We start from the raw sequence: 113227 nt of genomic DNA on the forward strand, positions 1-113227 counted from the left end.
CGACCAGGCACGAGGTCAATCAATAAATTGGCATTGACAATGTGCACGCTGTTGAGTTCTCAAGGACCAGACGCACTTGCTCCTCGGCTCGAGTTCGAGCTTCAGCCACAAGGCTTGTGTACTTGGCTTGCCACCGGTTGTTCGTCGGACCCGAAGGTCCAGTGGCTCATCCCGAGGGGAGAGAACCGGTGGGCTTGTCATCCTAGGCGTCGAAGCGATCCGGCGCAAGGCCAGATCTGAACTTCAGTGGAGGATGGTCCCGCTTGAGGGCCGGCGGGCTCTGGGCTTTCGCTCCAGCCGCTCCGCCGCACCTTTGGGGTGACGAGTAAGAACTATACGCAGCCCTGAGCGGGTGCGCCAAGCCAGCTCCCATCCCGGGCGTGTCGCGTTGTGCAACACGCGTCGCCCGGACGCAGCGATGCCCGGTTCCGCGCGGGAACCGGGCATCGCCAGGGGTCGAACTGCCGGGGTCAGGCCAGCGTCACGCCGGCCAGGGTCTTCTTGCCACGACGGAGCACGAGCACTCCCCCGGGCAGGGCGAGTTCGGACAGCACCGCGGTGGGGTCCTCCGCTCGGACGTTGTTCACGTAGACACCGCCCTGGTCGATCGCGCGACGGGCTTCCCCGAGCGACTTCACGAGTTCTGTGTCGACGAGTGCGCGGGCCACGTCGGCACCGGGCTCCAGGGTCACCGACCCAGGGAGCTCCGCGATCGCCGACCGGAGCGTCTCCGGGTCGAGTGCGGCGAGGTCGCCGTTGCCGAACAACGCCGCGGCGGCATCGATCGCCGCCTGCGTGGCCGCCGTCCCGTGCACGAGCGAGGTCACCTCGAACGCCAGGGTCCGCTGGGCCTCCCGCCGGAAGGGTTCGTCCGCGACGACCTGCTCGAGCCGGTCGATCTCGGCCCGCGTCAGGAACGTGAACTCCCGCAGGCGGGCGATCACGTCGGCGTCCGCCGTGTTGAGCCAGAACTGGTACAGCGCGTACGGCGAGGTCATCTCCGCGTCGAGCCAGATCGCGTTGCCCTCGCTCTTGCCGAACTTCGTGCCGTCGGAGTTCGTGATGAGCGGGGTCCCGAGGGCGTGCACCGTGGCACCTTCGGCACGACGGATGAGCTCCGTGCCCGAGGTCAGGTTGCCCCACTGGTCCGAGCCACCGGTCTGCAGCGTGCACCCGTACTGCCGGTACAGCTCGCGGTAGTCGAGCCCCTGCAGGATCTGGTAGCTGAACTCGGTGTAGCTGATGCCCGCGTCGGAGTTCAGCCGCGCGGCCACGGCGTCCTTCTTGAGCATCGAGTTGACGCGGAAGTACTTGCCGACGTCCCGCAGGAAGTCGATGGCGGACATCGGTGCGGTCCAGTCGAGGTTGTTCACCAGGCAGACGCCGTTGTCGCCGTCCGGACTGAGGAACCGGGACACCTGGGTCTGCAGTCGGGACACCCACTCGGCCACGGTCTCCGGGGTGTTCAGGGTTCGCTCGGCAGTCGGACGCGGATCACCGATGAGGCCGGTCGATCCGCCCACGAGCGCGAGCGGCTTGTGCCCGGCGAGCTGCAGCCGGCGCATGGTCAGGAGCTGCAGGAGGTTGCCGCAGTGCAGCGACGGCGCGGTCGGGTCGAACCCGCAGTAGTACGTGATCGGATCACCGTCGAGGGCTTCCTTGAGCGCGGCCTCGTCGGTCGAGACCTGCACCAGACCGCGCCACCGCAGTTCGTCCCACACCGAGTCGAAGGCGGGGTCGTTCTGCTGGCGCGTCAGGACGTCTTGAGCGGTATCACTGGACACCCCGCCATCGTAGCGGCGACGGACGTCCGGCAGGCGCTGTCGGCCGGGAGGCCCGTGGCCGGGTTCACGAGTCGAGGGCGCCCTTGTGCCGTCGGTACGTCGAGACCGTCGGGTCACCCGTCAGCCAGAAGCGCCAGGGGTACCGCGCTCCGCCGGCGATCCCGCCGACGCCGGTGCGTGGACCGCGCGAGATGCGTGGGACCGGACCGCCCGTGCCCGGGCCGGGCACCGTCTCGGACAGGAGCTCGTCGAGCACGTGGGCCGGTCCGGCGGAGGCGAGCCGGGCCTCCAGGCCGGGTGCCAGGGTGAGCACGAACGGGCCGGACCCGTCGAGGAGCGACGTGCCGTCGTCTTCGCCGAGGACCGCCCCGAGGGCACCACCGAGGTTGCCGGGCCCGCGTGCCAACGCGACGTCCGCGACGGTCGGTCCGCGACGTGCCCGCGCGACGTCGAGGCCGTCGACCACCTGCGCACCACGGAGCAGCGAACCCGACGAGGTGCCGGCCGGCGCGCTCACGACGTTGACGCAGGTGTGGATGCCGTACGAGCGGTACGCGTACAGGGTCCCGGGCGGGCCGAAGAGGTGGCGGTTGCGCTCCGTCATCCCCCGGTGACCGTGTGATCCGGGGTCGGTGGGGCCGGAGTAGGCCTCGACCTCGGTGATGCGGAGCGCCACACCGCGACCCGCGATCGTCGCGCCGAGCAGGGCCGGCGCGGCGATCGGGGCGGGCTGGGCGAGCAGCGCGGCGATCCCCTCGGTCATCGCGAGAAGGGCGCGCCCTCGGCGAGGTCGCGGACGCGGCGGGTGACGGACGCGAGCTGCTCGGCGACCCGGTCGGGAGCGGTCCCGCCGACGCCCGAACGGGACGCGACGCTGCCCTCGATGGTGAGGACGGACCGGACCTCGGGCGTGAGGTGCTCGGACACCGAGCGGTACTCGTCGTCCGTCGGCACGTCGAGCTCGATGCCGCGCCCCTCGCAGTACTGGACCAGCGCCCCGGAGACCTCGTGCGCGTCCCGGAAGGGGACGCCCTGCCGGACCAGCCACTCGGCGACGTCCGTCGCGAGCGAGAAGCCCTGCGGAGCGAGCTCGGCCATCCGGTCGGTGTCGAAGGTGAGGGTCGCGATCATGCCGGTGAACGCGGGCAACAGGACCTCGAGCGTGGCGACGGAGTCGAAGACCGGCTCCTTGTCCTCCTGCAGGTCGCGGTTGTACGCCAGCGGCAGTCCCTTGAGGGTCGCGAGCAGCCCGGTCAGGTTGCCGATCAGTCGGCCGGACTTGCCGCGTGCGAGCTCGGCGATGTCGGGGTTCTTCTTCTGCGGCATGATGCTCGAGCCGGTCGAGAAGGCGTCGTGGAGGCGGACGAACCCGAACTCCTTCGTGTTCCAGAGGATGACTTCCTCGGACAGGCGCGAGACGTCGATGCCGATCTGCGCGAGGACGAACGCGAATTCGGCGACGACGTCCCGTGCTGCCGTGGCGTCGATCGAGTTGTCCGCCGGGCGGTCGAAGCCCAGCTCCGCGGCAATCGCGGCAGGGTCGAGCCCGAGGGAACTGCCGGCCAGCGCACCGGCGCCGTAGGGGCTGACGCTCGCGCGGCCGGCCCAGTCGCGCAGACGCTCGAGGTCGCGGACCAGCGGCCAGGAGTGCGCGAGCAGGTGGTGGGCGAGGAGCACGGGCTGGGCGTGCTGCAGGTGCGTGCGCCCGGGCATGATCGCGTCCGGGTGCTCGGTCGCCTGCTGGGTGATCGCGTCGATCAGGTCGATCACGAGCCGACCGATCCGCCGCCCGTGGTCGAGCATGTGCATGCGGCCCAGGGTGGCGATCTGGTCGTTCCGGCTCCGGCCGGCGCGGAGCTTGCCGCCGAGCTCCGGGCCGAGGTCGGCGATGAGCAGGCGTTCGAGGGCGCCGTGGACGTCCTCGTCGGACTCGTCCGGCTGCAGCGTGCCGTCGGCGTGCGCTGCTTCGAGCCGGTCGAGGCCGGCGAGCATGCGCTCGAGCTCGTCCGCGGTCAGGTAGCCGGCGGTGTGGAGCGCTCGGGCGTGCGCCCGGGACCCCGCGATGTCGTAGGGAGCGAGCTGCCAGTCGAAGTGCGTCGACTTCGAGAGCGCGGCGAGGGCCGCACTCGGGCCGTCGGCGAAGCGGCCGCCCCAGAGGGCACCGGTGTTGGTGGCGTCGGTCTTCTCGTCGGTCATATCGTCCTGCGTCGTCTCGTCGGTGCTGGGCTGGTGGTGGTGGTGGTGCGGTCGGTCAGTTCGCCGCGTCGTCCCGTGCGGTCGGTCTGTTCGCCGCGTCGTCGCGTGCTGTCGGTCAGTTCGCCGCGTCGTCCCGTGCGGTCGGTCAGTTCGCCGCGTCGCGGCGGGCGGAGATCTTGCTCGGGAGGGACCAGAGCTCGATGAAGCCCCTGGCCACCGTCTGGTCGAACGCGTCGCCCGTGTCGTACGTCGCCAGGTCGAAGTCGTAGAGGCTCTGCTCCGACCGACGACCCGTGACCGTGGCACGACCGCCCTGCAGCCGCAGTCGGACGTCACCGGAGACGTGCTGCTGGGTGTGCTCGACGAAGGCGTCGAGGCTGCGCTTGAGTCCGCCGAACCACAGGCCGTCGTAGACCAGGTCGGCCCACTCGGCCTCGACCCCGCGCTTGTACCGGGCGACGTCGCGCTCGAGGGTCAGGCTCTCGAGCTCCTCGTGCGCGGCGATGAGCGCGATCGCGGCGGGCGCCTCGTAGACCTCGCGCGACTTGATGCCGACCACGCGGTCCTCGACGACGTCGATGCGTCCGACGCCGTGCTTGCCGGCGACGGCGTTGAGCTCCTGCACCATGCGCAGCACGCTGAACCGCTGCCCGTCGAGGGCGACCGGGACACCGCGCTCGAACGTGACCGTGACCTCATCCGCCGGCTGCGGGAGTGCCGGGTCCTGCGTGGTGGCGTAGAGGTCCTCGGCGGGGGCGTTCCAGGGGTCTTCGAGGAGCCCGGTCTCGACGGCGCGGCCCCACACGTTTTGGTCGACCGAGTACAGCGACCGCTCGGGCTGCTGGACGGGCAGCCCGTGCTCCTGCGCGTAGGCAAGGGCGCGGTCGCGGGTGAGCGCGAGGTCTCGCACCGGCGCCACCGTGCGGAGTTCCGGTGCGATCGCCGCGACGGCGGCCTCGAAGCGCACCTGGTCGTTGCCCTTGCCGGTGCAGCCGTGCGCAACGCTGTCAGCCCCGAGCTGCTTGGCGGTGAGGGCGAGGTGCTTGGCGATGAGCGGGCGGCTCAGCGCCGAGACGAGCGGGTACCGCTTCTGGTACAGCGCGTTGGCCCGGAGCGCCGGCACGATGTACTCGTCGGCGAACTCGTCCTTGGCGTCGACGACGAGTGCCTCGACGGCACCGCAGTCGAGTGCCCGTTGCCGGACCGACTCGAGGTCCTCGCCGCCCTGGCCGACGTCGACCACCAGAGCGACCACGTCCTTGCCGGTGGCATCGCGCAGCCAACCGATCCCGACGGAGGTGTCGAGACCGCCGGAGTACGCGAGGACGACGCGGTCAGCCACTGGTGTTCCTTCCGTGGGCTAGTCGTTGGCGAGCAGCCAGGCCAGCAGCGCCTTCTGGGCGTGCAGACGGTTCTCCGCCTCGTCCCAGATGATGCTGCGCGGCCCGTCGATGACGTCGGCGGTCACCTCGAACCCGCGGTCGGCCGGCAGGCAGTGCATGAACACGGCGTCGTCAGCGGCGTGCGCCATGAGCGCGTCGTCGACGCGGTACCCCGCGAAGCTGTCGAGGCGCGACTGCTTCTCGGACTCCTTGCCCATCGACACCCAGGTGTCGGTGACGACGACGTCCGCGCCGGCGACCGCGGCCACCGGGTCGGTCACGACGAGGACCGATCCACCGGTCACCGCAGCGCGGTCCTCGGCGTCGGTGACGACCTGCTGCGAGGGGACGAAGCCGGCCGGGGCGGCGACGCGGACGTGCATGCCCGCGGTCGCACCGGCGAGCAGGTACGACTGCGCCATGTTGCTCGCGCCGTCGCCGATGAACGCCACGGTCTGTCCGGCGAGCGTGCCGCGGTGCTCACGGATGGTGAGCAGGTCGGCGAGCAGCTGACAGGGGTGGAAGTCGTCGGACAGCGCGTTCACCACGGGCACCGTCGTGCCGGCGGCCATCTCCTCGAGCCCGGCCTGGCCGTAGGTGCGCCAGACGATCGCCGACACCATGCGCTCGAGTACGCGGGCGGTGTCCGACGGGGTCTCCTTGCCGCCGAGCTGGCTGTTCGCCGTCGAGATGATCAGCGGGCTGCCGCCGAGGTCAGAGATGCCGACGTGGAACGACACACGGGTGCGCGTCGATGACTTGTCGAAGATCACCGCGACGCTCTGCGGACCGGCGAGCGGCTTGTCGGCCCAGCGGTCGGCCTTCATGCGGTCGGCGATGTCGAGGATCGCGGACTGCTCGACCTGCCTGAGGTCGTCATCGCGGAGGAAGTGGCGGGTCATGCGGTGGGCTCCTGCGCTGCGGCGACGGCCGCGAGGCTCTGGGCGAGGATCGACAGGAACGCGTCGATCTCCGCGTCGGACACGATGAGGGGCGGCGCGATGCGCAGGCTCGACTCGTTGGGGGCGTTGATGATGAGGCCGCGCTCGAGGGCGGCAGCGTTGACGAGGGGCCCGATCGGGCCGGTCAGGCCGACGCCGATGAGGAGGCCGGTGCCGCGCACTTCCTCGACGAGCGGGGAGCCGATGGCGCGGATGCCGTCACGGATCCGCTCGCCCTTGACCACTGCGGCCGCGACGAGGTCGGCGCGCTCGATCTCCTCGAGCACGGCGTTCGCGACACGGGTGCCGAGCGGGTTGCCGCCGAAGGTGGAACCGTGCTGACCGGCCGAGAAGAGGTCGGACGCCCAGCCGAACGTCACGAGGGCACCGATCGGGAACCCACCGGCGATGCCCTTGGCGACCGTGATGGCGTCCGGGGTGATCCCGTGGCCCTGGAACGCGAACCAGTTGCCGGTCCGGCCGACACCGGTCTGGATCTCGTCGAGGACGAGCAGGGCGCCGTGCTCCTCGGTCAGCCGGCGTGCAGCGAGCAGGAACCCCTCGGGCAGGTCGACGACGCCGGCCTCGCCCTTGATCGGCTCGATGACCAGCGCGGCGACGGTGCCGTCGATCGACGCTTCGAGGGCCTCGATCGAGGTGTCGATGTGCTCGACGCCGGGGATCATCGGCAGGAAGTCCTGCTGCAGGGCGGGCTTGCCGGTGAGTGCCAGTGCCCCCATCGTGCGGCCGTGGAAGCCCTGCTTGAGCGCGAGGATCCGGGTCTTCGTGCCGTCCGCGCCCTTGTTGAGGCGGGCCAGCTTGAACGCGGCCTCGTTCGCCTCGGCGCCGGAGTTGCCGAAGTACACGCGACCGGCGTCACCCGCACCGGTGATGCGCTTCAGGCGCTCGGCGAGCTCGAGCTGGGGTGGGGTGGCGAAGTAGTTCGAGACGTGCACGAGCTTCGCGGCCTGGTCGGCGATCGCCTCCACCAGGGCGGGGTGCGCGTGGCCGAGCGAGTTCACGGCGATGCCGGCGAGGAAGTCGAGGTACTCGTTGCCCTCGACGTCCCAGACGCGGCAGCCCTCGCCGCGCTCGAGCATGATCTTGGGCGGGGTCAGGGATCGCATGAGCGACGCCCCGAACCGGTCGTTCCAGGTCTCGGTCTGCGTCTCGGTGCTCACTGCTGGTGTCCCTTCTCGTCCGTACCCGCCACGTGCTGGCCGGTACTGCTGTCGATCGACGGCGACGCCACGCGTCGGCCGATCTCGGCGTGGGTCATCTGGTTCTCGGTGCGACGGCTCGGGTCCGGGATCACCTCGGTGCCCGCACCCCGCAGGGTGAAGACCTCGAGCAGGATCGAGTGCGGGATCCGGCCGTCGATGATCGTCGCCCCGCCGACCCCGCCGACCACGGCGTCGAGGCACGCGGTCATCTTCGGGATCATCCCCGACTCGAGGCTCGGCAGGAGTTCACGGAGTTCGTCGACCGCGATGAGGTCGACGATCGAGTCACGGTCGGGCCAGTTGCGGTACAGCCCGGGGACGTCGGTGAGCATCATGAGCTTCGACGCTCGGAGCGCGATCGCCAGGGCCCCGGCCGCCGCGTCCGCGTTCACGTTGAGTGCCTGGTCGGGGTGGGCGTCGTCGACCGCGATGCTCGAGACCACCGGGATGCGCCCGGCCTCGATCGCGGCGAGGACCCCGGACGGGTCGACGTGGGTGATGTCCCCGACGTGCCCCAGGTCGTACTCCTGCCCGTCGACGACCACGCCCTTCTTCTCGCCGGTGAACAGCGAGCCGCCGTCGCCGAACACACCGACAGCCAGGCCCTCACCGTGTTCGTTCATCAAGTCGACGATCTCGCGGTTGACCTCGCCGGCCAGGACGTCACGGACGACCGTGATCGCCTCCGTCGTGGTGACGCGGTAGCCGCCGCGGAACTCGGACTCGATGCCCTGTTCCTTGAGCGCGGCGGAGATCTGCGGACCGCCGCCGTGCACCACGACCGGGTGCAGTCCGGCGTACCGCAGGTAGACCATGTCCTCGGCGAACGCGCGCTTCAGGTCCTCGTTCACCATGGCGTTGCCGCCGAACTTGACCACGACGACCTTGCCCGAGAAGCGCTTCAGCCAGGGCAGCGACTCGATGAGCGTCGCGGCCTTGACCGCGGCGAACTCGTGTTCTTCTTCCTTCGTGAGGGGCGTGCCTGCCCCGTCCGTGTCCGCCGCCATCAGCTGGAGTACGCGCTGTTCTCGTGCACGTAGTCGTGCGTGAGGTCGTTGGTCAAGATCGTCGCCGAGTGCGTGCCGACGCCGAGGTCGATGCGCACGTGGGTGTCACGGGGGGTCAGGTCGACGGTGTCGCTCGGCTGGTCGGGGGCGCCGGCATGGCAGACCCGGACGCCGTTCATGCTGACGTCCACCGCGTACGGGTCGAACTCGGCGTCGGTCGTGCCGATCGCCGCGAGCACCCGGCCCCAGTTCGGGTCGTTGCCGAAGACGGCGGCCTTGAACAGGTTATTCCGGGCGACGCTCCGGCCGACGGTCACGGCGTCGTCCTCGGTCGCGGCGTGCACGACCTCGATCGCGATGTCGTGGCTCGCGCCCTCGGCGTCCTGCTGCAGCTGACGGGCCAGGTCCGCGCAGACCGCGGTCAGCGCTTCCTGGAAGTCACCGACCTCGGGCGTCACACCGCTCGCGCCCGAGGAGAGCAGGACGACGGTGTCGTTGGTGGACATGCATCCGTCGGAGTCGACGCGGTCGAACGTGACCCGGGTGGCGGCGCGGAGGGCCTGGTCGAGCTGGTCCGGCGTCTGCACCGCGTCGGTCGTGATGACGACGAGCATCGTGGCGAGGCCCGGCGCGAGCATCCCGGCACCCTTGGCCATGCCGCCGACGGTCCAGCCGTCCTCGGTCACGACGGACTGCTTCGCCTTCGTGTCCGTCGTCATGATGGCGGTCGCGGCGTCGGGGCCGCCGTCGTCGCTGAGAGCCGCGCTCGCCAGGTCGACGCCACGGAGCACGTTGTCGCGGAAGGTCTGGTCGCCCACGCCGATGAGCCCGGTGGAGCAGACGACGACGTCACCGGCACCGATCCCGAGTGCGTCTCCGACGGCCTCGGCGGTCAGGTGCGTGGTCTGGAAGCCGAACGGACCGGTGAAGCAGTTCGCACCGCCGGAGTTCAGGACGACGGCACGGGCCACGCCGTCCCCGACGACCTGACGCGACCAGATGACGGGGTGCGCCTGGGCGCGGTTGCTGGTGAACACCGCGGCGACGGCCGCGTCGGGGCCGTCGTTGACGACGAGCGCCACGTCCGGCTTGCCGCTGGTCTTCAGGCCGGCGGTCACGCCGGCAGCGCGGAAACCCGCTGCCGCGGTGACGCCCTGCAGGTCCTGGAGGCCCGGGGCGGTCTGGGTGGTCTGGCCTGCGTCGGTCACGGTGCGACTCCGTCCACGCTGAGGCCCGTGGTCTCGGGGAGACCGAGGGCGATGTTCGCCGACTGGACGGCTGCGCCCGCCGTGCCCTTGGCGAGGTTGTCGAGTGCGGTCACCGCGACGACGCGACCGGCGGCCTCGTCGACGGCGATGCCCACGAGCGCGGTGTTCGCGCCGATCGTGTCCGCGACCCGGGGGAACTCGCCCTCGGGCAGCAGGTGCACGAAGGGTTCGTCGGCGTACGCCTGCTCCCAGGCCAGCCGGACGTCGCGCGCGCTGACGCCGGGCGAGAGCTTCGCGGTCGTCGTCGCCAGGATGCCCCTGGACATCGGGACGAGGACCGGCGTGAACGAGATCGTCACGTCGGAAGCACCGGCGACCTGCAGGTTCTGCTGGATCTCGGGGACGTGCCGGTGCGTGCCGCCGACGGCGTAGGCACTGGCGGACCCCATGATCTCGGAGGCCAGGTACGTGGTGCTGAGCTTCTTGCCGGCACCGCTCGGCCCGACGCTGAGCACCGCGACGAGGTCGTCGGACTCGACGAGGCCCGCCTGGATGCCGGGCTGGACACCGAGCGTCACCGCGGTGACGTTGCAGCCGGGAACCGCGATGCGCTTCGTGCCGACCAGGGCGGAACGCTGCTTGCCCTGGGATGCGATGTCGTCGACGTCACGCCATTCCTCGGCCGAACCGGGAGTGGGCGCCGCGAGCAGGAGTTCGGGCAGCCCGTAGGTCCACGCACCGAAGTAGTCGCCGCCGTAGAACTTCTCCCACGCAGCCGGGTCCGTCAGCCGGTGGTCCGCGCCGCAGTCGATCACGAGGGCGTCGTCGCCGAGCTCCGCTGTGATCGCGCCCGACTGACCGTGCGGCAGTGCCAGGAAGACCACGTCGTGCCCGCGCAGCGTCTCGGCCGTCGTCTCGACCAGGGTCAGGTGCGACAGCGAGCGGAGGTGCGGCTGCGTCGCGATCAGCGGCTGTCCGGCGTTCGAGAACGCCGTCACCGTCCTGACGTCGAACTCGGGGTGGGCGGAGAGCACGCGCAGGAGCTCACCACCCGCGTAGCCGGAGGCTCCCGCCACGGCGACGGATACGGACATGGGATTCCACCTTTGGTCGGACTGTTCGTCGAGAGAGTCGGAGGCGGCGACCCCGGGCGGTGCTGATCCCGTGTGGGTCAGTCGCGCAGGGTCGCCCCGAATCGCTCGCCGGCACGTCGGACAGCGCCGTCACGGGCCTCGGTGGCCTCGGCAGCGGTCAGGGTGCGGTCCGTGGCACGGAAGCGCAGGGCGAACGTCAGGGACTTCTGTCCCTCGTCCACGCCGGAGCCCCGGTAGTCATCCACGAGCCGAGCATACTCCAACAGGTCTCCCGCGCCAGAGCGGACCGCATCCAACACGTCACCGGCCGGCACGTCGGCGTCGACCACGAGGGAGAGGTCCTGTGTGGCGGCCGGGTACGAGACGATGGGCGCAACCGAGACGAGCTCGGGTGCCGCGGCGACGAGCGCGTCGAGGTCGAGCTCGACGACCGCCACCACGCGGGGCAGGACGGCTGCCTCGGCCAGTTCGGGCAGGAGCTCACCGGCGACGCCCACGACCGAGCCGTCCACGAGCAGCGACGCCGCGCGGCCCGGGTGCAGGGACGGGTGGGTCGTCTGCGCGACGGTCAGCTCGACACCGACGGCCCACGCGACCTGGCGGGCCGCGTCGACGGCGTCGGCGATGCCGAAGGGCTCCGCGGCGGTGCCTGGCTGCTTGACCACACGGTTGCCGGTGAGCAGCGCGGCGACGTGGAAGGGCTGGGCTGGCAGCGAGGCTTCCAGCGCCTCGAGCGTCGCGCGGTCGGGGCGGGTGGCACCGGCCGGGACGCCGTCGGTGCCGAGCGTCACGCCCGTCACCGGCAGGAACACGCGGGACGTCTCGTACAGCGCGACGTCGACGAGTCCTCGTGAGACGTTGCGGCGTGCGGCGTCGACGAGGGCCGGGATGCCACTGCGGCGCAGCAGGTTCTGCTCGCTGTCGAGGGCGTTCGCGAGCACGACGCTCGGGCCGCCCTGCGGGTCGATCCCCGGGTAGGCGTCCTGCGTGGTGGCGGACACGAACGGTGCCGTGACGACCTCGGTCAGGCCCGCGGCAGCCAGGGCCGAGGCAACCCGACGACGTGCCTGCTGGTGTCGGGTGAGACCGCGACCGGGCGGGGCGACGGGCAGGACGCTCGGGATCCGGTCGTAGCCGACGATGCGCGCGACCTCTTCGACGAGGGTGGTGTCGTCGGTCAGGTCGGGACGCCAGGTGGGCGGGGTGACCGCGAGCTGGTCGCCGTCCACCTGGACCGTGGCGCCGATCGCGCGGAGGGTCTCGATGACCTCGGCGTCGGTGTAGTCGACACCGACGAGCTCGGCCGGGCGGGTGAGCCGCATCGTCACGGTCGCCCGCGGCTGGCCGTCGACCAGCGTCGACCCGAGGGGGTCAGCGGTGCCGCCGGCGAGCTCGACGAGGAGCTCCACCGCGCGGTTCGCCGCGGCCTCTGCCACGAGCGGGTCGACACCGCGTTCGAAGCGGCGGGACGCCTCGCTCGGCAGCTTGTGGCGGCGTGCGGTGCGGGCGATGGAGACCTGGTCGAACCCGGCGGCCTCGATCAGGACGTCCGTCGTGCCCGCCGAGATCTCGGTGCGAGCTCCGCCCATGACGCCGGCGAGGCCGACCGGCCCGTCGTCGTCGGTGATGACGAGGTCTTCGGGGTCGAGCTTCCGGACGGCGCCGTCGAGGGTCTCGAGCGCCTCTCCGGCGGTCGCCCGACGCACACCGAGACCACCCGCGATCGTCTGCAGGTCGTAGCCGTGCAGCGGCTGGCCGAGCTCGAACATGACGTAGTTCGTGATGTCGACCGGCAGCGAGATGGAGCGCACGCCGGCGAGGGCGAGGCGCGACACCATCCAAGACGGTGTCTTCGCGGCCGGATCGATGCCACGGACGACGCGCGTGACGAACGTGCTCGCGCCCACACGACCGCGGATCGGGGCCTGGTCGTCGATCGTGACGCGGAAGCCCTCGGCTGAGCGCGGTGCGACGCGGTCGCCCGGGTCGTGGAAGCTCGCACCGGTGGCGTGCGCGTACTCGCGGGCGACCCCGCGCATGCTCAGCACGTAGCCGCGGTCCGGCGTGACGTTGATCTCGACCGCGGCGTCGTCAAGGCCGAGGAGTGCGATCGCGTCGGCACCGACGGTGGGCTCCATGCCGAGGTCGGCGAAGCGCAGGATGCCGTCGTGCTCGTCGCCCAACCCGAGCTCGCGGGCCGAGGCGATCATGCCGTCGGACACGTGGCCGTAGGTCTTGCGGGCGGCGATCGGGAACGGCCCGGGCAGGACGGCGCCGGGCAGCGTGACGACGACGAGGTCGCCGACGTCGAAGTTGTGCGCGCCGCAGACGATGCCGCGGGGCTCGGCTTCGCCGACGTCCACCTGGCACCAGTTGATGGTCTTGCCGTTCTTCTGCGGCTCGGGGACGCGCTCGAGCACCCGGCCGACCACGACGGGTCCGGTCAGGTCGAAGGTGTGGACGTCCTCTTCCTCGAAGCCGACCGACACGAGCGCCGCGTGGACGTGCTCGAGGGTGACGTCCTCGGGGAGGTCGACGGACTCACCGAGCCAACGGAGTGGGACGCGCATCAGACCACCGTTCCGAACTGCTGCGAGAAGCGGAGGTCGCCCTCGAGGAAGTCACGCATGTCGTTCAGGCCGTTGCGGAACTGCAGTGTCCGCTCGATGCCCATGCCGAACGCGAAGCCCTGGTACTCGTCCGGGTCGATGCCGGCGGCACGCAGGACGTTGGGGTTCACCATGCCGCAGCCGCCCCACTCGACCCACCGCGCGCCACCCTTGGCGTTCGGCTGCCAGACGTCCATCTCGGCGCTGGGCTCGGTGAACGGGAAGTAGTTCGGGCGGAGCCGGATCTGCGCTTCGGCACCGAACATCTGCCGGGCGAAGTGCTCGAGCGTGCCACGGAGGTGCGCCATCGTCAGACCCTTGTCGATCGCGATGCCCTCGACCTGGGTGAAGACCGGCAGGTGCGTGGCGTCCAGCTCGTCGGCGCGGTAGACGCGTCCTGGCGCGATGACGTAGAGCGGGAGGTCACGCGAGAGCAGCGACCGCACCTGCACCGGCGAGGTGTGGGTGCGCATGACCAGGTGCCGGTCGACGGGCTCGACGAAGATCGTGTCGGCCATCGCCCGGGCCGGGTGGTCCTGGTCGAAGTTCAGCGCGTCGAAGTTGAACCACTCGTGCTCGAGCTCCGGGCCTTCCGCCACTTCCCACCCCATGCCGACGAAGATGTCGGCGACGGCTTCGTTCAGCAGCGAGAGCGGGTGGCGGGAGCCGGTGGGTCGGTGGACCGGCAACGCGGTGACGTCGACGCGCTCGGCGTCGAGCCGTGCGCGCTCCTCGGCCACCGCGAGGGCGGATTCCTGCTCGGCGATCGCCGCGTTCACCCGCCCACGGGCCTGACCGACGAGCTTGCCGGCCGCGGCCTTCTGCTCCGGCGGCACACTGCGCATCGATGCGTTCATCCGCGCCAACGGTGACTGCTCACCGGTGTGCTCGGCCCTGGCCTGCTTCAGTTCGGCGACCGTCGTCGTGGAGCGGACGGCGGCGAGGGCCGCGTCCACCGCGTCGGCGACGGCCGATTCGCTGATCTCGAGAGGTTCTGACACGAGACCCAAGCCTACCGGCCGTCGGGATACCACCCACCTGCACCGAGCAGACGGTGGATGGCCGACGCCGACGGCCGGTCTGTTGAGGAGCGTCAGCTCCGGAGTGCGAACGCCGACTCGTAGAGGCACACCGACGCGGCCGTGGCGAGGTTCATCGACTCCGCCTGCCCGTAGATCGGTACCTTCACGGCGCGGTCGACGAGCGCCAGGTCGTCGGCGGTGAGTCCGCGGGCCTCGTTGCCGAAGACCCACGCGGTCGGGCCGTCGAGCATCCCCTCGGCGCGGACCACGGGCAGGTCGTCGCCGGAGACGTCGGCCGCGAGCACCGTGTAGCCGAGGGCCTTCGCTCGCTCGATCGTGTCCGCCAGGGTCACTCCGACGGACACCGGGACGTGGAACAGGGACCCGGTCGTCGACCGGACGACCTTCGGGTTGTACGGGTCGACCGAGCGTCCGGTCAGCACCACCGCGTCGGCGCCGGCCGCGTCGGCGGCACGGATGATCGTGCCGGCGTTCCCCGGGTCCCGCACCTCTTCGAGGATGGCGACCAGTCCCGGCAACGCGGCCTGCTCGTCGGACGCATCACGGGCCTCCAGGTCGGCGGCAGCCGCAGCACGGTCGGGGAAGACGTCCTTCACCGACGTCGGGAACTGCTGGCACACCGCGACCACGCCCTGCGGGGTGACCGTGTCGGCCATCGCGTCGAGCACCTGCTCCGTGACGAACCACGTGTCCACCGGCGCGTCGTCCAGGCCGTAGCGGGACGCGGCGGTCGGGGTCACGTACAGCTCGCGCAGGAGCTCCGGCGCATACTCCAGCGCTTCACGGACCGCCTGGGGTCCTTCCAGCAGGAACAGACCGGTCTCGGCCCGGACGTCCTTCTTGGCCAGGGCCGCAACGGCCTTCACGCGTCCGGCACGGGGGTTCTCGAGGAGATCGCTCACGACCCAAGTCTAGGAACGACGAAACCCCCGCCGTGCGGCGGGGGTTTCGCGAGCAGAAGAACTGACTACGCAGCCTTCGGGGCCGAGGTGTCGGCCGGGAGGGCCTTCTTCGCGGTCTCGACGAGCGCGGTGAAGGTCTCGGGGTTGTTCACCGCGAGGTCGGCGAGGATGCGACGGTCGACCTCGACGCCGGCCAGGTTCAGACCCTGGATGAGGCGGTTGTAGGTCAGGCCGTTCGCACGGGACGCAGCGTTGATGCGCTGGATCCAGAGGCGACGGAACTCGCCCTTCTTCGCGTGACGGTCGCGGTACGCGTAGACGAGGGAGTGGGTGACCTGCTCCTTGGCCTTGCGGTACAGGCGCGAACGCTGGCCGCGGTAGCCCTCGGCGCGTTCGAGGATGACGCGGCGCTTCTTGGCGGCGTTGACCGCTCTCTTTACTCGTGCCATTGCACTATTCCTTTACGATCTGCGGGGCTCAGTGGCCGAGGAGCTTCTTGACGTTCTTCGCGTCACCCTTGGAGAGGACCTGGTCCTCGTTCAGGCGGGCCTTGCGCTTGGAGCTCTTGACCTCGAGGTTGTGACGCATACCGGCCTGCTGCTTCATGATCTTGCCGGTACCGGTGACCTTGAAGCGCTTCTTCGACCCGGAGTGGGTCTTCTGCTTGGGCATGGTGGTGCCTTTCCGTGGGATGGATGGGGGGCCGCGTCGTTGCGGGGTCGGTCCGGGGACCTATTCGGCCGCGGCGTCCGTGGATTCCGCGGCTGCCTCGGACGTGGAACCGGCCTCGGCCTCGTCCTTGCCCTTCGCGGCGTGCTCGGTGGCGCGACGCTCGGCCTTCTGCGCAGCACGCTTGGCGTTCTGCTCGCCCTTGACGTCGGACTTGTTCTTGAGCGGGGCGATGATCATCGTCATGTTGCGGCCGTCCTGGGTCGGACGCGACTCGACGACACCGAACTCGGCGATCTCCTCCGCGAACTTCTGGAGGAGACGGACACCCTGCTCCGGACGCGACTGCTCGCGGCCACGGAAGAGGATCATCGCCTTCACCTTGTCGCCGCCGAGGAGGAACCCCTCGGCGCGCTTGCGCTTCGTCTCGTAGTCGTGCACGTCGATCTTCAGGCGGAAACGGACCTCTTTCAGGTCCGTGTTCACCTGGTTGCGACGGGCTTCCTTGGCCTTCTGAGCGGCCTCGTACTTGAACTTGCCGTAGTCCATGATCTTGGCCACGGGCGGCTTCGAGTTCGGCGCGACCTCGACCAGATCCAGTTCGGCTTCCTGCGCGAGACGCAGAGCCATGGCGATCGGGACGACGCCGACCTGCTCACCCTGGGGACCGACGAGTCGGACTTCGGGAACGCGGATTCGGTCGTTGGTACGGGGATCGGTGATGCGGAGCTCCTTCAATCAGGTGGTGGCCGTCCGGGGCGTTTGCCCTGGACGACAGCACGAGAGAGGAGATCTGACGCACGGGATGTCGACCCGTTCGGCAGCCGCCCTGCGTCGGACCCGTGGGATCCGACCGACGAGTGCAACACGTGCACTCGCGGAGCGGTGGTGACCCGGTAGCCTGGTGGAACGCGGCCGCGGGTGGGAGAGACTCCTCTTTCGTGACACCGTCCGGGTGTTGTCAGGGATCGTGACGTCAGGAGAACCGACGTCAGGAGAACTGATGGCACACGGACAGCATCTGCCGCGAGCAAGCCTAGCAGAGGAGCACCGTGAGCGACACCCCGATCGACGACACCGGCATCGACGCCGCCAGGGACATCGCGGAGGTGCCGGCGGTCGAACTCATCAACACCGTTGCGGTGCACCTGCTCAGTGCCGCGGCCGTGAAGGTCGGCCTGGCCGACGACCCGCAGGAGCAGACCGACCTGGACGAGGCGCGGAAGCTCATCACCGCACTGGCCGGCCTGGTCACCGCCGCCGCGACCGAGATCGGCGACCACCACGCCCGTCCGCTCCGCGACGGGCTGCGGTCGCTGCAGCTCGCCTTCCGCGAGGCGTCGGCGATCCCCGACGCCATCGGCGCCGGGCCGGGCGAGAAGTACACGGGCCCCGTCAACTAGACGACGTCACCCGATGACGGACGGGAGGCACGGTGCCAGCTGGCACCGTGCCTCCCGTCCGTCGGTGGGCCGCGTTCAGGACCCGGTGCGGCCGACCAGGCGCGCGACGGCCGCGAGCGGGATGCCGACCCAGTCGGGTCGATTGCGGGTCTCGTAGACGACCTCGTAGACCGCCTTGTCGAGCTCGAAGGCGTCGAGGAGTGCGCTGTGGGCGGCGAGGTCCGCGCCGGTCCCACGCTGGTATCCGTCGAGGAACCGTCGGCGTGCCTCCTCCGCCCAGGCTGCTGCGTCGACCGGTTCGGCGTCGTGCGCCAGGGCACCGGCGACGTAGTCGAAGGAGCGGAGCATGCCCGCGACGTCGCGCAGGGTGACGTCGGGCAACGAGCGTTCGTCGAGCGGGCGGAGGGGTTCGCCCTCGAAGTCGAGGAAGACCCAGCCGCGGGGCTCCGGGGCCGCGAGTACCTGCCCGAGGTGCAGGTCGCCGTGGATGCGCTGCAGGTCCGGCCAGGTCGCGTCGGCGGCACGGGCGTAGACCGCGCGGATGGCGTCGGCGTGGTCGGCGACGGCGGGGGCCTCGCGGGCCGCGGTGTCGAGGCGGGCGTACATCGTCGCGACGGCCGTGTCGCGTCGTCCCGCGTCGGCCGGCTCGGTCGGCAGGGCTCGGGCGAGGGTCCGGTGCACCTCGGCGAGCGCGGTGCCGAGCTGTTGGGCCCGGTCGCCGAACGGCGTGCGGGCCTGCGCCTCCTGCAGTGCGACGCGCCAGGCGTCGTCGAGTCCGGGCAGGAACTCCTGGGCGAAGGCGAGGTGTCCGGTCGCCGTGCCGTCGGGGCGTCCGACGTCGGGCCAGTCGGCACGGAGGGCGCCGTAGACCCGTGGCACGCGCGCACTGCCCGCTGCGGTGAGGGCGAGCTGCGTGGTCACGTCCGGGTTGTCGCCGTGGTGCAGCACGCGGAAGACCTTGATGATGACGCGGTCGCCGGACTCGGTGTCGCAGATGACCGAGGTGTTGGACTGCTCACCCGTGAGGACGCGGGCCGCAGTGACCCGGCCGATCGGGCTGAGGCTGTCCGCTGCCGCGTCGATGCGTGCGGCGAGCGCCGAGACCCATGCGAGATCGGTGGTGGCGTCGACGACCGTGCCGTCGGGGCCGCTCGTGGTCGGTGACTGGTAGAGCACCGGCACCGCGGGGGCGTCGTCGAGCACCAGGCGGGTCCCGTCGTCGGTCGAGATGGTGCGGAGGCGTGGCACGGACCCCTTGGAGGCGTACCACCGGCGGTCGGCGATCCAGGACTCGAGGTCGCGGTCGCTCGGCTGACCGGTGTCGGCGGTGGTGTCGGGGGCGGTGGTGTCGGGGGCGCTGCGTGCTCCGTCGCTCATGCAGCGGAACCTACGCGCCGGGGGCTGTCGAGGTGCCGAGTCCTCCACAGGACGCGCTGCGGAGCGCGGGGTCCACAGGACGCCGCTCCCCCCGTTCCGACACGGGCGCATCGGACGACACTTGCGGCATGCCTCGCTCCGATGCCGCTCCTCCTCTCGCCGCCGACCTCGAGCTCACCGACCCCGTGCTCATCGACCCCCGCCGGACCTGGCGGGTCCTCGACGACCGCCGGCTCCCCGCGCTCGAGCCCTTCGCCGCCGATGTGCGTCGGTACGGACCCGTGACGGTGCGCGAGACGGTGTGGGACGCCGAGGACCGGGTGCTCGCGGCCGCGGGAGTCGTGCTCACACGGTCGTCCGACGGCACCTGGAGCATCGACCGGGGCCCGGACTCGGACGGTCCGGAACCTCTGGCGGGCGAGCCCGACACTCCCCCGCGGGTGGCCGTCGAGGTGTTCCTGCGTGGCCGTGCGCTCCGGACGGTCCTGGTCCGGGACACCACCACGAGCCTCGTGACACTCCGTGGCGGGGACGGACGGGTCCGGGCCGAGATCGCGGACGTCCGCGTGGACGACGGCGACCCGGACACCACCGTCCTGCGGTCGGCCCGGTGGTGGGCCCTGACGGTCGACGGCCGCGAAGGCGCCACGGCACGAGCGGCCGAACGAGCGCTGCACGATGCGGCGACCGACCCGGTGGACGTCCCATCGGTCGCGCTCCCCCGCGGGCCCGAGCCGGCCCCGGAACGACGCGGTGGTCGGGCGAAGCGTCCCCGGTCGAACACGGCGGCCGGGTTCGTGCTGCGGGTGCTCGACGCGCTGCGGAACGACCTCGTCGCAGTGGAGCCCCGGGTCCGGAACGACGAGCACGAGGCCGTCCACGACCTGCGGAAGGTGGTGCGCCGCCTGCGGAGCGTGCTCGCGGCGTTCCGGGGTGCACTCGACCGCCAGGCGACCGAATCCCTGCGGGCTTCCTTCGCGGAGATCGGCCGGACGGCGGGGACGGCACGCGATGCCGAGGTGCTGCACGCGGGGCTGTCCCGCTCGGCGGCGCGGACACCCACCGGCTACGTCGACACCGAGACCCTGCGCCGCATCGACTCGGAGACCGCCGAACGCCGCAGCACCACTGCGGCGGAACTCCGGCGCGCCCTGGACTCCGAGGCGTGGTTCCGGACCCTCGACGCCCTCGACGACCTGCTGCTGCGGGCCCCGGCCGGGCCGCACGGTGACGAGGACGCGACGGTGTTCACCACGAGGCGGATCCGGCACGAACGGGCACGGGTCGGTCGGCAGCTGGGTGATGCCGACGACGACCTCGAGACCCTGCACGAGATCCGGAAGGCCGCTCGCCGGTTGCGGTACGCGTTGCAGGCCGCGGGCGACCTGCCCGACGTCGGGAAGCGCCGGCTCGGTCGGCTGCGGCGGGTCCAGGAGACGCTGGGCGAGACGCTCGACGCCGCACACGCCGCCGACGCGTACCGACGGTCGGCTGCGGTGGCGGCGCAGGACGGCGTGGACACGTTCGGGTACGGAGCGCTGGCGACGGCCGAGCACGCCGCCCTCGGACAGGGCATCCAGCGGTCGTGGAGGGTGCTCGCGCGGCTCTGATGCTGCGCGGGACTGGATCCTGAACGGAGTGCTCGCGATCGCGCGGCCCTCTTTACAACGATGTACCAGCACGGGAACATGGAGCCATGAGCACGCTCGACGGCACCGTGGCCGCACCTGACTCCGCTTCCGCCCCCGGCCTCCCCCTCGCCTCGCGGCAGGACGGCACGTACCCCCGGCCGCAGATGCTCCGCACCGCGTGGGCGGACCTCGACGGCACGTGGTCGTTCCGGAACGAGGGTGACGACGAGGCCTGGCGCACCGGGTTCCCGGACGCCCGCGACATCGTCGTCCCGTTCCCGCCGGAGTCACCCGCCTCGGGCATCGACGAGCCCGGCTTCCACCCCGTGGTCTGGTACTCCCGCGCGATCACCCGCTCCGAGCTCGACGCCGCCGGGTTCGGCGACGGCGCACCCCGGATCGTCCTCCACTTCGGCGCCGTCGACTACCGAGCCCGGGTCTGGGTCGACGGGCAGTTCGTCGGCGCGCACGAGGGCGGCCACACCCCGTTCTCCTTCGACGCCACCGAGGCACTGGCCACGGACCCCGAGGCTGTCCACACGCTGGTGGTCCGTGCCGAGGACGACCCGCACGACCTCACCCAGCCGCGCGGCAAGCAGGACTGGCACGAGGACGCCCACGCCATCTGGTACCGCCGCACCACCGGGATCTGGCAGACGGTCTGGCTCGAGGCCGTGCCGACCGCCTCGATCGAGTCCCTGCGCTGGACGAACGTCGACCACGCGACCATGCGCCTGACCGTCCGGCTCGGCGGACACCGAACCGGCGGCGAGCGCGTGCGCGTCGACGCCCGCTGGGACGACCGCGACGAACACCTCGCGACGGTCGAGGCCACGCTCGGCGGGACCGGGACCGGGGACGAGTTCGACGTGGTCGTGCCGATCGCCCGGCAGACCAACGGGCAGGCCGAGGACGAGCTGCACTGGACGCCGGACGCGCCGCGGCTGATCGACGCCACGGTCACGCTGCTGCCCCGCACGGACAGCGACACGGCACCCGACGCGGACCCGATCGACGCGGTCGCGAGCTACTTCGGGCTCCGGACCGTCGGGGTGGACGGCGGCGCGTTCCTGCTCAACGGCCGACGCCACCCCGTCCGCAGCGTCCTGAACCAGGGCTACTGGCCCGAGTCGCACATCGCAGCCCCGTCACGCCAGGCCCTGCGCCGCGAGGTCGAACTCATCAAGGAGCTCGGGTTCAACGCGGCCCGCAACCACCAGAAGATCGAGGACCCGCGGTTCCTGTACTGGGCGGACCGCCTCGGGCTGCTCGTCTGGGGCGAGGCTCCCGGGGCTTACGCGTTCTCGCCGCGAGCCGTGCAGCGTCTGATGCGCGAGTGGATGGACGCCGTCGAACGCGATGCCTCGCACCCCTCGATCGTCACCTGGGTCCCCGCCAACGAGAGCTGGGGCGTGCAGCACATCGCCACCGACCCGGCGCAGCAGGCCTACGCCCGGGCCCTCGCCGACGTCACGCGGGCGCTGGACCCGACGCGGCCGGTGATCTCGAACGACGGGTGGGAGCACACGAACTCCGACATCGTCACGATCCACGACTACGAGGGCGACGGCCCGCGGCTCGCACTCACCTACGCGGACGACACCGCACGGACCCGGCTGCTCGGGGGGATCGGCCCGGCGGACCGCCGCATCCTGGTCGGGGGTGCCGAGGACCTCGGCCAGCCGGTCATGCTCACCGAGTTCGGCGGTGTGAACTACCAGCCGGGCGTCCAGCGCGAGGACGGCTGGGGCTACACCTCGGCCAGTGACGGCGACGACTGGGTCACCCGCATCACCGCGCTGTACGACGCGATCCGTGCGAGCTCGTTCCTCGCCGGGTCCTGCTACACGCAACTCACCGACACCATGCAGGAGACGAACGGCCTGCTCAACGCGGACCGGTCGCCGAAGGTGCCGATCGAGCAGATCCGTCGCGCGGTCACGGGGCGCTAGCCGGGAGGCCCGCACTTCGTGAGCAGCAATGGTCGGGTCCGTGAGACGGATCCGACCATTGCTGCTCTCGAAGCACACGGGTCGGCTCGCGACGGGCGGGAGGTGGCCCGCGATGCGGGGCACGGCCTGTGGTCTGGGAGGATCGGCGGGTGACGAGCGTGGCGGAAGCGAGCCGGGCCTCCAGGCGGGGGTTCCGGAGCCTGCTGACCGGACGGCACAGCGCGTGGACGGCGCCGCTGTTGATCTGGGGCGCCTCGCGGGTGGTCAGCACCGTGCTGCTGGCGACGATGTACGTGCTGGCGACGGTGAGCGACTGGCCGTTCGCGTCACACCGGCAGGACCCGTCCTTCTTCACGTTCTCGGGCTCGTGGGACGCGTCGTTCTACCGGATCATCGCCGAGCACGGGTACCCCACCACGCTGCCGGTCGACGAGACCGGCCACGTGCTGCCGAACGCCTGGGCGTTCCTGCCGGTGTTCCCCGCGGTCGTGCGGGGCGTGATGACGCTGACCGGCGCGTCGTTCTGGGTCGCCGGGGTCGTGGTGGCGTCGATCGCCGGGGCCGGGGCCTGCGTGCTGCTGTACCGGCTGGTGGTCGCCGTCGGCTGCTCGCACCGGGCTCGTTGGGCGACCGCCCTGTTCGCGTTCGCGCCGACGGGGTTCCTGCTGCAGGTCGCCTACGCCGAGAGCCTGCTGCTCGTGCTGCTGTTCGGCGCGCTGCTCGCCCTCGTCCGGCGGCGGTACTGGCTGATCGCGCCGCTCGGTGTCGTGGCGGCGTTCACGAAGCCGGGGGTCCTCGCGTTGGCGCTGGCACTGGCCGTGCACCTGGTCGTTCGGTGGGTCGGAGCGCGCCGGTCTGGGCAGGCTGCCGAGGTGTTCCCGTGGCGCGACCGTGCCGTGATCGTCGTGTCCGGACTCGTCGTCGCGGCCGCGGGTCTGGCGTGGCCCGTGATCGCGACGGCCGTCACCGGCCGACCGAACGCGTACCTGGACACGGAGCTGTCGTGGTGGGTGGGGTTCGTCGGCCGACAGCACTTCGCGCCGCTGACGCCGTGGTTCACGATGGCGTCGACGTGGCTCGGGCCGCTCGGCATCGTGCTCGTCGTGGTGGTGCTCGGCGGGGCGGTGTGGTTCTTCTCGCGCGGGAGCACGCGGGCCTTGGGCACCGACGTCCTCGCGTTCACGGCGTCCTACGCGCTGTACCTGGTGGCGGTGTTCCTGCCGCAGCAGTCGTTGCCACGATTGCTCATGCCGATGGCGCCGTTGCTCGGGTCGGACGTGTTCGTCGGGACACGGCGCCGGGCGGTCACGTGGCTGGTCGTCGGCGTGTGCCTGCAGCCGGTCGCGATCGTGCTGCTGTGGTTCCTCGGCTACCCGTGAGCGGCGGGGCGCGGCGCGGGCTGGTCTGCAAGACACCGGTGTTCGCCGGTTGAACACGCGCAGACCGCGGTGCGACGTGCGAACACCGGTGTCTTGCGGGCGCGACGGGCGCTACGCGTCGAAGGTGTGGAACCAGGCCGATCCGCCGGGGTGCTGCACCGTGATCATCTCGTCGAGGTCGCGGTACGGCCCGTCCTGGTTGTGGCTCGCCGACTTGATGCGGATGGTGCCGTCGGGCTCGGTGAAGACCTCGGACACGATGGTGGTGTGGTCCGGTGAGCCGTTGGCGTTCCAGTCGAAGAACACGATGTCGCCGACCTTGACCTTGTCGCGCTCGTCCGACGAACGCCGGGTGAGCCCGAACTCCGCCGCGTTGTCCTCGAGCCACGGGTCCATCGTCGGGCAGTAGGTCCAGGTCGCACTGTGCTCGGCACCGGCCGACCGGTTGTACCAGTCCGGCCGCTGCTGCCACCCGCGCGCGATGAGCGTCTGGTTGACGTAGTTCGCGCAGTCGCCGCCGATCGGGTTCATGGTGCCGTACTCGGCGAGGTTGTAGTCCTTCCAGTACCGCATCGCGTAGGCGAGCTGCCGGTCGACGTCGGTGAGCGCGGCGTACGCGAGGGTGGTCGTCACGACGGCACTGCCCGCGTCCGGTGTGGCGGCGGCGGTCGGGGTCGGCGTGGCGGTGGCGGTGTCCTGGGTGGCGCCGCTCTGCCCGTCGTTCGCGGCGCTGCCGTTGCCGTCCGAGGACTGGTTCGCCGAGGGGGTCGGCTCGATCGCCGACGTGAAGAGTGCGACGGCGGCGTCACCGGCGGTGTACATCGCCTGGTGCGGGGCCGTGAAGGTCACCTTCGACGCGGTCGCCTCGACGTCGCGCGCGGCGACACCACCGACGGTGACGCCCTTGACGGCGGCGAGTCCGGTCCCCGTGACGGTGACCGTGACGCCACCGGCGAGCGGTACCTGGGCCGGAGTGACGGCCTTCGCGACGGGCTTCGCCGTCGGGGTGGACGTTGCGTCCCCACCACCGGAGCTCCCGCGCCCGCCGCCCGCGCGGTTGCCCGAGTCGCCACCCTTGTCGCTGCCGGAGGAGCACGCCGCGACGGCGAGCCCGATCCCGGCGACGCCGGCGAGGGACAGGAGTGCGCGGCGGTTCATCGAGGCAGTCATGACACGACCAGCGTAAGCGACACCTCCGTCGTTCCGACACGGCATGATCGACTTCGGGGGCGCGCGTCCTCCGTGTCCCAGCGGACCCGTTCGAGAGGAACACACATGCCCGAGAGCCACGACTTCTTCGTCGCCACCGACCCCGAGACCGCCCGTGCCCAGGTGCGCGACGCCCTGACCCGCGAGGGCTACACCGTCGACGACGGCGAGCAGGGAGCGCTCCGTGCCACCCGGGGCAGCCTCGGCCTGACGCTGCTCATCGGCGGCATGGCGAACGACCGCACGTTCCACACCCGCCTGGACGTGCAGATCATGATCGCCCCGGACGGCCGCACGGTCGCCCGACTGCTCCGCGGCTCCGGCAAGTCCGCGATCAAGGGCGGAGCACTCGGCATCTCGCGCGGCAACCGCGCCTTCGAACAGGCCGCGAACGCGATCCACACCACGTTCGCGCAGTCCGGCGTGCTGACGGAGAGCATCGCGGGCTGACGCTCCGTCAGGGGATCACGCAGTCAGATCACGTGCACGAGACGTTGCGGTCGATGGTCCCGGACCCGTAGGGCACCTCGACCTGGACCATGGCGATCGTGCCGCCGGGCAGCGGCGTGCTCGAGCAGGCCTTCCGCGCCTTGGTGACGGTGCTCCTGCCGAGCGCGATCCAGTTCGAGCGGCCGTACAGCGCGCTGTTCGCCTTGACCGTGCCGGCGATGGTCTTCCACTGCGAGCCGGTCGAGTAGAGGCCGATCCGCTTCACACCGGCGGTCTTGAGCCCGACGATCATGCCCTGCATCGCGGCGCGGTTCTGCGCGGTGTCGCGCTGGTACGACAGGCCCGTCTCGACGTCGAGCCACCAGCGGTAGGCGGACGGGTTCGCGACACCGCGACTCTGGACGTCGTCGTACCCGCGGGCGTATCCGTACATGAACGAGCACGCCAGGGTGACCTGCTTCTTCCCGCCCTTGGTCACGCACTTGCCGAACGGGTTCGTGGGCACGGTGCCCTGGTACCGGTTCGACGTCGGCCAGACCGACGCCGCGAGGCCGGGGTTGGCGAAGAGCACGTAGAGCTGGGTCTTCGGCTGGGCGGAACCGCCGACGGACTTCGATGCCCAGTCGAGCTGTTCGGCGAGGCACGGGTTCGTGGTGTTGCCGAGGGAACCGTTGACGCCGACGATGCCGAACGCCTGGTCGGTCGGCACCTGGCTGCCACACTGCGGCCAGGAGATGTCGACGCCGAGCGGCGTGACCGCTGCCGAGGCGGTCGACGAGGGGCCGGCGACCGCGATGCCGGCGGCCACCACCACCGTGGTCGCGATGGTCGCGACGAGACGACTGATACGGAACATGCTCTCCCCCTGGTCGGGCCCCGCGGGCCGGCGGCGCCCCTGCGGCGCACGGGGAGTCTAGGGCGATGCGTTGGACAACACACCACCCCGATCCGTGAACTGTGTCGAACGATCTACCCCGCTCGGCCTGTGGAGGAGTGTCTCGCAGCACAGCCTCGGAACGACAGAACGGCCCGGAACCTGTCGGTTCCGAGCCGTTCTCGTGCTGACTACCTGGTGGAGCTAAGGGGATTCGAACCCCTGACCTTCTCATTGCGAACGAGACGCGCTACCAACTGCGCCATAGCCCCAAGTGCTCGACCACACTAGCACCCTCGTTCGGCCCAGCCGAAATCGCCGGTGGGCCGTCGGGCGTGCCGCGGGTCAGACCGCGCGGCGCCGTCGCATGATCGCGTCGAGGTCGGCCTGCTGGTAGGCGTCGTCGTCGAGGACACCCATGCCTGCCCACTTGCTGGGCGGCCCGGCGGGCTCGCCGACGGGAGCAGGAGCACCAGGAGCAACGCCGGCCGGCGCCGCGGGCGCCCGCAGCCCGAGCCGCTCGGCCAGACGCCCCTGGTCGTGCGCCGACAGCGACGCCGCGGCCTCTTCGAGCTCGGGCCGCATCCGCGACACCCGTGCCAACGACGGGTCCGACTCCCCCGCGCGGATCGCCGCAGCTTCGGCCTCGGCTTCCGCCTTGGCCGCGGCGACGCGTTCCTTCAGTCGGGCGGCGAGCTCGGCGGACGACTCGGGCGACGCGGCCGGAGCGGCCGGCCGCTCCACGTACAGGGGCTTCGGCACGTGGTTCGGGGTCCACGAGCGGTCCGCAACGGGCGCAGCGGGTTGCTCGGTGGACAGGGGCGGGGCCGGGTCCGTCCAGGCGGTGGCCGGCCGGGAGGCGCGGGTCGCGCCCGTCTCGCCGGCCGCGAGACGCTGCTTCCGCGCCGTCGCCACCTGGTGCAGCTGGGCCAGGACCGCTGCGGATCCACCGGCGGCGACGAGCCCGGCGACACCGATGAGCCAGAGCGACGGTGCCGCAACGACGACCACGAGGGCCACGACGACGCCGAGCGTGCCGAACAGGGTCGCCCCGAGCCGGGAACGGCGCATGCGCATCGCGGTCAGGGCCGGCACGGCGGACGCCCGCTCGAGCACCGGTGCCTGCTCGGCCAGCCGGCGGGTGATCTCACGCTGCCGCGCTGCTTCGTGGGCACGGACGATGGCGGTGCGCTTGGCCTCTTCGGACCGGGCGACGCGCTGCGCCTGCGCCAGGGACTTCGCGTTCATCTCGATGCGGACCTCGTCCGGCAGCTCGGCGGTCTGCGCGAGGATCCGGAGGGTCTGCTGCAGCCGGATGGCGTTCCGCTCGGTGGCCAGGTACTGGCGGCGGGCGGCCCACGACGGCATCAGGTAGACGAGCCAGAGGACGGCCGCGACGAGCAGGACGATGCCGCCACCCCACGAGCCGATTCCTGCCATGCGAACACGGTAGGGGCGGCGGTTCCCGCGCCGCGTCATTGCCGGACGCGTGTTGCGCGTGTCGGGCGGAATCTGCCGAAGGTGAGCCGCGCCTCCAGGCCCGTCAGGTGCGGTCCGTCAGATGCGGGGCGTCGTGTCCAGCGGCATCGCGGCCTCGTCGCGTGCGGCGGGCGGCACGGCTCCCACGCCGGGAGGCACCTGCCCCCGGACCCAGCGCTCGAGGACGCCCCCGCGGACCTCTTCCGCCACCAGCGCGAAGCAGAAGTGGTCGCGCCAGTCCCCGTTGATGTGGATGTAGCGGCGACGGAGGCCCTCGTACCGGAAGCCCAGCTTCTCGACGACCCGCAGGCTCGGTGCGTTCTCCGGACGGATGCAGATCTCGATCCGGTGCACGCCGAGCGACCGGAAGCAGTGGTCGACGGCGAGGGCGACCGAGATCGGCGTCACGTTGTGGCCGGCGGCGTCCTCGACGACCCAGTATCCGATCGACGCGCTCGCGAGCGAGCCGTACGAGATGCCGGAGACGTTGAGCTGACCGACGAAGCGGCCGTCGAGCTCCATCGCGAAGGGGAGTCCGAGTCCCGCGCGGGCGTTGGCCTGGAGCGCGCGGATGCTGCCCCGGACGTCGGTGGAGACGTGGCCGGAGGGGTTCGTGGCCTCCCACGTGCGGAGCCAAGAACGGTTGGTCGCGAGCGCCGCGTCGAGGTCACGGGTGTCGCGGAGCCGGAGGGGCCGGATGGTGACCCGCCCGTGGGACAGGGTCGGGATCGTCGTCATCGCTGGGTTCCTCCGGGGTCCCGCCCCGGTGCGGGACGGGGTGTCCCGCTCGGGTCCGTGATCACCGGACCCGAGCGGGATGGCCGACTATTCGCCCGCGTTGAACTCCTTCAGCCACGACTTGAGGTCGGGGCCGAGGTCATCGCGGTCCGAGGCGAGCTGCACGATCGCCTTGATGTAGTCGAGTTTGTCACCGGTGTCGTAGCGGCGTCCACGGAACACGACGCCGTACACGCCGCCGGTCCACTCCTCGGCGCTCGCCATCTTCATGAGCGCGTCGGTCAGCTGGATCTCGCCGCCCTTGCCCGGCTCCTGCTTCTCGAGGACGTCGAAGACCTCGGGGCGGATGACGTAGCGGCCGATGATGGCCAGGTTCGAGGGCGCCTCGCCCTGCGGGGGCTTCTCGACGAGCCCGGTGATCTTCACCACGTCGTCGGTGTCGGTCGGCTCGACCGTGGCGATGCCGTACAGGTGGGTCTGCGACTCGGGCACCTCGAGCAGGGCGACGATGGTCGCGTTCTTCTCGCCCTGGACCTCGATCATGCGCTGCAGCAGCGGGTCACGGGCGTCGATGATGTCGTCACCGAGGAGCACGGCGAACGGCTCGCGGCCGACGTGCATCTTCGCGCGGAGCACCGCGTGGCCGAGGCCGAGCGGGTCACCCTGCCGCACGTAGTGCATGTCGGCGAGGTCCGTCGACTGGTTCACCTTCTGCAGCTTCTCGTGGTCGCCCTTCTTGCGGAGGGTCTCCTCGAGCTCCGACACGTGGTCGAAGTGGTTCTCGAGCGCGTTCTTGTTGCGCCCGGTGATCATCAGCACGTCGGTGAGTCCTGCGCCGACAGCCTCTTCCACCACGTACTGGATGGCCGGCTTGTCGACGACGGGGAGCATCTCCTTCGGCATCGCCTTGGTAGCGGGGAGGAAGCGGGTACCCAACCCTGCGGCCGGGATCACCGCCTTCGAAATCTGGAAGCCCATGCTCAGACCGTATCCGATCCCCCTTTCGAGGGCATGTCGTCGCTACTGGGGACACGACATCGACGCGGGTTCCCGGCGGGAAGCCGCAACGGGAGCGCTCGGTAGACTCCTCGGCATGATCGCCGATCTCGGGAACGAGAAGCGCGCCCTGCGAGCCGAACTCCGGCAGCGGCGGCGCACCCGGACCACGACCGAACGCGACGCGGACACCGAGACCCTGACCGCGACCCTGCAGCGCTTCGTCGAGGAGCGCCAGGTGACGTCCATCGCCCTCTACCTCTCCGCACCGGACGAGCCGAACGTCCGGCCGTTCCTGAACTGGGCCCTCGAGCAGGGCATCCGTGTGCTGCTGCCGGTCACCCGCGAGGACGGCCTGCTCGACTGGGCCGTCGGCGACGGCGAGAGCGAGACCGAGAGCCTGCTCGGCCTGCCGGAGGTCGTCGGCGAGGTCCTCTCCCCGCTCGCGATCAACGACGTCGACGCGATCCTGGCCCCGGCGGCGGCGGTCGGACACGACGGCGTCCGCATGGGCTGGGGGCGCGGCTACTACGACAAGACCCTCGGGTCCATGGCGAACCGCCCGCCCGTCTATGCTGTGATCTTCGACGCGGAGTACCTCGACGAGGTCCCGCGCGAACCCCACGACGAACCCGTCGACGGCATCATCACGCCGTCGCGCATCATCACGTTCCGGAGCTGACGTGCCCACCTACTCGTACCGTTGCACCGAGTGCGACAACGCGTTCGACATCAAGCAGTCGTTCTCCGACGCCACCCTGACCGAATGCCCGGTGTGCGGCGGTGTCCTCCGCAAGGTGTTCTCCCCCGTCGGCGTGACCTTCAACGGCGGCGGCTTCTACCGCACCGACTCCCGCCCGGCCCCGAAGTCCGAAGGGTCGTCGAGCACCTCCGCGAAGTCCGAGCCGAAGAAGTCCGAGCCGACCAAGAAGGCCGAGTCGAAGCCCAGCACGTCGAAGCCCGCGTCCTGACGAGGACTGCGCTCCCCGGATAGGTTGGGCCGGTCGCCACTCGGCGGCCGTCCTCGACCCGGAAGGAGACCCTCGCATGAAGGGCTTCAAGGAGTTCCTGCTCCGCGGCAACGTCATCGACCTGGCCGTCGCAGTCGTCATCGGTGCGGCGTTCACCGCGATCGTCACCACGATCGTCAACGCCCTGATCAACCCGCTCATCGGTGCCGTGTTCAACGCCTCGAGCCTGGACAAGGCACTCATCGTGCACATCCCGACGATCTCCGGCGGTGACGCGAAGCTCATGTTCGGCGCGATCATCGGTGCCGTCATCAACTTCGTCATCGTCGCCGCGGTCGTGTACTTCGCGCTCGTGGTGCCGGTCAACCACCTGAAGAAGGCCGCGTTCGAGCGCGTCAAGAACGACGAGCAGCAGACCCCGCAGGACGTCCCCCCGACCGACGTCGAGGTGCTGCTCGAGATCCGCGACCTGCTCCGCCCGCAGAACGGCGGCGCCGGGAGCACGGGGGCGCACATCGCCCCGTCGAACGCTCCCGAGGGGCCCGGCATCGGCGGCTCGACGAAGCTCTAGCTCCGGGACCCGCCGCAAGACACCGGTGTTCGCGCTCTGCACACCCGCAAACCGCGGTGCGCAGTGGGAACACCGGTGTTTTGCGTCGCGAGCGGGCGGGCCTGCGTCAGGCGGCGGGGACCGTGCGGCGCTTCGCGAACATCGCGACGGCGTACTGGGCGCCGGCGAGCACGTGCCCCGCGGTGCCGAGGTACACGAACACCAGGGCCACGACCCGGACCCACGGCGCGTTCTCGTCGACGGTGTGCACCGCGGAGAACAGCAGCACCGGCAGCCCGACGAACAGCAGGGCCGAGCGGATCTTGCCCGTCCACGTGACGTCGAGGTCCGGGTTGCCGTGGAACAGCACACTCGACAGGACGACGAGCACCAGGTCGACGAGCACGACGACGGCCACCACCCACCAGGGCAGCAGGCCGACGAGCACCAGGGACAGCACGATCGCGATGATCGCCAGGCGGTCGGCGACGGGGTCGATGGCCTTGCCGAGCTTCGAGCCCTGGTCGAACTTCCGGGCGATGAAGCCGTCCGCCCAGTCGCTCACGCCGATCACGACGAGGGCGACGAGCGCCCACCCCGGGTGGCCGGCGACGACGAGGCCGATGAACACCGGGATCAGCACGAGGCGGAACAGCGTGATCAGGTTCGGCCAGGTCTGCCAGTCGGGGCGCTGCCGCGCGGTGTCAGTCATCACGGGCCAGGCTACCGGTTACCAGTGCGGGGGGACGTCGCGCCGGAGCTGGTCGTCGTTCTCGCCATCGCGGTGCCGGGCCGGTTCCGGCGGCGGCGCCGGGTCGTAGCCGTCCACCGGCTGGGTGGTGACGCGTCTGCGGCGCCGCACCGGGCCTCCCGGCTGGTCCGCTGTCTCGCCTCCGTCAGCGGCGGGGCGGACGGGAGGCGCGGCTGACGACACGTCGTCGGCCCGCGTCCACGTGCCCACCAGCTGGTCCGTCTCCGGCGTCACCGGACCGGCGGGCCGCGAGGCCCGGCGGCTCATCGGCGTGCGAGGCCGATGCCGGGCACGCAGGGATGGAGATCCTGCGTGTTCATCGGCGGGCTGGGATCGGGGGGATCGAGATCTCCTGCGTCGCGCCGCGGTCGACACCGAGCACGGCGGCGACGGTGTCGGCCACGCGGTCCGGGTCGGAGAACAGCTGGAACGCGTGCACGCGGACGTAGTGCCAACCGAGTCGACGGAGCACCTCGGGACGCAGGCGCAGGGACTCGCGCAGCGACCCCTTCACCAGCGACGCATCGGTCTCGATCGTGACGCACACCCCACCGTGCGCGGCGACGAGGCCGAGCTTGCCGCGGTGGCCGAGCGCGACCGGGATGCCGCGCATCTCGAGGCGCCGGGCCAGGTCGACGAGCAGCGGGTCGGAGTCGTCCGGCACGTACTCGGCGGTGGTACGGGCGCGGACCTCGGCCAGGATCTCGGCGAGGGCGACGGTGCCGTGGCCCATGCGCTCGGCCTCGATGTCCGAGGGCTGGAAGCACGTGACGATGACCATCGACCGACGGGCCCGGGTCATCGCGACCGCCAGCAGCCGCTCGCCACCGGGCTTGCCGAGCGGACCGAAGTCGCGCAGCACGCGGCCGTGCGGGGTGCGGCCGTAGCCGATGGAGAACACGACGCGGTCGCGGCTCTGCGCCACCGACTGCTCGAGCGTCGCCACGATGAACGGCTCGGCGCGGTCGCCGATGACGAACTCGGTGAGGTCCTTGTGCCCCTGGGCGGCGGTCAGCACGGCCTGCTCGACCCGCACGGCGTGCTTCGCCGACGCGGTGATGACCATGAGCGACTCGGTCGGACGGGTGCGGGCGTGGTCGATGACGAGCCGGACCACGCGGTCCACCTCGGCGTCGACGCTCTCGACGGCACCGGACTCGGGGTCGGGCACGGCCTTGCCGTCGCTGACGTAGTCGAGCGCGATCGACCCGTGGCCGAGGAACGAGCCGGCCCACGGCAGGGACTCGATCTTGCCGCCGTAGAATCGACGGTTCACGAGCTCGGCGAGGTCCTCGCCGCCGGCACGGTACGACCGCGACAGGGACAGGGTCGGCAGCAGGGTGGAGAGCTTCGCCAGTGCCGAGTCGGCGTGGAACGCGTCGAGCGTGCCCTCGTCGACCTGCAGGGCACGGTGCTCGGGGTCCACGGCGATGCGGAACGGCGACGGCGTCTGGGTCACCGGGTCGCCGAACACGACGGTCTGGCGGGCACGGCGGACGGCACCGACGGTCTCCGCGATCGTCACGGCACCGGCGTCGACCAGGATCACGGTGTCGAAGGGCATGGTGTCGGCGATCTGCGGCACCTCGTACGGACTGGCGAGCCAGACGGGTGCGATCGACCGGGACAGGTGCGGTGCGGAGTCCTGCAGCAGACGCGAGGTGATCGCGCCGTCGCGGAGCTGGGTCTTGAGCGCCGTCGCTTCTTCGGGCCAGTCGACGAGTCCGACCTTCCAGTTCTCGGCGAGTTGCCACGCAAGGCCCTGGGAGACCCCGGCCGCGTGGGCGTCGTCGACGAGTCGGAAGTCGGCCTCGACCCGGTCGAGCATGTCGGTGTTCGCGCCGAGCAGGGCCCGGTCGGACTCGAGCATGGTCTCGAGGGCGGACTGCCACCAGGCGAGCTCGAGCTCGGCCGGCACCTGGACGTCCGGAACGTGCCGGTTCGCCAGGTCGGTGATGAGCGGCTCGAGCTGCAGGTCGCGCAGGGTCTGCATGAGCTCGGTGCGCTCCTGCAGGTTGTGCAGGACGTCGGACTCGGCGGCGAGCTCGGCGATGGTCGGGACGAGCTGGTCGATCGGGGTGTTCGCGAGCTGGCGGTCGCGCTCCGTGCGGCCCAGCGGCTCGTCGAGGCGCGCGAGGTCCTCGGCGACGTTCGAGAACAGCACCTGGACGTCGGCGATGCCGGTGGGCACCTCGGGGTTCACGCCGGCGGCGACGTAGCGCTGCCAGAGCACGCGCTGCTGCTGCACGCGGGTCAGGGCCTCGTGCAGGTCGGACACGTGCACGCCCGGACGGACGTACTCACGGGCGAGCTTCTTGAGCCGGCGGCGGTTCGTCGACGACATCGGTGCGCCCTCGCCGCGGGGGGCGGTGGCGGCCACGAGCTCGGACACCGAGCGGTCGAAGACCACCGGCAGGAAGCGGTCGAGCGTGTCACGGATCTCGGTGAGCAGGCGCAGGTAGATGCCGAGCTCGTTGATCGTCGTGAACTGGCGCATGTGCGTCGAGTTCACCAGGTCGTGGGCGCGGCGGAGCAGGGTCGGCAGGCCGTCGGCGTCGAGGTCCTTCGCGATGCGGTGGGCACGCTGGGCACCGTCGCTCGCTCCGAACTTCGCGCCGTACCAGGGCGAGTCGTCGGGGCCGTAGCGGAACTCACCGAGGTTCGCGGCGCTGACCATGGTCTCGGCGACGCGCGAGCGACCCTCGACCATCGAGGCGACGGACTGCTTCGACAGGCGCGCGGTCGTCGAGGGGGCGACGGGCAGCAGCGACAGCCGGGACAGCTCCACCAGGCAGTCGAGCACCGAGACGCCGAAGTCCGGGTCCTTGCGGGTGAGCGAGCCGCGGTAGTCCTTCAGCACCTTGCGCAGCCGGACCAGGGCGTCGTCGACCTCGCGGAGGTTCGGACGAACGGCCTTCTCGTTGCGGGCGATGGCGCGGACGACGTCACGACGCAGGGTCGACGGCGTGACCGCGACCCCGGGCAGCTGGACCTCACCGAAGCGGGCGGCGATGCCCCGAAGGGTGGCGCGGCGCGGGCTCACGACGAGCACGCGCTTGTTCGCCGCCACCAGTCCGCCGAGGGCGTTCACGATGGTCTGCGTGCCACCGGTGCCCGGCAGGGTCTTCACGACGATGGAGTTGCCGGCCGTGATCTGCGCGATCACGTTCTCCTGCTCGTCGTCGGCGTCGAGCAGCAGCGTGTCGGTCTCGGGGCTGCGCTCGTCCGACGGGGTCTGCTCGACCGGGTGGTAGGACTGCTCGACCTGCCACTTCGCGCTCGGGTTGCCGGCCAGGGCGTCGAGCACGGGGTGGGACAGGTCGCCGGTGTCCTCGACCATGCCGGTCGCGACCTCGGCGAAGGTGGACACCACGAGCCGGGCGTGCACGGAGAAGCCGGGGATGTGCGCGGTCAGGCCACGCAGGCGGTCGATGACGGGGTTCGGCGTGAACGAGCCGTCCTGCTGTGCGAGGGCCACGAAGGACTGCGCGTCGAGGATCACCCCGAACTGCTCGTGCAGCGCGTCGGCGAGGCCCGGGTTGAGCACCGGTTCGCCGAGCAGCCGCACCTCGAAGTCGCGTCCGTGCCGGCGGATCGCCAGGGGTCGCAGGAGCACCGGGCCGCGGAACTGCTCGTCACCGTGCTTCCAGTCGGCCATGCCGATGCCGAGCTTCACGGCGTCGATGCCGCGCACCGTGGCGAGCTCGGTGCCCTTCGCCTCGACGTGTCCGGCGGCGACGCGGGCGGCACGGAGCGCCACCTCGTCGCGGATCAGGCTGGACAGCAGCGTCGTCTTGCCGGTGATGAACTGCGCGAGACCGCCCGGGTGGGTGGTCGAGAGCTCGATGCGTGCGCGCGGGTGGTCGCTGAAGTGCGTGAGCGGGCTCGTGCCGCCGACCCCGGTCAGCTGGGTGCGCCAGCCGTCCCACGTCGGTTCGGCCGCGTTGCCGGCCTGCAGTCGCGGGTCGCCGAGGCTGATCGCCTGCGGGCTCGTCATCTGCAGCTCCGGGCGGAGCGTGCGGTCCGGCTCGTCGTCGGTCCGTTCCTGGTCCACGTCCTGCTGCTCGTCTCGATCGTCATCGGGGCGCACGCGGGCACCCTCGACGGGGACGTCGTCGTTCACGTCGTCCTCACCGTCGGTCACCCTGTCCGCTCGCCACACATCCGACACTGTAGGCGGAACCGGACGGCCTCTCTGGCAATGAACCGAGGTTTCGGGGTTTCCGCACGGACGTGAGCGCCGTGCGGCGCGTCCGATCAGACGTTCGTCCCGTCCGGTGTGGTACCAACGGGGCATGGCCATCGACGACCGCACCGCTCCGTCCGCCCCCACGCCGAACCGGCGTCGATCGGTCCCCGCCGAGATCTCGCGCTCCTGGCTGCTGGTCTCCGGCACGGCGACCGACCGGTTCGAGAAGTCACAGCGGTCCCGCGCCGACCAGATCATCCTGGACATCGAGGACGCCGTCGACCCGGCCGCGAAGCCCTCGGCTCGGCAGGGCGTCGCCGCCTGGCTCGCCGGTGGCGGTGAGGCCTGGGTGCGCATCAACGACGTCACGACGGACTTCTGGGCCGACGACGTCGAGGAGCTCCGCGGCCTGCCCGGGCTGCAGGGCGTCATGCTCGCGAAGACCGAGTCCCCGGCGCAGGTCACCGACACGTGGCACCGGCTCGGTGGGCAGACGCCCGTGATCGCCCTGGTCGAGTCGGCACTCGGCATCGAGGAGTCGGTCTCGATCGCGAGGGCCCAGGGTGCGTTCCGCCTGGCGTTCGGCTCGGGCGACTACCGGCGCGACACCGGCACGAGCGCCGACACCCTCGCGATGGCGTACCCGCGGTCGAAGCTGGTGGTCGCATCGCGCGTCGGCGGCCTGCCCGGTCCGATCGACGGCCCCACGGTCGGGTCGTCGCACCCGATCCTCCGCGAGCAGTCGCAGGTGGCCGTGTCGCTCGGTCTGACCGGCAAGCTCTGCCTCGACACCGAGCAGCTCCCCGTCATCAACGAGGTCATCTCCCCCACGCCGACCGACGTCGCCTGGGCGCAGGACTTCCTCGACGACTTCGAGGCCCGAGGCCGGGTCATCCGCGACGGATCCGACCTGCCGCGACTCGGTCGGGCGCAGAAGATCCAGCGCCTCGCACAGGCGTTCGGGGTCGAGGCGCGGTAGGACTGCACGCATGACCTGGTCCAACGTCCCCGGCCCTCCGCCGCAGTCCTCCTCCGGTCCCACGGACGCACAGCGCGCCGCGTGGGAGCGCGGCGGCACCACGTTGTTCCCGCCGGCGAAGCTCGCCGACCGGATCTCGACGGTGCTGCTCCTGGTGTTCGGTGCCGTCATGACCGCGATCACGACGGTCGTCGGCATCATCGCGGTCGCCTCGGCCACGGCGGAGTGCGACGCCTCGTCGGGCTGCACGCCCGGCGGGTACTTCGGTGGCGCCGCCATCGCGGTCGGCGGTGCCTTCGTCATCGGGGTCGCGACGATCGTGCTGTCGATCGGTGCGTGGATCCGCCGGAAGCCGTCGTGGTGGATCGCCGCGATCGGCTTCGTGCTCGCGATCGTCGTCATCGCCTGGGGCGGCGTCGTGTTCGCGAACGCCGTCGACGACGGTTCCGCCGCGTCGTCGGTGTCAGCCAGCGCCTGACCGGCGCGCACCGGCACCACGCTTCCGACAGGACACGCGTCGATCGACGCGTGTGCTGTCCGAGAACGTGTGTGCGTTCCGGCCTGGAGGCGCGGGGCGGGGCCGCCACGGGCCTCCAGTCCGCCGGTCGGTCACCGCCACGGCGTCGTCACCTGGGCGTGCGGGCGCATGCCCGGCGCATGCTGGGCCGATGAAGCAACGAGTCATCGGAGACGTGTCCGTCAGTGCCGTCGGTCTGGGCGGGATGCCCATGTCGATCGAGGGCCGACCGGACGAACGTCAGGCCATCGCCACCATCCACGCAGCGCTCGAGAACGGTGTCACGCTCATCGACACCGCCGACGCCTACCACCTGGGCGGGCACGACGAGGTGGGGCACAACGAGGAGCTCATCGCGCGGGCCGTCCGGGAGTTCCACGACGACACCTCGGACGTGCTCATCGCGACGAAGGGCGGACACCTGCGTCCCGAAGCCGGCAACTGGGCGCAGAACGGGCACCCGGAGTACCTCAAGGAGGCCGCGAAGGCCTCGGCGAAGCGGCTCGGCGTCGAGACCATCGGGCTCTACCAGTTCCACCGTCCGGACCCGGCTGTGCCGTACGCCGAGTCGATCGGGGCACTCGCCGAGTTGCTCGACGAGGGCGTGATCCGGATGGCGGGCATCTCGAACGCCGACCCGGACCAGATCCGCACCGCGAACGAGGTGCTCGGCGGCCGCCTGGCCTCGGTGCAGAACCAGTACTCGCCGAAGTTCCGGTCGAGCGAGCCGGAACTCGAGCTGTGCGACGAGCTCGGCATCGCCTTCCTGCCGTGGAGCCCCCTCGGCGGCATCGGGAGCGCGGCCGACCTCGGCACCGCGTTCGAGGACTTCGCGTACATCGCCCGCGACCGTGGTGTCACCCCGCAGGTCATCGCGCTGGCGTGGGAGCTGCAGAAGAGCGACGTCGTCGTGCCGATCCCCGGGGCGTCCCGCCCGCAGTCGATCCTGAACTCGCTCACGGCACCGACCGTGCGCCTGCGTCCGGAGGACGTCGCCCGGCTCGACGCGTCCCAGCCCGCGGCCGTCTGACCAGGCCCCGGCAGACACGACGCCCCGCCGCTCCTGTGGAGGAGGGACGGGACGTCGTCGTGTTCCGTGCGGTTCCGGCGTCGCTCAGTTCTTGGCGGGGCAGACCGCCGAGACCCGGTCGAGCGTGGTCTGCACCTCGGTCTGGGCCGTCTTGACCTCGGCCGAGTCTTCGGCCGCACCGGAGCGGATGGCGGAGCTGTAGCCCTTCGCCGCGCCGGAGAAGTCCTCGAACGTGTCGTGCACCTGATCGTTCGAGACCTTGGTCAGCGCCGAGTCGATGCGCTGGACGAACTCCTCGATGAGCGCCGCGCGGGCCTTCGGTTCGGCCGGGGCCGAGTTCGAACCCTGCTCCTTGAGGAACGACGCGAGTTCGTTCTCGAGCAGGGAGCAGGCTTCCTGCTTGCTCTGTGCGGGTGCTGCCGCGGCGGTCTTCGACGCCGAGGGTGCGCTGGACGACCCCGAGTCGCCGCCGGACGAGCCGCCGTCGGACGAGCCGCCCGAGCAGCCGGCGAGCAGCGTGAGCGCGAGGCCAGCGGTGGCCAGTGCGGTGAGTGTGCGGCGCATCAGGAGTTGCACTCCTTCTGGAAGGCGTTGCCGGCGTCCTGCACCTTGGTGCTGGACTTCGTCAGGGCCGAGACGTCGGCCGACTGCGGGTCGTTCGCGATGTCCTCGATGTCGTCGACCAGGTCGCCGTAGGCTTCCTCGAAGGCCTCGCCCTTGGTCTTCAGGTCGTCGTCCGACAGGTCGTCGACGCCGTCGGAGATCTTCTCGTCGAGCTCCTTGAGCTTCGTGACGGCCGCGTCCGGGTCGGACTGCAGGTTGGCGGCCTCGGACTGGACGCCCTGGGCTGCGGACTTGACGGTCTTCTCGAACTGCGTGCACTGGTCGGCCTTGGACGGCCCGGTGGAGCAGCCGGCGAGCAGCGTGAGCGCGAGGCCGGCGGTGGCCAGTGCGATGAGCTTCTTGGGCATGGTTGGGGGTCCCCCTCGATCTGTCCGCACTCCCCCGGATGAGGTGCAGATCCGTCATCGAGCGTACAGGGAAGATCCACAGGGAGACCGGCCGGGTCGTGGGCTCCCGATGACCAGCCCGCGGCACTCGGCGCGTACCGTCGAGGGCATGCGCGCCATCACGTTCGACGACACGTCCATGTCCGTCACCGACCTGCCCGACCCGGAACCCGGCACGGACGAGGTCCTGATCGAGGTCGCCGCGTCCGGTGTCAACAACGCGGACCTGCAGCAGCGCGCAGGGAACTACCCGCCGCCGCCCGGGGCCTCGGAGGTCCTGGGGCTCGAGGTCTCCGGCACGGTGCGGGCCGTCGGTGCAGGGGTCACTTCCGTGGCCGTGGGCGACCAGGTGTGCGCGCTGCTCTCCGGTGGCGGGTACGCGTCACTCGTCGTCGCCCCGGTTACCCAGGTGCTCCCGGTCCCCGACGGCGTCGGCCTCGTCGAGGCCGCCGGTCTGCCCGAGGCGGCCTGCACGGTGTACTCCAACATCGGCATGCTCGCCGGGCTCCGGCCCGGGCAGACACTCCTGGTGCACGGCGGCACGGGTGGCATGGGGTCGCACGCCGTGCTGTGGGCGAAGGCCCTCGGTGCGACGGTGATCGCGACGAGCGGCGGCGAACGCAAGGTCGCCGCGTCCCGTGACCTCGGTGCCGACCTGGTGATCGACCACCGCACGGAGGACTTCGTGGAGCACGTCCTGGCGTTCACCGACGGGGTCGGCGTCGACGTGGTGCTCGACGTCGTCGGGCAGTCCTACCTGGAGCGGAACCTGCGGGCACTCGCCCCGAACGGGCACATCGCGGTCATCGCCTCGGGCAGCGGCCGCACCGCCGAGCTCGACTTCGGGGTGCTGATGCGCAAGCGCGCGTCGATCAGCGGGACGACCCTGCGTGCACGGCCGCTCGCCGAGAAGGCCGCGATCGTCGCCGCCGTCCGAGAACACGTCTGGCCCTTCGTCGCCGACGGCAGCGTCCGCCCGGTCATCGACTCCGTGCTGCCGCTCACCGAGGTCGAGGAGGCCCACCGTCGCGTGCGCGACGGCGAGGTGGTCGGCAAGGTGCTGCTGACGCCCTAGGCGTGCACGCGGGCGAGGAACTCGACGAGCGCGGGGTGCTGCGGTCGGTCGAGGACGTCGGCGGGGGACCCCTGCTCGACGACCTCGCCGCGGTGCAGGAACACGATCCGGTCGGCGACGTTCCGCGCGAAGTGCATCTCGTGCGTCGTCATCAGGATCGTCGAGCCCTGCCGCTTCAGCTCGGTGACCAGGTCGAGCACCTCGCCGACGAGCTGGGGGTCGAGCGCGCTCGTCACCTCGTCGAGCAGCAGGAGTTCCGGGTCGGACGCGATGGCCCGGACGATGGCGACGCGCTGCTGCTGGCCGCCGGACAGCCGGTCGGGGTACGCATCGGCGAACTCCGCCAGGCCGATCCGGTCGAGCAGCGGCCGCGCGGTCTCCTCGGCCTGCGCCCGGCCGATGCCGTGCACCTGACGGGAGGCGAGCGTGACGTTGTCGAGCACGCTCATGTGCGGGAACAGGTTGAACTGCTGGAACACCACGCCGATGCGCGCCCGCACCGCGTCGACGGCGATGCGGGGGTCGGCGATGTCCGTGCCCTGCAGCAGGATCTCCCCGTCGTCGATGCCCTCGAGCAGGTTGACCGTCTTGAGCAGCGTCGACTTGCCGGAGCCGGAGGCCCCGATGACGCAGATGACCTCGTGGCGGTGGACCGTCAGGTCGATGCCACGCAGGACCTCGTGCTCGCCGAAGGCCTTGCGCAACCCGCGCAGTTCGAGGACCGCGGCGTCCGTACCGGACGGACCACGGGCCTCCAGGCCGGCCTCGCTCATACGGTCCCTCCGATCTGCTCGCGCCGCTGCTGCCGACGCGCGATCGCGTCCGTGACGCGGATCAGCGGCAGGCTGATCACCACGAACAGCAGACCCGCGACGAAGTACGGCGTGAAGTTGTAGGTCTCCGCCTGGGCGATCTGGGCGGAACGCACGGCGTCGACGGCGCCGAGGATCGACACCAGGCCGACGTCCTTCTGCATCGACACGAAGTCGTTCATCAGGGCCGGGGTGACCTTGCGGATCGCCTGCGGCAGCACGACGAGCCGCAGGGTCTTGGCGTGCGAGAGCCCGAGCGACCGGGCGGCGAGCCGCTGCGAGGGGTGCACGGCCTCCATCCCGGCTCGCAGCACCTCGGCGATGTACGACGAGTAGGTCAGGGTGATCGCGATCGTGCCCCAGACCTCGGCGGGCAGGCGCGGGAACACCCCGAGGCCGGGGATGCCGTAGCCGACCAGGTACAGCACGATGATGAGTGGCAGACCGCGGAAGAGGTCCGTGTAGCCGGTTGCGAGCATCCGCAGCGGGAAGAACACCGGGTTGCGCAGGCCCCGGACGACCGCGAGCAACGTGCCGAACACGGCGACACCGATGGCGCTGAAGAACAGGATCCGGACGTTCAGCCACAGGCCCGACAGGATGTCCGGGAACGTGTCGATCGCGGTCTGCGGATCGAAGAACGACTGCTGCACCGCCGCCCAGCCGGGGGTGTTCACGACGCCGAAGTACACGACGGCGAGAACGACCAGGGTGGAGACGACCGACACCACGACGGAGCGACGGCCACGCTGACGACGGTAGAGCCGGCGCTCGAGCTCGACCTGACTCGGCGCGGATGCGGCGACCGGGGTGCCGGCCCCTGCTGGCAGCGTCATCCGGTTACTTCAGGACCGGCGTGCCGGTCTCCGAGGAGAGCCACTTCGTCTGCAGCTCCTGAAGGGTGCCGTCGTCGTCGAGGGTCTTCAGGGCCTCGTCGACCTTGCTCGTGAGCTCCGAGTCCTTGGGCAGGACGAAGCCGAACTGGTCGCCCTCGCCGTCGTCGGGGAACTGCGCGGACACGGTGCCGTCGTCGACCTGCGCCGAGGCCATGTAGAACGCCGTCGGCAGGTCGGTGACGATCGCGTCGATCTGCCCGGACTTGAGCGCGAGCACGGCGTCGTCGTTGGAGTTGAACACCTGTGGGGTGACCCCGAGGACGTCCTTGACGCTCGCGATGCTCGTCGAACCGGTCGCGACGCCGATGGCGTCCTGCTTGAGCGCGGCGATCGTGGTGTCGCCGGCGGCCTCCGACCCGGACGTCGTCACGACCGCCTGGGTCGTCGTGTAGTAGGCGCTCGACATGTCGACGGCCTTCTTGCGCTTCGCATCGATCGAGAACTGCTGGACGTTGAGGTCCCAGTCCTTCGGGCCCGGAGCGATGGCGCTGTCGAACGTGCTGCGCTTCCAGACGACGTCGGACTTGCCGTAGCCCATCTCCTTCGCGACGGCGTACGCGACGGCGGACTCGAAGCCCTTGCCGGACTCCGGCTCGTTGTCCTCGATCCAGGGCGAGTACGCCGGGTCCCCGGTCGCGATCGTGAGCTTGCCGTCGGTCACGGTGCCGTCGGCGTTGCTGCTGCCGCCGGCGGAGCAGGCCGACAGGGCGAGGGCGGCGACCGCGGCGGTGGCGACGGCGAAGGTGAAGCGGAGGGGACGGGTCACGGTCGGGCCTTCGTGCGAGGGGGGTGGGGGCAGGTCGAAGTGTACTTCGCGGTGGGATACCAATGCGACTCCGGGTGCCCCTGGTGACGCGGTCTCGTGTCACACACCAGTCGACGGGCCGGCGCCGGGCTGGTAATCTGGCGACGCGGGCTGAACCGGGCGCATGCTCGGCTGAGGTCTGAGATCAAGGGGCGTCCCAGCACGGGGCGCCCCCTTTCTGTTCTCCGGATGTTCCCGACGCCGTCACGGCCAGACGACGACGGCGTCGCGCCGCGCGTTCGTCACCTCGGTGCGCCAGACGGGACGGAGTTCGTCCCACATCGTCTCGTCACAGACGCTGCCGGTCTTCGCGCCGGGTGCCTGGAACCGTCGGAACCCCGCGTACGCGACCAGGTCGGCCGCCTGGACGAAGTAGGACGACGCCGAGTCACGAGGAACCGGATCCTCGACGAGCAGCGGCGCACTGACACGAGAACCCCCTGGCGCGAAACTGTGCCGACGGAAGCGCCGATGGATCGCGCGGACCGTCGCGTCGTCGCCCGCGTCGTGCACCAGGATGATCGACTTGCCGGTCTGCTCGGACCGGATCCGGAGACGCTGGAGCAGGTAGGTCCACGCTCGGTCCTCTGGCCGGTAGTCCATCGGCCGGGCTTCCTTGTCGATCACGACCGCGAAGACCCCGGACGCCACGACGGTCAGCGCACCGAGCGACCTCCGGAACACGTCCCGCCGCTGGCCGTCCCCGAGCCCGAGGTCGCGCAGGTCTCCTCGCCCACGCAGCAGCACGTTCGCTTTGAGCTCGTGACGCAGGAGGATGCCGTAGGTGTCCCGGATCTCGCGACGGACCCCCGTCAGCCAGTCGAGACGGTCGGTCCAGTCGCCGCCCGGGACGAGCACGCACCCCAGCGTGTAGGTACGAGTCGCGCCCGGAGAGGCAGCCGGATCACCCTTGTCTCCGGTCTCGTCCACGTACGCGAACTCGAAGGGCGCGTCGAGTGCAGCTCGGGTGAGGGCAGGGACACGACCGGACTCCATCCGGTCAACATACCAATGTGGTACGTCAGTCGGCCATCGTGAAGTCGTCGAACGAGAAGCCCGGCGACACCAGGCAGCTCAGCAGCACCTCGCCGTCGCCGGGGATCGTCCGCTGCCACACCCCGCCGCGCACGAACGCCTGCGCGTCGTTCACCCGGTCACGTCCGGCGTCCGGGCCGAGCGTGATGGTGGCGCCGGGCTCGGGCACGTCACCGTCGCCGCCGAGCTGCAGGTCGACGGTGTCCGGCCCGTGCCACATCCAGATCTCGTCGCTCGCGACCCGGTGCCAGGCGGAAGCCTCGCCCGGGGGCAGCAGGAAGTGGATCAGGGTGGCGGCCGGACGGCCCCCCGCGGGGGTGGTGACCGTCGCCGGTGAGGTCCAGGTGCGGACGTACCAGCCGCCCTCGGGGTGCGGTTCCATGCCGAGGGCGATCGCGCGCTTCGGCACGTCGAGCCACTCGATCAGCTCGCCGGTGACGGTTCGGCGTGCGGCCATCCCGGGGCGGGGTGCTGTCTCGGTCATCGTTCCTCCTGGGGGACGTCGGGGGCGTGGTTCGGGTGCGGTTCGGTGACGACGCCCGCGGCGGCCCGGACGACCCCGCGGATCACGGTGGCGGCCGCCCGCCCGGCACCGTCCTCGACGAGTTCGGCGAGCGCGTCCGGCACGGTGCGGGCGTCCACGTCGAAGACCGCGAGGTCGGCACGCGCCCCCACGGCGAGGTGCCCGATGCGGTCCGGCCCGACGGCGAGCCCCATCGCGTGCGCACCCCCGAGGGTCGCCGCCGCGAGCAGCCGCTCGTGCAGGTCCCGGTGTCCGTAGCCCTGGGCGCGGGCGATCCGGTGCAGCGCGGTGACGTCGGCCATCAGGTCGAGGGACGGCGAGGACGACAGCGAGTCGGTGCCGATGGCGATGGGGCTCCCCTCGCGCAGGTAGTCGGCGACGGGCGGCGGGTCGAGGCCGATGACGGCGTTCGACCGCGGGCACAGGGCCACCGCGGTGCCGCGGGCGCGCAACAGGGCCCGGTCGGCGGCGGTCATGTAGACGCCGTGGGCGATGTGGCAGTCCGGCCCGAGCACCCCGAGGCGGTCGACGAACGCGGTCGCGCTGGCCCCGAAGCCCAGGGCTCGCAGCGCCCGGAACGACGGCACGTTCGCCAGGTGCCAGTCGTTCCCGTGGCCGACGCCGTCGACACCGTCGAGTCCGGGGACCGGGGCGAGGGCGATGCGCTCGCCCTCGAACGCCGCTTCGCCCAGGTGCAGGTGCAACCGCAGGCCGCGCTGTCGCACGATGTCGGGGAGCTCGAGGAGCGGAGCGACCTCGAGCGAGTAGGGCGCGTGCGGCGACAGGCCGGCTCCGGGGGTCGTGGGGATCCGGTCGAGTTCGTCGAGCACCTGGTCGCGACCGTGTGACTGCCAGGCGTCGTTCTCCCAGTCCATCACCTCCCAGTACGCGATGCCCCCGAGCCCGGCGTCCTGCAGCGCGGTCGACGCCTCGATGTCGGTGACGATGTCCGCGATGCTCGTGACGCCGGCCAGGATCGACGCCCGTGCACCGTCGGCGGCTTCGGTCCGCCAGTCGTGCGGTTCGGCGTAGTCGACGTTGAACGCTGCGGCCCAGTCCTCGAAGCCGTCGTACTGACGCTGGCCAACACTGGCCATGCCGGTGTACTGCAGGTGCGAGTGTGCGTTCACGAGCCCGGGCAGCAGCGCACCACGCCACTGCCGCTCGGCGAAGGTCGCGCCGGACCCGGTGAGCTGGTCGATGACCCACGACCGATCACCGACGTGCAGGATCCGGCCGTCCTGCACGGCCACCGCGCCGTCCGCGATCGGCGGAGCGGTCATCGGCACGACGACGCGCGCCGAGTGCACGGTGACCGGGTGCTGCCTGGCGCTCATGCCGGGTCTCCGAAACGGTGGGTCCGGACGTCCGGCTCGCGGTCCGCCGGGTGCTCCGCTGGTGATCCGGGAGGCGCGGGTCGGCTCCCGAACGCGGCGAGCGCCGCGCGGGCGGTCGCGTCGTCGACCGCGGGGTCGATCGGCACGACGGCACGCTCCAGTTCGTCGCCGCGTTCGAGGAGCATGCGGACGGCGCCGAGCTGCACGGCGAAGGACAGGTCCATGATCTCGACGGGGTTGCCCTCGGCCGCGGTGATGTTGATGCAGCCGCCGCCGTCGAGCACGATCGGCCCGCCGTCGGCCCCGGGGAACACGAACCGCTCGGCCTTCGGTCCCACGTTCTGCCGCCGGACACCGGCAGCGAGGGCGTCGTCGACGGCGATCTCCTGGTCGACCCCACCGGCGACGGCGACCACGGCACCGCCCGCGCAGACACGGAGCACGTCGAGGTCGATCGTGTCCGGCACCCCGGTGGCGCTCATCACGAGGTCGGCGTCCCGCACCGCCTCGACGAGCGGGGCCACGGCGTACCCGGCGAAGCGTGCCTGCAGGGCGCGGACCGGGTCGGTCTCGGCGACCGTCACCCGGAACCCGAGGGCGGCGAGCACCAGGGCGACCCCTTCGCCGACGTGCCCGAACCCGGCGACGACCGCCGCTCCTCCCGAGACGACGCGGTGTGTGCCGGACGCGAGCTCGTCGACCAGGTCGAGCACCGCGAACACCGTCGACTGCCCGGTGCCGTACCGGTTGTCGAAGAACGTCTTGGTGCGGGCGTCGTTCACGGCGATCACCGGGATGCCGAGCGCGCCACGCGCCGCGAGCACACGGAGGGGCCGGAGGCCGCTCGTGGTCTCCTCGGCGGCACCGAGCATCGTCGGCAGCAGGTCGGGGCGTTCCTGGTGGGCGAGCCGGATGACGTGCGACCCGTCGTCGAGCAGGATGTGCGGCGCCGTGTCGAGCATCGCGAGGGCCAGCTGCTTCTGCTCGGGGAGCGTCGCCGTGCTGCTCGCGAACACGGTCAGGCCGGCGGACCGCAGTGCCTCGGCGACGGCGTCGTCGGTCTCGTCGGCGTGGGCGTAGACGACGACCTCGGCACCGGCGTCACGGAGCAGCAGGCTCAGCACGGCGGTCTTCGGCTCGAGGAACATCGCGACGCCGATGCGTGTGCCGCGCAGGAGCCCGCCGTCGCGGAGTTCGGCGGCGACCGACCGGGCGACCAGCATCGAGCGTCGTGCCCAGCGCAGGCGGGCCTGGGCTGCCGGGTCGTCCTCGGGGTCGCGGCCGGTGGACACCAGGAAGACGTCGTCGGAGAGCATCGGGACGGCGAGCACGCCGGGTCGGGCGGGCGTGACGGGGCCGAAGGCGTCCTCGTCGACGGCGGGCAGGTGGCGGCCGGCGTCGATGACGATCAGCGTCGCGCCGCGTGGGCGGTCGGTGGCCTGCTCGACGGCGTGCGTCGACTCCTCGGGTGTGCCGAGACACCAGAGCTGGTCGACGAGGTCGAGGTGCTGATCCGGCGGCTGCCGGTCCGGCTGCTGCGCCTCGTGCGCGCCGAGCGCGGTCAGCAGGCGCCGGAGTGCCGCGGCGTCACAGGGGTCGCCACCGACGATGCGGAACCGGCGGGCGGCGAGGAGCAGGTTCGTCGCTGCGGCGAAGCGCCGGACGGCCGCCGAGGCCCAGGCCAGCGTCTCGGGGTCGGGTGCTGGCGGCATGTGCCAATCGTAGGGCGAGCGGCTGCGGCGACCCGGCGCAGGCTCAGCGCAGCCGGTCGGGGCCGGGGGTCGCGTCCCACCCGTCGGGTGCCTGCGTCGCGTCCCACCCGTCGGGTGCCTGCGTCCCGTCCCACCCGCCGGGCGCCGGCAGGGCCTGCGTGCGTCCGCGGTGGTGGCGGAGCACCCCGACCAGCACGGCGACGCCGATGAGGCTCACGATCGCGAGCCCGATCACGTAGACGGTCGTCACGATCCCGCCGACCGCCGCCGGGACCATGCCGTACTGCGCGGCCGAGAACGGGACCCCGGACACGACGAACGCGATGAGTGTCGCGATCGTGCCGTTGGCGTCCCACAGCCCGTGCAGCACCGAGACCACCACGTACGCGACGATCGGCGGCCACGACCAGCGGAACCGTGCCCGTCCGGTGGCGGCACCGAACAGCACCGCCCCGAGGATCGCCGTCCAGAGCACGTGTCCGACGGGCGCCAGCACCGCGCGGACCACCTCGGTCTGCAGGAGCGAGGCGAGGTCGATCCCCCGGGCCGTGATCGCCGCGTTGAACGCGTAGCCGGCCGACTCGAACGCGGCGAACCCGGCACCGATCGTCGCGCCGAGCAGCGCGCCCTGCTTCGCCGTCTTCGGGCGGACGCGCCACCCCACGACGACGAGCAGGACGCCCTTGACGAACTCCTCCACGAAGCCGACGACCAGGTACAGGCCGGCGCCCTGCTCCAGGTCGGCCTCGAGCAGTGACGCCCCGAGCACGCCGAGGATCCCGCCGACGAAGAACGCGGTGACGAGCTGCATCGTGCTGACCGTGCCGGTGACCCGTTCGATCACGAACAGCACGACGGTGAACGGCACGAGGAAGCTGCCGAGCAGGATGATCGTCGGCACGAGGTTCGTGTTCTGCGTCGACACGGTGACGATGATGGTGACGACCCACAGCACGAAGCCGACGAGCAGGGTCTTCCACCACCAGCCGTGCCGGTGGTGAGGGTGTGCGACGGGGCGTCCCAGGGCAGGCTCATGGCCACATGGTGCTCCGGGCGGGGCGAGCGGCGACACGGGAATGTCCGGGGACCGTCCGACGTACTCTCTGCACATGAGCGATGCGACGACTGCCCCCGACCGCGTGACCATGTTCGGTGCCGACTGGTGCCGCGACTGCCGTCGGTCCAAGGCGCTGCTCGACACCCTCGGCGTGGACTACGAGTACGTCGACGTGGAGCAGGACCTGTCCGCGGCGGACCGTGCCGAGGCGATCAGCGGCCGGAAGAACATCCCCGTGGTGGTGCTGCCGAACGGCAAGCACTTCGTCGAGCCGTCGGACGCCGAGCTGCGTGCCGAGCTCGAGGCCTCCGGCGTCGTCTGAGCGGCACTGGTCGCTGCGACTCCACGCGCCCAGCGACACCGCACGGGCACTGTGGCGCGTGCGGTGTCGCCGAGCGCGAAAGGTCGTCGCACCGACACCCTGCCGGGCGGACATCGGATGAATCGGGCATCATGAGCGCGTGATCATCGACGCTCACCACCACCTCTGGGATCCCGCCGACCGACCCTACCCCTGGATGGACGACTCGGTCTCCCCGATCCGCCGCCGGTTCGACGTGGACGACCTCCGTTCCGCCGCCCGGAGCACCGGCGTGGCCCGGACGATCGTGGTGCAGGCCGTCCACGACCCGGGCGAGACCACGTGGCTCCTCGAACAGCCCGAGCCGGTCACCGGGGTCGTCGGCTGGGTGGACCTGACCGCCCCCGACGTCTCCGACCGGATCGCCGCGGTGCTCGCGGGACCCGGCGGCACCCGCCTGGTCGGCATCCGACACCAGGCGCAGGACGAACCGGACCCGGACTGGCTCGCCCGGCCCGAGGTCGTCCGCGGGGTCCGGGCCGTGTCCGCCGCCGGTCTGGTCGTCGACGTGCTCGTCCGCGCACGTGAGCACCGGGCGGCCCTCGCGCTGCTCGATGCCGTCCCCGGGGGTTCGTTCGTCCTCGACCACGCCGGCAAGCCCGACATCGCGGGCGGGGACGCGGGGTGGCCGGGCCGGATCGACGACTTCGCCGCGCGGCCGAACGTCGTCTGCAAGGTGTCCGGACTGTTCACCGAGGCCGGGCCGGACTGGCGACGGCAGCCGGTCGACCGGTTCGTCCGCGCCGTGGTCGAGCGCTTCGGCCCGGAGCGGTCACTGTTCGGGTCCGACTGGCCGGTCTCGACGCTGGCCACGACGTACGACGACGTGGTGCGGCGGACCACCGGAGCGCTGGCCGGCCTGACCCCGGACGAACGCCAGGCGGTCCTCGGCGGGACGGCGGAGCGCACGTACCTGCATGGGAGGACCCTCAGCGCGGAGAGCCTTGTCCGAGCCCCGGGGCAGACATAGGATGTCTTCGGCTGCACCGGTGCAGCCGGAGAGCGAGGAACGATGCAGTTCGCACGACTCGGCCCCGCGGGCGACGAGATCCCCGTCGCGGTCGACACCGACGGCGAGGTCCTCGACCTCTGCCCGATCACGACCGACATCAGCGGGGCGTTCCTGGCGTCCGATCCGGTCGCCCGCGTGCGGCATGCGCGCGACGCCGGTGACGTCCGAGCGCTGCCCGACGCCGAGGGGCTCCGCCGCGGCGCTCCGGTGGCCCGCCCCGGCAAGGTCGTCTGCATCGGCTTGAACTACCGCGACCACGCCGCCGAGACCGGTGCCGAGATCCCGACCGAGCCGATCGTGTTCATGAAGGACCCGATGACGGTGATCGGCCCGGACGACGAGGTCCTGATCCCCCGCGGCAGCGAGAAGACCGACTGGGAGATCGAACTCGCGGTCGTCATCGGGCGGACCGCCCGGTACTGCGACTCCGACGAGGCGGCGAGCGCCTGCATCGCTGGCTACGCCATCGCGAACGACGTCTCCGAACGCGCCTTCCAGCTCGAGCGCGGCGGACAGTGGGACAAGGGGAAGTCCTGCGAGACGTTCAACCCGCTCGGCCCGTGGCTGGTCACGCCCGACCAGGTCGACCCGGCGGCGCTCGCACTCCGGCTCACCGTCAACGGAGAAGTCCGGCAAGACGGCACCACGGCCGACATGATCTTCCCGCCGGTGGAGATCGTCCGGTACCTGTCGCAGTTCATGGTGCTGTACCCGGGCGACGTCATCAGCACCGGCACCCCGGCCGGGGTCGCCCTCGCCGGGCACGCGCCGTACCTGCAGCCCGGCGACGTGCTCGAGCTCACCGCCGACGGGCTGGGTTCACAGCGCCAGACGGTCGGAGCAGCCTGATGGCCGACACCACCAGCCAGACCGGCACCCCCGGAACGCCCGGCAGCCATGCTGGTCTCCGCGCCATCGTCACCGGCGGCGCCTCCGGCATCGGCGCGGCCATCGCGGCCGCGCTGCAGGACCGTGGCGCCGCGGTCGCGGTGCTCGACCTGCAGCCCTCCACCGCCGACGGGATCGTCTCCGTCACCTGCGACGTGTCGTCCGACGAGTCCGTCCGCGCCGCCGTCACCACGGCCGTCGACCAGCTCGGCGGCCTCGACGTGCTCGTGAACAACGCCGGCATCGGCGCCCAGGGGACGGTCGAGGACAACACCGACGACGAGTGGCGCCGGGTGTACGAGGTCAACGTGCTCGGAGCGGTGCGCCTGTCCCGCGCCGCGCTCCCCCACCTCCGGGCCTCCGGCGCCGCGAGCATCGTCAACACGTGCTCCGTCGCGGCCACCGCCGGACTCCCCCAACGAGCGCTCTACTCGGCCACGAAGGGAGCGGTCTCCGCGCTCACCCGCGCGATGGCCGCCGACCACGTTCGCGAGGGCATCCGCGTCAACGCCGTCAACCCCGGCACCGCCGACACCCCGTGGATCGCACGACTGCTGTCGTCCGCGGACGACCCGGATGCCGAACGCGCCGCGCTCGAGGCTCGTCAACCGCACGGACGCCTGGTGCAGGCGGCGGAGGTCGCCGAGGCGGTCGCCTACCTGACGAGTCCGCTCGCCCGGTCGACGACGGGCGTCGAGCTGGCGGTCGACGGCGGGATGCAGGCCCTCCGGCTGCGGCCGGCCTGATGGTCGCCCCGCGGCTCCGCCGGTCCGGCCTGGAGGCCCGTCCCGGGTATCGTCGGGACGTCCCGTCGCGCACGCGGCCGGGTCCACAGGAGGTGGTGACGTGGCGTCGTTGACGGACGATGCGATCGCACGCATCCAGCAGATGATCGTGAGCGGTGAGCTCCAACCCGGCCAGCGCCTCCCGCCCGAGAAGGAACTGAGCGAATCGCTCGGACTGTCACGCAACAGCCTCCGTGAAGCGGTCAAGGCGCTCGAGCTGATCCGTGTGCTCGACGTCCGACGGGGAGACGGCACGTACGTGACGTCGCTCGAACCGGGCGTCCTGCTCGAGGCGGTGTCGTTCGTCGTCGACATGCACCACGACCGGTCGCTCGTCGACCTGCTCGAGGTGCGGCGCATCCTCGAGCCGGCGTCCGCCGTCCTGGCGACCGCCCGCGCCTCGGAGCAGCAGATCGACGAGCTCGCCACGCTGATGCAGTCCGTCGGCGAGGACACCGGCGTCGAGGACCTCGTCGCCCACGACCTGCTGTTCCACTCGACCATCGCGGGCATCGGCGGCAACCAGTACCTGTCCGGGCTGCTCGACGCGCTGTCGAGCAAGACCGTGCGCGTGCGCGTGTGGCGCGGGCTGACGCAGAGCGGGTCGGTGCAGCGGACGCTCGACGAGCACGCCGCCATCGTGGACGCCATCCGACGGCGCGATCCGCAGCTCGTGCAGGCCCTCGTGGTGTCCCACGTCGAGGGTGTCGAGCGCTGGTTGCGGCGCTCACTCGACTGAACCCGTGAATCCTCCCAGGGAGTCCGGTGTTTCGTCGGTTGCCGGCCCACAGCACGGCGTCCTGCCGTTGCTCGGACCGGCCGCAAAACAAGGAGAACACCATGGGCGTCATCGGCACCATCATCGGAATGATCATCGTCGGCCTCATCGCCGGCGCCATCGCACGACTCGTCGTCCCCGGCAAGCAGCACATCTCCATCCCCATGACGATCCTGCTCGGCGTCATCGGCTCGTTCGTGGGCGGGTTCCTCGGGTTCCTGATCTTCCGCCACGACCTGGCCGACGGCTTCTTCCAGCCGGCCGGCATCATCGGGTCGATCATCGGCGCGATCATCGTGCTGCTCATCTACGTGCGCGTCACGGGCCGCAGCTCGCGCAACCGCTAGTCACACCCTGCCGGCCTCGCCGGCGCACCACCACGGTCACCCCGAACCACGCAACCGCGCGGTTCGGGGTGATTTCGGTTGTGCGCAGGGTCAGTCGGCGAGCAGGCCCACCGCACGCAGGTCGTCCCACAGCGCCTCCGGTACGTCGGTGGCCGCCCGTGCGACGTTCGAGCGCACCTGGTCGGCGGACTGGGCACCGAGCGCGATCGCGGCGACCGCCGGGGCACGACGCGGGAAGGCCAGCGCGGCCTCGGGCAGCGTGACCCCGTGGCGTTCGCAGACGTCCGCGATGGCGTTCGCCCGGTCGACCAGCGCCGCCGGGGCCTCGGCGTAGTCGTACGTCGTCGCCCCCGCCGTCGGTCGCGGGAGTCCGAGCACCCCCGAGTTGTAGACGCCGACCGCAACGACCGCGACCCCCAGCGACGCACACCGGTCGACGAGCGCCGCCGCCGGTTGCTCGAGCAGGGTGTACCGCCCGGCGAGCATGACGACGTCGCAGAGCCCGGTGCCGACGGCCGCCGACAGCGCCTCGACGGAGTTCGACCCGACACCGACCGCCCGCACCACGCCCTCGTCGCGCAGCTCGGCGAGCGTCGGCAGCGCCTGGGTCAGACCGTCGGTGAGCGAGTAGACGTCCGGGTCGTGGAGGTAGGCGACGTCCACGCGGTCGAGCCCGAGCCGGCCGAGCGACTCCTCGAGCGAGCGCCGCACGCCCGACGGCGACGGGTCCCACTGCCGCACGGTGTCGTCCGGCACGGCGAATCCGCCGGACGCCAGGTCGTCACCGCCGCCGCGCCCCGGGACGAGCAGGCGCCCCACCTTGGTCGAGACCAGGAACGAGTCGCGGGGGCGGTCGGCGAGCGCCGCACCGAGCCGCCGTTCGGACAACCCGAGGCCGTAGTGCGGCGCCGTGTCGAACCCGCGGACCCCGGCGTCCCAGGCGGCGTCGACCGCGTCGCGGGCGTCGGCGTCGGACACCGGACGGAGCAGGTTGCCGATGCCGGCCCCGCCGAACCAGAACGGGCCACGGTCCAGGTCGAGGTCGGTCACGGGTCCACCTGGTCCAGGTGGTCCACCTGGTCCACCTGGTCCACCTGGTCCACCTGGTCCACCTGGTCCACCTGGCCCGCCTGGCCCGCCTGGCCCGCCAGCGACCAGACCCGCGGGACCCCGTCGTCGTCGCCCGAGTAGTCGTCGTCCGCCTCGAGCAGCGGGTTGATCGTCTCCTGCCACTCGGCGTTGACCGGGTCGTCGGCGAGCGCCCGGCGCATCGCCCGGTGGTCCTCGACCTCGATCAGGTGGACCAGGTCGAGCCCGTCCCGCCAGATCGTCCAGTCGTGCACCCCTGCCTCGCGCAGTCGTGCGGCGAGCGCGGGCGGGACCGAGGTGTGCACGGTGTCGTACGCCGCCTCGTTCCCGGCCCGCAGTCGCGTCCGTGTCAGGATCCGCTGCATCAGTCGCGCAGGAACAGCTCGACGACGGGGACGGCGACGTCGGGCCGCACGATGGGCAGCGTCAGGGTGAGGGTGCCGGCGGGCTGCCCGCCGAGCCCGGTGTTCTGCGCCCGGGTGCCCGGCGGGATCTCGCGGAAGTGGATCTCCGACGCGTCATTGAGCAGCTGCGCGTACGCCACCTTGCCGGCCAGGTCGGGCAGGTGCACGTGCTCGAACGGCCACGCGAACAGGTGCAGGTACAGGCGGTTGCCGTTCTGCGTGTAGACGGTGTTCCGCGGGGCGACGAACCGCGAGGGTCCGGCGCCGTACACCGAGCGGGCGTGCTGGTGCATCCACGTCCCGATGCCGTCGAGTGTCTGCCGGGAGACCCCGTCGAACTCACCGCGACCGGTCGGCCCGATGTTGAGCAGCATGTTCCCGTTGTTCGAGACGCCGTCGACGAGCATGCGGACGAGCAGGTCGACCGGCTTCAGGTTCACGTTGTCGCGGTCGTAGCCCCACGAACCGTTCAACGTCTGGCAGGCCTCCCACGGCACCGGGACGCCGTCGACCTCCATCGGCTTGTCGGGCTGGTACTGCTCCGGGGTGACCAGGTCACCGGGGATGTCGAGCCGGTCGTTCACGATGATGCCGGGCTGCAGGCGCTTCGTCAGCGCCATGAGCCCCTCGGCCCCCCACTCGTCCCGGCCCTTGCCACCCCAGATGTCCTCGTGGTCGTTGTCCCGGTACGAGAAGTCGTAGAACAGGTAGTCGATCTGCCCGTAGTCGGTGAGCAGCTCCTCGATCTGACCGTGGAGGTACTCGCGGTAGCGCGACATGTCGCGGCCCTCGTTGAACGCCTCGATCTCCTCCGGCGAGTCGTCGCGCCGGGGGTGCACGCCGTCGACGGTGAAGTCCGGGTGGTGCCAGTCGATGAGCGAGTGGTAGAAACCGACCCGCAGCCCCTCGGCACGGACGGCGTCGACGAACTCCCGCACGATGTCCCGACCGAAGGGGGTGTTCGTGGACTTGTAGTCGGTGAGCGCGGTGTCCCACAGGCAGAAGCCCTCGTGGTGCTTCGTGGTGAGGACGACGTACTTCATCCCCGCCGCTCGAGCACGGCGGGCCCAGTCGGCGGCGTCGAACAGGTCCGGGTCGAAGTGGTCGAAGTACTTCTGGTAGTCCGCGTCGGTGATCCGTTCGCGGTTCTTCACCCACTCGTGCCGTGCCGGCAGGGCGTAGAGCCCCCAGTGGATGAACATGCCGAACCGGTCGTGGGAGAACCACGCGGGGAACCCCGCGGAGTCGGTCGCGGTCTGCGGCTCGGCAGGTGCGGTGGTGGTCATGAGGCCAGTGTTCCTTTCAGTGGAGGACGAGGGAAGACGTTCGGCGGCGTCACCGGCCGCCGAGGCCGCTGGTGACGATCCCCTTGACGAGGTGCTTCTGGAGCAGGATCAGCAGGATCACGGTGGGCAGCATCGAGATCACCGACGCCGCCATCACGAGGTTCCACTCGGAGCCCTGCTGCCCGAAGAACTGCTGCAGACCGAGCGGGATGGTGCCACGGGCCTCGACGTCGTTGACGATGACGAGCGGCCAGAGGAACGAGTTCCAGTACGCGATGAACGAGAACACGGCGAGGACCGCCATCGTCGGCCGGGCGAGCGGGAGCATGACCGAGAAGAACGTCCGGATCGCCCCGGCACCGTCCACGCGGGCGGCGTCGTCGAGCTCCTGCGGCACGGTGAGGAAGAACTGCCGCACCAGGAACGCGCCGAGGGCCGTGAACGCCCACGGGATGATGAGCGCCTGGAACGTGTCGACCCACCCGAAGCCCTGCATCATCACGTACATCGGGATGACGAGGACGTCCTGCGGGATCATCAGCGTCGCCAGGAACAGGACGAACACCGTGTTCCGGCCGCGCCACCGCAGTCGCGAGAACGCGTAGCCGGACAGCACCGCGACGGCGACGTTGATCGCCGTGCCAGCTGCGGCGACGACGACGCCGTTCAGGATGAACCGGGCGAACGGCAGGTACGTGAACGCCTGTGCGTAGTTGCCCCACTCGATGGACGAGCCCCACAGGGTCGGCGGGGTCGTGAACACGTCGGCGGACGGCTTCAGGCTCGTCGCGACCATGTAGATGAGCGGCGAGACGAACAGCAGGGCCACCAGGCACAGCAGCACGTACCCCACCGCGTGGCGCACCCGGCCGGTCTGCCGGTGCGTGCGGGGCAGCGCCCGCGGGTTGATCGTCCGGTCGGACGAGGTCAGCTCAGTCATAGTGCACCCACCGCTTCTGTCCGAGGAACTGGATGGCCGTGATGCCGAGGATGATGACGAACAGCACCCAGGCCCCGGCCGATGCGAGTCCGAGCTGCTGGGTCTGGAACCCCGTGTTGTAGATGTACTGCACCAGGGTCTCGGTGGCGGTGCCGGGGCCGCCCTTCGTCAGGACGAACGGCTGCACGAACACCTGGAACGAGGTGATCAGGGTCATCATCGTGGCGAAGAAGATCGACGGCGAGATGAGGGGGAACTTGATCCGCCAGAACATCTGCCAGGCGTTCGCACCGTCGAGCTGCGCAGCTTCGATCTGGTTCTCCGGCACCGAGTCGAGCGCCGCCGAGAAGATCAGCATGTTGTAGCCGAACCCCTGCCAGACGCTCATCGCGACGACGGCGAGCATGGCCCAGTCGTCGTCGGCCAGGAAGTTCGGGGCGTTCACGCCGACGGTCGACTGCAGTGTCGCGTCGATGGCACCACCCGGCTGGTACAGCATCCGCCAGACGACGACGTTCGCGACGATCGGCGTGATGGTCGGGATGAAGAACAGCACCCGGAAGACGTGCCGGTGGCGGATCTTCGGCGTGAGCCAGGCCGCGAGCCCGAGGGACACGACCAGGTTGAGCGGCACGTAGAGCACGACGAACAGCACGGTGTTCAGCGTCACGGTCCGGAAGATCGGGTCGGAGAACAGCTGCGCGTAGTTCGACAGGCCGGCCCACGAGCGTTCGCCGAGCATCGGCCAGTTCATGAAGCTGACGACGAGCGACGCGAGGATCGGGAACGCCGTGAACACGACGAGGCCGATCGAGTGCGGAGCGGCGAAGGCGGCGCCCCACCAGGAGCGGCGGCCGAGCTCGGCGTCGGCGCCGCTGTCCTTCCGGCGCGGGGCCGCGCCGGTCGCGACCGCGACCGCGGGAGCGGGCAGAGCCGCCTCGGCGGGTGGGTCCTGGATGGTGGTCATGCGACGACCTCCTCGTCGTTCGCGCGGTCCTGGTCAGGGGATGGGACGGACCGGGAGGCTCGGGGCGGGGTCGACCCGCGCCTCCGCAGGCTCCGTCGGCGCGGCCCGCGCAACGCTTCGCGTCGCTCGAAGCGGGCCGCGCCCGTCCGTCAGGGGGTGGTGTCCGTCACTGCGAGCCGAGCTGGCTCGCGATGGACGACATCGTCTCCTTGCCGGAGGTCTGTCCGTTCACCGCCTGCAGGGCGTACTGCGCGAAGAGCTGGTTGAGCTGGTCGCTCTGCTTGTTGCCGGGCAGCGGGGTGGCGTTCTCGAGCCCGGTCTTCAACGCGTCCTCGACCCCGTCGATGCCGGCGTTGTCGTACCAGGCCTGCTGCGCCGCGGTGCGCGCCGGGAAGGCGCGCCCCTGCTCGGCGAGCGAGGTGAGCGTGGCCTCGTTCGTCATCGTGGTGATGGCCTTGAACGCCTGCTCGGGGTACTTGCACTGCTTCGAGATGCCGAAACCCGACCCGGCGGCGAACGAGCTGGGTCCGTCCGTGCCCGAGGGGATCGTCGTGATGCCGAGGTCGAACTGCACCTTGGCCTTCTGGCTGATGATCGACCAGGGGCCGTCGCTGTACATCGCGACGTCACCGGACACGAACGCGTTGTCGTCGGTGGAGCCGTCGGTGCTCGCCTGCGTGGCGTAGCCGTCCTTCACCAGACCGCCGATCCAGTCGAGCCCTTCGGCGAACTCCGCGTTCGTCGCGTCGAGCGTGCCGTCCTCGTCGATGACCCGACCGCCGTTGTAGCCGAGGATCATCGACTCGAGGGGGATGTCCTCGACGCTCGTGCCCCAGATCGGTGTGCCTGCGGCCTTGAGCTGCTCCGCGGCGTCCTCGAACTCGTCGACCGTCCAGCCCGGCTTCGGCTCGTCGACGCCCGCCTTCTCGAAGATGTCCTTGTTGTAGAACATGACCATGGGGCCGGTGTCGTACGGCAGCCCGTAGAGCTTGCCGTCGACCTCCATGCCGTCGAGCCCGGTCTGGTCGTACTCGCTCAGGTCGAGGTCGGCCTGCTTCGCCATGTCGTCGATCGGGACGAGCACGTCCGTGTAGTTCGCGGCGCGGAGCGACTGGATGCTCACGATGCAGGGTGCGGTGCCGGTGGACAACTGCGTGCGGAGCTTGGTCCAGTAGTCGTTGAAGGGGGAACCCTGGATCGAGACGTCCACGTCGTCGTCGGTCTTGACCGTGTCCGCGACCTTCTGCCACGCGGCCTTGTCCTCCTTCCCGGCGATCCACATGGCCCAGGTGAGGGCGTCCTCGGACTGGCCGTCACTGGCGCTGCTGCCAGCGGAACAGCCGGTGAGCACGAGCACGGCAGCTGCTGCTGCCGCCAGCCCGGCGGTGCGTCGTCGTTGCATCGGTGTCTCCACTTCGTCGTGGTGATGGGGTGTGCGGTGGGGTGTTCAGGCGACCCGGACGGCGTCCGGCACCCGATCGGGATCGGACTCGGCCCAGACCGGGCCGTCCGGGAACGCGTGGGTGGTCAGGGTGTCGGCGAGCAGCTCGGTGCCGGCGCCGGGTGCGGTCGGCGGCCAGTAGCGGCCGTCGTGGACGTCGACCGGGGTCACGAAGTGCTCGTGCAGGTGGTCGACGAACTCGATGCAACGGGTGTCGAGGTCACCGGTCAGGGCGACCGCGTCGAACATCGACAGGTGCTGCACCGCCTCGCACAGGCCGACACCGCCGGCGTGCGGGCAGACGCGGACGCCGTGCTTGGCGGCGAGGAGCAGGATCGCCAGGTTCTCGTTCACCCCGGCGACCCGGGTGGCGTCGATCTGCAGCACCGACATCGACCCGGCCTGGATCAGCTGCTTCGCGATCACCCGGTTCGCCATGTGCTCCCCCGTCGCGACCGGGATCGGGGCGATGCGTCGGGCGATCTCGGCGTGGGCGAGGATGTCGTCCGGGCTCGTCGGTTCCTCGACCCACGCGACGTCGAAGGGGCGGAGCCGGTCGATCCACGCGACGGCCTCGTCGACGTCCCAGCGCTGGTTCGCGTCGATCGCGATCCGGACGTCCGGGCCGACGGTGGCGCGGGCGATGCCCATCCGGCGGACGTCCTCGTCCACGTCGCCGCCGACCTTGAGCTTGATCTGGGTGAACCCGTCGTCCACGGCTTCCCGGCACAGCCGCGCGAGCTTCTCGTCGTCGTAGCCGAGCCAGCCCGGGGTCGTCGTGTAGGCGCGGTAGCCCTCGCGCTCCAGGCGGGCTCGGCGTTGGGCGCGCAGCGGTTCGGCGGCGCGCAACAGCTCGAGCGCCTCGGCCGGGGTGATCGCGTCGGTCAGGTACCGGAAGTCCACCAGGTCGACGAGTTCCTCGGGGCGCAGGTCGGCGAGCAGTGCCCAGAGCGGCTGCCCCGCACGCTTCGCCCGGAGGTCCCACAGGGCGTTCACGACGGCGCCGATCGCCATGTGCATCACGCCCTTCTCCGGCCCGAGCCACCGCAGCTGCGAGTCGTGCACCATCGCGCGCCAGGTGCCGCCCATGTCGGCGAGGACGGCCTCGGCTTCGGCACCGACGACGTGGCCACGAAGCGCCGCGATCGCCGACTCCTGCACCTCGTTGCCGCGGCCGATGGTGAAGACGAAGCCGGTGCCGACCAGGCCGTCGAGCGCGTCGGTGGTGATCTCGACGTAGGCGGCGGAGTAGTCGGGTGCGGGGTTCATGGCATCGGACCCGTCGTGCTCCCGCGAGGTCGGGAACCGGATGTCGTGCACGTGCAGACCGGTGATGCGGCTCATCTGTGTCTCCTGCCGTCCGGTCTCCGTCGACCGAACGGTGCAATCAAAACATCCGATGTCTTGCGCGTCAAGAGGCTTGTTCATGCCGTTTTGGCGAAAGTCGGCGCGCAACCGTCCGATGACTGGCGTGGGGTGCGCCGGCCCGTCGATCCCTGTGGCCGATCCGCGAAAGCGACAGATCCCCGCGAACTGTTCGGGGGGATCTGTCGCGCTCGCGGGACAGTCGACAGCGGAGCACGCACACCTGTCGCTTCGGCAAAGGGGGTGCGACCAGACCACGGACGGGAGGCGCGGTGCGGGTCCGAACCGCATCCCACCTCCCGTCCGTGGGCGCGCTTCAGGCGGTGGCGAGCCGGCCCATCTCGGCCACCACGCCGCGGAGGCGGTCCGCCAGCTCGTCGCGCGAGCCGTCGGCGAAGCGGTGCGCCGACTCGACGAGCGCCGCCATGACGAGCGTCACCGCCGTCCGCGCCGAGTCGACGTCGGTCCGCTCAGCAGCGACCTCGAACACGGCGAGCCTGGCCCGCGCCATCCACTGCAGCATCGCGGGCACGATCTCCGGCCGCGCCTGCACGAGTTCCTTCATGCGGCGCCGGTCAGCGGGCAGTGTCACAGTGTCGGCGACGAGGTCGCAGAGGTTCGACACCAGCAGGCCCTCGGCGGTCAGGAACGCCTGCCGAGCGGCTTCGGGGACCGAGCTGTCGGGGAGCCCGAGGGCCGCGTCACCCTTCGACGGGAAGTAGTTGAAGAACGTGCGGGGCGAGACTCCGGCGTCGGCGCAGATCTCCTCGACCGTGACGCCGGCCAGGCCCCGGTCGGACACCAGTGCCAGCGCGGCCTCGTGGATCGCCTGCCGGGTCTGCTGCTTCTTGCGCTCCCGCAGGCCGCACTCGCCGGTCGTCGGCCCTTCGGTGGTGCTCACGTGCTGCTCCTCGGGTGGAACGGGTCCTGCTGGGCGGGGCCTCCCGCCGGGTGGCGGGAGGCCCCGGTCGGGTCCTACGCGCGGTCCCGCTGGACCGGGATCGAACCGGTGCCGGGCGCGGTGGGCGAGCCCATCGCGTCCGCGGCCCGCACGGCCTGCACCTCGAGGTCGTCGGCGGTGCCGGCGTCGTCCGCCTGCTCCTGCAGGGCCGAGCTCTTGCGGAGCGGCGGCGCCTTGAAGAAGAAGCTCAGGACGAACGCGAGCAGGATCACCGCGAAGCCGACCCAGTAGACGGTCACGGCCGAGGCGTTGAACCCGGACATGAACGGCCGGGTCAGGGCCGAGTCCGCACCGTTGAGGTACGACGTGTCGCTCGTCTCGGCGTTCGAGTCGCTCGAGTCGTTCGCGCCCTTGTCGATCTGCTTCGACAACTCCGGTGCGAGCTGGTCGACCCAGTAGGTGCGCTGCGCCGAGTCGGACCAGTCGACGACGAGCCGGCCGTCCTGCACGCTGGCGTGCGCCTTGTCCGCGGCGGCGGTGAGTGCCTGCTGCTGCACGGCGTCGGGAGCCCCGGCGGTGGCCTGGGTCACCCGGTCGGTGGCGGTGTCGAGGCCGGACTGCACCTGCTGCTGCAGCGGGGTGACGATCGGGTCCCAGATCTGGTCCATCACACCCTGGTTGGCCTTCGCGCTGGCGACCTCCGGGTCGAGCGCCGCACTGAGAGCGGGCTTCAGGTTCGACTCGTCCGCCGTGGCGTGCAGGATGTTCGTCGGCATGAGCGAGAACAGCACGGAGAGCAGGACGGCGGTGCCGAGCGTGCCACCGATCTGCCGGAAGAACGTGGCCGACGACGTCGCGACGCCCATGTCCCGCGGCTGCACCGAGTTCTGCGACGCCAGGGTGATGCTCTGCATGAGCTGTCCGAGCCCGAGGCCGATCAGGAACATGCCGATCATCAGGAACCACAGCGGCTTGTCGATCGTCATGAACGTCAGGACGACGTAGCCGAGCGACACGAGGGCCGTGCCGATGACCGGGAAGATCCGGTAGCGGCCGGTGCGCGCCACGATCTGCCCCGACGCGATCGAGGCGATCATCAGGCCGCCGATCATGGGCAGGGTCGCGAACCCGGACTGCGTCGGGGTCAGACCCGTGACGATCTGCAGGTAGAGCGGGATGGTGAGCATCGCGCCGAACATCGCGAAGCCGACCAGGAAGCCCAGGATCGTCGCCATCGAGAACGTGCTCGAGCGGAACAGCTTGAGCGGGATGATCGCGTCGTCCTGCATGCGCGTCTCGATCACCAGGAACGCGACGAGGCCGAGCACGCCGATGACGTAGCAGGCGATCGCGCTCGCCGAGCCCCAGCCCCACGTGCGACCCTGCTCCGCGACGAGGAGCAGCGGCGCCAGCGTGACGATGACGGAGGTCGCGCCCCACCAGTCGATGCGCGGCTTGGCCTTCGCCTCGCCGAACTTCGGCAGGTGCAGGAACGCGATCACCATGAGCAGCGCGGCGACGCCGATCGGCACGTTGATCAGGAAGACCCATCGCCAGCCGGTGATGCCGATGATCGAGCTCGCGCCGGCGAACAGGCCACCGATGAGCGGGCCGATGACCGAGGAGATACCGAACACGGCGAGGAAGTACCCCTGGTACTTCGCGCGCTCGCGGGGCGCGAGGATGTCGCCCATGATCGCGAGCGGCAGCGACATCAGCGCACCGGCACCGACGCCCTGGAACGCGCGGAAGGCGGCGAGCATGGTCATCGACGTCGACATGGTCGACAGCAACGAGCCGAGGATGAAGACGACGATGCCGAAGATGTAGAGCGGGCGGCGGCCGAAGACGTCCGACAGCTTGCCGTAGATCGGGGTCGTGATGGTCGACGCGATCAGGTACGCGGTCGTGACCCATGCCTGCTGGTCGAGGCCGTGCAGGTCGTCGCCGATGGTGCGGATCGCGGTGCCGACGATGGTCTGGTCGAGCGACGACAGGAACATGCCCGCCATCAGGCCGTAGATGACGAGCAGGATCTGGCGGTGCGACATGATCGGCTTGCCCGGCGTGTTCGCCGGGGAGTCCTGTCGTCCGCGCGACACCTCGACGGGTGCGGTGGCAGTGGACATGCGGGGTTCCTCACAGGGGATGTGGCGTGGTGGTCGTCGGCCCGGGCGGGACCCCGAACGAGGGTCAACCTTGCAGGCTCTGCAACTTTACACCGCCAGCACCTTTGCCACCAACGCAAAGTTGCCGAGGGTGCACGTTCGTGTACGGGTTCTCAGGGTGACCCGGGGGACGCGCCTGTCCAGGGAGCGCAGCGCACCGGAGCGTACGGTCCACCGCATGACTGATGAGCACCGCACCCCGCGTCCCGAAGACGACGCCGCGCGCCTCGGTCTCGTGGTCGTCGGAGAGGCAGCAGCGCTGCAGGCCGGCGACGAGGCGGCACTGGACGCGAGCGAGCAGAACATCCGCGACACGATCGACGAGCTGGTCGACGAGCCCCTGACCCCGCGGCAGGAGGAGGTCGTCGAACGACTCGCTTCGGCCGGTGGCACGCTCACCGCCGGACTGAGCGGTGCCCTCGCCGCCCAGAGCGGCCGCAGCGTCGACGACGTGCTCGAGGGCGCGGCGCGCAGCGTCCTGTGGCAGCAACGACTTGCCGACGAGCGCGAAGACGCCGGGTCGCAGGAGCGTGAGGACGCCGGTGCGCAGCAGCGCGACCCGCGGAACGAGAACGGGCGCGACGAGGGCTGAACCCCCGCCACGCCCGCTGCGTGCGTCCGGTCGGCTACTCGGCCGGTTCGACCTGGGCCGGCACCGACTGCTCGCGCACGACGGCACGAGCGGCGGCCTGACCGGTCGTCGTGCTCTTCACGATGTCGCTCAGGGTGAACCCGGCGGTGGCACCGAGCAGCGCGTCGACCTCGCTGAACTGGCTGACGACACTTTTCGACAGCGCACCCGCGCCGTCCGAGGACACCACGGTGAGCGTGTCGATGTTGCTCATCGGCGCGGCGAGCTCGCGGGCGATGCTCGGCAGCGTCTCGATCGCCTTGACCCGCAGGACGGCCTCGGAGTGCTGCGCGAGCGCGTCGGCCTGCGCCTTGGTGGCGTCGGCCTCGGCCTGACCCTTCGCACGGATCGCATCGGCAGCTGCCTCGCCCTCGGCGCGTGACGCGTCGGCGGCGAGCTTGCGCGCCTCGGACTCGGCCTTCGCCTCGGCAGCGATCGCCTCGGCGGAGATCCGACGGGCTTCGGCCTGGGCGCGTGCGGTCTCGACCTGGGCCCCAGCGGCGGCCTCGGCCTCGACCCGGGTCTTGCGCGCCTGCGCCTCGGCGACGGCGGAGACCTCGGACTCGAGCTCGGCGCGACGCAGTTCGGCACGCTTCTGCGCTGTGATCTGCTCCTGCTCGACGACGCCCTGGGACGCGCGGGCCTGGGCGAGCGGGCCGGCGGCGGCGGCCTCGGCCGACGCGCGATCGGCGTCGAGCTGCAGCGCCGCACGACGGATCGCCAGGGTGTTCTCGGCTTCGGCGATCGCCTGGTCGGCGGTCGCACGAGCTTCTCGCGCTTCACGGTCGGCCTGGGCCTCGGCGTTCTCGGCCTCGAGTCGCACACGCGCACGTTCGGCACGGCCGAGGTCGCTGATGTACTCGTTGCGGTCCGAGATGCCCTTGATCTCGAACGAGTCGACGTCGAGACCCTGGCTGTGCAGGGCGTCCTTGGCGACGTCGAGCACCGCGACGGTGAGCTGGTCGCGCTTGCGGATGATCGTCGACACGTCGGTCGCACCGATCGAGGCGCGGAGCGAACCCGACAGCACCTCGCGCGCGAAGTCGTCGATCTTCTTCTCCTGCCCGAGGAACCGTTGCGCGGCCGCCCGGATCGAGGCGTCGGTCTCGCCGACCTTCACGAGCGCGACCGCCTCGACGTCGATGGTGACGCCGCGGGAGTCCTGCGCGTTGACGTTGATGTCGATCGCCCGCGAGCTGAGCGACAGCTTCGCGACCTTCTCGAAGAAGGGGCGCACGAGCACACCGGCGCCCAGCACGACCTTGATGCCGGACTCGACGGTCTCGGTGCCATCGTCGTTCTTGACCTTGCGGGAGCGCTTGCCGGTGATGATGAGCGCTTCGTCGGCGCCGGCGTTGCGGTACACGACCTTGGCGTAGATCAGCGCGATCACGGCGAGGACGATGATCCCCACGATGATCAGCGGGACGGCTCCGAGCGCGAACAGGACTTCCATGACTCCCCCTCCGGACCAGGCGCCAGCCTGGATTCCGCATCTGTTGTTCCGTTGGCTCCCATCCTAGGAGCGCGCACCGACGGCAGCGGACTTGTCCACAGACAGGAGGCGCGGCGCAGGATCACCTGCACCGCGCCTCCAGGCCGGGGTTGCGTCAGCGTCTACGCGCCCGCACGCCACCAGTCGTCGAACGGGGTCGCCGGAACCTGGCGCTTGTGCTCCGTCGCGCGGTAGCGCGACTCGATCGCCTCGGCGACCTCGACCGGCACGTCGTGTCCCTGCAGGTAGGCGTCGATCTCGGCGTACGTGAGCCCGAGGTTCGCCTCGTCGGTCTGCCCGGGCAGCTCGTCGAGCAGGTCAGCCGTCGGCGCCTTCTCGTACAGGCGGGCGGGTGCTCCGAGGTGCTCGAGCAGCTGCCGCCCCTGGCTCTTCGAGAGCCCGGTGAGCGGAGTGAGGTCGACGCCGCCGTCGCCGTACTTGGTGAAGAAGCCCGTGACGGCCTCGGCCGCATGGTCCGTGCCGACCACCAGCAGACCGCGCTGCCCGGCGACCGCGTACTGGGCGACCATCCGCATGCGGGCCTTGACGTTGCCCTTCACGAAGTCGCTCAGCTCGACGCCGGACGCCGCGGTGTCCTCCATGACCCCGTCGACCCCGTGTTCGATGTTCACGGTGATGCCCGGGTCGGCCGCGATGAACTGCAGGGCCAGCTGGGCATCGTCCTCGTCGGCCTGCACGCGGTAGGGCATGCGGACGGTCGTGAACTCGGCGGGGTGCCCCTCGGCACGGAGCGACTCGACCGCGAGCTGGGTCAGGCGGCCGGCGAGGGTGGAGTCCTGCCCGCCGCTGATCGCGAGGAGGTACCCCTTCGCCCCGGTCGTCAGCAGGTAGTCGCGCAGGAACCCGACGCGACGGGCGACCTCCTGCTCCGGGTCGATGGTCGGCTGGACGTTGAGGTCCGCTGCGATGGCGGCTTGGAGTTCACGCACCACCCCAGTATCACGCCGATCCGGCTCCGTGGACCGGAACCGTCCCGAACCCGGCGGACGAACTGACCGGCGGAGGTCCCGGAGCGGTGGTGACCCGATCACCACCGCCCCGGGGATCCGCGACGACCCGAACGTGTCGCGGACCCGGTGGGCGGACGCCGGTACCCGCCGGCGCCCGTCCTGGTCAGGCGCGACGGGGTGGTCGCGCCGGGATCGCGGTGGGTGCTCCGTGGTGTGGCACGATGCCTCTTCCTCCGACGGGGCCCGCCGCTGATCCGCCCCCGGTGGTGAGCCGAGGGATGTGAGGGCCCGAGAGACGGGCCGGAACGCGGCTGGTGGGGCCGCTTCCTGTGCAAGTTACCAGGATCGGATCACGCGGTGACGCCCCCGTTGTGGGGCCGCGAAGCACGCGTCGTTGACAGTTCGATGGCTAACAGTTAGAGTCCTGACCATGCAGGCACCGGACTTCACGACACCGCTCCAGCTCATGCGGTGGATCGGATGGGCACAGCGCAAGGGCGCCGAGGAGTGGGTCCGTGAGCGCGACCTCACCCACGAGCAGTCGTTCGTGCTCGGGTACCTGCAGGAACACCCCGGCGCCATCCAGCGGGACGTCGCCGAGGCCACCCGGACCAGCGCGGCCAGCGTCTCGAGTCTCCTGCAGGGGCTCGAGCGGCGCGGCCTGATCGAACGACGACCGGACGCCACGAACGGGCGGACGAAGACGGTGCACGCCACCCAGGCAGGCATCGACCTCATCGCCGGGTTCACCGACGCCATGATCGCCCTCGACGACTCCCTGCTCGCACCGCTCGACGCGGACGAGCGCGACACCCTGCGACAGCTGTTGCTCAAGGTGACCGCGGAACTCGCGCCACCGACCCGCTAGCCGCACCGCCGAACCACCGCACCGACCCGCTCCACGCACCGGCGCCTCCCGGTCGGATCCGCCGGCGCGCCCACGCGACCCTCCCCGGTCACGCCGCCCGTGACCCCACCGGTCGCGCGCTCCGCCCTGCCGCGCCGGCACCCGTCGACGCGCGCTCCACCCTGCCGCGCCGGCACCCGTCGACGCGCGCTCCACCCTGCCGTGCCGGCGTTCGTCGGCGCGCCCACCGCCATGCCCGGAAGGGAACCGTCATGTCCTCCACCACCACCACCACTGCGGCGACGAACCGCTGGTACCTCTCCGCTGCCCCGATCGCCCGAGCCCTGGTGCACCTGTGCGTGCCGATGGCGGCGGCGATGGTCGTCAGCGCCCTGTACAACGTCATCAACGCGGGCTTCATCGGCGCCCAGCACGACACGTCCCTGCTCGCCGCGATCACCTTCGGCACGCCGTTGCTCGGCCTCGTGATGGCCGTGGGCGGGGTGTTCGGCGTCGGCGGCAGCGCGTTGATGTCCCGGTTGCTCGGAGCATCGGAACACGATCCCGACAAGGCTCGGGACATCAAGCACGTCGCCTCGTTCGCCCTGTGGGGTGCGGTCGTGACCGGAGCAGTGCTCGGCGTCGTCGGACTCCTGCTGCTCCGCCCGCTCGTCGCCGTCCTCGGCGCCGACGCCGCAGCGGTCCCCGCCACGAGCGAGTACGTCGCCGTGATGCTCGCGTTCGTCCCCGTGCTCGCCGCGTCCTTCGCGCTCGAACAGATCGTCCGCTCCGAGGGCGCCGCCCGCCAGGCGATGATCGGCCTGGTCCTCTCCACGGTCGGCAACCTGGTGTTCGACGTCCTGTTCATCCTGGGGCTGCACTGGGGTGTCGGCGGCGCCGCACTCGCGGTGGGCCTGGCCAACGTGGTCTCGATCGCCTACTGGGTGGCGTGGCTGCAGCGGAACAGCGAGAACGTCAGCTTCGCGCCGAAGTGGTTCACCCTGCGTGCGGACATCCTGAAGCCCGTGTTCGGCATCGGTGTCGGAGAACTCCTGCAGTCCGCGTTCCTCATCGTCACGACACTCGTCCTCAACAACCTCGCCGCCGCCTACGGCGACGACCCGCTGGCAGCGATGGGCGTCGCGGTCCGCATCGCTCAGGTGCCGGAGTTCCTGGTGATGGGCGTGACCATCGGCGTGCTGCCGCTGCTCGCTTACGCGTTCGGCGCGGGTGACGCAGCTCGACTGCGTTCCGCCCTGCGCGCCGCGGCCCTGACCGTCGGCGGCATCGTGCTCGTCTTCTCCGGCACCGTGTTCATGTTCCGCGAGCAGGTCTTCACGATCTTCTCCGGTGACCACTCGGTGCTCGCGATCGGCATGACGATCCTGACGGCACAGCTCGTCGCCGCCGTCGTCAACGGGTTCACGGGTCTGCTCACCTCGTTGTTCCAGGCGACCGGGATGGTCATGCCCGCGATGGTGCTGTCGATGGCGCAGGGCGTGCTGTTCGTCCCCATCGTGATCGCCGGCAACGTGTGGTTCGGGCTCGCCGGGATCATCTGGGCGCTCACCGTCACCGAGGGCATCGTCTTCGTCGCCGCCGTCGTCCTCTGGCTGGCGACGCGGGGCCGCATCGCCCGGGGCCTGGCCGAGGGCAGCGCGGCACGCGCGGACGCCACGCTGGAGGCCGCCCCCGTGGCGTGAGGCGCGTCGCCCCGGCGTCACGCACCACGTGCGGACGGGAGGCCCGGTGCCGGTCCGGCGCCGGGCCTCCCGTCCGTTGGTGGTCGCGTTCCGTGCGCCGCGTTCGCCGCGTGCGCTGCGTGCATGCGCTTCGTGAGCAGGAATGGTGGGGTGTGCGCGTGCGACCCGACCATTTCTGCTCACGAAGTGCGCGCCGCGCGCTACGCGCTACGCGCCGCGGCTGCGCCGCAGGAGCAGCACGACGACCGCGCCGGCCACCAGGATGGCTCCGGCGCCGAGGCCGATCCACACGCCCGGCGCGATGCCCGGCGACGAGGACGGTGCACCATCCGAAGCCCCGGTGGCCGTCGCGGTGGCACTCGGCGTGGGCAGGGCGCTCGCTGTCGGAGTCGGCCTCGGTGTGACCGTCGCGGTCGGCGACGCAGCAGCTGCCCGGTACTCGAACGCGAGCGTGCCCTCGATCGGGTGCCCGTCCGGCGACACGTAGCGCCAGAGCAAGGTGTAGTTCCCCCGGTCGAGGTCGACCGCGCGACTCATGGTCGTCCCCGACACGGACACGTCGCCGGTGGCGACATCGGTGCCGGACGCATCCGTGACCTGGATGCGGAGGCCGGCGTCGAGGCCGGCGAGCGGCGCCTCGGAGAAGGTCAGGTCGACGGACTCGAGCGGTTCGGTGACGACCGCCCCGTCAGCCGGGGTACTGCTGGTCAGGGCCGAGTGGGCCGACGCGGGTTGGACCCCGACGAGCGTCAGCAGTCCCGCCGCGACGATCGCCAGTGCCGCCGCCGTGGTTCGGGCTGTGCGCATGCGCAGACTCTACCGACGGTCGAGCGGCAGCCCGCTGGGGGTCAGAGCTGCTCGCCGAGGAAGTCCGCGTACGTCGGCTCGTAGCGCGCTTCGCTGACACTGACGAGCTGGTGGCCGGTACCTTCGAGGCGTTCGGCGACGAGGGCGGCGAGGTCCTCGGGCGAACGGAGGCCGTGGCGGTGCCAGGCGTTCTGCATGGTGGCGGTCATGACGACCAGCCCTTCATCGAGATGATGCGCATCTCGGATCCGTCCGGGTCGACCCGCTGTGCCAGACCCCACAGATCGTGAGGAGCATCGTGACGACGGGTCCCTGATGACCGACCCGGTACCTCCACGCTAGGTGGTGGGGCGCGTTGCGTCGAACGCAGTGCGCTTCTCGGCCGACCAGCCGTTGACGGACGGGAGGCCCGGTGCCAGCTGGCACCGGGCCTCCCGTCATCAGGGGGTCGCGCCCAGGGCGCGGGTCTGCTCGATCAGTCGGTTCCGGAGTCGAAGGCCGCGCCCTCGGAGGCGAGGTCGGTGCGACGACCCATCGCGTCCTCGGCGTCGGAGGCGACGATCGCGCCGCCGAGGATCTCCTCGGCCTCGCCCGCCTCGAGCTCCCCGACGAGCTCGGCCGTCGCGCCACCGATGAGGCCGGCGGCGGCGTACTGCTCGAGCCGCGAACGGGAGTCCGCGATGTCGAGGTTGCGCATGGTGAGCTGGCCGATGCGGTCGTCCGGGCCGAACGCGGCGTCGCCGACGCGCTCCATCGACAGCTTGTCCGGGTGGTACGACAGCGCGGGGCCCGTGGTGTCGAGGATCGTGTAGTCGTCACCACGGCGCAGGCGCAGCGTGACCTCGCCGGTGACGGCGGAGGCGACCCAGCGCTGCAGCGACTCACGGAGCATGAGGGACTGGGGGTCGAGCCAGCGGCCCTCGTACATCAGGCGACCGAGACGGCGGCCCTCGTTGTGGTACGAGGCGACCGTGTCCTCGTTGTGGATCGCGTTGAGCAGGCGCTCGTAGGCGATGTGCAGCAGCGCCATGCCCGGAGCCTCGTAGATGCCGCGGCTCTTCGCTTCGATGATGCGGTTCTCGATCTGGTCGGACGCACCCAGGCCGTGGCGGCCACCGATGGCGTTCGCCTCGTAGACCAGGACGACCGCGTCGGTGTACTCGACGCCGTTGATCGCGACGGGGCGACCGGCCTCGAACCGGACGCTGACGATCTCGGTTGCGACCTCGACGTCGTCACGCCAGGCGGCGACACCCATGATCGGCTCGACGATGTCCAGGCCGCTCGACAGCTCTTCGAGGCTCTTCGCCTCGTGCGTCGCGCCCCAGATGTTCGCGTCGGTCGAGTACGCCTTCTCGGTGGAGTCGCGGTACGGGAACCCGCGGGCGACGAGCCACTCGCTCATCTCCTTGCGGCCGCCGAGCTCCTCGACGAACTCGGAGTCGAGCCACGGCTTGTAGACGCGCAGACGTGGGTTGGCCATCAGGCCGTAGCGGTAGAACCGCTCGATGTCGTTGCCCTTGTAGGTGGAGCCGTCGCCCCAGATGTCGACGCCGTCTTCCTTCATCGCGCGGACGAGCATCGTGCCCGTCACCGCGCGGCCGAGCGGCGTCGTGTTGAAGTACGTCTTGCCGCCGGAGCGGATGTGGAACGCACCGGTCTGCAGGGCGACCAGGCCTTCTTCGACCAGGGCGCTCTTCGCGTCGACCAGTCGGGCGATCTCGGCGCCGTACTCGTGGGCGCGGCTCGGGACGGCGTCGATGTCCGGCTCGTCGTACTGGCCGATGTCGGCCGTGTACGTGCAGGGGATCGCTCCCTTCTCGCGCATCCAGGCAACGGCGCAGGAGGTGTCGAGACCCCCTGAGAACGCGATGCCGACTCGTTCGCCGACGGGGAGACTGCTCAGGACCTTGGACACGGGGTCAATCGTACGGGGCCAGCGGGCCGGGCTACCGTCCGGGGCGACGGTTGTGGAGAACTGGGCTGCAAAGTGCCCCTAGGGGGCACTGCAGGGACTCGAACCACTTCGATGTACTGGTGCCCCTGGAGGGACTCGAACCCCCAACCGTTTCCTTAGGACGGAACTGCTCTTCCATTGAGCTACAGAGGCTGGCCCGTCCACTCTAGCGGCGGAAGCCCTGCAGGAACGCGTGCAGTTCGTCGACGAACAGGTCGGGCTGCTCGAACGGCGCGAAGTGCCCACCGCGGTCGAGTTCGTGGTGGAACACGAGGTTCGTGGTGCGCTCGAGCCACTCGCGCGGCGCCCGCACGATGTCGCCGGGGAAGATCGAGAACCCGGACGGCACCTCGACCCGTCGTTCCAGCTGCTCCGCCGGGATCGCCGCGTTCGCGTGGTACATCCGCATCGCCGAGCCGATCGTGGCGGCTGCCCAGTACTCGGTGAGCAGCGCCAGGACCTCGTCGCGCGTGTAGACCGACCACAGGTCCCCGTCGCAGTCGCTCCACGCCCGGAGCTTCTCGACGATCCAGGCAGCGAGACCCGCGGGTGAGTCGTTCAGCCCGACGGCCGCGGTCTGCGGCTTCGTGCGGTGCAGCATCGCGTAGGCACCCTCGGCGGTGCGCCACCGATCGGTCGCGGCGACGAACTCCCGCTCGGCAGCGGACAACGTCGACGCATCGATTCCCGGCCACGCGAGCCCGCCGTCGATGCGGTGGACGGCGACGACCCGGTCGGGGTGGTCGAGCGCCAGGTAGCGGGCGACGTGTGTGCCGATGTCGCCGCCCGACACCGCGAACCGCTCGTACCCGAGGTCCGTCATGAGCGTCGCCCACATGCCGGCCACCTGCCGGGCATCGAGCACCTGCGGCGGTGCATCCGAGAAGCCGTACCCGGGCATGTCCGGCACGACGACGTCGTACCCGGCGTCGACGAGCATCGGCAGCACCTTGCGGTACCGCCACCCGGAGTCCGGCCAGCCGTGCGCGAGCAGGACCGGCAGAGCATCGGGCCGCGGAGCGCGGGCGTGCAGGACGTGGACGCCGATCCCGTCCACGACGACACGGCGCGAGGGCAGCGCGGCGAGCTCGGCACGGTGCGCGTCGAAGTCGAACCCGTCGGCCCAGTACTCGACGAGCGGGCGCAGGACGTCGAGGTCCACGCCGAGCGACCAGGCGACCCCGGCGGGCGCGTCTGGCCAGCGCGTGGCGCGCAGCCGAGCGCGCAGGTCGTCGATGGTCGCGTCGTCGATGTGCGGTGTCTCGCCCATGTCGGCGACGCTAGTCAGCGCCACCGACAGGCGGACTGGAGGCCCGTGGCGGCGTCACCACGGGCCTCCAGTCCGTCACATGGTGTGCAGCAACGGTCGGGTCGGCCTGGTCGAGCCGACCATTGCTGCTCACGAACGCGACGGCGGCCGCTACGCGGCCACGAGGTACTCGTCCCACTCCGCCTGCGGGCGCTCGATGCCGCGCACGACCCACGAGGACCCGTGCGGCACCTTCGGCGGGAACCGGAGGCGCCACCCCATCTCCTGCGGGGTGCGGTCACCCTTGGTGTTGTTGCAGGCCAGGCAGCAGGCGACGAGGTTCTCCCACGAGTCCTGCCCACCGCGCGACCGCGGCTGCACGTGGTCGATCGTGGTGGCGTGCCGGCCGCAGTAGGCACAGTGGTTGCCGTCCCGACGCAGCACACCGCGACGGGACACCGGCACGAGTCTGGAGTGCGGGATGCGCACGTAGCGGGTGAGGATGATGACGGACGGACGGTCGTAGCTCGACGTCGACCCGGTGACCGGGTGTTCGACGTCGGCAGCGACGATGGCGGCCTTCTGGTTCATGACCAGCACGAGGGCTCGTCGGAACGAGATCACCGCGAGGGGCTCGTAACCGGCGTTGAGGACGAGAGTGCGCATGGGTTCCCTTCCGACGTGCCTGGACGGCTTCCAGGCGCTGCGGGTGCGTCGGACCGACGACGCGAACGGGTGAGGACGACCTGTTCACACCCCTGGAACCACGAAGAGCACCACCCGGATGGGCAGTGCTCTCGTCATGCAGGGGCGTGCTCGTGCACGCAGGCTGTGCTCGACCATATGTCGACGCGCGCGCGCCGACCCATGGTGCGGGTCGTGCGGAACATCGACATGAGGGTCTCCTGTTCGCGCCGGTGCGGACCGGTGCAGCGTCAGGTTAACCCAGAAACCGGCCTGGCACGAGGGTGTGCGGGCCGGTTCTGGAGAAGTTCACACTCCCCCGTGGGCAGTGTTCGCTAGATGCCGAAGCGGACGATGTGGTAGTCGCTCGTCCAGATCGGACGGATCTGCACGGTGCCGCCGGGCTTCGGGGCGTCCATGATCATGCCGTTCCCCATGTAGAAGCCGTCGTGCGCCTCGTTGTTGAAGATGACGACGTCGCCGGGCTGTGCCTCGGACTCGGGGATCGTGGTGCCGGCCTGGTCCTGCAGCGGCACCGAGTGCGCGAGGTTGATGCCGTACTGGGCGTACACGAACATGATGAAGCCCGAGCAGTCGAAGCCCGACGGGTCCGCGCCACCGAAGACGTACGGGGTGCCGATGTACTGCTTGCCCGTGGCGACCACGGCCGGCAGCGAGAACGGGGTGTCGGCGGCGGAGGAACTGGCCGCGTACTCGGCGGCGGTGGGCCCGGTGTACGAGGAGTACTGCTTCGCGGTCGCGGCGCGGGCGGTCTGGGTCTGCTCGGCCTGCTCGGCGGCTTCCTTCGCTGCGGCGGCCTGGTCGGCGGCGGCTTGCTTCGCGGCCTTCTCGGCGTCGAGCGTCGCGGTGGACGTCGCGCCGAACCCGTCACGGCTCGTGTCGGCGAGCGCCACGGCGTCCGAGACCGACAGTTCCTGGCTCTGCGTGGCACGGGCCTGACGCTGGGCGTCGGCGACGGCGGTCGAGTTACTGGAGGTCGTCGCGGCGAAGGCCGGGGCGACCGCGACCGTACCGAACATGCCGGCGGCCACGGTGAGGACGACCGGCGCGAGGAACCTGCGCTTCCGTGACGTCGCGCTCGCTTTGGCGATGCTCGCGGCGGTCGCGGCCTGCGCGGCACGACGGCCGCCGGGCAGCGGGGCGGAGCGCACCGGCACGACCTTGCGGACCGGGCGGCCCTCGGCCTCGCGCACGGCCCGCCGGGTGAGCGGGCTGGTGGTGGCGTTCTCGGTGTTCGTCGGGTTCGCGGGCGTCTGGTCGTCCGCGGCGGTACCGGTCTGCGTCAAGAGGTGGGTCTCCGGCGTCTCGTCATCACGCCGCCGTGGGTGTCCGGCGTCGTGCAACCCCATCCGTTCGTCATCGTTTCCGATCGAGGCAGGAGACGGGTTCGAGACGTCCTGCCACGGGTCTCCGGCTCAGGGGCAGCGCGGGGACTCGGACGAGTGTACGGAGGCGTCGTTACCGAGTCGAGACAAAACGCCCCGTTGGTAACGAAACGGTAAACACTCTCAGGGAGTGCCGGGAGCGGTCAGTGTCGCTCGATGTAGACGTGCTGCGCGACCTCGATGGGCAGCTCGATGCCGGACTCTTCGCCGTCGACACGGACCGCGACGTAGGCGCCGGCGCGCTGCACGCTCGCCACCCGGCCGGGCATGACACCGGCGGTGCGGAGCTGGTGCAGGAGTTCGGGCTCGAACTGCACGGGTTCGCCAAGGCGTCGGATGACCCCGGTCGCGACGGCGTCGGTGCCCTCGGTTGCGGCGACGATGTTCTGGACCCCGTCGAGGAACCCGGCAGCCGCGGGGCCGCCGATCTCGGGCAGGCCGGGGATGGGGTTGCCGTAGGGCGACTCGGTGGGGTTGCCGAGCATCTCGAGCAGCCGGACCTCGACCTGCTCGCTCATGACGTGTTCCCAGCGGCAGGCCTCGTCGTGCACGAAGGCCCAGTCGAGCCCGATGACGTCGGCGAGCAGACGCTCGGCCAGACGGTGCTTGCGCATCACGTGGGTGGCGCGGGAACGGCCCTCGTCGGTGAGCTCCAGGTGCCGGTCACCCGAGACGACGACCAGGCCGTCGCGCTCCATCCGGGCGATGGTCTGCGAGACCGTCGGGCCCGAGTGTCCGAGGCGCTCGGAGATGCGCGCGCGCAGCGGCACGATCGCCTCTTCCTCCAGGTCGAGGATGGTGCGAAGGTACATCTCCGTGGTGTCGACGAGATCGGTCACGGTCCGCCTCTCATGTCTGGGCCCAGCGCCGACCACACTACTTGTTCGCACCGACGATCACCGACCGGCGCCCGGGTGCACGTGAGAAAGGGTCATCGGACGCGGTGGACGGGTGCGCCTGACCCTCCCCGTCCGGCCGGTACACGGGCGGGAGCGGTCGGATCGTCGTCGTTAGGATCGGTGCATGGCAGACATCGTCATCCCGGCCGAACTCCTCCCCACCGACGGTCGCTTCGGCTGCGGCCCGTCGAAGATCCGCGGCGCACAGCTCGAGTCCCTCGTGACGCGCGGCGCCACGATCCTCGGCACCTCGCACCGCCAGAAGCCCGTGAAGGACCTGGTCGGCAGCGTCCGCTCCGGTCTCGCCGACCTGTTCCAGGTCTCCGAGGGCTACGAGGTCGTCCTCGGCAACGGCGGCTCGACCGCGTTCTGGGACGCCGCCGCGTTCGGCCTCATCGAGCGCCGTGCCGAGAACCTGTCGTTCGGCGAGTTCGGGTCGAAGTTCGCCAAGGCCGCAGCGGCCCCGTGGCTCGAGGCACCGCACGTCGTCGAGGCACCGGGTGGCTCCCTCGCCGCACTCGAGCCGGTGGAGGGCGTGGACGTCTACGCCTACCCGCACAACGAGACCTCGACGGGTGTCATGGCCCCCGTCGTCCGCGCGGCCGGTGACGCCGGCGCCCTCACGGTCGTCGACGCGACCAGTGCAGCCGGTGGCGCCCTGTTCGACGTCAGCGCCACGGACGTCTACTACTTCGCCCCGCAGAAGAACTTCGCCTCGGACGGCGGCCTGTGGCTCGCGCTGCTCTCCCCCGCCGCGATCGAGCGGATCGAGCGGATCGCCGCCTCCGGCCGGTACATCCCGGAGTTCCTGTCGCTCAAGAACGCCGTCGACAACTCGCGCCTGGACCAGACCCTGAACACCCCGGCGATCTCCACGCTGCTGCTGCTCGACGAGCAGGTGCGGTGGATGAACGAGTCCGGCGGCCTGGCGTGGGCGGACCTCCGTACCAGGACGTCGTCGTCGACCATCTACGACTGGGCCGAGGCGAGCGACTACGCCACCCCGTTCGTCACCGACCCCGCCGCCCGGTCGCAGGTCGTCGCCACGATCGACCTCGACGACTCCATCGACGCCAAGGTCGTGGCCGCGACCCTGCGCGCCAACGGCATCGTCGACACCGAGCCGTACCGGAAGCTCGGACGCAACCAGCTGCGCGTCGCCACGTTCACCGCCATCGACCCGGACGACGTCGCGAAGCTCGTGCGCGCGATCGACTTCACGGTCGACGCCCTGCGCTGACGTTCATCCAGCACTGACGTCCGCCCGGCGCTGACCCGCGCCCGGAACGAGGACGGGCCCGGCACCACCGCATCGGTGGTGCCGGGCCCGTTCGTCGGTCCGGGTGGGTCAGGTGCGGTGGAAGCCCGGGTCGGCCTCGCCGGCGTCGAGCTGGTCGACCTCGAGATCGGCGTCGGGCTCGAACGGCTGCACGCGGCGGGCACGACGACGGCCACGGGGCGGCTGCGGGGCCTCGTCCTCGTCCTCGGGGGCGTCGTCGGCAGCTGCGGCGTCGGCGGTGTCGCTCACGTCGGCGAGTGCGTCGACGTCCACGCCCTCGATGTCGTCGTCGTCCGACTCGTCGAGGTCGTCCTCGTCGGCATCGAAGTCGTCATCATCGTCGTCGTCGGACTCGTCGTCGTCCTCGTCGTCATCCGAGTCGTCGTAGTCGTCGTCCTCGTCGTCGTCCGAGTCGTCCTCGTCGGAGTCGTCCTCGTCATCCGAGTCGTCGTCGAAGTCATCGTCGTCCGAGTCGTCCTCGTCGGAGTCGTCCTCGTCCTCGTCGGAGTCGTCCTCGTCCTCGGACTCGTGCTCCTGCGCCGCCCGGTACTCCGCCAGACGCTCGGACCAGGGCACCCACTCGGGCGCGACGAGCGAGCCGTCGCCGGGCATCAGCTCGACCTCGAGCACGGTCGGCTCGTCGTCGCCGATCTTGGCGACGCTGACGGTCCAGCGCCACCCGGGGTAGCCGGGCAGCCGGTTGGCGAACAGGACGGACACGACGCCGTCCCCTTCGTCCACGGTGCCGACGGGGGCACCGACCGTCGACTCGGGGGTGACCTCGAGCAACGCCTCGCGCGCCAGGTCGGTGTAGTCGGGAAGGGCGTCGGCCCCTGCTGTGTCGGACTCGGTCATGGGGTCACGCCTCCAACTGGTCTGCGACGTGCCGCAGGATGGCGGCGATGCGATCGCCGTTCTTCGGGTAGCGGCCGTGGCGGAGGTCTCCGCTGATCCGGTCGAGTTCCTTCACCAGGTCCTCGACGATCACGGCCATGTCGTCCGCGGAGCGACGGGTCATCCGGGACAGCGACGGCTGGGGTTCGAGCAGCCGCACGGACAACGCCTGCGACCCCTTCTTCCCCTGGACGACGCCGTACTCGAGCCGCGTGCCGGCCTTGACGGTCACGACGCCGTCGGGCAGCGAGGACGCGTGCAGGAACACCTGGTCGCCGTCGTCTCCGGTGATGAAGCCGAAGCCCTTGTCGTCGTCGTAGAACTTGACCTTGCCGGTGGGCATGCGTGGACTCCTCGAGGTCGTGGTACGGCCGTGGTGCGTCGGATATCCTGGGTCGATGGCCAATCCGACCCGATCGACCGGGAACCCGCAGGATTCCGCAGAACCCCCGGTGACGTTCAATCGTACCGAACGCGCTCTGGCGTTCATGATCGGTGGGATCATCATCCTCGGCCTGCTCTGCTTCGTCGCGATGATCATCATGTGGCTCACCGCGCCCACCGCACGGGGTTCGATGCCGTGGCCGGTGATCATGGCCATCCCGCTCTTCGGCTTCCCGATCGCCATGGTGCTGGTCTTCACGCTCCTCGGCATCACCTGGACACGTCGCGCACGAGCGAACCGGACGGCTCGCTGACGTCCGCCCCGGACGCTGGCACCGGACGATGACGACCACCGCCGACCTCGCCGCCCGACTCCGGGCGATGCCGGACGACGCGCTCGCGCGCCTCGTCGCGGCGAGGCGACTCCCCACCGCTGCACTCGCCGAGACGGGCCCGCAGCGCATCACCGACTTCTTCGACCTCGCCGAGGCGCTCCGCACCGACGACGCCGTGGACGCAGCCGTCGAGCACCTGCCGCGCGCCACGATCCTCGCGTTGCGTGACGGCGGCGCCGTCGACGCGCTCGGCCCGGCGATCGCGCTCGGCCTCGCCGACGAGGACGGCGCAGTCGACGACGCGGTCGCCACACGCGTGGCCGCCCACCCCGACCTCGCCTCGCTCGACGAGCAGCCGGGAGGCCCGGAGCAGGTCCGCCCCGCTGCTCCCGCCCTCGACGTCACGGCGCTCGAGCGTGCACGCACCACCGGCGCGGAGCAGGCGTTCGCGACGATGACCGTGCTCGCCGAGCTGCTGCGCGCGGTCGACGCCGGCGCCGTCCGCGAACTCGTCAAGGGCGGGATCGGCATGCCGCTCGCCCGCACCCTCGCCGAGCGCATCGGCACCGACGCCGAGCTCGTCGCCGGTCGCCTGGCGCTGCTCGACGACATCGGGTTCGCCGATCCCGACACCGGCCGGTGGATCGTCACCGACGCCGGCCACGCGTGGCTGCTCGCCAGCTGGCCGGAGCGCTGGGTCTCGCTGGTGTCGGCGTGGTCGGACACGCTCCCGCCCGCCGTGCATCAAGTCCTCGAGCTGGCCGACGGCGACCTCCGCGACCTCGTGCCGCTCGGGCGCTGGGCGTACCCGGCGGGGTCCCGCTGGCTCGACGCCCTGCTGCTCGACGTCGCCGGCACCGCGGCCTCGCTCGGCCTGGCCGTCGACGGGATCGTCACGAGCACCGGCCGGGCGCTCCTCGACGGCGACGCCGAACAGGCTGCCGACGACCTGCCGGGCACCGTGGAGCGGGTCTACCTGCAGCACGACCTCACCGTCATCGCCCCTGGCCCGCTCGCTCCGGTGGACGACGACGCCCTGCGCACCGTCGCCGTGCTCGAGGCACCGGGACTCGCGGCGCGGTACCGGATCTCCGAGGACACGCTCCGTGCTGCCTTCCGGGCCGGACACTCCCGCGACGACCTGCTGACCCTGCTCGGGCGGCTGTCGGCCACCGGGATCCCCCAGCCCCTCGCCTACCTGATCGACCAGGTGGCCGGACGCGACGGCAGCATCGTCGTCGACCGCGGACCGGGCGGCGTCGGGACCGAGGTCCGTGGCACCCCCGACCAGCTCGACCTCGTCGGGGTGGACGCCGAACTCCGGCAGCTCGCGTGGGAGCGACCCGACCTGACGACGCTGACCACCCGCTACCCACCGCACGTCGTGCACTCCGCGCTGGAGGACCAGCGCTACCCGGCCATCCTGACGACCGCAGCCCGCGCCGAGACGCACCACGGGCCTCCCGGCCGGCGCAGCCACACCGGACGTTCGCCGGAGCAGGCGGCGCAGGCACTCGTCGAACGACTCCGCCTGACGACGCAGCGGGGCGACGCGGAGCCGGAGCAGGAGTGGCTCGGTCGGCAGATCGACCTCGCCGTGCGCGGACGGACGCCGATCCGTGTGACCGTACGGATGCCGGACGGCTCGGAACGGCCGTTCTCGATCGTGCCGACCTCGGTCGCGGCCGGACGGGTCCGCGGGCGGGACACCGCCGTCGACGTCGAACGCACCCTGCCGCTGTCGCTCGTCGTGTCGGTCGAGAGCGACGCCTGAGCCGCGGTCACCCGCACGCAGGCGGCGACGGCTAGGCTGGCAGGTCATGAACGGACCGCTGATCGTGCAGAGCGACCGCACCGTGCTCCTCGAGGTCGCGCACCCCGACGCCGAGGACGCACGCCACGAGCTCGCGGCCTTCGCCGAGCTCGAGCGCGCTCCCGAGCACGTGCACACCTACCGGATCACCCGCCTCGGACTGTGGAACGCGCGCGCCGCGGGCCACGACGCCGAGGCGATGATCGCCACCCTCGAACGCTTCGCGAAGTTCCCCGTGCCGCAGAGCGTCACGGTCGACATCCGCGACACGGTCTCGCGCTACGGACGCCTCGTGATCCGGCGCGAGGAGCGTCCCGACGCCCCCGTCATCGCGAACTCCCCGACCGAGGAGCTCGAGCAGCTGCCGGTCCTGCTCCTCACCGCGGAAGACCCGTCGGTGCTGGCCGAGGTCATCCGGTCGAAGCGCATCAAGCCGCTGCTCGGTGACATGCGGTCCCCGTCCGAGGTCGAGCTGCAGCCGTGGGCGCGCGGGCAGATCAAGCAGGAGCTCGTGAAGCTCGGGTGGCCGGCAGAGGACCTGGCGGGCTACACGCCGGGGCAGCCGCACCCGATCGACCTGGACACCGCCGAGTGGCACATGCGGCCGTACCAGGAGCAGGCGGTCGACACGTTCTTCGCCCAGGGCTCCGGCGTCGTCGTGCTGCCCTGTGGTGCCGGCAAGACCCTCGTCGGCGCCGGTGCGATGGCGACCGTGAAGGCGACCACGCTCATCCTCGTGACGAACACGGTCTCGGCGCGGCAGTGGCGCACCGAGCTCCTCAAGCGCACGACCCTGACACCGGAGGACATCGGTGAGTACTCGGGCAGCGTCAAGGAGATCCGGCCGGTCACGATCGCGACGTACCAGATCCTCACCGCCCGCCGGAAGGGCGAGTACACGCACCTGTCGCTCCTCGACGCCCTCGACTGGGGCCTCATCGTCTACGACGAGGTGCACCTGCTGCCGGCGCCGGTGTTCAAGCTGACCGCCGACCTGCAGGCTCGCCGACGCCTGGGTCTCACCGCCACGCTCGTGCGCGAGGACGGCCGCGAGGGCGACGTCTTCTCGCTCATCGGGCCGAAGCGCTACGACGCCCCGTGGAAGGAGATCGAGGCGCAGGGCTACATCTCGCCGGCCTCCTGCTACGAGGTCCGCATCGACCTGCCGCACCAGGACCGCCTGGAGTACGCGGCGTCGAGCGACGACGAGCGCTACCGGCTCGCCGCGACGTCCCCGGCGAAGACCCCGGTGGTGCGGGAGCTCATCGAGAAGCACCGCGGCGAGCAGATCCTGGTGATCGGGCAGTACATCGACCAGCTCGACGAACTGGCCGCGTCACTCGACGCAGCGGAGATCACCGGGGCGACCCCGGTCGACGAACGCGAACGGCTGTACGACGCGTTCCGGTCCGGCGAGGTCGACGTGCTCGTCGTCTCGAAGGTCGCGAACTTCTCGATCGACCTGCCCGACGCCACCGTCGCCATCCAGGTGTCCGGATCGTTCGGATCACGGCAGGAAGAGGCGCAGCGGCTCGGTCGGCTCCTCCGTCCGAACAAGGACGGCCTGCCCGCGTCGTTCTACACGCTCGTGGCGCGGGACACCGTCGACCAGGACTTCGCGCAGAACCGGCAGCGGTTCCTGGCGGAGCAGGGGTACTCCTACACGATCCTGGACGCCGACCAGGTCCAGACGCCCGTGGGCTGACGCACGAACCGCTCTCAGGAAACCCCGAGGGAACGGTCAGAAGATAGAGCCATGAGCGATGGCCCCAAGATCCTGATCGTCGACGACGAGCCGAACATCCGCGACCTCCTGACGACCTCGTTGCGCTTCGCCGGCTTCGCCGTGCGTGCGGTGGGCAACGGGGCACAGGCGATCTCCGCCGTGCTGGAAGAAGAGCCGGACCTCATCATCCTCGACGTGATGCTGCCCGACATGAACGGCTTCGGCGTCACCAAGCGCCTGCGGTCGTCTGGCTACACCTCGCCGATCCTGTTCCTCACGGCGAAGGACGACACCGAGGACAAGATCACCGGCCTCACCGTCGGCGGCGACGACTACGTCACCAAGCCGTTCTCGCTCGACGAGATCGTCGCCCGCATCAAGGCCATCCTCCGTCGCACGATGAACGACGAGGAAGACGCGATCATCCGCGCCGGTGAGCTCACGATGGACCAGGACACGCACGAGGTCACGATCGGCGACGCGCAGATCGAGCTCTCCCCCACCGAGTTCAAGCTGCTCCGCTACCTCATGCTCAACCCGAACCGCGTGCTGTCGAAGGCGCAGATCCTCGACCACGTGTGGGAGTACGACTTCAACGGCGACGCCGGCATCGTCGAGAGCTACATCTCGTACCTGCGCCGCAAGCTCGACCAGTACTCGGCCGAGCCGATCATCCAGACCAAGCGCGGCTTCGGCTACATGCTGAAGGCGTCCAAGGCCTCGTAGCACCATCACGTCTTCACGGCGGTCGTCCGGTTTCACCGGGCGGCCGCTGTCTATCGTTGGGGCAGCATGCACACGCGAATGAACCACTGGTGGGACGGGATCTCCCTGCGCACCAAGATCACCGGGATCACGGTGCTCCTGGTCGCGCTCGGGCTGCTCGTCGCCGGGCTCGGCACGATGACGGTGCTGTCCACCTACCTCATGCAGCAGCTCGACAACACCGTCAAGCAGACGACCGAGCAGCTCGAGGGCCAGAACATCAGCGACGGCGAGCAGTACTGCAAGCTCTCCGTCGTGGTGTCGCAGAGCGCCTACGTCGCCGCGTACGACGCCGACGGCGACCAGATCTGCCAGACGCCCGCCTCCAGCCGACCCGACGTCCGCCAGGCGATGCTGGTCGACGCCGCCCAGACGAACCAGCGCGTCTCGCTCTACGACAGCCAGCACAACCACGAGTGGCGTGCGCAGATCATCCCGGCGTCCCTGCAGAACCAGTCCGACGGCACCACCGAGACCGGCTACGTCCTCATCGCCGTCTCGAGCGCCGGCACCGACGAGACGATCGCCAAGTTCACCGCGATCTTCCTCGGTTTCGGTGCCTCGGTCATCCTGCTCGGCGCGATGCTCACCCGGCTGCTCGTCACCGCGACCTTCGACCCGCTGCGTGACGTCGAGGACACCGCCGCCCGGTTCGCCGCGGGTGACTTCAACCAGCGCCTCGAAGCCGACACCCCGAACACCGAGGTCGGTCGGCTCAACCGCTCCCTCAACGTGATGCTCGAGCGGATCGACTCGGCGTTCGAGGACCGCGACCGCACCATCGCCCAGATGCGCCGGTTCGTCGGTGACGCCTCCCACGAGCTCCGCACACCCCTCGTGTCCCTGCGCGGGTACGCCGAGCTCTACCGGATGGGCGCCCTGCGCAAGGAAGAGGACGTCGCGCAGGCGATGGAGCGCATCGAGAAGGAAGCACAGCGGATGGGCCTGCTCGTGCAGGACCTGTTGCAGCTCGCCCGGATCGACGAGTCGAAGCCCCTCGAGCTCGGCCCGGTCGACCTGGTCGCCATCGCACGCGACTCAGCGCTCGACACCATGGCCTCCAACCCCGACCGTGAGATCCAGGTCCTCGTCGAGGACGCCCTGACCGGCGAGAGCGTGCCCCAGGCGGTCCGTCCGTCGGGGACGTCCATCGCCTCCCCGGACACCGGCGAGGCACCGCCCGTGTCGCCGACCTCGGCGAACACCACCGGACCGATCGCGTTCTCGCGCCAGACGATCGCGCGCCTACGTGCCCGCCGAACCCGTGCGATGAACATCGACGCCGGTGCCGCCCCCACCGATGAGACCACCCCCCTGCCCACGGTCGTGCTGCCGAAGCGCCCGCCGATCGTCCTGGCAGAAGAGAACAAGATCCGCCAGATCGTCACGAACCTGATGGGCAACGCCATGCGGTTCACCGCGCACGACGACCCGATCGAGATCGGCATCGGCGTGGACGACGAGCGCGGCATGGCGCACCTCGACGTGATCGACCACGGCGAGGGCATCCCGCCGCAGCTGCGCGAGAAGATCTTCCAGCGCTTCTGGCGTGCCGACACCTCGCGCGCCCGGGACACCATGGCGAGCCCGAGGCCCGAGCCCCTCGCCCCGAGGTTCCAAAATCTCGGCATCTCGGCGGGCTTGGCGTCATCGTCCGGAACCTCGTCGGCGGACGCACGGCGTGTTCTGGAACCTCGGCGACAGCGGGCCGCCGATGACCACGCCGCCCGCGCAGGATCAGGCTGATCGGCGGGTCCGAGCCTCGACCTCGCGTTGCACGAACGCCTGCCGGAGTCGCTCGAACAGGACAGCGGGACGCCCGGCATCCGCTGACGTCGCGTGGACCACGATCCAGCCGTTGACCGCGAACCCGTTCGCCCGGCGCTGATCGTGATGGAACGTCCGGCGGTCGCGATGGTGGTCGCCGTCGTACTCCAGAGCGATCCGGAGTTCGGGCCACGCGAGGTCGGCGCGGCCGAGGAACCGACCGCGGTCGTCGACGACGTCCAGGTTGATCTCGGGTTCCGGGAAGCCCGCTCCCATGACGCCGAGGCGAAGACGGGTCTCCATCGGCGACTCCACAGCGGTGCGTACATCGTCGAGCGCCGCGCGTGCCCTCCGCGCCGCACGGCTGCCCGTCACGATCGCCGCCGCCAACCCGTCGACGGTCGCGAACCCGCTCGGACCGACGAAGAAGTCGCCGAGGACGACGAGTTCGACCGATGTGAGTACCGACGCGGACTCGAACCAGGCTCGCGCCGGAGGGCTCACCGGGATCCCGCGGACCCGGCTCGGCTGGAACCCCTCGAGCCGCAGCCGATGCGGGATGACCTGTGGGCGGCGCATGATCGGCGCTGTGCCGATGGCACTGACGTGGACCAGTTCGTCGTCCAGGCGGGACGGCAGGGGCGCACCCCAGAGCCGGGCCGCCGTCGTGTGGCTGATGAACTGGTCATCGCGGAGCACGAGCGCGATGGCTTCGACCAGGGTGATCGCGACCCCCGCTCGAGCGCGCACGCCGTGGACCGGGGACTGCAGATCGCGACGGGTCAACCTCGACGCGGGAACCCCCGCTGACAATGCCTCCCGCACGCGGAACGGCCTCGCTGGGTGTTCGTCGCGCAGTGCTCCGCTTGTCATGACGAGAGCTTCGTGCACGCGGCGCCGGAGTCGGACGCGTCCGGCCGCAACTGTGGAGAACGTCGCGGGACGAGCCTCCAGGCCGACGGGACCACGCGTTGAGCCGAGGTTCCAGGACACGCCGCCAGTCGGATGCCGAAGTGACACGCCTCGCTACCTACGGCGTTGGGATGCCGAGATTTTGGAACCTCACCGCCGCAAGCCGCCGCAAGCCCGCACGCCGCCCCCACGCTCCCGCCTCCGCCCACCCCCGCAAACACGGAAGGGCCCCGCACGCGCAGCGTGCGGGGCCCTTCCGTCAGGCGGACTAGAAGTCCATGCCACCCGTCGGGTCGCCAGCCGGAGCAGCAGGGGTGCGCTCGGGCTTCTCGGCGACGACGACCTCGGTGGTCAGGAACAGACCGGCGATCGACGCAGCGTTCTGCAGCGCCGAGCGCGTGACCTTGGCGGGGTCGATGATGCCGGCGGCGATCAGGTCGACGTACTCGCCGGTCGCGGCGTTGAGGCCCCAACCCGACTCGAGCTCGCGGACCTTGGCGGCGACGACACCCGGCTCGAGACCGGCGTTCAGCGCGATCTGCTTGAGCGGCGCGTCGATGGCCACGCGGACGATGTTCGCACCGGTCGCCTCGTCACCCTCGAGCTCGAGGGCCTCGAGTGCGACGGCACCGGCCTGGATGAGGGCGACGCCACCACCGGCGACGATGCCCTCTTCGACGGCAGCCTTCGCGTTGCGGACGGCGTCCTCGATGCGGTGCTTGCGCTCCTTGAGCTCGACCTCGGTCGCGGCACCCGCCTTGATGACGGCGACGCCACCGGCGAGCTTCGCGAGGCGCTCCTGGAGCTTCTCGCGGTCGTAGTCGGAGTCGGTCGCGTCGATCTCGGCACGGATCTGGCGGACACGGCCGGCGATCTGCTCGGCGTCGCCGGCACCCTCGACGATCGTGGTCTCGTCCTTGGTGATGACGACCTTGCGGGCACGACCGAGCAGGTCGAGCGTCGCGTTCTCGAGCTTGAGGCCGACCTCTTCCGAGATGACCTGACCACCGGTGAGGATCGCGATGTCCTGCAGCATGGCCTTGCGGCGGTCGCCGAAGCCCGGGGCCTTGACGGCGACGGACTTGAAGATGCCGCGGATCTTGTTCACGACGAGCGTGGCCAGGGCCTCGCCGTCGACGTCCTCGGCGATGATCAGGAGCTGCTTGCCCGCCTGGATCACCTTGTCGACGACCGGCAGGAGGTCCTTGATGTTCGAGATCTTCGAGTTGACGATCAGGATGTAGGCGTCCTCGAAGACGGCTTCCTGACGCTCGGGGTCGGTGACGAAGTACTGCGACAGGTAACCCTTGTCGAAGCGCATGCCCTCGGTGAGCTCGAGCTCGGTGCCGAAGGTGTTCGACTCCTCGACGGTGACGACGCCTTCCTTGCCGACCTTGTCGATGGCCTCGGCGATGAGCGCGCCGATCGTCGGGTCAGCGGCCGAGATCGACGCGGTCGCGGCGATCTGGTCCTTGGTCTCGATGTCCTTCGCGTTGGCGAGGAGCTGGTCGGAGACGGCGGCGACGGCCTTCTCGATGCCGCGCTTGAGCGACACGGGGTCGGCACCGGCGGCGACGTTGCGGAGGCCTTCGCGGACGAGCGCCTGGGCGAGGACGGTCGCGGTGGTCGTACCGTCACCGGCGACGTCGTCGGTCTTCTTGGCGACCTCCTTGACGAGCTCCGCGCCGATCTTCTCGTACGGGTCGTCGAGCTCGATCTCCTTGGCGATGGAGACACCGTCGTTCGTGATCGTGGGGGCGCCCCACTTCTTCTCGAGGACGACGTTGCGGCCGCGCGGGCCGAGCGTCACCTTCACGGCGTCGGCCAGCTGGTTCAGGCCGCGCTCGAGGCCACGGCGGGCCTCCTCGTCGAAAGCAATGATCTTAGCCATGTGGTTTTTCGTCCCTCCCGGACGTCGTCTTGGGGGTCGTGCTGGCACTCAGCGTGAGCGAGTGCCAACGCCGATTCTGGCACTCGCCGGGTGTGAGTGCAACACAGTCGGGAGGCTCGTGACGACTTCCCAGGCCACCTCGCGTCCGGCGGACCCCGCGCCACCGCCGCGGTCGCGCTCCCGGCACCGGTCACCACCCCGCACACGACGAACGCGCCGCCCCTGACGGGACGGCGCGTTCCTCGAAGTGGTGCTGCTCAGGCGGGGCGGACGGACTCTGCCTGCGGGCCCTTCGACCCGGTGCCGACGTCGAACACGACGGCCTGGCCCTCCTCGAGGACCTTGTAACCCGACATGTCGATGGCCGAGTAGTGCACGAACACGTCCTGGCCTCCTCCATCCACGGTGATGAAGCCGAAGCCCTTTTCAGCGTTGAACCACTTCACGGTTCCGTTGGCCATGATCTCTTGCTCCCTGGTACTGCAGTGCGGAACGACGTGATCGTCGTCTGCATGGGACTCTGACCGAACGGGCACGATCAGGCAAGAGGTGTGACGTTGTTTCACGTCGATTCCGTCAGAAATCAACGTGTTCGAAACACAGCCGTCACACAATGCGCGGAAAACGCGGCGCGACGACCGGCTCGACGTGGTGCCGCACCCGGTCAGCCGGTGTAGTCGGCGCCGAGGACGACGCTCACGTCGGCGTTCGGGAACGCCGCCGACTGCTGCACGGCCGTGACGCCGAGCTGCTTCGCGATGCCCTGCGCGACCGCCGCCTGCGACGCCTGCTGGTAGTAGACGATCGTCGACGTGGAGCCCGTCGTGCCGGCGTCTCCGGTGGAGGCGACCTGCCAGCCGGCGCCGGTCAGCGCCGCACTGGCCCGGCTGGCGAGCCCCGTGGTGGTCGTGCCGTTCAGGACGACGACGGTGGTCGTGCCCTGCTGCGCCGGCGTCGCGGCCGCGGCGCTGTCCGACCCCGCCGAACCGGAACCCGCGGACGAGGACGCGGACGGCTTCGACGTCGCCGAGGGCTTCGCGGTCGCGGACGCCGAGGTGGACGCGGACGGGGAGTCCGATCCGTTGAACGAGTAGCTGCCGTTCAGCAGTGCGAGCACGAGGACGCCGATGCCGACGAGGACACCGGTGGCGAGTGCCGCCCAGGCGAAGGCGATCCAGCCACGGCCGCGACGCTGGGCACCGCGGTGGGCACCGACCCGCGGGCCGTCGGCGACGTCGTCGAACCGGTCTCGGGGGAATCTCGTGCTCATCGTTCCTCTTCACGTCCTTCGGGAGCCGCACCGGGCGCGACGAAGCTGCGCGTGGCCCGGGCGCTGGTGCGCGCGTGACGGAGCCGCTGCAGCCGGGTGACGAGCTGCGGGTCGTACGCGAGTGCCGCGGGTGAGTCGATGACGCGGTTCAGCACCTGGTAGTAGCGCGCGGCCGACATCTCGAACTCCACCCGGATCTCCGCTTCCTTGGTGCGGTCGTGCCGTGCCCGGTCGTGCTCGAACGAGAGCACGCGCTTGGCGAGGTCACCGAGTTCGTCGACACGGCGGTCGTCGACACGGCGGTCGTCGACACGATGCTCGTCGACACGGCGTTCGTCGGTGGGGCTGGTCACGGCGGTTCCGATCACGTATCGGGTAACGGGTCTCGCACATCGTAGGGGTGGAGTCGATCCGGACCCTGGCACGGTGCTGGACTGTCGCGAACACCGGTCACAGGTTCGGCGCACGGAACCACCGCACGCGCGTGCCGAACGGGTCGGAGACGGCCGTCGCGACCCCGTCGAGCGAGGCCGTCGCGAAGGCGTCCGGGTCCGCAGCATCGACGTCGTCTGGCAGCGTCGCCGCCACCCCGCGCAGGATCCCGGTGCGCTCGAGGGCGATCCAGTGCACGCCCCGCTCACGGATCCGGTCCACGAACCACTGACGGTCCGCGCCCGGCACGTAGACCAGGGTCCCGGTGGTCAGCACGACCGGTTCGACGTCGTCCGGCAGGGCGTCCAGTGCGCGATCGAGGTCACCTGGCAGGGTGCCGACGAGTCGGTCTGGAGGCACGGCGAGCGTCGCGGACGCCGCCGCACGCATCAGGGCGGTCCGGTCCGACGCCTCGGGCGGGACGGCCTCGACCAGCCGGTCGAACGCACCGGGGACCGACAGGTCGATCGGGTTCGGGTCGAGGGCCACCCTGGCGCCGATCCTGATCGGGACGGTCGCCGGTGCGGGGACGGCCCCGGAGGCGTCCGCGACGAGCCGGACCGAGGGGTCGGCCACCGCCGTGTGCATCCGGAGGACCGCGGCCCCGGAACCGACCCGGTAGTCCAGGGTCACCCGGTCCGGGATCGAGCACAGCCCCGCGGCGGCTCCCGCGTCGACCAGGCCGAGCGGGCGCGCGGACCGTTCGGCGAGCGCCGCGAACAACGGGACGACCGGGGCGAGCCGCCGCGGGTCGTTGGCCTGCACCGTGGCGGAGGCGAGGGCCGCGACCAGCGCGGGGCGGGCCTCCCGTCCGATCGCGCGGAGCGCACCCGGGTCCGACGGGTCCGCGCCCAGCCGCCGCGCGACGGCGAAGAACAGCTCCGGCTGCCGCTGCTGCTCGGGCACCTCGGCGAGGAGCGCGACGAGGGCGTCGTCGAGCGACCGTGCCCAGGCGGCGTACGACGGCGAGACGGCCCGGATGCGGTCGGCGTACGCGTCGTACCGGGCGCGGGTGTCCATCAGCGCCCGGACCGGTGCATGCCGACGTGGCGGATGCCGGCTTCGTCGTAGGGCTCCCCGAACCGCACGAAGCCGTACCGCTCGTAGAGGGCGGCGACGCACTCCTGGGCGTGCAGGACGAACGGGTCGTGTCCGTGGTCGTCGAGCACGGCTTCGACGAGCCGACCGGCGATCCGCTGCCCACGGTGCTCCGGATGGGTCGCGACGCGGCCGATCACCCACGCCGGCGACTCCGCGCCGTCAGGGTGGACCTCGTCCGGTGCCGGCCGGATGAGCCGCAGGTACCCAACCGCTTCGGTGTCGGTGCCGAACCACCAGTGCTCGGTGTCGGGTTCGCGGTCGCGGCCGTCGAAGTCCTCGGCGGTGACCCGCTGCTCGAGCGCGAACACGCGGTTGCGGAGCACGACGATGCCGTACAGTTCGTCCGTCGTCAGACGGGTCCAGCGGGCGTGGTGCACGGAATGCTCGGACATCGTGGCGAGTTTAGTGAAGTGGTCGGGAGTGCCCGGAAGAGCCCGGCCGGAAGCAGGAGGAACCAATGGCATACAACGTCGACAAGTCCGACGCCCAGTGGCGCGAGGAGCTCTCCCCGGACCAGTACGCCGTCCTCCGCCAGGCGGGGACCGAACGACCGTGGACCGGTGAACTCCTCGACGAGGAGCGCGCCGGCGTCTACACCTGTGCGGCCTGCAACGCGGAGCTGTTCAAGAGCGGCACGAAGTTCGACTCCGGCTGCGGCTGGCCGTCGTTCTACGAGTCGGTGAACCCGGACGCCGTCCAGCTCATCGAGGACAACTCGCTCGGCATGGCCCGCACCGAGGTCCGCTGCGCGAACTGCGGTTCGCACCTGGGCCACGTGTTCCCGGACGGGTTCGGTACCCCCACGGGTGACCGGTACTGCATGAACTCGATCTCGCTGAACTTCTCCGAGAAGTCCGGCGAATAGAGCCCCCGGCGCCCGCATCGGTAAGATGAGCGGCGTCAGCCGGCATGGCGCAATTGGTAGCGCACCGTACTTGTAATACGGGGGTTGCGGGTTCAAGTCCCGCTGCCGGCCCTCTTCACCCTCAGGCCACTGATATACCATCGGTCATATGGCCGAAATATCGCGTTCCACAGGTATCGACGTCGTCCGTGTGCTCGGCGTCGCCGCCGTCGTCGCCGGGCACGTCTGGACGAACGAGTTCACCGTCGCCACGCTCTACCCGTGGCACGTGCCGGTGTTCTTCTTCCTCACCGGTTGGTTCTGGAAGCCCGGCCGACCGCTCCGCACTGAGGTCCGGGGGCGGTGGCGCACGCTGATCCGTCCCTACCTGGGATGGTTCGTCGTGATCAGCCTCGCCTGGTTCCCGTGGGCGATCGCCTCGGACGCCGCCCGGCAGCCCCTGGACCTCCTCCGCCCGCTCCTCGGTGGGCAGTACGTCGGCCGGCCGTACTCGGCGTTCTGGTTCGTCACCGCCCTCGCCGTCGCCACGGTCGTGCTGCGCTTCCTCGAACGCTGGCGAGCATGGGTGCCGTGGGCCGTCGCGCTCGCAGCCGTCACCGTCGCCACCGTCGCGCCGGGTGTCGTCCGGCTCCCACCGGAGAGCGCCGGCACCGCGATCGCCGCCCTGGTGTTCGTCCTGGCCGGGTCGGTCGCGCGCCGGTGGTTGCCACGGATCGGACGTCCCGCACTCGTCGGTGCCGTGTTTCTGGTCGCCGGTGGCACCGCGGTGGCGCTGGGCAGCCGGCCGCTCGACCTCAAGCGGGCCGACTTCGGCACGCCCCTCCTCAGCGTCGTCACGGCGATCGTCCTGTGCAGCGGACTCGTCCTGGTCGGGCTCGCCCTCGACGAGGTCGTGCACGGGCGCACCGCCACGGTCGTGTCACGACTCGCGTCGGTCGGGATCACCGTGGTGCTGCTCCACGCAGCGGTCATCTGGGTCGCGGAGCCCGTCCTCCCGACGCCCCTCGTGTTCGTCGCCGCGACGGTCGTGCCCTGGACCGTCGCGCTCCTCCTCGACCGCACCCGGCTCGCGCCGTGGGCGACGGGGCGCACGCTCCCGGCGACGGACCGGGTCCAGGGACCGCAGCCGGCGGCCGTGTGACGGGACCCGCGCTCCCGCGGACAGGCGATGCCCCGGGCGAGGTCTCGCCCGGGGCATCGGCACACGGAACGCGGATCAGGGGGCGTTCCGGGCGCTGGACGCGGTAACCAGCCGGTCGTGCGACGAGGATGACACCTCACCGACCCGCGCGTCCACACCCTGACCCCACATCCGCGGAAATCCGCACGATGTGCACGATCGCGCAGCGGTCCTGTCCGCTCAGCGTCCGCCGGTGATCCTCCGCTCCCGCTGCGCGACACCGGCGGTGCCGTAGGGGTAGTCGTCGATGCGGGGCGCGCTCGCGTCGGTCAGCCGTGCGAGCTCGTCGGCGGTGAGCACCAGGTCGGCGGCACCGAGGTTGTCCTCGAGCTGCGACAGGGTGCGGACGCCGAGGATCACGCTCGTGACCGCGGGACGGGCCAGCAGCCAGGCGAGTGCGACCTGCGACTTCGAGGCGTCGTGGGCGTCGGCGACCTCGGACACGGCGTCGAGCACCTCCCACGTGCGCTCGTCGCCGTTGCGGGCTTCCCACGCCTCCATGCCGCGCTCCGGGTTCTCCCCCAGGCGGGTGGCTCCGGACGGAGCCTCGTCGCGCTGGTACTTGCCGGAGAGCCAACCGCCGGCCAGCGGCGACCAGGGGAGCAGGCCGATCCCGGCGTCGAGGCAGGCGGGCACGACCTCGTGCTCGATGTCGCGCACCAGCAGGTTGTACTGCGGCTGCAGGGTGACCGGGGGTGCCCAGCCGTGGGCCTTCGCCTCGTAGACGGCCTTGGTGACTTGGTAGCCGAGGTAGTTCGAGAACCCGTACGAGCCGATCTTGCCGGCGGACACGGCGTCGTCGAGGAACCGCAGGGTCTCGTCGATGGGCGTCAGGGCGTCCCACGCGTGCATCTGGTAGAGGTCGATGTGGTCGACGCCGAGCCGCTCGAGCGAGGCGTCGAGGGCCACACGCAGGTGTCGTCGGGACAGGCCGAGGTCGTTCGGGCCGTCGCCCTGCGGGAACCGGCCCTTGGTGGCGAGGACGACCTGCGCGGCCTCGGTGGGGTGTGCTGCGAGCCAGCGGCCGATGATCCGCTCGGACTCGTTGCCGGAGTAGACGTCCGCCGTGTCGACGAGCGTGCCACCGGCTGCCACGAAGGCGTCGAGGATGGCGTGTGAGGTGGGTTCGTCGGCTTCGCTGCCGAACGTCATGGTGCCGAGGGTCAGCGTCGACACCGATGTCCCGCTGTTGCCGAGGAGTCTGTAGTCCATGGCCGGGACGGTACGCCCGGCGTGCTGGTCCCGAGGGGACCTGGCAGTACCCGTCAGGTCGGGGCAGCCCGCTCAGCGCGGAGCGGACAGGAACCGCAACGCCGCTTCGCGGAAGGCGCGCGAGGTGGGGGCGTTGAAGTGGTTCCGCCCCGGGATCTCGAAGAAGGTGGCGTTCGGCGCAGCCTCAGCGAGCCGGACCGCGCTGTCGCGGATGCCGTCCTCGCTGCCGGCTGCCATCAGGAGCGGCTGCGCTGGTGCGTTCTGCGGGGTCGGTTCGATGCTGTTCCGCATCCCCTCGACCATCGCCACGAGGGCGCCGAGGTCGTTGCCCTCGACGTTGCCGGCCATCGTCAGGTACCCGTTCGTGACGCGGTCCTCGATCGGGGTGCCGTCGGCGATGTACGCCTTCGCCTGGTCGACCCGGACGCGGCGCATCGGGTCAGCATCCGGGATCCCGCCGAACACCGCGCGCGAGATCCGGCCGGGCAGCCGTTCGGCGGTGTGCCAGCCGACCCGCGCACCGAGCGAGTAGCCGAGGAACGCGACGTCGTCGAGCAGGTACGTGTCGATGACGGTGGTGACGTCGGCGACGAGGAGGTCCATCGAGTAGGCACCCGGGTCGTGGGGCTTCGCGCTCGCCCCGTGACCGCGCTGGTCGAGTGCCAGGACCCGGTAGCCGGCGCGGACGAGGTCGCGCGTCCAGCCCGAGGCGTGCCAGTTGAGCACCGCGCCCGAGGCGAAGCCGTGCACCGCGATGACGGCGGGGGCGTCGGGGTCGCCGAAGTCGTAGGTGGCGAGTCGCAGGCCGTCGGGCGACATCACGAACCGGGGGCGGGGCGCTTCGGGGACGAGTGACATGTCCTCTCAAGCGTATCGGGGCAGTGTGGTGGCCATGGACGGCTACGGCGGCGATCAGATCCGGGCGGCGGAACGCCCCCACCTCGATACGGGCGAACCCCTCATGCAGCGGGCTGCGGACGGGCTCGCACGCATCGTCGGCGACCTGCTGGACGACCCGGCCGTGCGGCCGGTCGACGGACCGGGTTCCGTCCTCGTGCTCGCCGGCAGCGGCGACAACGGCGGTGACGCCCTGTTCGCGGCTGCTCGCCTGGCGGTGGACGGGAGGCACGTGGCGGTCCTGCGCGTCGGCTCCCGTGTCCACGAGGCCGCTCTGGCAGCGGCGCTGGACGCCGGCGCGCGACTGCTGGACGGCCCGTCCGGCGCCTCGGGACCGAACGCGGGCGGAGCGGCCGACATCCTGCGGGCCGCCGGCCGGAGCGACGGCGAGCGCCTGGCGGACGTCGCGACCGAGGCGGCGCTCGAGGCCGACCTGGTGCTCGACGGCATCCTCGGCATCGGGGTGCACGGCGCGAACGCACTGCGGTCCCCCGCGCGGGAGGTCGTGGACGCCATCCGTGAGCTCGCCCGCGACCAGCGGGCGCCGTTCGTCGTGGCGGTGGACGTGCCGAGCGGCATCGACGTGGACACCGGCGGTGTCGCGGACGACCACGTCCTGCACGCCGACGTCACCGTCACCTTCGGCGGCGTGAAGGCCGGCCTGCTGACCGGGCCGGCAGCCACCCTCGCCGGCCGGATCGAACTCGTCGACGTCGGGATCGGTGCGGACCTGGCGACGATGGAGCCGCTGATCCGCACCTGACCCCTCGAATGTCAGTGCCGGTCGACCGTCAGTGGTGCTCGTACAGCACGGGCTCCGGCAGCCCGTGCTCGGCGCGGATGCTGCGTGCGATGCCCTCGATCGCGACCAGGGCGTCGACCACGAGCTCCGGCGTCACCGGGAACGGCATGTTGTGGATGGTCTCGCCCTCCACGGTGGCGGCCTCGGCCACGGCGCGCAGCACGTCGCGGTCGTCGACCGTCAGCCCGATCTCGGTGAGGGTGTTCGGCAGGCCGACCTTCGTGGTGAAGACGACGAAGTCCTCGATCTCCTCGGCCGGGGCGCCCTCGAGCACGAGCTGCGCGATCGTCCCGATGTTCACCTTCTGCCCGTGCGCCAGGCCGTGCGCCTGCGGAGCCGCGGTCAGCCCGTTGTGGATCGCGTGGGCGGCGGCGAGCCCACCGGACTCGAAGCCCAGGCCGGACAGCAGCGTGTTCGCCTCGACGACCTTCTCGAGCGCCGGGGTGACGACCTTCGCCTTGACGGCCTCGATGGCCTGCAGGGCGTTCTCGTGCAGGAGCTTCCAGGAGAGCTCGGCGAGTGCGACGCCGGTCTCGGTCTGCAGCCCGCCGGCCATGGTGTCGGCGTTGGCACGCTTCGCGGCACGGGCCTCGACCCAGGTGGCGAGGGCGTCGCCGATGCCCGCGACCAGGAACTGCACGGGCGCGTTGGCGACGAGTCGGGTGTCGATGAGCACGAGGTCCGGGTTGTGCGGGAAGAACCGGTACTCGATGAACTCACCCTCGGCGGTGTAGATGACGGCGAGCGCCGAGGTCGGGGCGTCGGTGGACGCGGCCGTGGGAACGCTGGCCCAGCGGATGCCGGCGAGGTGCCCGGCGGCCTTCGCGGCGTCGATCGCGGATCCGCCGCCGAGCCCCACGATGACGTCGGCGTCCTTCGCGGCGATGTGCTCGACGAGCTCGTCGACAGCCTCGGGGGTGGCGAAGCGACCGAACCCGACGCGCTCGACGGGCAGGTCGGCGGACCAGAAGCTCTCGGTGACGGCGGCCTCGACGATGCCCCAGACGACGTCGTCGGCGACGATCAGGGGCCGGGTGCCGATCGGGGCGACGAACTCGCCGACGCGGGTGATCGCGTCCTTGCCCTGGACGTAGCGCGCGGGACTCATCACGGTGCTGATGGGAGTGGCCATTGTGCGGTTCCTTCCGGTTGTACGACAGGTGTACGACAGGTGTCGGGGGTGACCGACGCCGCCGACGGTACGCGGGGCCGCTGATCAGGAGGTGCTGATCGGTAGGTTCAGGACCATGACGTTCAACGACGACTCGCAACTCCGGGGTGGCAAGGTCAAGCGGCGGGGTCGCACCACAGCGATCGGCGGAGGCGCCGTGGGTGTCGGCGCCATCGTGGTGTTCCTGATCATGCAGTTCACCGGCGTCGACCTGAGCGGGATCGTCGGCGGCGGCAACGGCCTGACGACGATCCAGCAGGAGGGCGAGTCGCCCGACGCCGCCCCCGAGTGCCGGACCGGGCGCGACGCCAACCTACGCGTCGAGTGCCGGATGGAGGGTGCGGCCGAGTCGCTCGACGCCTACTGGACGTCCGAGGCCCGGTCGCTCGGCATCACGTACTCGGGGCCCGAGTTCTTCCTGTTCCAGGACTCCACCGACACCGCGTGCGGGCAGGCCTCCGCCGCGACCGGCCCGTTCTACTGCCCGCCGGACCGCGCGATCTTCCTGGACACCGCGTTCTACGACGACCTGCAGTCGCAGTACGGCTCGTCCGGTGGTCCGCTCGCGCAGATGTACGTCGTCGCACACGAGTGGGGCCACCACGTGCAGCAGCTGCAGGGCTCCTTCGCGAGCACCGACCGCTCCGGCACCGGCGCCTCGTCGGACAGCGTCCGCGTGGAACTGCAGGCGGACTGCTACGCCGGGGCCTGGGTCGGGGACGCCGCGACCACCGAGGACGCGAACGGCGAGACCTTCTTCGAGCCGATCACCCGCGCCCAGATCACCGACGCCCTGTCGGCCGCGAGCGCCGTGGGTGACGACAGCATCCAGGAGCGTGCGACCGGCCGCGTCGACCCGGACTCGTTCACGCACGGGTCGAGCGAGCAGCGACAGCGCTGGTTCCTGCGGGGCTACCAGCAGGGCGCGACGAGCTGCGACACCCTGAGCATCCCGGGTTCGGCCCTGTAGTCGGACCGCTGACGGACGGGCGCGACCCGCTCAGCGGCGACGCGAAGCGTCGCGCGGGGCGCGCCGACCGAGCCTGCGAGGGAGGGGTGCCAGCTGGCACCGGGCCTCCCGTCCGTGGTCAGCGCGTCAGCGCTCGTCCGGAGGTCAGCGCTTGGTCGGCGTGGGTGACGGGGTCGCGCTCGGCGTGGGCGTCGGGGTGGCGTCGGTCGCCCCGGCTGCCGTCACCACGAAGGTGCGGAAGTCGTCGTTCGTGACCGGGGAGGTCAGCTCGTACCGCTGCCCGTTGACGAGCACGAGCGGTGTGCCGGGGAACTCCTTCAGCGTCGATCCGGGGATCGTGCCCTCGGACACCGCGGTCGTCTGTTCGTCCACCCACTTGGCGTAGTCCTGGTCCGCGATGCAGCTCCGGACGGCGCTGCGTTCCGTGAGCCCCTGCACGCCGGTGACGACGTCGGTGAGCTCCGCGTCCGTCAGACCAGGGGTGCCCTCGTCCGGCTGCTTCGCGAAGAGCGCCTGGTTCACCGCGTAGAACTGGTTCGGCGAGTGCTCGGCGACGCAGGCCGCGGCGTTCGCGGCGCGGAGCGAGTACTTCGTGCCCTGCGACCGGTTCGACAGGATCGCGACGGGGTGGATGTCCACGGTGGCGGCGCCGGAGTCGACCAGGTCCTCGATGTAGTCACCGTTCGCCTGCTCGAACTGCCCGCAGCCGGGGCAGAGGTAGTCGACGTACAGGGTGATACGGACGGTGCCGGCACCGGCCGTCGCGGCGCTGTCCGGCGACGCGGATGCCGAGGCGGAACCGGACGCGGCAGCCGTGACGGGCTTCAGGTCCTGCCCGATCGTGATGCCGCCCTGCGACATGGTCGACGGGCCGGGGCCCGCGGGCTTCACGGAGTCGACGAGGACGAGCGTGACGATCGTCGCCGCGGCGAGCAGCACGACCCCGAGCCCGATCTGCAGGCCGAGTCGGACGCCGCGCTGACGGCGCTTCTGCTGGGTCCGGGCACGCTGTGCTCGTTGGCGGGCGGCTTCACGGCGTGCGTTCCGCGCGGCGCGGGCGTCACCCTCGGGGCGGTTGGTCATCGGTGCGTCGTCCTCCTGATCGGTGTCCGCTCGGCGTTCCCCTGCTCGGCGGACGGACCCGGCGATTGTAGTGGGGCGCTCTGGGAAGCTGCCGACCAGGGGGAAAACACTGGCGCACCCGGGTGAACTCGTGTTGTATGAACCTCGACAGTCGACGGCGACTGTCCGGGGCCCGTACGGGCACACCGCTTCACTCGGATCGTCCGGCACGTACCTGCCGGTGAAGGAAGGACCGAACGCTCATGGCGTCCGTCACCTATGACAAGGCAACCCGTCTCTACCCCGGAGGCAACCGTCCCGCGGTCGACTCCCTCGACCTGGACGTCGCCGACGGCGAGTTCCTCGTCCTCGTCGGCCCCTCGGGTTGCGGCAAGTCCACCTCCCTCCGCATGCTGGCCGGCCTCGAAGAGGTCAACTCCGGCCAGATCCGCATCGGCGACCGCGACGTCACGGACGTCCCGCCGAAGGACCGCGACATCGCGATGGTGTTCCAGAACTACGCGCTGTACCCGCACATGACCGTCGCCGAGAACATGGGCTTCGCGCTCAAGATCGCCGGCGTCGGCAAGGAAGAGCGCGCCACCCGCGTGCAGGAAGCCGCCAAGCTCCTCGACCTCGAGGACTACCTCGGCCGCAAGCCGAAGGCCCTCTCCGGTGGTCAGCGTCAGCGCGTCGCGATGGGCCGTGCGATCGTCCGCCAGCCGCAGGTGTTCCTCATGGACGAGCCGCTGTCGAACCTCGACGCCAAGCTCCGCGTCCAGACCCGCACGCAGATCGCCTCGCTGCAGCGTCGTCTCGGCGTCACCACGGTGTACGTCACGCACGACCAGACCGAGGCCCTCACGATGGGTGACCGCATCGCGGTGCTCAAGGACGGCATCCTGCAGCAGGTCGGCACCCCGCGCGACCTGTACGAGAAGCCGAACAACGTGTTCGTCGCCGGCTTCATCGGTTCGCCGGCCATGAACCTGCTGCCGGCCGACGTGATCGAGGGCGGCATCAAGTTCGGGACGCTCAACCACCCGATCGACCGCGACACCCTGTCGAACGCCCGTTCCGCCCAGATCACGGTCGGCATCCGCCCCGAGGACGTCATCGTCTCGCAGACGGGTGAGGGCCTGCCCGTCACGGTCGACGTGGTCGAGGAGCTCGGCGCCGACGGCTACCTCTACGGTCACGCCGACGTGAACGGCCAGCGCGCCGACATCGTCGCCCGTGTCGACGGTCGTGCGCACCCGTCGATCGGTGACACCATCGTCATCACGCCGAAGCAGGGCCACGTGCACGCCTTCGACACCGAGTCGGGCGAGCGTCTCGACGACAAGGCCGTCGTCAGCGCGTAACCAGCGCACTCCCCGAGAGCCCGCGCCCGCCTCACAAGGGCGGACGCGGGCTCTCGGCTGTCCCCGACACCAGAGGAACCACCGTGCCCGACTCGATGTCCATCACCGCCGCCACCGTCGACCCCGGCCTGCTCGACCTGCCGTGGGACCTGCCCCTCGCCGACTGGCCCGACGACACGATCGTCGCGCTGCCGAAGGGCATCTCGCGGCACCTCGTGCGGTTCGTGCACCTGAGCGGGTACGTCGCCGCCGTGAAGGAGACCGGCGAAGAGGTCGCCCGCTCCGAGTACGAGATGCTCCGGACCCTGCAGCGCATGGACGTGCCGTGCGTGGACCCGGTCGCGGTCATCACGAACCGTGTCGACGCCGACGGTGAACCGCTGCACCCGGTGCTCGTGACGCGCCACCTGCGGTTCTCCCTGCCCTACCGCGCGCTCTACTCGCAGACGCTGCGCCCCGAGACCGCCACCCGTCTCGTCGACGCGCTCGCGCTGCTGCTCGTCCGCCTGCACGTCATCGGCTTCTACTGGGGCGACGTGTCCCTGTCGAACACACTGTTCCGCCGAGACGCCGGAGCCTTCGCCGCGTACCTGGTCGACGCCGAGACCGGCAAGCTCTACCCGGGCGGCCTGTCGAACGGCCAGCGCGAGAACGACCTCGAGGTCGCCCGCGTGAACATCGCCGGCGAACTCCTCGACCTCGAAGCCGGCGGCCGGCTCGACGAGAACGCCGACCCCGTCGACGTCTCGAACCGCATCGTCGCCCAGTACCGGACGCTCTGGACAGAGCTCACCGGCACCGAGCAGTTCGACATCAAGGAACGCTGGCGCATCAACGACCGCGTCGAGCGCCTGAACGAGCTCGGCTTCGACATCGAGGAGCTGTCGATCCACACGACCGAGGGCGGCTCGCAGGTGCGGATCCAGCCGAAGGTCGTCGACGCCGGGCACCACCAGCGCCGACTGCTGCGACTCACCGGACTCGATGCCGGCGAGAACCAGGCCCGCCGCCTGCTCAACGACCTCGACTCGTACCGCGCCCGCAACGGCCGTGACGAACTCGACGAGGAGATGGTGGCACACGAGTGGGTGTCGCGGGTCTTCGAGCCCGTCGTCCGCTCGATCCCCCGTGACCTGCGCGGCCGGCTCGAACCCGCCGAGGTGTTCCACGAGCTGCTCGAGCACCGCTGGTTCATGTCCCAGCAGGAGGAGCGTTCCGTCTCCCTGCCCGAGGCCACCACCGCCTACATCAACGACGTGCTGCGTCACCGTCGCGACGAGCGCCTGCTCATCAACCCGCCGACCTCGTCGATCACCGTGCCGATCCCGGTCGGGGACGACGACGCCGACGAGTCCGACGACGTCGACGACTGGCGCGCCACGGTCTGACGCGGTCCCCGCGCGGTCACGACACCCCGCCAGGTGGGCGCCGACTGATCACAGGCCGTCGCCTGCGGCGTCGCGCAGCGACGACTCGTGACCGCACGGCGGACACCAGCCGACGTGTCCTGACCGTTCGGGGGTCGAGAACGCGACCGTCTGGAGGCCCGGCCCGCGTCCCGGAGACCGGCGCCGGCCCTCCAGACCGTCACGCCGACACCGCCGGTGGTGACGCTGCCTGTCGAGCGGTCACGACGCCCCGCCAGGCGAACGTCGACCGGTCACGGACCGTCGCCTGCGGCGTCGCGCAGCGACGACTCGTGACCACACGGCAGGCACCAGCCGACGTGTCCTGACCCTTCGGGCCCGCCCGGCCAGCGCCGTGAGCAGGAACGGTCGCCTCCCGGGTGGGGAGGCGACCGTTCCTGCTCACGAAGTGAGCGAGCCCTGGGGGCTACGCGCTGCGACGGCGCCGCGCGACCTCCCACAGGGTGACGCTGGCGGCGATGCCGGCGTTCAGGGACTCGGTGGCGCTCGAGATCGGGATCGAGACGATGGCGTCGCAGGTCTCGGTGACCAGGCGCGACAGGCCCTTGCCCTCGGAACCGACGACGATCACGATCGGACGGTCGGCCAGCTCGAGGCCGTCGAGCTCCACGTCACCGTCGCCGTCGAGCCCGAGGACGAACAGGCCCATCGACTTGAGCGACTTCAGGGTCTGCGTGAGGTTCGGGGCCATCGCGACGGGCGTCCGGGCCGCGGCACCGGCGGAGGTCTTCCACGCCGATGCCGTCACGCCGACCGAGCGACGCTGCGGCACGATGACGCCGTGTCCACCGAAGGCCGCGGTCGAGCGGATGATCGCACCGAGGTTGCGGGGGTCCGTGATGCCGTCGAGCGCGACGAGCAGCGGGACCTGGTCGCGCGAGAACGCCTGCTCGACGATGTCCTCGGACACCGCGTACTGGTACGCCGGCACCTTGAGCGCGACGCCCTGGTGCACGCTGTCGTGGCCCGTGATGCGGTCGAGCTCGGGACGCATGAGCTCGATGATCGGCACCCCGCGGTGGTTGGCCAGCGTGAGGATCTCCTTCACGCGGTCGTCGACCTCGATGCGAGACGCGATGTAGAGCGTCGACGAGGGGGTCTTCGTGCGCAGCGCCTCGAGCACGGAGTTGCGCCCGGTCACGAGCTCGGAGTCGTCGGTCTTGCGTGCCGGCGGACGGCCCGTGCGGCCCTGCGGGGTGCTCGAGGAACCGTGACGACCCTTGGCCGCCTCGAAGCGGTCCTTCGCGGCCTTGCGCTTGCCGGCGGGGTGGTACGGCCGGTCCTCGGCCTTCGGGGTCGGCTTGCGCCCCTCGAGCGCCTGCGCGCCCTGACCGCCGGAACCGACCTGCTTGTTGCCCTTGCGACCGGAACGGACGGCGCCGGGCCGGCCCTTCTTGTTTCCCGAGACGTTCTTCATGCGTAGCTCCTGTTCGGCACTGCCGTGTTCAGGCGATGCTCCAGCGTGTTCCGGACGGCGTGTCCTCGATCGTGATGCCCGCGGCGGCGAGGTCGTCGCGCACGCGGTCGGCCGCGGTGAAGTCCCGTGCTGCCCTGGCGTCCGCGCGCTCCTGCACGAGGCGTTCGACGAGGGCGGCGAGCGGGCCTGCCGAGGTGTCGTGGCCGCCGCCCGACCAGTGGGCGGCTCGCGGGTCGATGCCGAGCACCTCCACCATCGCAGCCACCTGATGGTACGCGGTCCCGAGCGTTTCCGCATCGTCGGCGTCCAGGGCAGCGTTGCCGGTGCGGACGGTCTCGTGCAGCACGGCGAGGGCCTGGGGCACGGAGAGGTCGTCGTCCATGGCAGCCGCGAAGGCCTCGGGCACGGCCGGGGCGTCGGCGAGGTGGACGCCGGCGAGCCGGGTCTCCGCGCGCTCGAGGAACCCGGCGATGCGGTCGTACGCCGCCTCGGCCTCGGCGAGGGACCCCTCGTGGTGGTCGATCGACGAGCGGTAGTGGGCGGCGCCGAGGAAGTAGCGGACGACGGCGGGACGGGCGGCGCCGAGGAAGTCCGCGGCGAAGATCGAGTTGCCGAGCGACTTCGACATCTTCTGCCCGTCGACCGTCACGAGGCCGTTGTGCAGCCAGTAGGACGCGAACGGGTCACCGGCGGCCGTGGACTGCGCGAGCTCGTTCTCGTGGTGCGGGAAGCGCAGGTCGAGCCCGCCGCCGTGGATGTCGAACGCGGGGCCGAGGTACCGGCGTGACATCGCCGAGCACTCGATGTGCCAACCCGGGCGGCCGGCGCCCCACGGGGAGTCCCAGTTGGCGGTCGACGGCTCGCCGGGCTTCGCACCCTTCCACAGCGCGAAGTCGCGGGGGTCGCGCTTGCCGCGGGGGTCGGCGTCGGACGCCTCGACCATGTCCTCGCGGCGCTGGCGGGTGAGCACGCCGTACTCTGCCCAGCTGCCGGTGTCGAAGTAGACGTCACCCGAGCCGTCGTCGGCGGCGTAGGCGTGCCCGCGGTCGATGAGGCGCTGGATGATCTCGTGCATCTGCGGCACGCTCGCGGTCGCCCGGGGCTCGTACGTCGGCGGCAGGATCCCGAGGGCGTTGTACGCGGCCGTGAACTCGAGCTCGACGCGGTAGGCGCGGGCGAACCACTCCTCGTCGGTACCGGCCGCGAGGTCGAGGACCTTGTCGTCGATGTCCGTGACGTTGCGCACCAGGGTCACCCGGTACCCGCGGTGCGTGAGCCACCGGCGCCAGATGTCGTAGACGAGCGCGGAGCGCAGGTGCCCGATGTGCGGCGACGACTGCACCGTCGGTCCACAGACGTAGACGCTCACGTGTCCGTCGACCAGGGGCACGAGGTCGACGACGGCTGCGGCGCGGGAGTCGTGGAGGCGAACGGTCACGCCCCAACCCTAATCGGCAGGCACGCCCGGTTTCAGGAGGGACGCACGAGTGCCGTGGCGATCGCCGCGAGCCCCTCGCCACGGCCGGTGAACCCGAGCCCGTCGGTCGTGGTGCCTGACACCGCCACGGGTGCTCCGACGACGGCGGACAGGGCGTCCTGCATCTCGTCACGACGACGACCGATGCGCGGCCGGTTGCCGATGACCTGCACGGTCACGGACACCGGCACGAGCCCGGCTTCGGCGAGCAGCGCGACGGCACCCCGGACGAAGACGTCGCCCGTGGCACCGGCGTACTGCGGGTCGGCGGTGCCGAAGCGGCCACCGATGTCACCGAGGCCCCCCGCGGAGAGCAGGGCGTCACACACCGCGTGTGCCACCGCGTCACCGTCGCTGTGCCCGGAGAGCCCGGGTTCGCCGGGGAAGTCGAGCAGCCCGACGCGGCAGGGCGAGGCGTCGTCGAAGGCGTGCACGTCCACACCGAGTCCGAGCCGGACCGCGGCGACAGCGTCCGCCGCGCCATTACCAGTACCAGCACCAGCACCAGCACCAGCACCAGCCTCGGTCCGCGCCCGCACGACCGACTCGGCCCGACCGAGGTCCCACGGCGTCGTGATCTTGAAGCCGTCGGCGTCACCCGGGACGAACCGGACCGTGCCGCCGGCGGCCTGGAACACCCCGGCGTCGTCCGTCTCGGACTGCGACGCCACCGCGTACGCACGCCGGAGCGCGGCGAGCGGGAAGCCCTGCGGCGTCTGCACCCCGACGAGCGCGGCGCGGTCGACGGTCTCCACGACGACGTCGCCGTCGACCCGCTTCACGGTGTCCGTGACGGGGAGCGCCGGCACGAAGCCCGCACCGTCCCCGGCGGCGACGGCGTCGAACACCCGCGAGAACTGTGCCGTCGGCGTGAGGCAGCGCGCCGCGTCGTGCACGAGCACAGTGGTGACGGAGTCCGGCAGCACGGCCAGGCCGGACTCGACCGAACCGTGGCGATCCGCGCCTCCCGACACGACGGCCGTGTACGCGACCGCGGCACCGGCGACGGAGGCGACCACCCGCCGGCACTCGTCGAGGTGCGACGCCGGTGCGACCACGACGACGAGCGTCGGCGACGGCAACGCGAACAGGGGTTCCAGCGCCCGGGCGAGCATCAGCGACCCGGCGACGGGCACGAACGCCTTCGCGGTCCCGATGCCGAGCCGGGTGCCGGACCCCGCCGCAACGACGACGACCGCCCGGTCCACCCCTTCGGGGAACCGTGCGGTCGTCGTTCGTGCTGTCGTGTTCAGTGCGCTGTCGTCAGGCTCAGGAAGCGAGGACCTCGTCGAGGACGGTCGATGCCTTGTCCTCGTCGGTCTTCTCGGCCAGCGCGAGCTCGGAGATCAGGATCTGCCGGGCCTTGGCCAGCATCCGCTTCTCACCCGCGGAGAGTCCGCGGTCCTGGTCGCGTCGCCAGAGGTCGCGGACGACCTCGGACACCTTGATGACGTCACCGGAAGCGAGCTTCTCGAGGTTCGCCTTGTACCGGCGCGACCAGTTGGTGGGCTCTTCCGTGAACGGTGCCCGGAGGACCTCGAACACCTTGTCGAGACCTTCCTTGCCGATCACGTCGCGGACGCCGACCAGGTCGACGTTGTCCGCCGGGACCTCGATCGTCAGGTCGCCCTGCGTCACCCGCAGCTTCAGGTAGACCTTTTCCTCGCCCTTGATGACGCGAGTCTTGACTTCAGAGATGGTTGCCGCCCCGTGATGGGGGTAGACGACGGTCTCGCCGACCTCGAATTGCATGTATCAGGCTCCGTTCCCAGACGTCCAGTTTACCACAGGGGCCGTTCGGGTAAGGGGACCCTCAACGCTCGCACTGTCAGGTGATCGCTAGGATGGACGCGGGGACCGCCCGGTCCCCATCGTGACTTACGGAGGAATCTCTTGCGACCTCGGGTACTCGTGTCCGTCGCCGTTGCGGCAACCATCGCGCTCGGCGCCACCGGGTGCGAGTTCATGTCGCCGGCCCACACCGTCGACATCAAGCAGATCACCGACGGCGTGGACGTCTCGACCGGCAAGGTCGACGTGCGGAACGCACTCCTGATCTCCGACGACGGTGCCAGCGCCCGCTTCATCGGCACGCTCGTGAACAACGACGACCAGGACGACTACACGGTCTCGATCGAGATCGGCGGCGACACCCAGACCGTCGAGGTCCCGGCGAACACCCACGTGGACCTCGCCATGGCCGCTGGTGCCGGCAGCGACGACGAGTCGAGCGTGCAAGAGGGCGACACCACCCAGGGCACGACCGCCGCCGACGCCGAGCCGGTCCTGTTCGACGACGCGGACGCCACCCCGGGTTCGCTCGTCAAGGTGTACTTCAGCTACCCCGACGCCGAGGGCGTCTCGGCGAACGTGCCGGTGCTCACCAGCGCGCAGGAGGAGTACCAGACCCTCGCGCCGACCCCGACCCCGACGCCCACCTCGACGTCCCCGTCCGAGAGCGGCTCGCAGCCGACCGGCGAGGCCGTGCCGCCCGGCACGCAGCCGGGTGACTCCCAGACGGACTCGTCCGAGGGCGACAACGGCACGAACTGACGCCATCGGGCGCGGCTGACACCGCACCCGGATCGTTCGCACAGGAGGCCCGGTGCGAGTCCCAGGGACTCGCACCGGGCCTCCTGTCCGTGCGCCTCAGGCCTCGATGCGGTACCCGAGACCGCGGACCGTGACCAGGATCTCGGGGGTCGACGGGACCCGCTCGATCTTCGAGCGGATGCGCTTGATGTGCACGTCGAGGGTCTTCGTGTCCCCGAAGTAGTCGGAGCCCCACACCCGGTCGATGAGCTGCCCGCGGGTGAGCACGCGACCGGCGTTCCGGAGCAGCAGCTCGAGCAGCTCGAACTCCTTGAGCGGCATCGGGGTCTCGGACCCGTCGACCGACACCGTGTGCCGCTCGACGTCCATCCGGATGCCGCCGACCTGCAGGATGCCGCTGTCCGCCGGGTCGTCCTCGGTACGACGGCGGAGCACGGCGCGGATCCGGGCCAGGAGCTCGCGGGTCGAGTACGGCTTCGTCACGTAGTCGTCGGCGCCGAGCTCCAGCCCGACGACGATGTCCACCTCCGAGTCCTTCGCGGTCAGCATGATGATCGGCGCGTTCGACCGGGTCCGGATCTGCCGGCACACCTCGGTGCCGCTCAGGCCCGGCAGCATGAGGTCGAGGAGCACCAGGTCGGGGTTCTCCGCGTCGAACTTCGACAGCGCGGTCACGCCGTCGGCAGCGACGGAGGTCTCGTACCCCTCACGCTGCAGCAGGAACTCCAGGGGCTCGCTCAGGGCCGGCTCGTCGTCGACGATGAGGATCTTGGTCACGATGGCTGCTCTTCCAGTTGCTCTTCGAGGGCTGTGGTCAGTTCGGGATCTGCCTCGGGCAGACGGATGGTGAAGGTCGAGCCCTTGCCGGGCTGCGACCAGACGCGCACGTCGCCGCCGTGGTTACCGACGACGTGCTTGACGATCGCGAGCCCGAGGCCGGTGCCACCGGTGGCGCGCGACCGTGCGGGATCGACACGGTAGAAGCGTTCGAAGACGCGGTCGAGGTCGGCCTCGGGGATGCCGACGCCCTGGTCCGTGATCGCGATCTCGACGAAGCCCTTCGCCGACCGGACGCCCACACCGACGCGGGTGTTGTCCGGCGAGTACTTGACCGCGTTGGCGATGAGGTTCGACACCGCGACCTGCAGCAGGCCCGGGTCACCCATCACCCGCAGCTTCGACTTCTTGGCGCGGATGATCTCGATCGAGCGGGCCCGGGCGACGACCTCGTTCGCGTCGATCGCGGCCTGCACGATCTTGTCGATCCCGGTCTCCTCGCTGTTCTCCAACGCGTCGACCGACTGCAGGCGCGACAGCTCGATGATGTCCTTCGTCAGCGCACCGAGCCGCTCGGACTCGGTGATGAGCTGCGCGGCGAACTTCTTCACGTGCGCGGGGTCGTCGGCCGCGATGACGAGGGTCTCGGACAGCAGGCCGATGGCGCCGATCGGGGTCTTCAACTCGTGCGAGATGTTGGCGACGAAGTCGCGCCGGACCTCGTCGATGCGCCGGCTCTCGGTCAGGTCGTCCGCGGTGAGCAGGACGTAGCGGTTGCCGAGCTGGGCGGCACGGAAGCTGAGGTAGCCGATGAGCTCCCCGTGGCGGCCGCGCGGCAGCTCGAGGTCCTCCGACCCCATCTCGCCGCTCTTGCGCACCCGGTCGATCAGGTCGAGCAGTTCGTGGTGCACCAGCCGCCGGCGCACGACGAGCCCGGCGGTGAGTGCCTGGGGCGACGCTGCGACGACGGTGTTCGACGGGTCGATGACGACCGCCGGGTTGTGCATCGTCGCGATGACCGCTGCGACGCCGTCCGGCAGGGTGCGCTCCGCCACGTCGGCAGCACGTGCCGTGCGCTCGGCGGTGATGATCAGCACCACGACGCCCGCGCCGAAGACCCCGCCGAGGAGCATCGACAGTGGCACGAGCCACGCGTTGTCCATGCGGCCAGTGTAGGGATGGTCATGCGGGGTTCCGGTACCGTTCACCGTCCGCGGAAGGCCAGATCGCGAAGCGTTCAGCCCCGCGTCACCGTTCGTTCACCTGGGCTGACGACACTCGTCCGGTACGCAGAGAGAGGTACTCCCCCATGCGCGAAGTCTTCCAGCAGGAACTCCAGGACGTCCAGGAGCGACTGACCGAGATCGCCGGGCTCGTCGAGTCCGCCATCACCCGGGCCACGCAGGCCTTCGGTGAGTCCGACGTGGCCCTCGCCGAAGAGGTGATCGCCGACGACGAGAAGATCGACCTCGCGGCGAACAGCCTCGACGAGATCGCGATCGACATCCTCGCCCGCCAGGCGCCCGTCGCGCGCGACCTCCGCGTCGTCGTCACCGCCCTGCGCGTCAGCTCCTCGCTCGAGCGCATGGGCGACATGGCCGAGCACATCGCGCAGCTCGCCCGCCAGCGCTTCCCCGAGAAGGTGGTGCCGAAGGGGCTGCGGGGCACGTTCAAGAAGATGGGCGCGCACGACGTCGCGATGGCGCAGAAGCTCACGCGCCTGCTCGCCTCCGAGGACATCGCCCTGGCCGCGGAGATCCGCGACGAGGACGACGCCGTCGACGAGCTGCACGCCAGCGTCTTCGACTTCGTGCTCGGTGAGGCCTGGAAGGGCGGGCCGGTCGACACCGTCGACGCCACCCTGGCCTCCCGCTACCACGAGCGCTTCGCCGACCACGCGGTCTCGATCGCGAAGAAGGTCGAGTACCTGGCGACCGGCGACTGGACCGGCGCGTCCACCTCGACCGCGGCGGTCTGACCCCACCCGATCGGTCTGCGAGGATCGTGGCATGGCCCAGGTCGCGATCATCGTCAACGGCATGCCCGGTTCCGGCAAGAGCACGATCGGCACGGCACTCGCCGAGGTGCTCGGCTGCCCGTTCCTGTCGAAGGACCGCATCAAGGAGCCCCTCGCCGACGTCGTCGGCCCGATGATCGCCTCGCGTCCGCTCGGCGGGATCGCGATGGACACGATGTGGTCCATGGCGCGGGCCGTCGAGAACGGGGTCGTCCTCGACGCCGTCTGGCTGCCGTCCCGAGACCGGGACCGCCTGGAGGCCGGGCTCGCGTCCGCAGGGTCGCCCCGCGCCGTCGAGGTGTGGTGCGACACGGACCGCGCCACCGCCGAGGAGCGACTGCGCGACCGGTACGAACCGGGCACCGTGCCGGTGCGCCACGAGGTGCACGGGGACCTGGCCGAGGTGCTCGCCTTCTGGGACGAGCACGGCGACGACGCCCGGCCCGTCGGGCTGCCCGGCGTCCCGGTGATCCGCGTCGACACCACGAAGCCGTACGACGTCGGAGCCCTGGTGCAGGAGATCGCGTCGCACTTCGTGTGAGCGCCCGCCGGTCGTCGAGCCGACCATGCTGCCGAAGCGACAGGTCGTCGGAACGGCGATCCGTTCCTCCCGGCGGAGCGACAGAAGTCGGCGGAACGTTCGCGGCACACTGTCGCTTTCGCGAAGGCCCGCTCACGCACGAACGCCCCGCCCGGATGCCGGACGGGGCGTTCGCGGTAGGGCTACTTCTTGGCGCCCTGGGCAGCCACGGCGGCGGCACCGGCTGCGGCGGCCTCGGGGTCGAGGTAGTAGGCGGGCTTCGTCGGCATGAAGTCGTCGTCGAGCTCGTACACCAGCGGGATGCCCGTCGGGATGTTCAGGCCGGCGATGTCGTCGTCGGAGATGCCGTCGAGGTGCTTCACGAGCGCACGGAGCGAGTTGCCGTGCGCCGTCACCAGGACGGTCTTGCCGGCGGCGAGGTCCTTCGTGATGTCGGACTCCCAGTACGGCAGCAGACGGTCGATCACGAGCTTGAGCGACTCGGTGCGGGGCAGCCGGTCACCGAGCTCGGCGTAGCGGCGGTCCCCGAACTGCGACCACTCGGCGTCGTCGGCGATGGGGGGCGGCGGGACGTCGAACGAACGGCGCCACTCCATGAACTGCTGCTCGCCGTACTCGGCCAGGGTCTGGGCCTTGTCCTTGCCCTGCAGGTCGCCGTAGTGGCGCTCGTTGAGGCGCCAGTCGCGCTTCACCGGCAGCCAGGCCAGGTCGGCCTGCAGCAGCGCGATGTCCGCCGTCTGGATCGCGCGGGTCAGGAGCGAGGTGTACAGGACGTCGGGGACGATGCCGGACTCGGCGATGAGGTCGCCGGCACGCTTCGCCTCCTTCTCGCCCAGCTCGCTGAGCCGGACGTCGACCCAACCGGTGAACAGGTTCTTCTGGTTCCAGTCACTGTTGCCGTGACGGAGCAGGACGAGCGTGGAGGTCATGCCTGCGAGTCTACCGAGCGGTACCGGCCCCGTACCCTTGGACGCATGCCCATCGGGAACGTGACGCGCGGGACGACCGGGTACAACCGGCTCCGCCGCGTCGACCGGTGGATCGCGACCCTGCCGGTGCTGCGCCGGACGGACGACCCGCTCGTCGCCGACGTCGGCTACGGGGCCTCCCCGACCACCACCCTCGAGCTCCGGGACCGCCTGGCCGCCGTCCGACCGGACGTCGAGGTGACCGGCATCGAGATCGAGCCGTCGCGGGTGGCCCTGGCGAACGCCGGCACCCGCGACGGCGTGACCTTCCGTCTGGGCGGCTTCGAGACCCCGACGCCCGGGCAGCGGCGGCCCGCCGTGATCCGCGCGTTCAACGTGCTGCGGCAGTACGACGAGGCCGCGGTGGTCGGGTCGTGGCGGATCATGCAGGACCGGCTGCAACCCGGCGGCGCACTCGTCGAGGGCACCTGCAACGAGGTCGGACGGGTCGCCTCGTGGGTGACGCTCGACGACGTCGCACCACGGACCTTCACGGTGTCGCTCCGGCTCGCCGGCCTCGACGTGCCGAGCATCGTCGCCGAGCGCCTGCCGAAGGCCCTGATCCACCGCAACGTGCCGGGCGAGCGGGTGCACACGTTCCTGCGCGACCTCGACCTGTCGTGGGCGGTCGCCGCACCGCTCGGGACGTACGGGCCACGGCAGCGGTGGATCGCCACGGTCCGCGGCATGCGGGACCGCGGGTGGCCGGTGCTGCACGGTGTGCCGCGCTGGCGCCTCGGTGAGCTCAGCGTGCCGTGGTCGGCCGTCGCCCCTGCCTAGGCCCCGCGCCGCAAAACACCGGTGTTCGCGCTCCGAACACCCGCAAAACGCGGTGCGACCGGCGAACACCGGTGTCTTGCGATCGTCAACGCGCAGACTAGGAGCGCTTCACGGCTCCGAGGCGGGGCAGGCGCGGGACGTTCGCCGTCGCACCGGCCTCGGGCGGGACGATGGTCTCCTGCGCCGCCGTCACCACGACGTCGTCGGCCTCGAGCCGCAGGGTCGCGGCGGGGTCGAGGGAGCGCTTCACCACGGCGAGCCCGATCGGACCGAGCTCGTGGTGGATCGCGGACGCCGACAGCCGACCGACGGGCTTGTCGTCGAGCAGCACCGGGGTACCGGGCGTCGGCAGCACGCCGTCCGACCCGTCGAGGTGCAGCAGCACGGCCCGGCGCGGCGGGTGCCCGAGGTTGTGGACCTTCGCGACGGTCTCCTGCCCGCGGTAGCAGCCCTTCGACAGGTGCACGGCGGACCGGAGCCAGTCGAGCTCGTGCGGGATCGTCCGCTCGTCGACGTCGGACAGGGTCGGGCGCCAGGCGGCGATCCGCAGAGCCTCGTACGCGAGCAGCCCCGCGACCGGGACGTCCGACGAGGCGATCGCGGCCGCGGTGCCGGGGGTGACCACGGCGATGCGGAGGGTCCAGTCGGAGCCGGGGTGGGCCTCCTGGTCGGCGTAGCCCCACCCGCCGGGGGTGACGGCGCCCCACGGGTCGACCCACTCGGCGACGGGCGGTTCCGGCAGTTCGACGGACGCGAACGGGGGCTCCGCACCGAACCAGCCGAGGGTGACGAGGTCGGCCGAGCGGTCGGCGACCTCGACCCTGAGCATGAAGCGCATCGAGTCCAGCCAGCCGGCGAGCGGCGCAGCGTCAGCGCGCTCGGTGAGCAGCCAGGCGGTCGAACCGTCGTCGACGACCCGGGCCGCGTGCTCGACGCGTCCGGCCTGGTCGAGCACGAGGGTCTCGGTGCTGACGCCGACGGGCAGCCCCGTCAGCTGCTGCG

Annotated in this window: 108 protein-coding genes, 3 tRNA genes and 1 pseudogene (1 of these 112 cut by a window edge); 38 read left to right on the forward strand and 74 right to left on the reverse strand. The window is 70.9% G+C overall.

The window, feature by feature from the left end; all coding sequences use genetic code 11:
* Positions 1-470: 470 nt before the first annotated feature.
* The 15 genes from tyrS to infC form a co-directional block, all read right to left on the reverse strand.
* Entirely contained in the window at positions 471-1784 is a 1314-nt protein-coding gene (gene tyrS, locus KK097_RS07325) for a tyrosine--tRNA ligase (RefSeq protein WP_307858439.1), read from the reverse strand.
* 64 nt (positions 1785-1848) lie between these two features.
* On the reverse strand, positions 1849-2547 hold the full coding sequence (locus KK097_RS07330) for a DNA-3-methyladenine glycosylase (protein ID WP_214544209.1): 699 nt from the start codon (positions 2545-2547) through the stop codon (positions 1849-1851).
* The gene (argH, locus tag KK097_RS07335; protein WP_214544210.1) at positions 2544-3980 is read right to left on the reverse strand and encodes an argininosuccinate lyase; all 1437 of its coding nucleotides are present in this window, start codon (positions 3978-3980) and stop codon (positions 2544-2546) included. The genes KK097_RS07330 and argH overlap by 4 nt, the downstream gene beginning before the upstream one ends.
* A 145-nt stretch (positions 3981-4125) precedes the next feature.
* Complete coding sequence (locus KK097_RS07340) at positions 4126-5322, reverse strand: argininosuccinate synthase (protein WP_214544211.1); 1197 nt, start codon at positions 5320-5322, stop codon at positions 4126-4128.
* 18 nt (positions 5323-5340) lie between these two features.
* Positions 5341-6264 carry an ornithine carbamoyltransferase gene (gene argF, locus KK097_RS07345; RefSeq protein ID WP_214544212.1) on the reverse strand — a complete coding sequence of 308 codons (924 nt, stop codon included), beginning with the start codon at positions 6262-6264 and terminating at the stop codon, positions 5341-5343.
* Positions 6261-7484 (reverse strand): acetylornithine transaminase, encoded by a 1224-nt coding sequence (locus tag KK097_RS07350; protein ID WP_214544213.1) that lies wholly within the window; start codon positions 7482-7484, stop codon positions 6261-6263. Before KK097_RS07350 ends, argF begins: the two co-directional genes overlap by 4 nt.
* On the reverse strand, positions 7481-8533 hold the full coding sequence (gene argB / locus KK097_RS07355) for an acetylglutamate kinase (protein ID WP_214528669.1): 1053 nt from the start codon (positions 8531-8533) through the stop codon (positions 7481-7483). The genes KK097_RS07350 and argB overlap by 4 nt, the downstream gene beginning before the upstream one ends.
* Positions 8533-9741, reverse strand: coding sequence for a bifunctional glutamate N-acetyltransferase/amino-acid acetyltransferase ArgJ (gene argJ / locus KK097_RS07360; protein ID WP_214544214.1), 1209 nt, complete (start codon positions 9739-9741; stop codon positions 8533-8535). The genes argB and argJ overlap by 1 nt, the downstream gene beginning before the upstream one ends.
* Complete coding sequence (locus KK097_RS07365) at positions 9738-10835, reverse strand: N-acetyl-gamma-glutamyl-phosphate reductase (protein ID WP_214528671.1); 1098 nt, start codon at positions 10833-10835, stop codon at positions 9738-9740. Before KK097_RS07365 ends, argJ begins: the two co-directional genes overlap by 4 nt.
* A gap of 77 nt (positions 10836-10912) precedes the next feature.
* Entirely contained in the window at positions 10913-13405 is a 2493-nt protein-coding gene (pheT, locus tag KK097_RS07370) for a phenylalanine--tRNA ligase subunit beta (RefSeq protein ID WP_214544215.1), read from the reverse strand.
* Positions 13405-14445 (reverse strand): phenylalanine--tRNA ligase subunit alpha, encoded by a 1041-nt coding sequence (pheS, locus tag KK097_RS07375; RefSeq protein WP_214528673.1) that lies wholly within the window; start codon positions 14443-14445, stop codon positions 13405-13407. The genes pheT and pheS overlap by 1 nt, the downstream gene beginning before the upstream one ends.
* A 92-nt stretch (positions 14446-14537) precedes the next feature.
* Positions 14538-15389 carry a TrmH family RNA methyltransferase gene (locus tag KK097_RS07380; RefSeq protein ID WP_214528674.1) on the reverse strand — a complete coding sequence of 284 codons (852 nt, stop codon included), beginning with the start codon at positions 15387-15389 and terminating at the stop codon, positions 14538-14540.
* Between the two features lie 65 nt (positions 15390-15454).
* Positions 15455-15838, reverse strand: a complete 384-nt coding sequence (rplT, locus tag KK097_RS07385; protein ID WP_017887975.1) for a 50S ribosomal protein L20 — start codon at positions 15836-15838, stop codon at positions 15455-15457.
* Positions 15839-15866: 28 nt separating this feature from the next.
* Positions 15867-16061, reverse strand: a complete 195-nt coding sequence (rpmI, locus tag KK097_RS07390) for a 50S ribosomal protein L35 (protein WP_017887976.1) — start codon at positions 16059-16061, stop codon at positions 15867-15869.
* 60 nt (positions 16062-16121) lie between these two features.
* Entirely contained in the window at positions 16122-16796 is a 675-nt protein-coding gene (gene infC, locus KK097_RS07395) for a translation initiation factor IF-3 (protein ID WP_081827403.1), read from the reverse strand.
* A gap of 314 nt (positions 16797-17110) precedes the next feature.
* On the opposite strand from infC, the gene KK097_RS07400 reads away from it, so the two are divergent.
* Positions 17111-17461, forward strand: a complete 351-nt coding sequence (locus tag KK097_RS07400) for a DUF1844 domain-containing protein (RefSeq protein WP_110862360.1) — start codon at positions 17111-17113, stop codon at positions 17459-17461.
* A 75-nt stretch (positions 17462-17536) separates the two neighbouring features.
* Here the strand turns inward: KK097_RS07400 and KK097_RS07405 are convergent, their stop codons facing one another.
* Positions 17537-18838, reverse strand: coding sequence for a phosphotransferase (locus tag KK097_RS07405; RefSeq protein WP_250896548.1), 1302 nt, complete (start codon positions 18836-18838; stop codon positions 17537-17539).
* 128 nt (positions 18839-18966) lie between these two features.
* Between KK097_RS07405 and KK097_RS07410 the strand changes: the two genes are divergently transcribed.
* The 3 genes from KK097_RS07410 to KK097_RS07420 all read left to right on the forward strand — a co-directional run bounded on the left by KK097_RS07410 (position 18967) and on the right by KK097_RS07420 (position 23800).
* Positions 18967-20448 (forward strand): CHAD domain-containing protein, encoded by a 1482-nt coding sequence (locus tag KK097_RS07410; RefSeq protein ID WP_214544216.1) that lies wholly within the window; start codon positions 18967-18969, stop codon positions 20446-20448.
* A gap of 86 nt (positions 20449-20534) precedes the next feature.
* A complete protein-coding gene (locus tag KK097_RS07415; protein ID WP_214544217.1) occupies positions 20535-22421 on the forward strand; it encodes a glycoside hydrolase family 2 TIM barrel-domain containing protein in 1887 nt (628 codons plus the stop codon).
* Between the two features lie 149 nt (positions 22422-22570).
* A complete protein-coding gene (locus KK097_RS07420; RefSeq protein WP_214544218.1) occupies positions 22571-23800 on the forward strand; it encodes a putative hexosyltransferase in 1230 nt (409 codons plus the stop codon).
* Between the two features lie 111 nt (positions 23801-23911).
* Here the strand turns inward: KK097_RS07420 and KK097_RS07425 are convergent, their stop codons facing one another.
* Positions 23912-24970, reverse strand: coding sequence for an amidase domain-containing protein (locus tag KK097_RS07425; RefSeq protein WP_214544219.1), 1059 nt, complete (start codon positions 24968-24970; stop codon positions 23912-23914).
* 105 nt (positions 24971-25075) lie between these two features.
* Here KK097_RS07425 and KK097_RS07430 point away from each other — a divergent pair, with 105 nt between their 5' ends.
* Positions 25076-25459 carry a response regulator gene (locus KK097_RS07430; RefSeq protein WP_214528679.1) on the forward strand — a complete coding sequence of 128 codons (384 nt, stop codon included), beginning with the start codon at positions 25076-25078 and terminating at the stop codon, positions 25457-25459.
* A 28-nt stretch (positions 25460-25487) separates the two neighbouring features.
* On the opposite strand, the gene KK097_RS07435 is transcribed toward KK097_RS07430, so the two are convergent.
* The 5 genes from KK097_RS07435 to galU all read right to left on the reverse strand — a co-directional run bounded on the left by KK097_RS07435 (position 25488) and on the right by galU (position 29528).
* Entirely contained in the window at positions 25488-26315 is an 828-nt protein-coding gene (locus tag KK097_RS07435) for a glycoside hydrolase family 25 domain-containing protein (RefSeq protein WP_214544220.1), read from the reverse strand.
* A 214-nt stretch (positions 26316-26529) separates the two neighbouring features.
* A tRNA-Ala gene (locus KK097_RS07440) sits at positions 26530-26605 on the reverse strand.
* Positions 26606-26678: 73 nt separating this feature from the next.
* A complete protein-coding gene (locus KK097_RS07445; RefSeq protein ID WP_214544221.1) occupies positions 26679-27773 on the reverse strand; it encodes a hypothetical protein in 1095 nt (364 codons plus the stop codon).
* 117 nt (positions 27774-27890) lie between these two features.
* Entirely contained in the window at positions 27891-28550 is a 660-nt protein-coding gene (locus KK097_RS07450) for a GNAT family N-acetyltransferase (RefSeq protein WP_214544222.1), read from the reverse strand.
* 87 nt (positions 28551-28637) lie between these two features.
* A complete protein-coding gene (galU, locus tag KK097_RS07455; protein WP_027466560.1) occupies positions 28638-29528 on the reverse strand; it encodes a UTP--glucose-1-phosphate uridylyltransferase GalU in 891 nt (296 codons plus the stop codon).
* 115 nt (positions 29529-29643) lie between these two features.
* Here galU and KK097_RS07460 point away from each other — a divergent pair, with 115 nt between their 5' ends.
* The 3 genes from KK097_RS07460 to mscL all read left to right on the forward strand — a co-directional run bounded on the left by KK097_RS07460 (position 29644) and on the right by mscL (position 31088).
* Positions 29644-30228, forward strand: a complete 585-nt coding sequence (locus KK097_RS07460) for a 5-formyltetrahydrofolate cyclo-ligase (protein WP_214528683.1) — start codon at positions 29644-29646, stop codon at positions 30226-30228.
* A gap of 1 nt (position 30229) precedes the next feature.
* On the forward strand, positions 30230-30517 hold the full coding sequence (locus KK097_RS07465; RefSeq protein WP_214528684.1) for an FmdB family zinc ribbon protein: 288 nt from the start codon (positions 30230-30232) through the stop codon (positions 30515-30517).
* 76 nt (positions 30518-30593) lie between these two features.
* Positions 30594-31088 carry a large conductance mechanosensitive channel protein MscL gene (gene mscL, locus KK097_RS07470; protein WP_214528685.1) on the forward strand — a complete coding sequence of 165 codons (495 nt, stop codon included), beginning with the start codon at positions 30594-30596 and terminating at the stop codon, positions 31086-31088.
* Positions 31089-31194: 106 nt separating this feature from the next.
* On the opposite strand, the gene KK097_RS07475 is transcribed toward mscL, so the two are convergent.
* Positions 31195-31779, reverse strand: coding sequence for a CDP-alcohol phosphatidyltransferase family protein (locus KK097_RS07475; protein ID WP_214544223.1), 585 nt, complete (start codon positions 31777-31779; stop codon positions 31195-31197).
* A gap of 355 nt (positions 31780-32134) precedes the next feature.
* Entirely contained in the window at positions 32135-35962 is a 3828-nt protein-coding gene (locus KK097_RS07480) for an AAA family ATPase (protein ID WP_214528687.1), read from the reverse strand.
* A gap of 151 nt (positions 35963-36113) precedes the next feature.
* Here KK097_RS07480 and KK097_RS07485 point away from each other — a divergent pair, with 151 nt between their 5' ends.
* From KK097_RS07485 to KK097_RS07495, 3 genes and pseudogenes are all read left to right on the forward strand, one after another.
* On the forward strand, positions 36114-36986 hold the full coding sequence (locus tag KK097_RS07485) for an HpcH/HpaI aldolase/citrate lyase family protein (protein WP_214544224.1): 873 nt from the start codon (positions 36114-36116) through the stop codon (positions 36984-36986).
* Positions 36943-37464 (forward strand): annotated as a pseudogene (locus KK097_RS07490) (DUF6264 family protein); the annotation flags it as partial. The gene KK097_RS07485 and the pseudogene KK097_RS07490, both read left to right, overlap by 44 nt.
* Positions 37465-37654: 190 nt before the next feature.
* Positions 37655-38533, forward strand: coding sequence for an aldo/keto reductase (locus KK097_RS07495; RefSeq protein ID WP_214544225.1), 879 nt, complete (start codon positions 37655-37657; stop codon positions 38531-38533).
* A gap of 84 nt (positions 38534-38617) precedes the next feature.
* Here the strand turns inward: KK097_RS07495 and KK097_RS07500 are convergent, their stop codons facing one another.
* The gene (locus KK097_RS07500; protein ID WP_214544226.1) at positions 38618-39097 is read right to left on the reverse strand and encodes a hypothetical protein; all 480 of its coding nucleotides are present in this window, start codon (positions 39095-39097) and stop codon (positions 38618-38620) included.
* Positions 39097-39504 (reverse strand): hypothetical protein, encoded by a 408-nt coding sequence (locus KK097_RS07505; protein ID WP_214528692.1) that lies wholly within the window; start codon positions 39502-39504, stop codon positions 39097-39099. The genes KK097_RS07500 and KK097_RS07505 overlap by 1 nt, the downstream gene beginning before the upstream one ends.
* 148 nt (positions 39505-39652) lie before the next feature.
* Between KK097_RS07505 and KK097_RS07510 the strand changes: the two genes are divergently transcribed.
* Positions 39653-40618 carry an NAD(P)H-quinone oxidoreductase gene (locus KK097_RS07510; RefSeq protein WP_214544227.1) on the forward strand — a complete coding sequence of 322 codons (966 nt, stop codon included), beginning with the start codon at positions 39653-39655 and terminating at the stop codon, positions 40616-40618.
* Here the strand turns inward: KK097_RS07510 and KK097_RS07515 are convergent.
* From KK097_RS07515 to KK097_RS07550, 8 genes are all read right to left on the reverse strand, one after another.
* Complete coding sequence (locus KK097_RS07515) at positions 40615-41391, reverse strand: amino acid ABC transporter ATP-binding protein (protein WP_214544228.1); 777 nt, start codon at positions 41389-41391, stop codon at positions 40615-40617. The two genes, KK097_RS07510 and KK097_RS07515, sit on opposite strands and share 4 nt — an antisense overlap.
* On the reverse strand, positions 41388-42266 hold the full coding sequence (locus KK097_RS07520; RefSeq protein WP_214528695.1) for an amino acid ABC transporter permease: 879 nt from the start codon (positions 42264-42266) through the stop codon (positions 41388-41390). Before KK097_RS07520 ends, KK097_RS07515 begins: the two co-directional genes overlap by 4 nt.
* A gap of 4 nt (positions 42267-42270) precedes the next feature.
* Positions 42271-43092: an ABC transporter substrate-binding protein gene (locus KK097_RS07525; RefSeq protein ID WP_214544229.1), complete on the reverse strand. Its 822-nt coding sequence runs from the start codon at positions 43090-43092 to the stop codon at positions 42271-42273.
* A gap of 243 nt (positions 43093-43335) precedes the next feature.
* On the reverse strand, positions 43336-44127 hold the full coding sequence (locus tag KK097_RS07530; protein ID WP_214544230.1) for a DUF3800 domain-containing protein: 792 nt from the start codon (positions 44125-44127) through the stop codon (positions 43336-43338).
* Positions 44128-44152: 25 nt separating this feature from the next.
* A complete protein-coding gene (locus KK097_RS07535; RefSeq protein ID WP_250896549.1) occupies positions 44153-44650 on the reverse strand; it encodes a cupin domain-containing protein in 498 nt (165 codons plus the stop codon).
* A complete protein-coding gene (locus KK097_RS07540) occupies positions 44647-46026 on the reverse strand; it encodes an amidohydrolase family protein (RefSeq protein ID WP_214528698.1) in 1380 nt (459 codons plus the stop codon). Before KK097_RS07540 ends, KK097_RS07535 begins: the two co-directional genes overlap by 4 nt.
* Complete coding sequence (locus KK097_RS07545) at positions 46023-47738, reverse strand: adenosylhomocysteinase (protein ID WP_214544231.1); 1716 nt, start codon at positions 47736-47738, stop codon at positions 46023-46025. Before KK097_RS07545 ends, KK097_RS07540 begins: the two co-directional genes overlap by 4 nt.
* Positions 47739-47781: 43 nt before the next feature.
* Positions 47782-48810, reverse strand: coding sequence for a PrsW family intramembrane metalloprotease (locus KK097_RS07550; protein ID WP_307858794.1), 1029 nt, complete (start codon positions 48808-48810; stop codon positions 47782-47784).
* 37 nt (positions 48811-48847) lie between these two features.
* Here KK097_RS07550 and KK097_RS07555 point away from each other — a divergent pair, with 37 nt between their 5' ends.
* From KK097_RS07555 to KK097_RS07580, 6 genes are all read left to right on the forward strand, one after another.
* Positions 48848-49117, forward strand: coding sequence for a glutaredoxin family protein (locus KK097_RS07555; protein ID WP_017888006.1), 270 nt, complete (start codon positions 48848-48850; stop codon positions 49115-49117).
* Between the two features lie 139 nt (positions 49118-49256).
* Positions 49257-50126 carry an amidohydrolase family protein gene (locus KK097_RS07560; RefSeq protein ID WP_214544233.1) on the forward strand — a complete coding sequence of 290 codons (870 nt, stop codon included), beginning with the start codon at positions 49257-49259 and terminating at the stop codon, positions 50124-50126.
* 42 nt (positions 50127-50168) lie between these two features.
* Complete coding sequence (locus KK097_RS07565) at positions 50169-51017, forward strand: fumarylacetoacetate hydrolase family protein (RefSeq protein ID WP_214544234.1); 849 nt, start codon at positions 50169-50171, stop codon at positions 51015-51017.
* Entirely contained in the window at positions 51017-51802 is a 786-nt protein-coding gene (locus tag KK097_RS07570; protein WP_214528703.1) for an SDR family NAD(P)-dependent oxidoreductase, read from the forward strand. Before KK097_RS07565 ends, KK097_RS07570 begins: the two co-directional genes overlap by 1 nt.
* A gap of 100 nt (positions 51803-51902) precedes the next feature.
* On the forward strand, positions 51903-52580 hold the full coding sequence (locus KK097_RS07575) for a FadR/GntR family transcriptional regulator (protein ID WP_214528704.1): 678 nt from the start codon (positions 51903-51905) through the stop codon (positions 52578-52580).
* Positions 52581-52681: 101 nt separating this feature from the next.
* Positions 52682-52966, forward strand: a complete 285-nt coding sequence (locus tag KK097_RS07580; protein ID WP_214528705.1) for a GlsB/YeaQ/YmgE family stress response membrane protein — start codon at positions 52682-52684, stop codon at positions 52964-52966.
* Positions 52967-53056: 90 nt separating this feature from the next.
* Here the strand turns inward: KK097_RS07580 and KK097_RS07585 are convergent, their stop codons facing one another.
* From KK097_RS07585 to KK097_RS07625, 9 genes are all read right to left on the reverse strand, one after another.
* Positions 53057-54016, reverse strand: coding sequence for an aldo/keto reductase (locus tag KK097_RS07585; RefSeq protein ID WP_214544235.1), 960 nt, complete (start codon positions 54014-54016; stop codon positions 53057-53059).
* Complete coding sequence (locus KK097_RS07590; RefSeq protein WP_250896550.1) at positions 54013-54420, reverse strand: L-rhamnose mutarotase; 408 nt, start codon at positions 54418-54420, stop codon at positions 54013-54015. Before KK097_RS07590 ends, KK097_RS07585 begins: the two co-directional genes overlap by 4 nt.
* Entirely contained in the window at positions 54420-55745 is a 1326-nt protein-coding gene (locus KK097_RS07595) for an alpha-L-fucosidase (RefSeq protein WP_214544236.1), read from the reverse strand. The genes KK097_RS07590 and KK097_RS07595 overlap by 1 nt, the downstream gene beginning before the upstream one ends.
* 49 nt (positions 55746-55794) lie before the next feature.
* The gene (locus KK097_RS07600; RefSeq protein ID WP_214544237.1) at positions 55795-56685 is read right to left on the reverse strand and encodes a carbohydrate ABC transporter permease; all 891 of its coding nucleotides are present in this window, start codon (positions 56683-56685) and stop codon (positions 55795-55797) included.
* Positions 56678-57652 carry a carbohydrate ABC transporter permease gene (locus tag KK097_RS07605; protein ID WP_214544238.1) on the reverse strand — a complete coding sequence of 325 codons (975 nt, stop codon included), beginning with the start codon at positions 57650-57652 and terminating at the stop codon, positions 56678-56680. Before KK097_RS07605 ends, KK097_RS07600 begins: the two co-directional genes overlap by 8 nt.
* A gap of 166 nt (positions 57653-57818) precedes the next feature.
* The gene (locus tag KK097_RS07610; RefSeq protein ID WP_250896551.1) at positions 57819-59054 is read right to left on the reverse strand and encodes an ABC transporter substrate-binding protein; all 1236 of its coding nucleotides are present in this window, start codon (positions 59052-59054) and stop codon (positions 57819-57821) included.
* Between the two features lie 45 nt (positions 59055-59099).
* Entirely contained in the window at positions 59100-60437 is a 1338-nt protein-coding gene (locus tag KK097_RS07615; RefSeq protein ID WP_214544240.1) for an enolase C-terminal domain-like protein, read from the reverse strand.
* Between the two features lie 337 nt (positions 60438-60774).
* A complete protein-coding gene (locus KK097_RS07620) occupies positions 60775-61359 on the reverse strand; it encodes a TetR/AcrR family transcriptional regulator (protein WP_214544241.1) in 585 nt (194 codons plus the stop codon).
* A 74-nt stretch (positions 61360-61433) separates the two neighbouring features.
* The gene (locus KK097_RS07625) at positions 61434-63488 is read right to left on the reverse strand and encodes an MDR family MFS transporter (protein WP_214544242.1); all 2055 of its coding nucleotides are present in this window, start codon (positions 63486-63488) and stop codon (positions 61434-61436) included.
* A 217-nt stretch (positions 63489-63705) separates the two neighbouring features.
* Between KK097_RS07625 and KK097_RS07630 the strand changes: the two genes are divergently transcribed.
* Positions 63706-64119 (forward strand): hypothetical protein, encoded by a 414-nt coding sequence (locus KK097_RS07630; protein WP_214544243.1) that lies wholly within the window; start codon positions 63706-63708, stop codon positions 64117-64119.
* Between the two features lie 34 nt (positions 64120-64153).
* On the opposite strand, the gene KK097_RS07635 is transcribed toward KK097_RS07630, so the two are convergent.
* A complete protein-coding gene (locus KK097_RS07635) occupies positions 64154-65614 on the reverse strand; it encodes an SPFH domain-containing protein (protein ID WP_214544244.1) in 1461 nt (486 codons plus the stop codon).
* Positions 65615-65775: 161 nt separating this feature from the next.
* On the reverse strand, positions 65776-66603 hold the full coding sequence (gene nadE / locus KK097_RS07640) for an NAD(+) synthase (RefSeq protein WP_111041248.1): 828 nt from the start codon (positions 66601-66603) through the stop codon (positions 65776-65778).
* 451 nt (positions 66604-67054) lie between these two features.
* Here nadE and KK097_RS07645 point away from each other — a divergent pair, with 451 nt between their 5' ends.
* Both KK097_RS07645 and KK097_RS07650 read left to right on the forward strand, forming a co-directional pair.
* Complete coding sequence (locus KK097_RS07645) at positions 67055-67492, forward strand: MarR family winged helix-turn-helix transcriptional regulator (protein ID WP_214528718.1); 438 nt, start codon at positions 67055-67057, stop codon at positions 67490-67492.
* A 251-nt stretch (positions 67493-67743) separates the two neighbouring features.
* Complete coding sequence (locus KK097_RS07650) at positions 67744-69174, forward strand: MATE family efflux transporter (RefSeq protein WP_214544245.1); 1431 nt, start codon at positions 67744-67746, stop codon at positions 69172-69174.
* A 207-nt stretch (positions 69175-69381) separates the two neighbouring features.
* Here KK097_RS07650 and KK097_RS07655 read toward each other — a convergent pair whose 3' ends face one another.
* The 8 genes from KK097_RS07655 to KK097_RS07690 all read right to left on the reverse strand — a co-directional run bounded on the left by KK097_RS07655 (position 69382) and on the right by KK097_RS07690 (position 76116).
* Positions 69382-69981, reverse strand: coding sequence for a copper resistance CopC family protein (locus KK097_RS07655; RefSeq protein ID WP_214544246.1), 600 nt, complete (start codon positions 69979-69981; stop codon positions 69382-69384).
* A gap of 41 nt (positions 69982-70022) precedes the next feature.
* Positions 70023-70190, reverse strand: a complete 168-nt coding sequence (locus KK097_RS07660; RefSeq protein ID WP_214528721.1) for a hypothetical protein — start codon at positions 70188-70190, stop codon at positions 70023-70025.
* A gap of 266 nt (positions 70191-70456) precedes the next feature.
* Positions 70457-71899, reverse strand: coding sequence for an argininosuccinate synthase (gene argG / locus KK097_RS07665; protein WP_214544247.1), 1443 nt, complete (start codon positions 71897-71899; stop codon positions 70457-70459).
* 117 nt (positions 71900-72016) lie between these two features.
* Positions 72017-72091: transfer RNA gene (locus KK097_RS07670), tRNA-Arg, on the reverse strand.
* A gap of 13 nt (positions 72092-72104) precedes the next feature.
* Positions 72105-73208: an epoxide hydrolase family protein gene (locus KK097_RS07675; RefSeq protein WP_214544248.1), complete on the reverse strand. Its 1104-nt coding sequence runs from the start codon at positions 73206-73208 to the stop codon at positions 72105-72107.
* 150 nt (positions 73209-73358) lie between these two features.
* Entirely contained in the window at positions 73359-73853 is a 495-nt protein-coding gene (locus KK097_RS07680) for an HNH endonuclease (protein ID WP_027466591.1), read from the reverse strand.
* Between the two features lie 353 nt (positions 73854-74206).
* Positions 74207-75241 (reverse strand): C40 family peptidase, encoded by a 1035-nt coding sequence (locus tag KK097_RS18420; RefSeq protein ID WP_214544249.1) that lies wholly within the window; start codon positions 75239-75241, stop codon positions 74207-74209.
* Between the two features lie 179 nt (positions 75242-75420).
* On the reverse strand, positions 75421-76116 hold the full coding sequence (locus KK097_RS07690) for an iron-dependent transcriptional repressor DtxR (protein WP_214544250.1): 696 nt from the start codon (positions 76114-76116) through the stop codon (positions 75421-75423).
* A 184-nt stretch (positions 76117-76300) separates the two neighbouring features.
* Here KK097_RS07690 and serC point away from each other — a divergent pair, with 184 nt between their 5' ends.
* Positions 76301-77416, forward strand: coding sequence for a phosphoserine transaminase (gene serC / locus KK097_RS07695; RefSeq protein ID WP_214544251.1), 1116 nt, complete (start codon positions 76301-76303; stop codon positions 77414-77416).
* 108 nt (positions 77417-77524) lie between these two features.
* Here serC and KK097_RS07700 read toward each other — a convergent pair whose 3' ends face one another.
* Positions 77525-78310, reverse strand: coding sequence for a DUF3027 domain-containing protein (locus KK097_RS07700; RefSeq protein WP_214544252.1), 786 nt, complete (start codon positions 78308-78310; stop codon positions 77525-77527).
* A gap of 4 nt (positions 78311-78314) precedes the next feature.
* Positions 78315-78692, reverse strand: coding sequence for a cold-shock protein (locus tag KK097_RS07705; RefSeq protein ID WP_017888041.1), 378 nt, complete (start codon positions 78690-78692; stop codon positions 78315-78317).
* A gap of 109 nt (positions 78693-78801) precedes the next feature.
* Here KK097_RS07705 and KK097_RS07710 point away from each other — a divergent pair, with 109 nt between their 5' ends.
* The 5 genes from KK097_RS07710 (at position 78802) to KK097_RS07730 (ending at position 85118) form a co-directional block, all read left to right on the forward strand.
* Entirely contained in the window at positions 78802-79047 is a 246-nt protein-coding gene (locus tag KK097_RS07710; protein WP_214528727.1) for a hypothetical protein, read from the forward strand.
* 28 nt (positions 79048-79075) lie between these two features.
* Positions 79076-80842, forward strand: a complete 1767-nt coding sequence (locus KK097_RS07715; RefSeq protein ID WP_214544253.1) for a helicase-associated domain-containing protein — start codon at positions 79076-79078, stop codon at positions 80840-80842.
* 46 nt (positions 80843-80888) lie between these two features.
* Positions 80889-82586, forward strand: coding sequence for a DNA repair helicase XPB (locus KK097_RS07720; protein ID WP_214544254.1), 1698 nt, complete (start codon positions 80889-80891; stop codon positions 82584-82586).
* A gap of 51 nt (positions 82587-82637) precedes the next feature.
* Positions 82638-83333: a response regulator transcription factor gene (locus tag KK097_RS07725; protein WP_017888045.1), complete on the forward strand. Its 696-nt coding sequence runs from the start codon at positions 82638-82640 to the stop codon at positions 83331-83333.
* A gap of 66 nt (positions 83334-83399) precedes the next feature.
* Complete coding sequence (locus tag KK097_RS07730) at positions 83400-85118, forward strand: sensor histidine kinase (protein WP_214544255.1); 1719 nt, start codon at positions 83400-83402, stop codon at positions 85116-85118.
* Here KK097_RS07730 and KK097_RS07735 read toward each other — a convergent pair.
* From KK097_RS07735 to KK097_RS07765, 7 genes are all read right to left on the reverse strand, one after another.
* A complete protein-coding gene (locus tag KK097_RS07735) occupies positions 85110-85889 on the reverse strand; it encodes a putative endonuclease domain-containing protein (protein WP_214544256.1) in 780 nt (259 codons plus the stop codon). The genes KK097_RS07730 and KK097_RS07735 overlap by 9 nt on opposite strands.
* A gap of 430 nt (positions 85890-86319) precedes the next feature.
* Entirely contained in the window at positions 86320-87942 is a 1623-nt protein-coding gene (gene groL, locus KK097_RS07740) for a chaperonin GroEL (RefSeq protein ID WP_214528732.1), read from the reverse strand.
* A gap of 257 nt (positions 87943-88199) precedes the next feature.
* On the reverse strand, positions 88200-88403 hold the full coding sequence (locus tag KK097_RS07745; RefSeq protein WP_017888049.1) for a cold-shock protein: 204 nt from the start codon (positions 88401-88403) through the stop codon (positions 88200-88202).
* Positions 88404-88606: 203 nt separating this feature from the next.
* Positions 88607-89212: a LytR C-terminal domain-containing protein gene (locus KK097_RS07750; protein WP_214528733.1), complete on the reverse strand. Its 606-nt coding sequence runs from the start codon at positions 89210-89212 to the stop codon at positions 88607-88609.
* Positions 89209-89565: a DUF3263 domain-containing protein gene (locus KK097_RS18645; protein ID WP_214528734.1), complete on the reverse strand. Its 357-nt coding sequence runs from the start codon at positions 89563-89565 to the stop codon at positions 89209-89211. Before KK097_RS18645 ends, KK097_RS07750 begins: the two co-directional genes overlap by 4 nt.
* A 97-nt stretch (positions 89566-89662) precedes the next feature.
* Positions 89663-90664: a DUF2332 family protein gene (locus tag KK097_RS07760; RefSeq protein ID WP_214544258.1), complete on the reverse strand. Its 1002-nt coding sequence runs from the start codon at positions 90662-90664 to the stop codon at positions 89663-89665.
* On the reverse strand, positions 90664-91137 hold the full coding sequence (locus KK097_RS07765) for a GNAT family N-acetyltransferase (RefSeq protein ID WP_214544259.1): 474 nt from the start codon (positions 91135-91137) through the stop codon (positions 90664-90666). Before KK097_RS07765 ends, KK097_RS07760 begins: the two co-directional genes overlap by 1 nt.
* Positions 91138-91202: 65 nt before the next feature.
* Between KK097_RS07765 and msrB the strand changes: the two genes are divergently transcribed.
* The 3 genes from msrB (at position 91203) to KK097_RS07780 (ending at position 92751) form a co-directional block, all read left to right on the forward strand.
* Positions 91203-91610 (forward strand): peptide-methionine (R)-S-oxide reductase MsrB, encoded by a 408-nt coding sequence (msrB, locus tag KK097_RS07770; protein ID WP_027466599.1) that lies wholly within the window; start codon positions 91203-91205, stop codon positions 91608-91610.
* A 38-nt stretch (positions 91611-91648) separates the two neighbouring features.
* Positions 91649-91721, forward strand: a tRNA-Thr gene (locus KK097_RS07775).
* 37 nt (positions 91722-91758) lie between these two features.
* Entirely contained in the window at positions 91759-92751 is a 993-nt protein-coding gene (locus KK097_RS07780) for an acyltransferase family protein (RefSeq protein WP_214544260.1), read from the forward strand.
* A gap of 219 nt (positions 92752-92970) precedes the next feature.
* Here KK097_RS07780 and KK097_RS07785 read toward each other — a convergent pair whose 3' ends face one another.
* Both KK097_RS07785 and KK097_RS07790 read right to left on the reverse strand, forming a co-directional pair.
* Positions 92971-94002 (reverse strand): aldo/keto reductase, encoded by a 1032-nt coding sequence (locus KK097_RS07785; RefSeq protein WP_214544261.1) that lies wholly within the window; start codon positions 94000-94002, stop codon positions 92971-92973.
* Positions 94003-94074: 72 nt separating this feature from the next.
* Entirely contained in the window at positions 94075-94860 is a 786-nt protein-coding gene (locus KK097_RS07790) for an alpha/beta fold hydrolase (RefSeq protein WP_214528739.1), read from the reverse strand.
* Between KK097_RS07790 and KK097_RS07795 the strand changes: the two genes are divergently transcribed.
* A complete protein-coding gene (locus tag KK097_RS07795) occupies positions 94859-95662 on the forward strand; it encodes an NAD(P)H-hydrate epimerase (RefSeq protein WP_250896552.1) in 804 nt (267 codons plus the stop codon). The two genes, KK097_RS07790 and KK097_RS07795, sit on opposite strands and share 2 nt — an antisense overlap.
* Before the next feature lie 28 nt (positions 95663-95690).
* Here the strand turns inward: KK097_RS07795 and KK097_RS07800 are convergent, their stop codons facing one another.
* Positions 95691-96833 carry a glycerol dehydrogenase gene (locus tag KK097_RS07800; RefSeq protein ID WP_214544262.1) on the reverse strand — a complete coding sequence of 381 codons (1143 nt, stop codon included), beginning with the start codon at positions 96831-96833 and terminating at the stop codon, positions 95691-95693.
* A gap of 115 nt (positions 96834-96948) precedes the next feature.
* Here KK097_RS07800 and ypfJ point away from each other — a divergent pair, with 115 nt between their 5' ends.
* On the forward strand, positions 96949-97842 hold the full coding sequence (ypfJ, locus tag KK097_RS07805; RefSeq protein ID WP_214544263.1) for a KPN_02809 family neutral zinc metallopeptidase: 894 nt from the start codon (positions 96949-96951) through the stop codon (positions 97840-97842).
* Positions 97843-97986: 144 nt separating this feature from the next.
* Here the strand turns inward: ypfJ and KK097_RS07810 are convergent, their stop codons facing one another.
* Positions 97987-98925 carry a DsbA family protein gene (locus KK097_RS07810; RefSeq protein WP_214544264.1) on the reverse strand — a complete coding sequence of 313 codons (939 nt, stop codon included), beginning with the start codon at positions 98923-98925 and terminating at the stop codon, positions 97987-97989.
* A 242-nt stretch (positions 98926-99167) separates the two neighbouring features.
* On the opposite strand from KK097_RS07810, the gene KK097_RS07815 reads away from it, so the two are divergent.
* Positions 99168-100268 carry an ABC transporter ATP-binding protein gene (locus KK097_RS07815; protein ID WP_214528743.1) on the forward strand — a complete coding sequence of 367 codons (1101 nt, stop codon included), beginning with the start codon at positions 99168-99170 and terminating at the stop codon, positions 100266-100268.
* Between the two features lie 83 nt (positions 100269-100351).
* Positions 100352-101656, forward strand: coding sequence for a DUF4032 domain-containing protein (locus KK097_RS07820; protein WP_214544265.1), 1305 nt, complete (start codon positions 100352-100354; stop codon positions 101654-101656).
* Between the two features lie 445 nt (positions 101657-102101).
* On the opposite strand, the gene rlmB is transcribed toward KK097_RS07820, so the two are convergent.
* The 4 genes from rlmB to KK097_RS07840 form a co-directional block, all read right to left on the reverse strand.
* Positions 102102-103112, reverse strand: a complete 1011-nt coding sequence (rlmB, locus tag KK097_RS07825) for a 23S rRNA (guanosine(2251)-2'-O)-methyltransferase RlmB (RefSeq protein ID WP_214528745.1) — start codon at positions 103110-103112, stop codon at positions 102102-102104.
* A gap of 28 nt (positions 103113-103140) precedes the next feature.
* The gene (gene cysS, locus KK097_RS07830) at positions 103141-104550 is read right to left on the reverse strand and encodes a cysteine--tRNA ligase (protein WP_214528746.1); all 1410 of its coding nucleotides are present in this window, start codon (positions 104548-104550) and stop codon (positions 103141-103143) included.
* Positions 104551-104582: 32 nt separating this feature from the next.
* Entirely contained in the window at positions 104583-105797 is a 1215-nt protein-coding gene (gene ispD, locus KK097_RS07835) for a 2-C-methyl-D-erythritol 4-phosphate cytidylyltransferase (protein ID WP_214544266.1), read from the reverse strand.
* A gap of 61 nt (positions 105798-105858) precedes the next feature.
* On the reverse strand, positions 105859-106341 hold the full coding sequence (locus KK097_RS07840; RefSeq protein ID WP_017888066.1) for a CarD family transcriptional regulator: 483 nt from the start codon (positions 106339-106341) through the stop codon (positions 105859-105861).
* A gap of 141 nt (positions 106342-106482) precedes the next feature.
* On the opposite strand from KK097_RS07840, the gene KK097_RS07845 reads away from it, so the two are divergent.
* Complete coding sequence (locus KK097_RS07845) at positions 106483-107142, forward strand: hypothetical protein (RefSeq protein WP_214544267.1); 660 nt, start codon at positions 106483-106485, stop codon at positions 107140-107142.
* Between the two features lie 96 nt (positions 107143-107238).
* Here the strand turns inward: KK097_RS07845 and KK097_RS07850 are convergent, their stop codons facing one another.
* Together KK097_RS07850 and KK097_RS07855 are read right to left on the reverse strand one after the other, a co-directional pair.
* The gene (locus KK097_RS07850) at positions 107239-107919 is read right to left on the reverse strand and encodes a response regulator (RefSeq protein WP_027466611.1); all 681 of its coding nucleotides are present in this window, start codon (positions 107917-107919) and stop codon (positions 107239-107241) included.
* Complete coding sequence (locus tag KK097_RS07855; protein WP_214528749.1) at positions 107916-109082, reverse strand: sensor histidine kinase; 1167 nt, start codon at positions 109080-109082, stop codon at positions 107916-107918. Before KK097_RS07855 ends, KK097_RS07850 begins: the two co-directional genes overlap by 4 nt.
* 146 nt (positions 109083-109228) lie before the next feature.
* On the opposite strand from KK097_RS07855, the gene phoU reads away from it, so the two are divergent.
* Positions 109229-109897 (forward strand): phosphate signaling complex protein PhoU, encoded by a 669-nt coding sequence (phoU, locus tag KK097_RS07860; RefSeq protein WP_214528750.1) that lies wholly within the window; start codon positions 109229-109231, stop codon positions 109895-109897.
* 31 nt (positions 109898-109928) lie between these two features.
* Positions 109929-110477, forward strand: a complete 549-nt coding sequence (locus KK097_RS07865; RefSeq protein ID WP_214528751.1) for a P-loop nucleotide/nucleoside kinase family protein — start codon at positions 109929-109931, stop codon at positions 110475-110477.
* Positions 110478-110659: 182 nt separating this feature from the next.
* Here KK097_RS07865 and KK097_RS07870 read toward each other — a convergent pair whose 3' ends face one another.
* Positions 110660-111406 carry a phosphoglyceromutase gene (locus KK097_RS07870; protein ID WP_214544268.1) on the reverse strand — a complete coding sequence of 249 codons (747 nt, stop codon included), beginning with the start codon at positions 111404-111406 and terminating at the stop codon, positions 110660-110662.
* 45 nt (positions 111407-111451) lie between these two features.
* On the opposite strand from KK097_RS07870, the gene KK097_RS07875 reads away from it, so the two are divergent.
* Positions 111452-112225 (forward strand): class I SAM-dependent methyltransferase, encoded by a 774-nt coding sequence (locus KK097_RS07875; protein WP_214528752.1) that lies wholly within the window; start codon positions 111452-111454, stop codon positions 112223-112225.
* Between the two features lie 97 nt (positions 112226-112322).
* On the opposite strand, the gene ygfZ is transcribed toward KK097_RS07875, so the two are convergent.
* A protein-coding gene (gene ygfZ / locus KK097_RS07880) for a CAF17-like 4Fe-4S cluster assembly/insertion protein YgfZ (RefSeq protein WP_214544269.1) crosses the window boundary here: on the reverse strand, positions 112323-113227 show its 3' portion. It continues 178 nt past the right edge of the window; the window shows 905 of its 1083 coding nt (coding positions 179-1083); its start codon lies off the right edge, out of view; it ends in the stop codon at positions 112323-112325.

The organism is Curtobacterium flaccumfaciens (assembly GCF_018598405.1).
Lineage (GTDB): Bacteria > Actinomycetota > Actinomycetes > Actinomycetales > Microbacteriaceae > Curtobacterium > Curtobacterium aurantiacum.

Bases quoted from the DNA above. Each gene is read 5' to 3' on its own strand.
- KK097_RS07655 (WP_214544246.1), bottom strand. From the start codon at position 69,981: ATGCGCACAGCCCGAACCACGGCGGCGGCACTGGCGATCGTCGCGGCG.
- KK097_RS07495 (WP_214544225.1), top strand. From the start codon at position 37,655: ATGAAGCAACGAGTCATCGGAGACGTGTCCGTCAGTGCCGTCGGTCTG.
- KK097_RS07485 (WP_214544224.1), top strand. From the start codon at position 36,114: ATGGCCATCGACGACCGCACCGCTCCGTCCGCCCCCACGCCGAACCGG.
- KK097_RS07750 (WP_214528733.1), bottom strand. From the start codon at position 89,212: ATGAGCACGAGATTCCCCCGAGACCGGTTCGACGACGTCGCCGACGGC.
- KK097_RS07745 (WP_017888049.1), bottom strand. From the start codon at position 88,403: ATGGCCAACGGAACCGTGAAGTGGTTCAACGCTGAAAAGGGCTTCGGC.
- KK097_RS07810 (WP_214544264.1), bottom strand. From the start codon at position 98,925: ATGACCAACCGCCCCGAGGGTGACGCCCGCGCCGCGCGGAACGCACGC.
- KK097_RS07610 (WP_250896551.1), bottom strand. From the start codon at position 59,054: ATGCAACGACGACGCACCGCCGGGCTGGCGGCAGCAGCAGCTGCCGTG.
- KK097_RS07875 (WP_214528752.1), top strand. From the start codon at position 111,452: ATGCCCATCGGGAACGTGACGCGCGGGACGACCGGGTACAACCGGCTC.
- KK097_RS07330 (WP_214544209.1), bottom strand. From the start codon at position 2,547: ATGACCGAGGGGATCGCCGCGCTGCTCGCCCAGCCCGCCCCGATCGCC.
- KK097_RS07365 (WP_214528671.1), bottom strand. From the start codon at position 10,835: ATGTCCGTATCCGTCGCCGTGGCGGGAGCCTCCGGCTACGCGGGTGGT.
- KK097_RS07475 (WP_214544223.1), bottom strand. From the start codon at position 31,779: ATGACTGACACCGCGCGGCAGCGCCCCGACTGGCAGACCTGGCCGAAC.
- KK097_RS07545 (WP_214544231.1), bottom strand. From the start codon at position 47,738: ATGCCGCCAGCACCCGACCCCGAGACGCTGGCCTGGGCCTCGGCGGCC.
- KK097_RS18420 (WP_214544249.1), bottom strand. From the start codon at position 75,241: ATGGGGTTGCACGACGCCGGACACCCACGGCGGCGTGATGACGAGACG.
- KK097_RS07865 (WP_214528751.1), top strand. From the start codon at position 109,929: ATGGCCCAGGTCGCGATCATCGTCAACGGCATGCCCGGTTCCGGCAAG.
- KK097_RS07580 (WP_214528705.1), top strand. From the start codon at position 52,682: ATGGGCGTCATCGGCACCATCATCGGAATGATCATCGTCGGCCTCATC.
- KK097_RS07840 (WP_017888066.1), bottom strand. From the start codon at position 106,341: ATGCAATTCGAGGTCGGCGAGACCGTCGTCTACCCCCATCACGGGGCG.
- KK097_RS07435 (WP_214544220.1), bottom strand. From the start codon at position 26,315: ATGTTCCGTATCAGTCGTCTCGTCGCGACCATCGCGACCACGGTGGTG.
- argH (WP_214544210.1), bottom strand. From the start codon at position 3,980: ATGACCGACGAGAAGACCGACGCCACCAACACCGGTGCCCTCTGGGGC.
- KK097_RS07815 (WP_214528743.1), top strand. From the start codon at position 99,168: ATGGCGTCCGTCACCTATGACAAGGCAACCCGTCTCTACCCCGGAGGC.
- KK097_RS07520 (WP_214528695.1), bottom strand. From the start codon at position 42,266: ATGACGCTGCCAGCAGGGGCCGGCACCCCGGTCGCCGCATCCGCGCCG.
- KK097_RS07700 (WP_214544252.1), bottom strand. From the start codon at position 78,310: ATGACCGAGTCCGACACAGCAGGGGCCGACGCCCTTCCCGACTACACC.
- KK097_RS07680 (WP_027466591.1), bottom strand. From the start codon at position 73,853: ATGCGCACTCTCGTCCTCAACGCCGGTTACGAGCCCCTCGCGGTGATC.
- KK097_RS07410 (WP_214544216.1), top strand. From the start codon at position 18,967: ATGCCTCGCTCCGATGCCGCTCCTCCTCTCGCCGCCGACCTCGAGCTC.
- KK097_RS07625 (WP_214544242.1), bottom strand. From the start codon at position 63,488: ATGTCCACTGCCACCGCACCCGTCGAGGTGTCGCGCGGACGACAGGAC.
- argB (WP_214528669.1), bottom strand. From the start codon at position 8,533: ATGGCGGCGGACACGGACGGGGCAGGCACGCCCCTCACGAAGGAAGAA.
- KK097_RS07615 (WP_214544240.1), bottom strand. From the start codon at position 60,437: ATGAGCCGCATCACCGGTCTGCACGTGCACGACATCCGGTTCCCGACC.
- KK097_RS07565 (WP_214544234.1), top strand. From the start codon at position 50,169: ATGCAGTTCGCACGACTCGGCCCCGCGGGCGACGAGATCCCCGTCGCG.
- KK097_RS07720 (WP_214544254.1), top strand. From the start codon at position 80,889: ATGAACGGACCGCTGATCGTGCAGAGCGACCGCACCGTGCTCCTCGAG.
- KK097_RS07630 (WP_214544243.1), top strand. From the start codon at position 63,706: ATGACTGATGAGCACCGCACCCCGCGTCCCGAAGACGACGCCGCGCGC.
- KK097_RS07705 (WP_017888041.1), bottom strand. From the start codon at position 78,692: ATGCCCACCGGCAAGGTCAAGTTCTACGACGACGACAAGGGCTTCGGC.
- KK097_RS07790 (WP_214528739.1), bottom strand. From the start codon at position 94,860: ATGTCACTCGTCCCCGAAGCGCCCCGCCCCCGGTTCGTGATGTCGCCC.
- phoU (WP_214528750.1), top strand. From the start codon at position 109,229: ATGCGCGAAGTCTTCCAGCAGGAACTCCAGGACGTCCAGGAGCGACTG.
- KK097_RS07725 (WP_017888045.1), top strand. From the start codon at position 82,638: ATGAGCGATGGCCCCAAGATCCTGATCGTCGACGACGAGCCGAACATC.
- msrB (WP_027466599.1), top strand. From the start codon at position 91,203: ATGGCATACAACGTCGACAAGTCCGACGCCCAGTGGCGCGAGGAGCTC.
- groL (WP_214528732.1), bottom strand. From the start codon at position 87,942: ATGGCTAAGATCATTGCTTTCGACGAGGAGGCCCGCCGTGGCCTCGAG.
- KK097_RS07445 (WP_214544221.1), bottom strand. From the start codon at position 27,773: ATGGCAGGAATCGGCTCGTGGGGTGGCGGCATCGTCCTGCTCGTCGCG.
- KK097_RS07515 (WP_214544228.1), bottom strand. From the start codon at position 41,391: ATGAGCGAGGCCGGCCTGGAGGCCCGTGGTCCGTCCGGTACGGACGCC.
- rplT (WP_017887975.1), bottom strand. From the start codon at position 15,838: ATGGCACGAGTAAAGAGAGCGGTCAACGCCGCCAAGAAGCGCCGCGTC.
- KK097_RS07540 (WP_214528698.1), bottom strand. From the start codon at position 46,026: ATGAGCGCCAGGCAGCACCCGGTCACCGTGCACTCGGCGCGCGTCGTC.
- KK097_RS07870 (WP_214544268.1), bottom strand. From the start codon at position 111,406: ATGACCTCCACGCTCGTCCTGCTCCGTCACGGCAACAGTGACTGGAAC.
- KK097_RS07600 (WP_214544237.1), bottom strand. From the start codon at position 56,685: ATGACTGAGCTGACCTCGTCCGACCGGACGATCAACCCGCGGGCGCTG.
- KK097_RS07505 (WP_214528692.1), bottom strand. From the start codon at position 39,504: ATGCCCAAGAAGCTCATCGCACTGGCCACCGCCGGCCTCGCGCTCACG.
- KK097_RS07795 (WP_250896552.1), top strand. From the start codon at position 94,859: ATGTCCTCTCAAGCGTATCGGGGCAGTGTGGTGGCCATGGACGGCTAC.
- KK097_RS07460 (WP_214528683.1), top strand. From the start codon at position 29,644: ATGATCGCCGATCTCGGGAACGAGAAGCGCGCCCTGCGAGCCGAACTC.
- KK097_RS07715 (WP_214544253.1), top strand. From the start codon at position 79,076: ATGACGACCACCGCCGACCTCGCCGCCCGACTCCGGGCGATGCCGGAC.
- KK097_RS07605 (WP_214544238.1), bottom strand. From the start codon at position 57,652: ATGACCACCATCCAGGACCCACCCGCCGAGGCGGCTCTGCCCGCTCCC.
- KK097_RS07645 (WP_214528718.1), top strand. From the start codon at position 67,055: ATGCAGGCACCGGACTTCACGACACCGCTCCAGCTCATGCGGTGGATC.
- argF (WP_214544212.1), bottom strand. From the start codon at position 6,264: ATGACCCGCCACTTCCTCCGCGATGACGACCTCAGGCAGGTCGAGCAG.
- KK097_RS07535 (WP_250896549.1), bottom strand. From the start codon at position 44,650: ATGACCGAGACAGCACCCCGCCCCGGGATGGCCGCACGCCGAACCGTC.
- rlmB (WP_214528745.1), bottom strand. From the start codon at position 103,112: ATGAAGAACGTCTCGGGAAACAAGAAGGGCCGGCCCGGCGCCGTCCGT.
- KK097_RS07780 (WP_214544260.1), top strand. From the start codon at position 91,759: ATGGCCGAAATATCGCGTTCCACAGGTATCGACGTCGTCCGTGTGCTC.
- KK097_RS07510 (WP_214544227.1), top strand. From the start codon at position 39,653: ATGCGCGCCATCACGTTCGACGACACGTCCATGTCCGTCACCGACCTG.
- KK097_RS07590 (WP_250896550.1), bottom strand. From the start codon at position 54,420: ATGCAGCGGATCCTGACACGGACGCGACTGCGGGCCGGGAACGAGGCG.
- serC (WP_214544251.1), top strand. From the start codon at position 76,301: ATGGCAGACATCGTCATCCCGGCCGAACTCCTCCCCACCGACGGTCGC.
- KK097_RS07855 (WP_214528749.1), bottom strand. From the start codon at position 109,082: ATGGACAACGCGTGGCTCGTGCCACTGTCGATGCTCCTCGGCGGGGTC.
- KK097_RS07425 (WP_214544219.1), bottom strand. From the start codon at position 24,970: ATGACTGCCTCGATGAACCGCCGCGCACTCCTGTCCCTCGCCGGCGTC.
- KK097_RS07785 (WP_214544261.1), bottom strand. From the start codon at position 94,002: ATGGACTACAGACTCCTCGGCAACAGCGGGACATCGGTGTCGACGCTG.
- KK097_RS07595 (WP_214544236.1), bottom strand. From the start codon at position 55,745: ATGACCACCACCGCACCTGCCGAGCCGCAGACCGCGACCGACTCCGCG.
- KK097_RS07450 (WP_214544222.1), bottom strand. From the start codon at position 28,550: ATGACGACGATCCCGACCCTGTCCCACGGGCGGGTCACCATCCGGCCC.
- KK097_RS07530 (WP_214544230.1), bottom strand. From the start codon at position 44,127: ATGGAGTCCGGTCGTGTCCCTGCCCTCACCCGAGCTGCACTCGACGCG.
- rpmI (WP_017887976.1), bottom strand. From the start codon at position 16,061: ATGCCCAAGCAGAAGACCCACTCCGGGTCGAAGAAGCGCTTCAAGGTC.
- KK097_RS07765 (WP_214544259.1), bottom strand. From the start codon at position 91,137: ATGTCCGAGCATTCCGTGCACCACGCCCGCTGGACCCGTCTGACGACG.
- KK097_RS07430 (WP_214528679.1), top strand. From the start codon at position 25,076: ATGCCCGAGAGCCACGACTTCTTCGTCGCCACCGACCCCGAGACCGCC.
- KK097_RS07500 (WP_214544226.1), bottom strand. From the start codon at position 39,097: ATGCGCCGCACACTCACCGCACTGGCCACCGCTGGCCTCGCGCTCACG.
- KK097_RS07650 (WP_214544245.1), top strand. From the start codon at position 67,744: ATGTCCTCCACCACCACCACCACTGCGGCGACGAACCGCTGGTACCTC.
- KK097_RS07760 (WP_214544258.1), bottom strand. From the start codon at position 90,664: ATGGACACCCGCGCCCGGTACGACGCGTACGCCGACCGCATCCGGGCC.
- KK097_RS07570 (WP_214528703.1), top strand. From the start codon at position 51,017: ATGGCCGACACCACCAGCCAGACCGGCACCCCCGGAACGCCCGGCAGC.
- pheT (WP_214544215.1), bottom strand. From the start codon at position 13,405: ATGCGCGTCCCACTCCGTTGGCTCGGTGAGTCCGTCGACCTCCCCGAG.
- ypfJ (WP_214544263.1), top strand. From the start codon at position 96,949: ATGACGTTCAACGACGACTCGCAACTCCGGGGTGGCAAGGTCAAGCGG.
- KK097_RS07415 (WP_214544217.1), top strand. From the start codon at position 20,535: ATGAGCACGCTCGACGGCACCGTGGCCGCACCTGACTCCGCTTCCGCC.
- mscL (WP_214528685.1), top strand. From the start codon at position 30,594: ATGAAGGGCTTCAAGGAGTTCCTGCTCCGCGGCAACGTCATCGACCTG.
- KK097_RS07555 (WP_017888006.1), top strand. From the start codon at position 48,848: ATGAGCGATGCGACGACTGCCCCCGACCGCGTGACCATGTTCGGTGCC.
- KK097_RS07675 (WP_214544248.1), bottom strand. From the start codon at position 73,208: ATGGGCGAGACACCGCACATCGACGACGCGACCATCGACGACCTGCGC.
- KK097_RS07730 (WP_214544255.1), top strand. From the start codon at position 83,400: ATGCACACGCGAATGAACCACTGGTGGGACGGGATCTCCCTGCGCACC.
- KK097_RS07800 (WP_214544262.1), bottom strand. From the start codon at position 96,833: ATGGCCACTCCCATCAGCACCGTGATGAGTCCCGCGCGCTACGTCCAG.
- KK097_RS07635 (WP_214544244.1), bottom strand. From the start codon at position 65,614: ATGGAAGTCCTGTTCGCGCTCGGAGCCGTCCCGCTGATCATCGTGGGG.
- KK097_RS07405 (WP_250896548.1), bottom strand. From the start codon at position 18,838: ATGAGCGACGGAGCACGCAGCGCCCCCGACACCACCGCCCCCGACACC.
- KK097_RS07660 (WP_214528721.1), bottom strand. From the start codon at position 70,190: ATGACCGCCACCATGCAGAACGCCTGGCACCGCCACGGCCTCCGTTCG.
- galU (WP_027466560.1), bottom strand. From the start codon at position 29,528: ATGGGCTTCCAGATTTCGAAGGCGGTGATCCCGGCCGCAGGGTTGGGT.